The organism is Antrihabitans stalactiti (assembly GCF_012932915.1).
GTDB lineage: Bacteria > Actinomycetota > Actinomycetes > Mycobacteriales > Mycobacteriaceae > Antrihabitans > Antrihabitans stalactiti.
Window position 1 is genome coordinate 342442 of the sequence record NZ_VCQU01000003.1, and the last position, 114829, is coordinate 457270.

A 114829-nucleotide genomic window follows, 5' to 3' on the forward strand; every position below is an offset into this window, starting at 1 on the left:
GCGTCGCCGGGTGAGGCCGAACGCGGCCGGTCGTCACCTGCGCGGCGGAATGCGTCACGCTATTACTTGGGGCGAGTCGTGCCTGCCATTATGCGCAGCGCACCGTTCTCCGATCGTTCGCACGTAGCATCGCCGAATCGGCTGTCCCTGCTTGCTGCGCGTGCGAAGCGTTAGGCTCGCGATGAGCGGTCGATTTCAGAAGGGGACGACATTGTCGGAGTCGCGCCAGCCAACCAGTCATGAACGAATGTCAGGGGTGCCGTGGGATGCGTCGTATCAAGACGGTCCGGCGCCGTGGGATGTGGAGCAGCCACAGCAGGCGATAGTGCGGCTGGCGGCCGAGGGTGGATTCACGGGAGCGGTTCTCGACGCAGGCTGCGGTACCGGCGACAATGCGATTCACCTTGCTGCACTTGGCTTGTCGGTTTTCGGATTCGATGTAGCCGAGTCGGCGATAGCAATCGCACGAGAAAGGGCACAGGCTCGAGGCCTCGAGGTCGATTTCGCTGTTGCCGACGCTTTCGCGCTCGATCGTGTGGGCCGCACCTTCCAGACCGTGTTGGATTCCGGACTGTTCCATACCTTCGACGCTGACGAACGTTCGCGATATGCGGCCAGTCTCGCGACAGTCACCGAGCCGGGCGCGACCGTCTACGTGTTGTGTTTCAGCGACGAGGGTCCCGACACAGGTCCGCATCCGATCAGCCGGAACGATCTGGCCGCGGCCTTCGACGCGGCGAGTGGTTGGCGCATTGCCGCGATCGAGCCGACCCGGATTCTCACCCGGTTCCATGCCGATGGAGCGCCGGCGTGGCTCGCGACGATTCAACGAGCCTAGTGTTGAAAAGATGCATGTAGTTATCGCTGGTGGCCATGGGAAAATCGCACGTCTGCTCGCCGAGCTGTTGTCGAGGAACGGGCATCGGGCAGATTCGCTGATCCGCAATCCGCAGCACGAGGACGATATCCGGGCGGTGGGTGCGGTCCCTGTCCTCTGCGACCTGGAGAACGCGTCCAGTGCGGAGATCGATGCGGTCGTTACAGGGGCGGACGCCGTCGTCTTTGCGGCAGGTGCAGGCCCGGGAAGCGGCATCGCGCGCAAGGATTCGGTCGATCGGGGTGCGGCGGTCTCGCTGGCGGCGGCTGCTGAGCGGTCCGGCGTGCGCAGGTTCGTCCAAATCTCATCCATGGGCGTCGACGAACCGCCGCAGCCGGGGACCGACGAGGTCTGGGCCGCGTACCTGGCTGCCAAGGCGGCAGCCGAGCGCGATCTACGAACTCGCGACTTGGATGCAACGATCCTGCGGCCAGGAAGACTGACCGACGATCCGGCGACGGGACATGTCCTTCTGGCGCCGTCGGTTCCGCGAGCGGACATCCCGCGCGGGGACGTAGCAGCGGTCATCGCGGAATTGCTGACCACCACGGCCGGCATTGGTCAGACCGTGGAACTGATCAGTGGCGAATCCGAAATCCCAGCTGCCGTACGTGCATTGACGCGGGCCTGACACGCGTCAGACGTCGAGGAACCAGCGCTCGACCATGCCTGGTGGCCGACCCGGCTCGATGTAGAACTCTGCCGAGAAGATGGCGGCAAACACTTCCGGCGGCATCGCCATGAAGGTGCCGATGTCGGTCACTTGGCTGGCGTGCGCTTGCATCGATGCTCGTCGCGCAGCGACGAAGTCGGAGACGTCGGCTTGCCAATGAATGTCGGCTTCCGGTGAACCCAGCGGGTTGCCGTCGTCCATCGGGGCGTCCGGGTCGAATTCTTGCTCCATGCCGGCGGCGAGTGCGAGTTCTCGAAACTGCCGCAGACGGTCTCGATTCATGGTCGATTCGAGCAGTCTTGGCCGACGTGCGGCAAGCTCGGCAGCGCGATGTGCGACGTGGTGGACCTTGATGTGATCGGGGTGGCCGTACCCACCGTGCCAGTCGTATCCGATCAAGACGTCGGCATCCTCCTCGTCGAGGATGCGGACCAGACGTAAGGCAGCCTCGTCGAGGTCGGCCTGAAGGAACGACCCGGGATCGTTGTTCTGCTCCCAGCCGGTCATGCCGGAATCGGCATAGTCCAACCACGCGACTCGCTGGGTACCAGTTGCGGCCGCAGATGCGTCGGCTTCCTTGCGACGGCGGTCGATCAGCGTCTCGCCCGGCGCGAGATCGTCAGGTACTTCGCCGTGATCGCCGTTCGTCGCATAGACGACCACAACGCGATGTCCCTCTTTGCTGGCGCGGGCCATCGACCCTGAGGTCTGCGAACTTTCGTCGTCGGGATGGGCGTGCAGGAAGACGATTGTCGTCATGAGTCCATCCTGCCCCAGATCAGCCGCCAGGACAGCCGGGTGGCATGACTGTGAAATCGGCTTTGAACTTCGGACCCGGCGGCAAACCACGGAGGACGGCGCTGATCCACGCAACTGCCGGGGGCCAGCCTGCGCCTGCGGTCACGACGTGTTCCGGTAGCGGCATTGTGTAGAAACGCAGGTCAGCGCCGCGATCCCAGTACGACTGAACGGTCGGCAGCACAACCGACGGTGGGATGAGTTCGTCCCAGAAGCTGTGAAACCACAGCAGCGGTGTGTCCGGGATGTGTTTACCGAGGCTGTTGTCCTCGAGCACTTTGACCGCTGCGGGTGTCGTCGCAAGTGACTTTCCGGGCTGGAAATAGGCGCTGAGCGGCCGGTACATGCCACTGGGTGCAGTCGTCAGAACGCAGCGGCGCTGGAAATCGGCGAGGAGCCCTTGACCTTCGGGCGTCAGCAGTTCCTTCGGATCGAACACGTCGGGATACTCGCGTGCGAGCGCGGCGAACCCGAGCCACATGGTGAAGTTGCCGATGCCAGTGACGCCAGGCTGCGCTTTGAGCGCGTATTCCGCCACGGCGGTCAGGCTGCCTGGTGTGCCGCCGAAGGCAGTTCCCAAGATCGCGACGTCTGGTGCATACGTTTGGCGGAGTTCCGCCGCACGGATCGAGCCGGAGCCACCGCCGGAGTAGCCGTAGAGCGCTATGCCGGATTTCTCGAAGCCCAACGTGTTGTCGGACTTGACCGCCCGAAGGCTGTCGAGAACCATCTTGCCTTCGTCGAAGGTGTTGAACGTGTTGAACTTGCCGTCGAAGTCCGGGATGTTGATGGCGAACCCTTCGGCAAGCCAAAGCTGCAGCAGCGCTGATTCTTTCATCGTGCCGACCTGGAGCGTGTGGGACGGATTGCACGACGAGTCGGTCGAGTCGATCGCCTCTTGGAACGACACCACCGGTCGTGGACTGCCTATCCATGGAATGCCGGGAACGATGACGGTCGTGGCCGTGACGATCGGATTGTCGTAGACGTCGTTCGACCGGTACAGCAACTGTTTGGTGTAGACGGGAACAGGAATGCCGAGCAGTCGGGTCTGCACCTCGCGGGAACGCACGATTTGGCCGGGCTGGAACGAGTCGAGGTCGGCCGGATCGTCGTACCAGGGGTCGTTGTCGGGCGTCGGGATCGGAAGTAAGTCGTAGAGCTGCGGCTCCGACGGCAACTGCGGTAACTGGTTCTGATCCGGCGGGAAGATCGGCGGAAAAGTCGGATCGGCGGAAGCGGCTCCGACGCCCACCGACGACACGGATATCACTCCGAGAAGCACCACTAACAGCCGAAACGTTGACCTGACCATCTATCCGTCCACTTCGTTGCTGGATGTGAGACGCAAGAGTCTCACATTTTGCAGCCATTTGGAACAGGTTCTGCGATATCGGCGTGTGCCGTCGGAAGTCGGGGTCTTGGCCGCAAGTGTCCGTTACTGCGAGTACGGTCCACGGTGGGCACCGAACGGCCGCTCGAACTCGAAGACGAGGATTTGCTGTGACGCCTACACCGGAACGCCACCACGTTGTCATCATCGGCGCAGGTTTCGGAGGGCTTGGAGCGGGAATCAAGCTCGCCGCCAAGGGAATCGACGATTTCGTCCTTCTCGACCGAGGCGACGAGGTCGGCGGGACCTGGCGCGAGAACACCTACCCGGGCGTCGAGGCGGACATCCCCGCCGTCCATTACTCGTATGGTCATCTGCCGAATGCCAAGTGGTCCTCTGCCTTTGCCCCCGGCAGCGAACTCTTCGCCTACGCGCGCGACATTGCCGACCGCTTCGAACTGCGACCGAAGATCCGGTTCGGCACCGAAGTCGTCTCCGCTGCCTACGACGAAGCCACACGAGAATGGACCGTCACCGCAGAAGACGGCACCCAATTCGTGTCGCGCTTCGTCATCTCCTGCCACGGTGCGCTCAGCATCCCGTCGCGCCCGGACATTCCGGGGTTGGACGACTTCGAAGGCAAGATGATGGCGACCCAGCGCTGGGACCATTCGTACTCGGTCGCAGGCAAGCGCGTCGCAGTCATCGGCACGGGCGCTTCTGCGCTGCAGGTCATTCCGACGATCGCACCCGAGACGGCCCATCTGACCGTATACCAGCGCACGCCGATCTGGGTGATGCCGAAAGTGAACTTCGCCGTCCCCGGCGCTCTGCAGAAGGTGTTCGAGACCCTGCCGTTGTCGCAGAAGATCGTGCGCAACATCGTCTCGTCCACCACTGCGGCCGCCGAAACCGTCGCTGTCACCCACAACAAGCGGCTGCCGTTCGTGACCAAGGGGGTCGCACAGCTCGCGACGGCGTTCCTGAAATCTCAGGTCAAGGACCCAGCGCTCCGTGAGAAGCTCACCCCGACTTACGGTTTCGGCTGCAAGCGACCATCGATGTCGAACACGTACTTCTCGACCTTCGAACGCGACAACGTGACATTGGAGACCACCGGCATCGAGCGGATCACCTCGAAGGGGATCCGGACCGTGGACGGCAACGAGGTCGAGCTCGACACCATCATCTTGGCGACCGGTTTCAAGATCTTCGGGCTGAGCTACCGGATTGCGGGCGTCGACGGCGTTGACCTGGAGTCGCAGTGGGACGAGCAGCGGCTGGCGTCCTACGAGGGCGTTGCTGTGCCCGGATTCCCGAACTTCTTCCTCGCCCCCGGACCGTACGGCGTCATCGGCTTCTCCTGGTTCGACACTATCGACATCTGTGTCTCGCACGCTGTCGACATGATCGCGCAAGCCGACGCGGACGGCGTGACGCGGATCGAGGCGGACTCCGCCGCCACCGCAAAGTTCGTCAAGAAGATGCGCAAGCGCGTCGAGAACACTGTGTTCATGAGCCCGTCGTGCAACAACTCGAACACCTACTACCTCAACAAGCATGGCGACGCCCCATACCTGCGGCCGGAGACCATCGTCGAGGCGAAGTTCGCTATGCGATCGGCGGCGAAAGGCTACGTGCGCGCGTAGCGGTTGGGGGAGGGAATCAGCAGATGGCTGAACGTATTTCGACGTACACGAACGACGGGCATACCTTCGACGTCATCGACGACGGACCGCTCGACGGCACACCCGTCGTGCTGTTGCACGGCTTCCCGCAGACTGCTCTGGAATGGTCCCGCGTTGCACCGTTTCTGCACGACCGCGGCTACCGCACAATCGCCCCCACTCAGCGCGGCTACTCGCCGGGTGCCCGGCCACGCGGTCGTTACGCGTACCGGATGAGCGCTCTGGTCGGCGATGCGACGGCACTGATCGCCGCCATCGGCGCTGGCCCTGTGCACCTCGTCGGCCACGACTGGGGATCGGCGGTCGCGTGGTCCACGGCGACAAGGCATCCCAACTTGGTCCGCACGTTGACCTCGGTATCGGCACCACATCCAATGGCGTTCATGCGGTCCATGGTGACGAGCAGCCAGGCCGCGCGATCGTTCTACATGGCCCTGTTCCAGGTGCCGTGGATTCCCGAGGTGGTGATATCCCGTGCGTTCGCGGCGACTGCCCGGCCCGACGTGCGACGCCGCGCATTGGAAATGTCGCAGCTCGACGGCGAGCAGTTCGATCGTATAAATCGTGATGTCGTCCAGAGCGGTGCGCTGAAGTACGCCCTCAACTGGTACCGAGCGATGCTGATCACAACCCCTGGTGGGGCCGCGAAGACGGTCAGTGCTCCGACGACCCATGTATGGAGTACTCGCGACAGCGCACTGGTGCGCAAAGGTGCCGACCTGACCGCCGAATACGCAACGGGACCTTATCGATTGGAAATCCTGGACGCGACGCACTGGATACCGGAAGAGCGTCCTGCCGAGCTCGCCGACATCATCGCCGCTCGCGTAGATGGTTCCGATCGAGTCTCGGGGGTACCCCCAGTCCATGAGTGATCCTGAGTTCAGCAAGGGCGACAAGGTCGAATGGAAGACCCACGGCACCACCACCGAGGGTGAAGTGGAAAAGAAGATCACTAGCGACACCGAGGCCGCCGGTCGGCAAGTCCGAGCGTCGAAGGACGAACCGCAGTACAAGGTGCGCAGCGACAAAAGCGGCAAGGACGCGGTGCACAAGCCCGACGCTCTGACTCCGAAAGACTGACCAGGCTCCGACATGTCCAAGGGTGCGGATCGGCGTTGGTGTTTCGCTGACCAGTTGGGTCCGCATTTCCTGGACTCCGAGGATCAGCCCGTTCTGCTGATCGAGGCGCGGGCGGTGTTCGGTCGCCGCAGATTCCACCGCCGCAAAGCACACTTGGTCTTGTCAGCGCTTCGTCACCGGGCGGCCGAACTCGGTGAGCAAGCGATATTCCTCCAAACACGCACGTATCAGCAAGCTTTGGCAGAAGTGCCTGGGACGTTCAGTGTGTGTCAGCCGACGTCGCGGGTCGCCGACGACTTTGTACGAAAGCTGCCGTCTGTCGAGGTGCTGCCCGCTCGGGGGTTCGCGACCGATAGGGAGACGTTCGAGCGGTGGGCGCAGTCGCAACGCGGACTGCTGCTCGAGCAGTTCTATCGCGACGCTCGGCGGCGGTTCGACCTGCTGATGGACGGCAAGGAACCGACCGGCAATCGCTGGAACTTCGACGCCGAGAATCGCGAACCACCGCCGAAGAGCGGTCGACTCGACGTAACCGGTCCGTGGTTGCCGGACGAGGACGAGATCGACGAGCGGGTCCGCGCCGATCTCGATCAGTGGGAACGTGACGGCGATGCCTCGTTCGTCGGACGCGACGGTCCGCGTGAGTTCGCGGCCACTCGCACCGAAGCCCAAGCCGCGCTACAGCATTTCTTGCAGCACCGGCTAGCGCAGTTCGGGCCGACCGAAGACGCGATGCTTGCAGGGGATCGGTGGATGTCGCACAGCGGGTTGTCGGCTCCGATGAACCTGGGACTGCTGGATCCGCTGGAATGTGCCTATGCCGCCGAAGATGCTTATCGGACGGGGAATGCCCCGCTGGCCAGCGTCGAAGGGTACATCCGGCAGCTCATCGGGTGGCGCGACTATATCTGGCACACCTACTGGCATCACGGCGACGAGTATCGCAATCGGAACGCGCTCGCCGCGCATCGCCCACTGCCGCAATGGTTTACCGACCTGGACGCCGACGCCGTCCAGGCGAGATGCCTGAAAGATGTTCTGGCGCGAGTGCGTGACCATGGTTGGGTGCACCACATTCCGCGGCTGATGGTGCTGTCGAACTATGCGCTGCAACGAGGTTGGCAACCGGCGGCCATGACCGACTGGTTTCACCGTAGCTTTGTCGACGGCTACGACTGGGTGATGGTCGGCAACGTCGTGGGGATGTCACAGCACGCGGACGGCGGCCTGATTGCCACCAAGCCGTACGCATCCGGTGGTGCGTACATCAACCGAATGAGCGACTACTGCGGTGACTGTCGCTACAAGCCCACCCGCCGAGTCGGCGAGGATGCGTGCCCCTTCACCGGTGGCTATTGGTCCTTTCTGGCGCGTAATCAGGACCGCCTGAAGAACAATCACCGGATGCGGCAGCCACTGGCGGGATTGAATCGACTCGCTGACCTCGACGACGTCGTCGCCCAGCAGCGGGAGCTGGGCGACGACGCGCCGTGATCGGTCTGAATCGCCTGGCTCAGGCGTCGATCGACTGCTGACCGTTGCGGTGTGCGATCTCGATCTTTCGAGGCTTTGCCTTCTCTGCCACCGGAATTCGTAGCCGGAGGACGCCGTCGGTGTAGTCGGCCTCGATGCGGTCGGTGTCGAGGTTCTCGCCGAGGAACAGCTGGCGGCTGAACACGCCGCGTGGACGTTCGGCGGCCAGCATGTCACGGTTGGTGTCCAGGTCAGGACGTTCCGCCCGGACCGTGATCACATTGCGTTCGATGTCGAGATCGAGGGAATCCGGTTTCATCCCCGGTAGGTCGAACTCGACCACGAACTCGTCACCCTCGCGCCACGCGTCCATCGGCATTACCGCCGGCCGTGCCGAAGTGCCGAACACCTGCTGGGTCAGGCGGTCGAGGTCACGGAATGGATCGGTACGCATCAGCATCGTCGCCACCTCCACTACTCCAATCTTGTCTGTGGGTAACCAGTTATCTCTGTTAACTGGCATAGATTTGTTGTACCACTGTCCGCTATATTGATGCAAGAGCATGTGGAAGTAATTTCTCCGGAGGTTCGAAATGGTGCAGGAGCCCAACGGGCCGAACGGTTTGCCGTCGCCGCAGCTGGGTGTGTATGGGATCTCGGTGGCCGCGCAGTTGTCCGGCGTCGGGGCGCAATCGCTTCGGCTCTACGAAGAACACGGCCTGCTGACACCAGACCGCACCGCAGGCGGCACCCGGCGCTACAGCAGCGACGATATCGACCGCATCCGGCGGATCGCGACCATCCTCGCCGCGGGAGTCAATCTTGCTGGGATCGGCCGCATCTTGGCCCTGGAGGCTGACAACGCCGATCTTCGTCGTCGACTTCTCGACCTGGGAGACGACATCGGCCGAGCCCGGTAGAGCGAGGGCCTACATCGGTCGGCCGAGCGCCTTGCGAAGGAGTTCGGCGAGTTGGGCCTGCTCGTCGAGACTGAGGTTGGCTGCGGCTGCCCGGGCGAATTCGAAGGTCTTCTCGAAGGCGGAGTTGAGGCTGTCGCCTGCGGGGGTCCGGGTGAGCTGGCGGGATCGACGGTCCGCGGGATTGGCATGCCGCTCCACCAGATCCCTCGCTTCGAGCCGGGTGACGATCTGCGTGATGTTGGACGCGTCGCAGCCGAGTTCGTCTGCCAGCTCACGCATTCCGCGCGGACTGGAGATTCTGCCCAGCACGCAGGCCTGCGCGACGCTCATCCCGTGCTGTTCGGCCGCGATCTCGTACGCGCGGTCGTAGGCATCGACGAAGTCGAACATCGCGCGTTCGGCATCGGACGACGCCGAGACGGGACCGGAAGGTACGGCCATGACCAAATTCTAACACTTGATTCACTCAAGCATTTGTGGAAGCGTGATGCTTGATTCACTCAAGTATGTAAGGAAGGCGCCATGCACGCACTCGTCGTCTCGGTCCATCCCCGTTCCAACTCGTTGACCGCCGCCAGCTCCGCACGGGCACGCGACAAATTGGTCGCCGACGGCCACACCGTTGACTACCTCGATCTCTATGCCGAGGGCTTCGACCCTTCGCTGCTGCCCGACGACGAACCCGACTGGGCCGACTCTGCAAAGGAGTACTCGGCTGAGGTTCGAAGCCACATGGCGCGGGTCGCCGCAGCCGATGTGATCGTCGTGGTCTTCCCGGTCTGGTGGTTCGGCTTACCTGCGATGGCCAAGGGCTGGGTGGATCGGGTGTGGAATCGGGGATTCGCCTACGAGCCGTCCACACTCCATGGCAAACGGATGCTGTGGCTCGGGCTGGCAGGTGGCCCCGCGGGCTATTTCGCGAAGTACGGCTTCGACAAGATTCTCGACCTGCAACTGCGCGTGGGCATCTCGGAATTCTGTGGGATCACCGACGCGACGGTCCACCTGGTGTACGACACCCTCGCCGAGCCACGCCTGACGAGCATCTACGAAGCGGTGTCGTCGACGACAATCGCGGCTTAGCCTGGGTATTCTGCCTTGTGGCCGAACGCATCTCGACCGAAGCAGACAGGCACCGGGGCCCAGGTTTCCGTGAACGCGTGGAACGCGCGATTCGAATGACCGAGCGACTCAATTCCTTCTCGTACGACGACAAGGACGCGATCCGGGCGGCGTGGAGCGAGCTGACCGGTCAGCCCGTCGACCCGACGTTTCATCTCATTCCGCCGGTCTATTCGGACCACGGCGTCAACATCCGGCTCGGCCGCAATGTCTTCATCAACCAGGGCTGCCGGCTCGACGACCTCGGTGGAATCGAGATCGGCGACGACGTCATGATCGGTCCCGGCGTTCGGTTGATCACGTCGGGACATCCCGTCGACCCGGCGGAGCGCCGCAATGGAGTCACGGCAGCCCCGATCCGAATCGAGCGCAACGTGTGGATCGGTGCAGGCGCAATGGTTTTGCAAGGAGTCACGATCGGTGCCGACTCCGTCATCGGAGCCGGGGCAATCGTTACCCGCGACGTTCCGCGCGCGGTGCTAGCTGTCGGGGTGCCCGCTCAGGTTGTCCGTAGCATCGGCAGAGACGTCACCTGATGCCTCGGTCGCGGCGACGAGTTTGCTGCCTTCGATGTCGAGGTCGGGGAGAACGCGTTGGAGCCAGGCGGGCAGCCACCAAGCAGCGTGGTTGAGAAGCTTGAGCACAGCCGGAACTAGTGTCATGCGAACGACGAAGGCGTCGATCGCCACGCCGACCGCGAGGGCCAGGCCGATGGACTTGATCACCGCGTCGTCCCCGAAGATAAACGACCCGAACACCGCAATCATGATCAGCGCAGCGGCGGTGACGACGCGCGCGGTGTGTCCCATTCCGAGCTCGATCGAGAGGGCCGGGTCGTTGGTGTGGATGTACTCCTCACGTATTCGCGTGACGAGGAATACCTCGTAGTCCATCGCGAGCCCGAACAAGATGCCGACGAGCAGCACAGGAAGGAAGCTCACGATGGGGCCAGGCGTCTCCACGTTGAAGATGCTGCCGAGATGCCCCCACTGAAAGACCCCGACCGTGAGCCCCATCGAGCCACCGATCGACAACAGGAAGCCGACTATCGCCTTGACCGGAACCAGGATCGACCTGAACACAAGGGTCAGCAGCACCAACGCAAGGCCGACGATCAACACCAGGAACACCGGCAATGCAGAACCGAGTTTCTCGGAAACGTCGATGTTCGACGCCGTCGGACCGGTCACATAGACCTCTGCGCCTAGCGCCTTGGCCTGATCGCCGACCTCTCGAAGTAGGTGGACGAGGTCCCGCGTCGCTTCGCTCGACGGCGCCGAATTGGGCACGACCGACACGATTGCGACGTCGCCGGTCTGGTTCGGAATCGGGGGTGAAATCGAGGCAACGCCGGGAATGTTCTTGCCGCCCTGGTCGATACCCTGCTGGGTGACTTGGGCGACGTCGGTGTGGCCTGGCCAGTAGACGACCAAAGTGAGCGGACCGTTGAACCCCGGACCGAAACCTTCCGACAGCAAGTCGTACGCGCGACGCTCGGTGGTATCGGTCGACTTGGCGCCGTCGTCCGGAAGGCCGAGTTCGAGGTCCAGGGCGGGGTAGGCCAGCACTCCCACGCCGACAATGCAAAGCAACACTGTGACAATGGGTTTCGCGGTGACCAGCTGCGACCAACGTCGTCCGAAACCCGTGCCTGGCTCTCGGCTCTCCTGCCTGCGCGCCAGCGGTCCGATTCGTCCGCCGTTGATCCGCTCGCCGAGCAACGCCAACAGCGCCGGAACGAGGGTGATGGAAATGAGGACAGCGACTGCGACGGTCGCCGCGGCGGCGACGCCCATTGCTGTGAGGAACGGGATTCCGACGACAGCCAAGCCTGCCAAGGCGATCACGACGGTAAGGCCCGCGAAAACCACGGCACCTCCAGCGGTGGCGATCGCCGTCGCGATCGACTCCTTCACCGGCATGCCGTCGTGCAACTGTTGTCGGTGGCGAGAAATGATGAACAGCGCGTAATCGATGCCGACAGCCAGTCCGAGCATGAGGGCCAGCGTGGGTGTCGTCGAATTGACTTCGACAACTCCGGACAATGCCTGAATGCCGAGCAATCCGATCCCGACGCCGATGACCGCCGTCAACAGCGGCATACCTGCGGCGACGAGTGCACCGAAAGTGATTGCGAGGACGACGAAGGCGATGACGATGCCGTACACCTCGCTGCTATGGCCCGCCGCTTCCGTGGTGGAGATGACACCGCCGGAGAACTCGACTTGCAATCCTGCTTTCCGAGCCGGGTCGGCCGCCTTCTGGAGCGCTGCCTTGGCTTCGTCACTGATCTTGTCGACGGTGACCGCATATTTGATGTCGCCGAACAGGATTCGCTTGTCAGGGCTCAGGGTGCCCTGATCGAAGCCGGTGACCGCAATTACCTGCGGTGCCGTACGCACCTGGTCCAACGCTCGCAGCCCGACCTCGCGGTACTGCTCCTCCTCTAACGTGTGCCCCGGCGGCGCTGCGACCACGACCCGCGCGCTCGCACCACCTGTACCAGGGAACTTCTCCGAGAGAAGATCGATTGCGCGCTGGGACTCCGTGCCCGGGATGGTGAACGAATTGCTCACCGGCCCATTGAAAGCCACCGACGATATTCCGACGCCCGCCAAGATGAGGATCCACACCGCGGCCACGAGCCATCGGCGACGGACGATCACATTCCCCAACCGGTAAAGAAAACTGGCCACAGTCCCGCTCCTTACCCTGCGTCGACGTAGGGAATCTAGCCCGGCGTGCGCTGTTTCCGTCGTCGTTTTCGCATGTCGCGGCGTCGAATCTCCGACCGTGGGTGGATTCCAAACGGCGCGAGTTGGCCGAAGATTGTGTGATGGCGACAACATCCGAGGTACGCGATCAGACTCCGTCCACCCGCGATCGGCTCTACGGCTGGAAGACCGCGGCACCGCTCGATCACTCGCATGTTCCGGTCACGCCGATCGAACTCCCACCCGGTCCGCGCACCCCGGGCCTGCTGCAGACCGTGCTCGTATGGGGATACCGGCCGCATTACTTGCCGAGGATGCACGAGAAGTTCGGTGACACCTTCACGTTGAACTCGGCGCCGGTGGGTCGGCTGGTGGTCACCCGCGACGCCGACGCGATTCGCGAGATCTTCCGAACCAGTCCCGACATCGTGCACGCCGGTGAGGGCAACTCGCTGCTGCGACCGCTCGTCGGTAACAACTCCGTCCTCACCCTCGACGCGCCAGAGCATCAGCCGGCGCGCAAGCGTCTGCTGCCACCGTTCCACGGCGCCCGGATCGCGCGCGTCGTGTCGTTGATGGAAGAGGCGACCGCTCGCGAAGTCGCGACTTGGCCTGTCGGCCAAGACTTTCCGCTACTCGAACGGACCCAGGCGCTCACGCTCGATATCATCGTGCGCGTTGTGATGGGCGTCGACGACCCCGCTCGGGCGAAACGGCTGGGCGACGCGCTGCGCGGGGTGCTCAGCCTGGGCATCAGCGACATGTTGATGTGGGTAGCACCTGGGCTGCATCGGTATTGGCCGTGGCGCAACGTGATCCGCCAGCTCGACTACGCGGATGAGCTGCTGTACGAGGAGATCGAGCGACGCCGAAATGATCCCGACCGCGCATCGCGACCCGATGTGCTGTCGATGCTCGTCGACGGCGATGCCGACCCGGCGATCGTGCGGGACGAACTCGTCACGATGCTCGCTGCCGGCCACGAGACCACCGCGGTCGGGCTGGCGTGGACCTTCGAGCTCATCTTGCGGCACCCCGAGGTCCTCGACCGCTTGCGCCCGGGGTTGGACGACGATAAAGACCCTTACCGCACTGCCGTCGTCAAGGAGGCTTTGCGGGTGCGTCCGGTCATCTACAACGTCGCCAGACGCCTGATGGAACCGATGCAACTCGGCGGGTTCTCTTTGCCGGCGGGGCAGTTCGTCCTGCCGTCGATCGCGGGCTTGCAGACGGACCCTCGCATCTGGGGTTCCGACGCCGCCGAATTCCGTCCCGAACGGTGGGAGGACAGCGACGTCCCATCGCACGCGTGGATACCGTTCGGCGGCGGAACTCGCCGGTGTCTCGGTGCGCTGTTCGCGCAGACCGAGATGGAAACGGTCGTGCGCACCGTGCTCCGTCAGGTCGAGTTGCGGACCGTCGGTGACGTCGAAAAGCAGCGTATGCACCACATCACTGTCGTCCCGAAGCATGGCGCGCGAGTGCAGGTGACGAACCGCCTCGCCTGACGTCGCGTTCTGCATGTCGATCTCGATAACGCTATTATTCCGATAGTGACTTGCCCACCCTCGTGAGTCTATTAGGAGTCCAGGGACTCCTAAAAGACTCACGAGGGTAGGTGGGTATCGCGATCGATATGTAGAGGGGGACGACGTGGCGGCCCGGAAGGTACTGACCCGCGCCGAAACTCAGGCGCAAACGCGTGAGGATCTGCTCGACGCTGCCGAGAAGTTGTTTCTTGCCAATGGTTATCACGTCACGTCGATCGCCACGATTGCGGCCGAAGCCGGTCGGACCGTCGGCGCCGTCTACAGCAACTTCGCGAACAAAGAAGAGTTGTGCATCGAAGTACTGAAGCGTCGGTCGGCTGGTGAATTGTCGAGCCTTATCACTGCCCTCGCGACATCGGGGGACGATTTCGACGGCCGTCTGGACGCGATCGCGATCTGGTGGCGGCGGGTTTCCTCGCAGACCGACGTCGTGAACTTGATCGCCGAGTACCTGCTGAGCATCGTTCGAGATCTCGATCGCCGCGCGGAGGCCGTGGAAACGATTTCTCGGTTCATCGAATCCGCTCAGGCGATAACCGAGGAGTACTTGCCGATGGGGGTCTCGCCGTCAGAGGAGGCCACAAATGAGGCGATGCACGCCATTCTCGCCACTGGCACCGGCCTGGCCGTATCGCAATCGGCCGGGATCATCGGAGTCGATGAGTCGGTGACCCTGCTGGTCAAGTCCTTCAAGTTGTGGATGGGTCAGCTGGCCGCGTCGCAGAAATGAGTAATTGAAAGAGTGCCATTATTCGGATAACATCTATATCTAGAAATGATCCCGATCTGGGGTCGTGGGTGTAGAGAGGTCCGAGATGAGCGCCTACGTTCACGAAGTACGGGTGCGCGAGGTGATCGCGGAAACTGCCGACTCGGTGACCTTGGTCCTGGACGTATCGGACGAGGTAACGCCAAGGTTCGATTACGAGTGCGGGCAATTTCTCACCGTCCGAATCCCGAGTCCCACAACCGGATCGGTGGCGCGGTGCTACTCGTTGTCGTCGAGTCCGCACGACCCCCACCTCGCCGTCACCATCAAGCGCACGGCGGGCGGATATGCATCGAACTGGTTATGCGACAACGTTGTTCCGGGTTCTTCGCTCGAAGTCCTCGAGCCTTCGGGAACTTTCGTTCCCGCATCGCTGGACCGTGATGTTCTGCTCTGCGCGGCCGGCAGTGGAATCACGCCGATCATGTCGATCGCAAAAACCGTTCTCGCTCGCGGCGCCGGCCGAGTAATCGTTCTGTACGCCAACCAGAACCGAGAGTCGACCATCTTTCATCGCCAGTTGGCCGAACTCGAGCAGGCCTACGCAGACCGCCTCGTCGTTGTCCATTGGCTAGTCGACGAGCGAGGCCTACCTACCGTCGACGGCCTGGCTGCGGAGATCCGCACGCATACCTTCGACGACGTATTCCTCTGCGGACCAGCAGGTTTCATGAGCGAAGCCCACATTGCCCTGTCATCGATCGGTGTACCGGCCGAGCGGATCAGGCGCGAAGAGTACCGCTCGCTGGAAAGCAACCCTTTCGAATCAAGCACTACCGCAACGCAACCGACTCCGCCCCGGGGTGACCACCCGACTGTCGAGGTCGAAATCAACGGCGAGAACCACACGTTCGCGTGGCCGAAAAATCAGCCACTGTTGGATGTGTTGCTGGACAACGGTATCGACGCCCCGTACGTCTGCCGCGAATCCATCTGCGGCACATGCGTGTGCTCGGTGCGAAAGGGCAAGACGCGAATGCTGCTGAGCGACGCGCTGACCGACGAAGACATAGACATGGGCGTCACGCTCGCCTGTCAGACGCTCCCAGAATCGGATGAGGTCTATATCGCGTTCGATCAGTGATTGCCGGTCGCAGTTCGCCACTCCGCGATTGCTCGACCGATGTCGGTGGCCGGCGGATCGCCGTACGCCCATTCGCGGGCGATGCGATGCCAGTTGTTCGTCGAATTGAGCTGCCCGAGAACGCCGAACGTGAAGAAGTCGGCTCTACGGGAGAACACGTGCTCTGCGGGGAGTTGCTGGCGACGTATGCCGGTGAACTGTGCTGCGGATGCGCGTGGGTCGATTGCGAGGATCAGGGCGCCGGTAGCCAATTCCGGTGTGATGGTGAGGGGTTCGTCCAAGAGATGCCAGCCGGCGGCTGACCGTAGATAGTCGAGACACTCTGCCGGTATGACGTTCGACGTCGGATCGACGATGCCGCGTCCGACCATGAGTCGGTACAGCTCATCAGCGTCTTCCTCGCACGCGGCTCGCAACAGCGCGCGCTCGAAGTCGACGTTGACCGGATCCATCCGGTTGTACAGACCGAAGTCGATGAAGGCGACCATTCCGTCGGCTCCCACAAGGACGTTGCCGGGGTGGGGATCGCCGCAGAATTCGTTGTGGCTGAACATCGAGCCGATGTAGAAGCGGTAGATCAACTCGCCGATGTGGTTGCGATCGGCCTTCGGCAGCGCGCGCATGCGGTCGAACGGCATTCCGTCGAAGAATTCCGTGACCAGGACGTGGGGTGACGAGTGCTCGACGACACTGTCGGGGATTGTGATGAACGGATGGCCTTGATACCGCTGCGAGACGGCATGTTGGGTGCGCGCTTCGGCCTCGTAGTCGAGCTCGCTCTCCAGGTTTCGCGCGATCTCGTCGAAGATGGAGTTGTCTTTCAACGTCGGCCAGAACGGCGCGGCGAGCTTGCCGAAGAACTTGAGATTGCGCATGTCGGCACGAATGGCGTCGTCCACACCCGGGTACTGGACCTTGACGGCAACGGCCCTGCCGTCGCGCAGTGTGGCGCGGTAGACCTGCCCGACCGACGCCGCCGCGATGGCGGACTCGTCGAAGTCTCGGAATACACCGCGCAGTGGTCCGAGGTCGGTCTCGATCACCTTCCGCATTGCGGAAAACGGCGCCGCGGGTGCTTGATCTCGCAGTGCCGCGAGTTTCTCGCGGAACACTTCGCGGTGCGACTCTGGTATGAGGTCGAGGTCGAGCACGGACAGCATCTGTCCGATCTTCATAGCCGCGCCTTTCATGGTGCCGAGGACCATGACAAGTTGTTCGGCGGCTTGCATCGTCGAACGTTCCGCAAGGATCGCACGTGCCCGGTCGGACCGGCCGATCATCGATATGCGCGTACCCGCGCCGCGCACGGCCTGCTCAGCGGCCAATCGGCCAAGTTTTCCGCCCCGCGCGACCCGGGATTTCGGAACTCGACCTGCCACCAGCTACCTCCGCCTGCGTTTCGCCTGACCATACCCCCGGGCACTGGGCGTTTGTCATGCCTCCAACTCGAGAACGCAGCGCGGATTCCAGGGCAGCGGTCCGCTGGGGAAGCTGAACCGGAGCATCCGGTGCGATCCGTGCGCGTCCATGTGCAATATGAACGGCGGAAGGAATCCCGCCACCACCTTGTCGAGCAGGCCGTTGATGTGGTTGAAGCTCGGCCGGATGCGGACCTGCCAGGCATCGAACGATCCGGCCCCGATCTTCATAGTCGTGCGCTTCTCGACCTTGACCTCGAGTGGCCACACCACCGAGAAAGCCAGCCATAGATCGTATTTGGCCTTCGAACCACGTTGGAAATCGAGGCCGCGAAGCAGTGTTGCGGCGCTGAGCAGTGGCATCGTGCCTGAGGGGAACGGGCCGACTTCGCCACCGAACTGCAAGTGCTGAGTGTCGACGAAGTAGCCCTCTTCGCGTGAGACGACTTTGCCCGCGAATAGTGATGCCGCTTTGTAGCTCTCCATCACGAGCGACCCCTTGGATCGCTGGATCCGCTGCTCGACCTTCATGCTGTATTGATCGTCGGAACCGGTGTTGATCGAGGCGACGTAGGCCTCATCGCCGTCGTGTTCGACGATGCTCGTTAGCTGGCCTGTCGCGGGGGCATCGCCCACCTTGATCGAGTAGACGGACTTCTCGCCATCGGCGATCCCTGGATCGCGGAACGGTGTAATCATAATCGGAACCTCTCAGTAGGTCGGTTTGACAGCAGAGACGGTTTGCGCGAGTCCGCTGGTGTGCTGTCCGATCTCGGTGAAACCGGTCTGGCGGAGGCCGCCGGTGATGGCTGCGCGGCTGAACATGGTTATACCGCTGAGCTTTTCGAGTGGTTTGGCCGGAATTCCCCGCGGTGCAAGGCTGGTCAGGATCACGATTCGGCCGCCTGGCTTGAGAACTCGGAAGATCTCCTCGATCGCGTCGAATGGCTTGTTGATGAGGTAGAGCGCTGCGAGGCAGCTGACCGCGTCGGCGACGCTGTCGGCGAACGGCAGCTTCTCGGCATCCCCGCGGACGTAGGCGACTGCTGGTCCTGAGTTGTCGGCAACTGCTCGGCGCAGCATCTGGTGCGAGGCGTCGACGCCGACGGCCAAGCCGCCGGGAAACGCCTGCGCTCCGAACCAGCCGGTGAAATTACCGGGACCACAACCGATATCGAGCACGGTATCGCCAGGCTGCAGGCGCAGGAGCCCAGTGATCCGAGCCCGTTCGGCGTCGGCGTTCGACCCGATCGCGCCGGCAAGGACGCGATAGCCGATCGGTCGGAACAGCTGATAGCCGGTGGAGTAGAGGGTGGTGCGCATGAGGCGCTGCGCGAAGCTGCGGGTCGGCGGCGCCGTTTCGCCGAGCGTGTCGAGGTAGCCGTCGCGAGAGACTGCGGCACCCCGGCATCGGGTTGGGTCGAGCAGCTCAGCCGTGCGGCTGACGGGTGTGGGCGATGCTATGCGGGTCATGGTGGTCTCTTTCGTCGAGAAGTATTGTCAGGCAGTGGATTTGACCGACCAGATCGACGGTCGCACAGCCTCGGCATCGAGAATGCGCCGCACGAACGTCGCGACTTCCTCGATCGCATCCCGCGCGTCGGGCAGCAGGTCGGCGGCAATCTGGAAGACGTGAAAGGCGTTGTCCCAGATCTGAAGTTTGAGCGGCACACCGCCTTCGGCGCAGCGCGCCGCGAGGAGTTCGGCATCCGAGAGCAGCACTTCGGTCGACCCGACGTGTATCAGAGCCGGCGGGAGCCCGTGGAAGCTGCCGTTGACAGGTGACCACGCCGGATCCAGTTCACCGTCGACGGCGATGCCCCATTTCGCGGGCAATGCATAGCCGTCTGCGGAGATCAGCGCGTCGACCGGGTTGTTCGGATGGGTTTGCCGGATCGTCGAGTCGTAATTCGCCCACGGCGACATCGCGACGACAGCGGCCGGCAACGGCAGATTTCGGTCCCGAGTAGCCATCGCTAGCGAGAAAGACAAACCACCCCCGGCGGAATCGCCCATGACAATGATGCGCTCCGCAGGGAAGCCCTGGTCCAACAGGTATCGGTAGGCGTCCACGCAATCATCGACCGTCTCGGTGACGTGTGCCTGCGGGATCTGCCGGTAGTCGACGTTGAGGAGAGGGACGCCGCACGTTCGGGCGATGCGCGCGACCAGCCGGCGGTGCGAGTTCAGCCCACACGCCAGCAGCCCGCCGCCGTGAAAATAGATGATCGCGCTGCCCTTGTCGATGGCGGGGTCGGCAACGCTCTTGTCCCACACCCACTCCGCACGGAACTGCGGGAACTCGACCATTCGCAACTGGGTTCCCCGCCGTGGGCGCAGCGGCAGCAGCAAGCGGTCAACCCGCGTGGTGATCGGGAGCGCCACCCGCGGACCGATGACGTTGGTCTTTTCGGCCCACACCGCCGCGTCGAGCGCCTTGCGAATCGTGGACTGCAGTACGGAATGCGTGATCCGGAGCGTTCGACTCGATCTGCGTGGTAGCTCCGCGACTACCGGCGGGTGGAGCGGCGACACGGTCGCAAGGTCTGGGGCTGTGGTCACGTCATTTCCTCGCGTCGAGTCGTTCGCATTCCAGGTGGATCAGGTCTGATTCATTGAGCCGCTCGACAAGTACGTCACCGAACGCGGCAACGGTTGTGAGGACGCCGGCAGCCGGTGGCAGGCGGTCTTCGTCGCGGACCAAGGCAAGTGCGCACTCGCCGATCATGATGGACGTCATGACGTACCCGGGGTCGCAGTCAGCCTGCAGTCGAGCGACGTATCGCGCGCCGGTCGTTGTGCGCGTGTAGGTTTCGACGGTGAGTGAACCGTTGTCGGTGATCGTCTCGCCCGGGCCGGATCCCGGCTTCGGCAATGCGAAATCGATAAGCCGACGGACCGGGGGAAGTGCGAAGGCGCCCAAACCAATTGCGTAACCAGCAGTAATGACACCGGCGGCAACTGTCGACACGATCGGCCGCTGCGTGACGGAGAGCGCCTCGCTGTACCGGAATTCTGGTCCGTACGCGCCGTCGAGCAACGCGTTTGTGCGGCGCACGACCCTAGCGTTGTAGAACGACGCAATGAACGGTGCCAGGGTTCCCTTCAGCGACGGGTCCACCGAGGCACCACGCACGATCCGGATGTCCCGCGGTTGGCGGGTGCGCGGTCGAGCTGGCCGATCGGGGCTGTCGGTAAGGGAATCCGGATCGAGCATCATCCGGAGGAAGCCCTTCTTGAACGCCTGCTCGGCATACACCCGCCCGGTATCGACCGATCCACCCGACACCCAGCCCACGATCTTGCGCAACACCATGGTCGTGTCGGTCAGCGTGCCTTGATTGTCTTGTGCCGCAGCCTTGTACAGCAGATAGACCGGCAGATCTGAAGGAATGGAGTCGAATCCGGCGGAATGGATGATCCGCGAGCCGTTCGCCACGGCTTGCTCGTGGTACTTGTCGATCGACCATCGAACGAACGGGACTTCGGCAGTGAGGTCGAGGTAGTGGCAGCCCGCATTCACCGCAGCGGCAAGGAGATTCTCACCGTAGCGCAGCCATGGACCGACACTCGTGACGATCACCTTCGTGCGCGCCGCCATGGCGTCCAACGTCGACGGAGTATCGACGTCGGCGACGATCAGCGGCCACTGCGCAGCCCGGCTGGGTAGCGAGCTGCGGATCTTCTGCAGCTTCTGCAAGCTACGGCCGGCTAGCGCGATCGACACGTCGGTCGGTGCATGCGCCGCGAGGTAGCGGGCGTTCGCCGCCCCGGAGAATCCGGTGGCACCGAAGACGACGATGTCGAACTCACGATCGTGGTTGGTCATCGCAGCCGATCCACCAGTTCACCGTTGGCGCCGAAGAGCTTCAATTGCCATTCCTGGACGAGGTCTTCGGTGTCGATGTCGTCGGGATGGAAGCCTGGGCGCATGAACTCCGCGAGCTCGCCGAGCAGGCCCTTGAGCAGCGGGCCTCGCGCGACTTCGATGGCTTGTCGGGCAACGATGAGCGGATGCCAGGAATCGCGATCGCGCAGGATCGAGAGCAGCAGTAGGGGCCCGAGGACCGGGTACAGACCGACGACGACGACCGCCATGCTGCCGATGCGCGCGATCTCTGAGCCGCCGACATACCTGTAGGCGTCGAACATCACCGACTTGTGTTCGAGTTCCTCCAGCGCATGCCAGGTGAGCAATTTCAGGGCCTCTGGATCGGCGCCCGGCATGTTGTAGAGCTCTTCGTTCGACAACATCCGACGACCGAGAGTCGCGGTGATGTGCTCGAGCATCGCCGTCACACCCATGTGGAGCTTCACCCCGGCGAAGTCTTCGATCTTCACCAACGCTTTGAAGCTTTTGGTTCCCTCTCGAAGAACGGTCATGACGCTGTTTGCGACCGGGTACCGCAGATTGGCGAGATGCTCGTCGTTGAGCCGGTCGTGTTCCTGGCTGTGCACCAGTTCCTGGCCGACGAATCCGACGACGCGCTTCTTGAGTACGGGGTCGTCGATGTCTTTCATGAACTTCTTGACGGCGCGAAGCATCGTTTCCTCACCCAGCGGGATCGCCGCGTTGCCGAGCGCCAAGCCGTGGCTGAGCGGGATGTTCCCGTTGATGAAGAGGTGCTCCATCGGTGCCGCTTCGCCGAACCGGAAGCGCATGCGCCGGACCTTCGGTGGGGTCGTGTCCTTCGCCGTGCGGAGCGGGGTCTTTTCTTTGCGGAGAATCGATGTCACGGACATGGTGAACTCACTTTCCTCAGGCGGAAGCGGAAATGGTTGTCGGCAATGCCTTCTCGGCGACGCGTTCGTAGCGGTAGTCGTCGAGCGGGTACTTACGATTGCCGCGGCTGGCTTCGAAGAAGCCCTGCGGTCGCAGATACGTCGTGTCGCCTTGCGAGTTGCGGTAGTAGGTCGGCACATGTGCGTTCAGTTCGGCCAGGTAGTAGCGCTGCGATTCGCCCAGGCGGTAGATCTTCTCGTGGTACGCCTCGGCGGCGTCCTTGCGGATCTCGCACACGTCGGCGCCGCGGCGGTGTGTTTCCTTGATGGCGCGGACAGCGTGATCGGCGGTCATTTCGACGAACGAATGCCACCCGGAGCCGGTCCAGGAGTACGGGCCGCACAAGGTCCAGCGATTGGGCAGCCCTGGGACGGAGACACTTTCGTACGCCTGCAAGCCCTCCTCGTTGTAGAACTTCGCGAGGTCGAAGCCGTCACGACCGAGAACCGTTCCAGGACGGTAGGTTTCGGGATCGGAGAACACCTCGTAGCCGGTCGCGAGGATCAGTACGTCGAGCTTGTGCAGCACACCGTCGCGCGTCTTGACACCGGTCGGCGTGACCTTCTCGATCGAATCGGTGATCAGCGAGACGTTGTCGCGGTTGTAGGTCCGTAGGTAGGCAGACGAGATGGTCGGCCGTTTGGCGAGCGGTCCGAAGTTCGGCGTCAGCTGTTCCGCCGTCGCCGGGTCCTTGACCACGCGTCTGATATAGCGCCGGTACGCCGAGATCGCTGTTGCGTCGAACCGGTCCATCGCCGGATGTACAAGCCGGGCAGGGGGTTTGACCATCGCGCGGAAGAGTAGGTCCATCGCCACGAGTGCGACTCCGTGCAATGCAGGCTGCACGCCAGGGATGGCAAGGGTGCGCTGTACCGCACGGGGAACGGTGAAGTCCGGTTTCGGGACCGACCACACCGGCGTTCGTTGAAAGACCGTGAGGTGTTTGACGTCCGGCGCGATGGTCGGGACGATCTGCACTGCACTGGCGCCCGTGCCGATGATGCCGACGGACTTGCCTGACATATCGAAGTCGTCGTCCCACGAACTCGGGCGTTGCACTTTGCCTTTGAAGGTCTTGGCTCCAGGGATGCCGACGTCTTCCTTGGGGCGAACGAACGCGCCGACGGCACTGATCAGAAAACGGGCGGTGATCGTCGAATCGTTGTCGAGGTGGAGCGTCCAGAAGCGGCCGGCGTCGTTCCATTCTTCGCGTTCGACGTTGACGCCGAACGTGATTCGGGGATAAAGGCCGAACCGTTTTGCGACGTCGACGTGGTACTGCTTGACCTCCGCACCGCGTGGAAAGATTCGGCTCCAGTCGGCCTTGCGCGCAAACGAGTACTGGTAGGCGAGCGCAGGGACGTCGACGCCCAGTCCCGGGTAATGATTTTCGTTCCAGCTACCGCCGACGTCGTCGGCGCGTTCGAGGATGACGAAATCGTCGATCCCGGCTTTGCGCAGTTTGGCTCCTGCAGCGATTCCGGCTGGTCCGGCACCGATCACCGCCACCTCGTACTGTGGCTTGCTGTTCATGCGCTCACCCGATCGAGCACGCTCATCAGCCGGACGCCTGCAGCTTCGAGGCGTTCGACGGGGAACTGCCGCAAGATGCCCCGGGTAACCGAGGGCGCGATGCGATACATGGCGTAGGTGAGCCAGGCTTCGGTGCGAACCGGAACGACGTCGAGGTCGAAGCGGACGCCGCGGACGGCTGCTCGAGCCACAAGGTCCGGGCTGAGCGGAGAGATCGGCAGTGTGTCGACGAAATCTCTGACCCGATCGAGGATTCCAACTCCATCCTGGAACAGATTCGCGTCGATACCGACCGTCTCGGCGTGATTGCCGAGATTGGTGTTGATCAGCCCGGGGCAGATCGACGTGGCGCTGACGCCCTTCGGACCCAATTCGACTCGGAGACAGTCGGTCAGCATCCGGACGCCGGCTTTCGAGACGTTATACGCGGAGGTTCCCGGCACAGGTGTGTACGACGCCGCGGAGGCGATGTTGACGATGTGGCCTCTGCCGAGTTCAGCCATCTGCCTGCCGAATACGAGGCTGCCGTACACGACACCCATCAGGTTCGGCCCGAGCTGGCGGTCCCACGACTGCGGTGTCGTGTCGAGGAAGGCTCCTGCGACGACCAGGCCGGCGTTGTTCACGAGCACGTCGGCGACGCCGAACTTAGCCCGGATGTCAGCGGCGACTCGCTCCCACGCGTCGGGGTCGGTCACGTCGAGCAGCGCCGATGACGCACGGTCGCCGTTGGCTTCGATGAGGGCGACCGTCTCGTCAGCGGTCCTGAGGTCGATGTCCGAGACGACAACGTGTGCGCCGAGTTTGGCGAATCGGAGCGAGATCGCCCGACCGATTCCGCTACCCGCACCGGTCACCACTACGAGCTTCGGCTGTAAACGGTTGATCTTCATGATCGGGACTCCTCGAGTTCCAGCGGCCGTGTGCTTTGGGCCAGCAATGCCGAATAGCGATAGTTGTCCAGCGGGAAATGCTTGTTTCCCCACCACATTTCGAGGTGGGTACTGGGCCGGATGGTTGCGGCGTCGCCCTGGTAGTTGACGTAGTACGTGTTGGACCCCTCGCAGGCGGGCGAGAGCCACATCGTCTTCTCACCGCGGCGGCGGTACTTGTCGTAGTAGGCGTCGTGTGCGGCTTGCTTGATCTCCACCTTCGTGGCGCCGCGCCGCTTGGATTCGGCGATTGCTCGCGCCGCGTGGCGACTGGTGCACTCGATCATCGCGAGGTACGAGCCCGCGGCGAACCCGTACGGTCCGGTGATCAGGAATGCATTCGGGAATTTCGGCACCGAGACGCCTTGGTAGGCCTGAAAGCGGTTTTCGTCCCAGAACTGGTTCAGATCGAGACCGTCGATGCCGCGCATCGGATACGGGGGAGTGGTGCCCTTGCCCATGACCTTGAATCCGGTGGCGCACACAAGGACATCGATATCGCGAACAGTCCCGTCCTCAGTTGCGACGCCGTTCTCGGTGATCTTCTGAATCGGTGTGGTGACCAACTCGACGTGCGGCCTGGTGAACGTCTTCAGGTAGCGGTTGGAGACTGACGGACGTTTGCACCCGGGGGCGTACTCCGGCGTAAGTTGCTGCGTGAGTTCAGGATTGCCGCGCAGCCAGACCTTGTAGCCTCGGGCTCCGCCACGCTCGAGGGCTTCGGCGAGAAACGGGACACGCTCGTGGAATACCCCGATTCCGGTGATGCCGAAGTCGATCGCGACGGTGACCGCGGCGCGGATGCTACGGCGCAGTACCGGCATGTTCAGCAGTGCGGTGCTGACCGCCGAAGGAATCGGAAAGTCGGGCTTCGGTGCGACCCAGATCGGGGTTCGCTGGAACACGGTCAGCTGCTCGGCGATGTCGGCGAGCTCCGGGATCAATTGCAGCGCAGTCGCTCCTGTTCCGATGCCGGCGATGCGCTTGCCCGTGTAGTCGTAGTCGTGGTCCCACCGCGAGGTGTGGACGACCTTCCCGGCGTAGGTGTCGATTCCGGGAATGTCGGGCAGCTGGGGGATCTCGAGCGCGCCGATAGCGCCGACGATGTAGCGCGCGACGAGGGTCTCGCCGGTGTCCAGTCCGACGCGCCAGACGTGGTTGTCGTCGTCCCATACAGCGCTCTGCACCGTCACGCCGAGTTTGATCCGCGACCGCAGGTTGTAGGAATCCACGACTTGCTCCGCATACTGCTTGACCTCGGCCCCCGGCGCGAACATGCGCGTCCACTTCTTCGGAGGTTCGTAGGAGAAGCTGTAGTAGATCGACGGAATGTCCACGGCGACACCGGGATAGGTGTTCGCGTGCCAGGTACCGCCGATCCCGTCGTTCTTGTCGACGATGAGGAAGTCGTCGATCCCGGCCTTGGTCAACTGCACGCCCGTGCCGATACCGCCGAATCCCGCGCCGACGATGAGTACCTCGTGGTCGACTGCGCCCTCTCGCGGCGCTCGTATCGCGGCGGTCATCTCCGGCACCACCGGATGAAAACCCTTGACCCAGAAGGATGAAGCATCGTTCGACTCCCTTGTCGTCCTAGCAAGAATGCGTCATCCAAAGAGTAGCATTATCCGAATATCGACACAATCCCGATCTGGAACCAATGTGACCTGCAGTGCACTCCATCGCACGGCGAGGCACTCATCACATTCCGCTAAATAATGCTGTTATGTGAATAGTGATCGCATCTAGAGTTTGGGGAATCGCCCGACCTTGGAGTGGGGCGGATGTCCGAAGATGGTGTCCACAAAGGAGTGCGATCCGCATGTTCGTTTCGAGTATCGATCCAGTTGCAGCAGCATTCGCAGGCCTGCTGGCGGTGTCACTTGTGTTGATGCACGATCCCGACGGCCTCGACTTTCGCCGACGAGAAGTGGCTGCGACGCGTCGGTCGCTCGGATCCGCTCAGCGCAATGCCGGGCGGGCGACGTGGAGCCGGCGGCGCTGAGTTCGGTGGCTTACGACGGTTTCGGTCGAGAGCCTTCGAGTATCCGGGCGATCCGCAGTTGAAAGGCGTCGAGCAGCAGCGATCTCGACTCGTCGGTGTCGACGATTCCAGCTGCTTGTGCGACCGACAGGCCGGCGGCGGTCGCAATGACGCCGCGCACCGCCTTGTCATACTCGACATCCGACGTGCTGAGGGGAAGATGCTCGTCGAGCAGGACCCGACCCGACTGGACCAGCCGTTCGATTCCCTCACGGGCCGCCGCCTGTCGTTCGGCGTCGCGCAACATCACCAATAAGTACTCGGCGCCGAGGGTGAGCAGATTCGAATCACTCGACAGGCGTGACCACCAGGCGACGATGACGTCGACGCGTGCGTCGAGGTCATCCGTCGCGCCGGCGAGGTCGGCGACGACGCTGGACAGTTCGGATGTACCCCGGCGTTTGAGTACTTCGAAGCAGATGTCTTCCTTGTTCGCGAAGTTGCTGTAGAGCGCACCCACTGTGCGACCGGCCGAAGCAACGATTGCCGCGACCGAAGTGCCGTGGTATCCGACCGATATGAATAGCCGCTCGGCGGCATCGAGAAGTTCCTCACGGATCAGTTCCCGTGATTCGTTGCGGCTCAACGCTTTCCGAGACGCCACGCCATTCCTTCGATGTCTGCAATCCGTTTCGTCGAGCCGCCGATCGCGATCGATGACACCCATGACCCTAACGTGCGTACCACTGGCGCGCAGAAACCGACCAAACGTCAGGTTGCAAACGTTCGGCAATCAGTCGGCGGCGTAAGAATAGCGCTATTCAAATACTGACAATATCTTGATAGTGTCGTCATGTCGGCCGAGCGGTTCGACTCCGACGGACCCATCAATCAACGGAGACACGAATGGGAATCATGTCCGTACTACACAGGCAGCGTCCTGCAGCGACGGAAGTCGACGACGCCACCATCGCCAACGCCTCGCTCACCTTCACTGTCCGCCGGACGTTCGACGCGTCGGTCGAGGCAGTTTGGGAAGCCATCGACGACGACCATGCCTGGGAATGGCTGCCGTTCCCAGGAGTCGGCGTTCGCTACGACTCACCCGAGCGCGGTGTCGGCGTCATCCGCGAGATGGGCAGCGTTCACGGCATCGTTCGCGCGCTCTGGGTTGAGCGGGAACGCTTTTGGCGCTACGAGCCACAGGAGCGCATCACGTTCGGCGTTGTCAGCGGCACGTGGATCCAGTACCTCCTGGTGCGCGAGTACGCCGAGAACATGGAATTTGCACCGAACTCTTCTGGCGGCACCGATGTGAAGTGGGATGTCGCAGTCACGCTGCGATTGCCACTCCGGTTCACCAAGTACGCACCGGCGGTGTGGCGCTTGGCATATCGCGAAGTCGGCCTGGGCTTGCTTATGCAGCGGCGGGTCGCTGCCGTTGAGGCGCTGCGAGAACCACCCACTCAGACGACTAACGGACACCGGCCGAGCCGACTGACCAAAGCATCGGCAGGAGAACGGAAATGACGCAGACAACTCCCCACCACGAGGTTGTAGTCATCGGCGCAGGCATCGGCGGCATCTGCGCCGGAGTGAAGCTACAAGAGATCGGGATCGACGACTTCCTCATCGTGGACCGCGTCGGCGGGCTCGGCGGAACCTGGTACACCCATAGCTATCCAGACGCTGGCTGCGACATCCCCACCACCACATATCAGTTCTCGTTTGCGCGCAAACCCGACTGGGACCGCTTCTTCGCCAAACGAGACCAGATCCTGGAGTACCTCCAGGATGTCGCTGCCGACTACGACCTGCCACGCCGAATGCAGTTCGACACCACCATTGTTCGTGAGGAATGGGACGACAACGCTGGAGTGTGGCAGTTGCATCTAGATTCCGGGGAAGTCATCACCGCCCGGTTCGTGATCAGCGCCGTCGGCGCATACATCAACCCGAAGACCCGACCGAACATCCCCGGCCTCGACACCTACACCGGCGTCTCCATGCACCCGGCGACCTGGGACAACGACTACGACTTCACCGGCAAACGCGTCGGCATCATCGGTGTCGGCGCCAGCACCATGCAGATCGCACCCAAGCTCGCCGAACAGGTCGCGCGGCTCGATATCTACCAACGCACCCCGCAGGTTTACCTGCCGAAACCGGACTTCGTCCTGCGTCCGTGGATGCAGCGCTTCCTCGCCCTGCCAGGCGGTTCGGCAGTGGTCAACGGAATTGCCCAAAGTGTCGTCGACTTGGCGTTGCGCGTAGCGATATTCACCCCCGCGCCGCTGTGGAAGCGCGCGGCACGAGTGGTCGATTTCGCCGGACGGCACGCCTACTCCGGCTGGGTACGACACAAGGTCAAGGACAAAGAGCTTCACCCGCACCTGCGTCCCGATTTCGGCATCGTGTGCATCCGCGGCGGTGCGGGCGGTGGCTACCTGCCGACCCTCAACCGCGACAACGTCGAGCTTGTCACCGACGGCATCGCGGAGATCACCCCCAACGGAATCCGCAGCACCGACGGGACCGAACGCGAAATCGACGCCCTCGTGCTGGCGACGGGTTACGAAGTGTTCTCAGATCCGGAGAGCTACAAACCCGAAACTGTCATCGGCCGTGACGGATTCGACCTCGGCGTGTTCTACAACAGCGAGGAACTCAAGGCTTACTACAGCACCGCCGTGGCAGGCATTCCCAACCGGTTCATCATGGTAGGTCCGTACTCGTGGACGGGCACTGCGTTCCACTACTTCGTCGAGAACGCGATGCGCCACATCGCGACCGTCATCGACGAAACTCGACGACGAGGCGCCTCGGTGGTCGAGGTTCGCCCAGAAGCCCAAGAACGCTTCCACCAGGAAATGATCCGTAGCGGCCGAAACCTCTCCTACTACCTAGAGACTCGCTGCGAAGGATCCAACACCTACTTCGTGAATTCTCAGGGCAAGTCCCCGTACATCCGCCCCTGGTCGTTGTTGAAGACCTACCGGCGGGCAACACGATTCGACCGCGACGACTACGAGTACCGCGTCCCCGCCGGCGCTGTGCGCACCGTCTCCGGTGCCGATGAGCTGGACCTGGTTGGAACCGTGAACGTCACATCGGTGCTCGAATAGAGTCAGGACATCCTGACGTTCCCGATTACCGGTCGCGTCAGGATGTCCCGATGGACCGGAAGTGACTAAGTTTCACGGTGCGATCGCGACACCGAGGGACATCGCACCCCAGGTCTTCGGTACAGACTTCTCGTAGAAGCAATCGATATCGCGAATTTCGAATCCGGCCGTCTCGATCAACCCGCGAATGTCGCGATTGAGGTGGCAACCGCCCGCAACCGTGCGTTGGACTGGATTGAACCGGTGCTGCCACTTTTGCACTGCGGCGTCCGGTGCGAGACCGTGTTCGACGAAATGGAATGCGCCGCCCGGCACCAAGACGCGGCGCACCTCCGAGAGGGCCGCCTTCACATCGGGAATGGTGCATAGCGTCCACGTCGACAGCGCCGAATCAAAACTGTTGTCTTCGAAGGGCAATGACTGTCCGTCGAGTCCCGCGCGCTCGATGGGAACGGCCGAGGCGGCCACCCGCGAGGCTGCCATGTCCCAACCGCGGTCCGCGGGTTCGACGGCGCTGACGTCTGTCACCGACGCCGGATAGAACGGCGCGTTGCGCCCTGATCCGAAGCCGATCTCGACCACGCGACCGGACAATCCCGTGCAAGTCCGCTCACGCACGGAATCCAGCATCGACGAACCGCAGGTCAGATCGACGATTCGGGGGAGTATCCGATCTTCGTAGAAACCCATTACGACACCTCTCGGTCCACAACGATCGTAGACGGGCGCGAGTTTTAGATACGCGACGCTGACGGAAAGCCTGCGACCTAGCGGCCGACGAGTGCGGGGACTCGTTCGTCGCGCAGGTAGAGCGCGGTCCACAGCAGGATGCCGAGGTAGACGGGGAACAGCACGTGGCTGAAGATCGGGTTCTCGTTGATCAGGTGAACGGACACGACGCTGCTGAGGTAGCCGGTCACGAAGATCGCGCCGATCACCGCTGTCGGCCGGAAGAGCAGTAGGGCAAGGAAGATCAGCATCGCGATGCCGGAGATCGGTCCCAAGTGCGCCGGAACGCCGAGTTCCAGGAATCCTTTACGCGAGGTCTCGCCGTTGAGTAGGTGTGCGATCGCGTCAACGGTCAGGAAGGCGACTACGAGGCCGCCCATGATCGTGCCCACGCGGCGGGCCTTGCGAGAGATGCCGTTGGTGGCGGGAGCGGCTGCAATCTGGGTGAGTGTCATGTCATGTCCTTTGTTGGTTCGGCTTGTTGGAAATGACTCTGCGGTACGCGGTTTACGGTTTGTTGACGGTCAACTATCGGATCCAAGCCGGAATCCCATGCCGCGCATGACGGTGGTGACGTGGCTGGTGGGACGGTGCCTACCGCCGAAGGCGGGGTTGCCAGAGCTTTCGGCGACGAGGACTGACTGCGTGTGTGTCACGCGAGATGCGAGGTGTGTACAGGGCTACCGGCACGGCACGCCATTTGAGTGTTACGGCCGGTCGGGCGATCAGGGTCGAGGCTTCGGCGGCGGAGAGCAACGTGCGCGTGTGTTCGCTGACGAGAATGGTGTCGCCGGTTCGGCGGGTGGCGGATTCGACACGGGCCGCGACGTTGACGACGTCTCCGATCACGCTGAAATCGTAACGGCCGGCACCGCCCAACGTGCCGGCGACGACCGTTCCCGAGTTGAGGCCGATGCCGATGCGGGGTTCACGATCGCCTACGACGACGGCGATTTCGCACGCCGCAGCCAGCGCTCTGCTGGCGTGATCGGTCAGCGGCTGGGGAGTGCCGAACACGGCGAGCAGTCCGTCGCCGATGAATTTGTCGACGTGACCGCCGTGGCGGGCTATCACGGGCACCACGAGCTCGAAGAGTTGGTTCAGCATCGTCACCACCTCGCGGGCAGTGTGGGTTTCGCTGTAACTCGTGAACCCGCGGACGTCGAGGAAGAGTGCGGTGATTTCGACGTCCTCGCCATCCGTGATCGACTCACCGCGGGCGAGGATGTGTTCGGCGACTGCCGGATCGACGTACGCGCCGAAGGTGTCTCGAATATGGTCTCGCTCGCGCAATCCGGCAACCATGGCATTGAAAGACAATGCGAGTGAACCTATTTCGTCTGCCGAAACAAGCGGGACGTTGGCGGTGAGATCGCCGTGTCCGACTTTGGTCGCAGCAGCGCGTAGCTGGTCGAGTGGCCGGGTGATCGAACGAGCGAGCGGGATCACAAGCCAGCTTGTGACCGCAATGGTCACAGCGATGGACGCGGCGATGCCGAATAGCAGCGATTGTGGCGTGCGGTCGCCGACGTATCCGGTCACGACCGTTCCCGCGACCACCGTGATCCCCGTGACGGTGATCAGGAGACGGCGGATCAGGCTGACGTGCACGGTGCTCGACGCGGCCGCGTCGTGCTCGAACATCACAGAGCCGATCTGAGCGAGCGCGGGTTGCAACAATCGTTCTTCGGCGAAGAGGCGCACCGCGATCCAGAAGAACCAGACGAGTCCCGAGCCGATGAACAGTGCCGCGACAGACACCCGGTCCAGATCCATCTTCCAACGCGCTGCCAGAGTCCATGCAAATACCAACGCGGTGACCAGGACGTAGGTCGCCACCGACCGCACAGGCAGCAGCGGCGCGCGAGCAATGGCGTCCCAGGTCGCGCGAGCGGTGGATGGATCTCGGGTTCTGTTCCAAGCCTCGAGTTGGCTCAGTGCTGGCCGCATCAACCAGATCGCCAGCGCTCCTTCACAGGCACCACATCCGAATGCGCCGACAGCGAGAAACATTCGCTCGCCGAGCGAGGCCGGCACGTACATCGGCAGTACAAGAAAGCTGGTGAAAAGGGTTACTACGAAGCCGAATCCCTGGATACCGAGCAGTGCACGCCGCACCGATCGGACGCCGCCGTGCTCGTACTTGTCCGCCAGTCGCGACACCGTCCGGTCCTGGCGTTGGCTCACTGCACTCCGGTGCCGTTCATCCGGTCAATCGATTCAGCAGCGGTCGGGCCGCGCTGAGGATTTGGTCGATTCGGCCGTACGACGCCACCGACGCCACTGTGCGCAGCAGGGTCGGCGAGAGGCGGAACAGTCCGTAGCCGAGCCATGCTTCCGGGTTGACCGGGACGATCGCCCAGTTGTTTCGCACGGACCGTTCGATGACTCGCGCCACCTTGTCGGGTCCGCCGAATCCCAATGACGTTTGGACCGAACCCATCTGAGCTTTCCATTCGGCCTGTTGTTCCGGCGTCAGACCGTTGCGCTCGCCGTTTGCGAGCAGGTTCGTCCGAATCACGCCGGGGCAGATCGCCGTGACTCCGATGTTGTGTTTACGTAGTTCGACCCGCAGCGACTGCGTGGCCATCAACACGCCGATCTTCGCCACGCCGTATGCAGGTTCGAGCTGCGACGGGAGGAATGCCGCGCCGGAGGAAATGTTGACGATGTGGCCGTGCACTCCGTTGTCGATCATCTGTTGGGCGAACACCTTCGAGCCGTACACCACGCTCATCAGGTTGATGTCAATCATCCGTTGCCATTGAGGGATGGTCGTTTCGACGAACCCGCCGAGATCCATCACGCCGGCGTTGTTGATCAGCACGTCTGCGCCGCCGTACATGGTGCGTACCCAGCGGGCGAAGTCTTCCCATTGGTCCTCGCTTCGCACATCGAGTCGGTAGGGCACGGCTTCGCCGTCCGCGTCTTTGATCGCTGCGACGGTTTCCTCGGCGCCTGCCTCATCGATGTCGGCGACGATCACCCGATTGCCCTTGCGTGCGAACAGCTTTGCCGTCTCGCGGCCGATCCCGGCGCCTGCACCGGTAACAATGACGTTCTTCATCGCGAACCTCCGAAGATCTTGCCGGACAACGAGACTCCCCAGTCGGCGACGTCCATCGACGCCAGTCCGCTGAGACCGCGCATCGCCGACGGCGAGATCCGGGAGAGGTAATAGCCGGCCCACGCTTCGGTGCCGACGGGAACGGTCGAGAGGTTCCACCGGATCGCCCGTTCGATCGCGATTGCGACACGGTCGGGGGAGCGACCGATGTAGCGGTGTCCGGCGGCGAGTTTCGCCGACCATGCGGAACTCTCGGTGTCGTCTACACCCGCACGAGTTCCGTTGGCCGCCAAGCTGGTCCGTATCAGGCCGGGGCAGATCGCGCTGACACCGATGCCCTTGCCGCCGAATTCCTGCCGCAACGCCTGGGTGCCGAGCCATACGCCGGCCTTAGCTGTGACGTATGACGGCGCAATGGCAGTGGGTAGAAACGCGCCGACCGACGCGACGTTGACAATGTGTCCGCGCCGTCCCGCGTCGACCATTCGCTCGACGAACAGTCGTGAACCGATGAGTGGGCTCATCATGTTGATCTGAATCATGCGACGCCAGTCGGCACCGGACTGCTCGAGGAATCCGCCGCCGATGAGAATGCCCGCGTTGTTGATCACCACATCAGGCACGCCGAATTCGCTGCACGTCCAATCGGTGAAGCTTTCCCAGTCCTCGACGTCTGCGACGTCCAGGCGCCGAAACACTGCGTTGCCGCCCTTGTTTCGGATGAGGTCCACGGTCTCGGTGCCGGTCGCTTCGTTGATATCGGCCACGATCACCGCCGAACCTTTGCGCGCGAGACGGCTTGCCGTCGCTCGGCCGATGCCGCTACCGGCACCTGTCACCACTGTCACGGTCATCAATCGACTCCCTTGTCGTGTCACGAACTTCTACTTCAAAGAATAGCGTTATCTGGAAATCAATACAATCCCAAAGGCAACCAACTTTCACCCCCGTGCGCGCGTCTCACCCTCAGAGGGGTGAAAATCACGCACGGACTAGTTGGTCGTGATGGATGCGCCGGTTGGGTGGATTGCCGATGAACTCGTCGATGATTGCCGTCACGGCCTCGGGGTTCTCCATCATGGGGAGGTGCCCACACCGGGGCAGGAATTCTTCCCGGTCTGGGTTGAGTGTGCGATTGAGGTCGCGCCCCGCGCGCGGCGACAGACCTAGGTTCGCGGCACCCCACACCACCGCGAGCGCGGGAAAGTCGGCACCCGGACGCAGTTCGTCGACCGCGCGCAGCAGGGTGAGATCGGAGAACAATTCCGCCATCGACGTCAGCCTGCCTCGGCGGCTCCAGCCCGCCCCGGCGGCGACCGCGCCGGGCAGTGGCGACCGTAAACCGCGGCGCCAACCACGAGGTCCGTACTGAGCTGCGATGACGTACTTCGTAACCGGTGCAGGCACTCGAATCCGGCGAGCGACGGCATTGGATAGTCGGGGAAACTTCGCCGCGGCCGGCATCACCCAGCCGATGACGCCCTCGCGAGCGGTGTGCTCGGACAGGGGGTTCAGCAAAACCAACGCATCGAAGATGTCGGGACGACGGTCGGCGAGGAGCAATGACATCGCACTGCCCATGCAGTTGGCGACCACGGATACCCGCTCGGTCCCGAGATGATCGATAAAGGCGGACAACAGGTCAACGTACTTATCGAGCGTGTAGCCGGTTTCCGGCATGTCCGATTCGCCGAAACCGAGGTGGTCGAGGCAGATCACTTCGTGCTTGTCCCGCAGCACGCGGACCTGCTCAGTCCAGATTTCCTTGGCGGCACCACCGTTGTGCAAGAAGAGGATCGCCCTACCGACACCCTCGCGCGTATACGCGACCTGGTTGCCGTTGTGGCTGAAGAACTGCGTAGTCATCGTTCGCTCCTTGATCCTGGGCATACTCGAGCACGGACCGTGCGTGAAATTCACCCCTGGGCGGGTGAGACGCGCGCACGGGTTACTTGACATTTATCTCCAACTGCATTGCGCCGGTTGGGCTTACCGACGCGAGGGCTTGGGAGATGAGGGCGGAGAGGTCGATCCCCTGTGTGACGTTGCCGGCTTTGGTGAGCAGCGGACCGATGATCGGATAGAGGGCGACCAGATCCGGACCCACTCGCTCCAGATAGGCGTCGACGTCGTGGAGGAACGGGATCAGGCCGGTGCCGGTCGTGTATGCCTCGGGTACGGGTCGCGCGTCGAGAAGAACTTGGATGGAGTCGACGACCTCTTTGACCTTGTCGCCGAACTCCGCGAACACCGGACCGGATTCGGCCATATCCGCGCCGGCGATCGCGACGTCCGGACCCGGGACCTGCGCGTTGTCGAGCAGAGCGCGGATCTGTGGCGCGCGCGAGAGCAATGTCGCCGCAAGGAGGTCGGAGGCGTGGGTGAGTTGGGGTAGCACGGCATCGGTGCCCTCTAGTGCGGTTCCGAAGGTATCGATGATCGACGCGATGGCCGTGGGGTCGAGTTGCTGCAGCAGCGTCGTCACGGTGCGAGCGACCTCGGGCATGGACCTCGGTGTTGCGACGGAGTGGCTGTTCACCAGTTGCCCGTCGCCGATGTACGGACCGTCCCCGGTGTTGGGGCGAAACTCGACGTAGGGCTCACTGAGTGCAGACAGTGCCTCGATGACCACCGTGCTGTCGACAGGAATCCGTCGTCCTTCGTCGATGTCGAATCGCACCTCGACTCCGTCGACGGTGTTGGTCACCTTGGTGACTTGGCCAACCCGTATGCCGGACAACAGAATCGGGGAGCGTGGTACGAGGTTCGCCGAATCCGGTATCAGCATGATCGCGGAGGTCGGGCGTTCGGACCAGTCGACTCGGGCGACACCGAACAGCAGGTAGGCGACTGCCACGACCGCGACGGCCAGGATCGAACCCAACGACAAGATTGAGCTGAGCTTGGGCGCTCTCATCGGACCATCCCGATCATGCGCAGGGTGTTCAGCACTTGGTCGATCTGATCGTCCGACGAGACGGGTTGAGCGGAAACGGTTGTGTCGGTGCGGATTCCGTGGATGTTCACCGTCGGTCGTTCGGCCCACGGTATGAGCTTGTCTCGAAGGAACGCGATGATCCGGTTCAAATTCGACGGTGCGGACAGATTCAGCGGACGGCCTGTGTTGAGCAGCATCGGGAGGAATGCTCGGGCGGCTGCGTCGCCGCTGTCTGCAAGTGGCGCAATCCATTCCAAGGCATGCACGATTCCGCCCAAGGCGCCGATAACGCCGATGACGCCGATCAACGACTGGGCGATTTCAGTGATGTCAACAACGCCGGTGGGAGTGAGGATCTGGCCGAGCTGGTCCTGATTGTCGAGAATGAGCCGGGCATTGGTGTCGATCGAAGCGATGAACGCGTCGAGGTCGCCCTGGTTGTTCGCGACGTCGACGATGTCGCGTTTCAGGATGTCGGCGATGCGAGCGGTCTCGGCGGGGTCGGCAGGCAGGGCAGCGTTGACGCGGGTGATCGCGTCCTGTGCAGAACGGAGAGCGCCGCCGGAAACGAAGGTCGCGAGCCCGGCGAGAACGTCCTCGACTTGGAGGGCGGGTTCTGTTCTCTCCAACGGAATGGTGCCGCCTGCGTCGATCTTGTCGGATGTCGGTGCGCCGATCGGAATGTCGAGACTGATGTAGATGTCGCCGAGGATGGTGTCTTGACGCAACTGAGCGGTGGTCGAGCTCGGCAGCGTGACCGACTGCTGAATGTCGACATCCGCTATGACCGATCCGGGCCGACTCGATGTCGGGTCTGCGACGGTCAGCTTGTCGAGATCGCCGATGTGGTCGCCGTTGGCGATCACGCGCGCGTGTGACGGCAGGTTGAGGGCGTTCGCGAACTCGATGTGGATGGTGTAGGTCGGGCCGCCTGCACTGCTACCCGGGAGGCTCAGCGCGGCAGGATCGACCCCGCAGCCGGCGAGGGCGACTGTGCTCAGTAGGGCGACGACTCCTGCGCGGGTTTTCATCGAGCACCTCCTGCGGGGCCGAAGACGAGTGCTGCGAGATCGGCCGGCGTCAGGCCGGTTGTGGGCGGGGCGTAGGACACCATGGGGACGCCCGTGGCCGGGTCCGTGATGGTGCGAAAGCCGGATTCGAGTGCAGGAATCATGTCGATGAGCCGTTCCAGAGTGCCGACGTGGGCGGCGACGAGGTCGAGGAACGGCACCGTCTTGTCGAGTAGTTGCAGGATGGGTCCGCCGTACTTGGTGGTGATGTCGTTGAGCCACGGCAGAATCACGACGATCGAGTTGACGACCTGCACCACTTGATCCCAGATCGTGTTGACCAGTTGCAGCAGGGGCGAAAGGTTGGTGAGCATGGTGCGCAGATCCCCCCAACCGTTGGCGATGCTCTGCGATAGCGAGGACATGGTGTCGATCAGCGTGCCGATCCGGCCGATGGCGGCGTCGGGTGAGCGCAGCGCGGCTGCCAGCTTGGTGACGATGTCGTTGAGCTTCGGTCCGGTTCCCGCCAATGACTGGTCGAACTGAGTGACAGCGGCGCTGATGGTGCTACGAGCGGCGGGGTCGTTGCCGCCGTCGAGCTGGTCGGCGAGACTGGCGAGTGAATCCAGCGTCTGAGTAAGGCTTTTCGGCGTTGCGGTCTTGGTGATGCATTCGCTGGGATTCCACGCGGGACCCGCCATGTCGTTCACTGCCAGCCGTCGGTCCGCGACGATGGTGTCGGAAACCGTAGTGGCGCTTGCGGTATCGCGTAGCGGATGGTCGGCGTCGATGCGGAATTCGACGCGAACACCGGTGCCCTCGGTCCGGATGTCGCTGACCGCGCCCACCAGGATACCGCGCAGCGTGACGTCGTTGCCGACATACAACCCGACCGAGTCGGGCATGATCGCGCAATAGTCGATCCGGGCTTTCGTCGGCTGCAGCAGAACGAAGGCACACGCGGCGGCGATTGCGGCGACGACAACCGCGCCGAGGATCGAGACGAAGCCGCGGGACGCGAGCAAGTTCCGCAACATCAGCATCCCCTTCCAGACACGGGAACACAGATGGGCGCAACGGTCAGTCCGGAGTGATCGACTGCGATACCGGCAGGAGTGACGATGCTGCGGAAGCGGTCACCGGCTTGCACGAGCAAGTCGAGAACGGTGCCGAGGCGTTGGCCGAGTTCGTTGAGTTGTGGCACGGCGGCGACGATGCGGTCTGCCAGTGGCTCGAGTTGCTCGCTCCAGGCAGGCTCGATCGCGGCGATACGTGCGAGCAGTTCGTTCGCGACGCGCAGTGCTTCGATGACATCTGCTTTGCGGTTGAGGATCTGGGTTTCCATCAGGCCGATCTTGGACAGCATGGCTCCGATTACCGACTTGCTGTCGCTGAGAACGGTGAGGTATTCCTCCGCCACGTCGAGTGCGCGTGATACGTCCGCGTTCTGTTTGTCGAGCAGCCCAACCATGGTCGAGACGCCGTCGGCCATCGCGTTCACGGAGTTCGGGCTCGTTTCCAGCGAGGCGGTCAGCTGGGCCAGGCTGCGTTGCAACGTGCCGGCGTCGATTTCGGCAAGCGGACGTTGCGCGTCCTGGAGGGCTTCGACGAGGTTGTACGGCAGGTGAACTCGGTCGGCTGGGATCGGTTCGTCGCCGAGCGGTTCGTCACCCGACGGCGACACGGCGACGTAGTGGCCGCCGATCGGAGTGAGCATGCGGATGTCGAGCGAGGTCTCGCGGCCCAGGAAGACATCATCGCTGACGGTGAATTCCATCCGTACCGATTCGTCGGTCAGCTCGACCGATTTCACGGTTCCGACGGATATGCCTGCGATGCGGACGTCGTCGCCTGGGCGCACCGAGCCTCCGTCCGACAACATCGCGGTGTAGGAGTCTTTGCCGAACGGAACCAGGTAGATGACGGCGCTCACCGCGACGATGATCACGACGACGAGGACGCCGGCGATGCCGAGCACGCGTTGGGTCCCGCGGTCGGTGTCTTCGCCGTACCGTAGCTCGCGCACCCAGCGCACTCCGGATCTCAGCCGTTGCATATCGAAATCCTCTGTCCCGCAATAAGTACCGCGACGATCCCTGGGACCTCGGCGGAACCGTTGGCACACGTCCGGTTGACCGGGTTGTTGGGGTCGGGCATGAGATTGGTCAGGGATTGCAGCAACCCGGGAAGTTTGTTCAACAGGTCGATCGCGGTGTCGGGATCGGGGAACAGCAGCCGGATGTCGTTCTGTAGGTCGGGATTGTCGGGTTGTGTGAAGCCAAGTGCGGCAAAGAGATTGTTCAGCGGTCCGAGTACCGACGGTGCGGCGTCGACGAAGTCCATCAGTCCCTCGAACTGCTTCTGCAGGTTGACGAAGACGTCGCTGATGCCCTGGATGAGGGTTGCCGTTTCGGGGGACTTTCCGCCGAGCTGTTCGTAGACCTGCTCGAAGTTGCGCAGCAACACCGAGACGACCTGTTGCCGGTTGCTGACGAACGATGAGAGCTTGTCGATGGCGTCGAGCGTCGACCCGACAGCTTTGCCGTCGCCTTCGATGACGGCGATTGCGTTCTGCAGGAACTGATTCACTGCTTCCGGTGAGAACTCTGCCAGCACGGGTTCCATGCCGTTGAACAGGGCGGTGATATCGAACGACGGAATTGTGCGGTCCGTGCCGATCAGCGTGTCCGGCTCCAAAGATGTTCCGGGCGAGCCTGGTTGCTGGATATCGACGTATCGCTGACCGGTCAAATTCTGGTAGCGAATTGCGACCTTGCTGGTCTGGTAAACAGGGCGGTCGTCGACGACGGTGAACCGCACTCGAGCCTGGTTGTTGTCGAGATCGATCGCGGTGACCTTGCCGACCGCGACACCGAACATCCGCACGTCGGCGTTGGTCCGCAGACCGCTCGCATCGGTGAACATTGCCTCGAAGGTGCGGGTCGAGCCTTCGACCGGTCGCTGGATCGCGATGACGATTCCCGCGAGCAGGGCGCCGATCAGCGCGGTGAATACGACCAGGCGGACCACCAGTCCGAGTTGCGAACGGCCCCTCATCGCACACCGCCGGGTAGGCCGCGGAGTAACAGCTCGGCATCGACCTGGGGGCCGGTGGGGGTCGGTCGGAAGGTGCGGTCGAGGCGGTCCAGCAGCTCGGTGAGTTCGGCGTGCGACTGCCCCGGGCGGGGCACCGTCTGGGCAATTTGTCCGAGGACGACGGCAAGGTTGTCGGCGTACCCACTCAGCGATCCGCGAGCTGTCCCGAGCACATCGCGGATCAGTGGGAAGAGCTGATCGACGACGAGCGAGACGCCGATATCGAAGCGTTCACGATCGTTGCGCAGGACCTCGATGTGGTAGATCCGATCGATCAATTCGACGAAGCCGCTACCGAATTGGGCAGCACCGTTGAAGAACGACGCGTACTGCGCGATGAGGAACGACGACGGATACTGCTGCGAATCAGCGACTGCACGACTCACGCTTACCAGTGCCTCGACGAACGGGGCGAACGCGTCGAAATCGGTGCTGATCTTGTTGAGAACGTCGGTCAGTTGTGGAGTAAGGACGGTCATCGTGGTCGCCGACAGTGTCCGCAGCATCGTGCCCATCGTCGCGTCGCGAACACGGTCGTCGCCGGTCAGATCGACCTCCGCGCCGTTGGTGAGTGGCGTGCCGCCCTCGCCCCGGTGCAACACCACCTCGCTGATGCCGAACAGGTTGGCCGGGGCGTAGTCGATGCGCAAGGTGTCGGTGAGCCCGATCAGGGCGGACCGATCCAACCCGAGCGTGATCACCCGTGTTCCATCAGGAGAACCATCGACAGCGGTGACCTTTCCAACCTGGGTCCCATTGAGCCGCACACCGGTGCCGTCCGAGACGCCATCGCCGGTCACCTTGGTCCGTAGCTGCACATGGATCGAGCTGTCGTCGGGCGCGGTGACAATCGCGCGCCAGACCAGGCCGACGACGATCACGAGAACCAACGTGATGGCACCGACGATCAACGACGTGCGCCGACTCGTCGACACTCCGGGCATTCCATACAGGGGTGGCATCAGATCATCCTGAGAACGTGATCGGAGAGTTGATGCCCCACAACGCAATTGTGAGCACCATGTCGAGCGCGATGATCGCGATGAAGCTGGCACGAACAGCACGCCCGCTGGCGACACCGACGCCTTCCGGTCCGCCGGTGGCGACGAAGCCCTGGTAGCAGTGGATCAGGATCACCGCGACGGCGAACACCAGGATCTTCAGTGTCGCGGCGCCGATGTCGTACAGGTTCACGAATTGGAAGAAGTAGTGGCCGTACACCCCAGCGGATTGTCCGTGCACGATCAGCACGATCGACGAGCATGCGAAGTAGCTCAGCACCAAGGTGACGAGGAAGGTGGGCACTACGGTCACTGCCCCGGCGATGACACGGGTCGTGACGACGAACGGAATCGACTTCAGGCCGAGCGCTTCCAGGGCGTCGATTTCCTCGGAAATGCGCATCGAGCCGATCTCCGCCGTCATTCGGCATCCGGCTTGCGCTGCGATGCCGATCGCGGCAGCGATCGGTGCGAGCTCGCGGGTGTTGGCGAACGCGGAGACAATGCCGGTGAGCGGTCCGAGGCCGACGAGGTTCAATGTCGTGTAGCCCTGGATCCCGACGCCGGCGCCGATCGCGACGCCGAGAATCACGAGCACCGGTACCGTGCCGCCGCCGACGATCACAGACCCCCGACCCCACGTCATGTCGGTGATCGTCCGCATCGTCTGGGCGCGATACCGGCGCAGTGTCAGCGGTATCGCTGTGAGTGCCTGCCAGACGAAGCTCACCACAAAACCGGTCGACTCGATGGGTCCCACGATCATTCGTCCGCCACGTTTGAGGCGGTCCGGTGTTGTCATTACGCCACCTTCGTCGGGAAGAACATCGAAACGATTTGTGTGATACCGACATTGACCAAGGCGATGGCAACCACCGACAGCACCACCGCAGCGTTCACGCCATCGGCTACACCACGTGGTCCACCCTTGGCCTCCAGCCCTCGATGGCAACCGATGATCACGACGAGAAAGCCGAAGAGCAAAGCCTTGACGAGCGAGATCGCAACGTCGGTCAAGGTCGCGAACGACCCGAAGGTCGCCCAGTAACTGCCCGGTGTCACGCCTTGTGCGGCGGTGGCGACGAGGTAGCCGGAGAGCACGCCGACGAAGATGATCAAGATGTTCAGCAGCGGCGCCACGAACAGCATCGCGACCATGCGAGGGATGACCAATCGGTGAACCGGGCTGATCCCCATCGTGCGCAGAGCATCGATCTCCTCGCGGATGGTCCGAGCGCCGAGGTCCGCGGCGATCGTTGCCGTGCCGGCCCCACCGAGCAGCAGTCCGGTCGCCAGTGGCGCGCCCTGCTGGATGACGCCGAGCCCGCCCGCTGCGCCGAGGAGCGAATCTGCGCCCAGTTGTTTGATGAGGTTGCCGACCTGGATCGAGACGACCACTCCGAACGGAATCGCCATGAGGATCGCGGGTATCGCGGTCACGGTGATCAGGTACCACGCTTGGTTCGTGGTCTCCCGCCACTGAAAGCGGCGGGAGACCACATCAGCGACCGAACCTTGTACAGACTCGATCGCCAAGGCTACGAGACGCCCGAGCGTTTCCAGGGCCGACAATGCGGTCTGGCGTACGTTGCTGCGGAGTACTCCCGCGAGAGAGTCGGGCATCGTTTTTCCTAGGCTTGGATTGAAAGTTCGCGAACGTGCTCGGTCGTTTCCGATACGCGCGAGTAGGTGTAGTCGTCGGCGGGAAATGAGCGAGAGGCTCTGCGTGCCTGCAGGATTGTCGACGCGCGCAGAATCGGGATCTCGTTGTCCGCGTTGACCCAATAGGAGTGCACGCCGGCATTTAGCTCGGTGAAGTAGTACTTCAAATTCCGTCCGCGATGCAGCATCCGAGCATGGAATCGGTCGAGGGCTGCCGGCCGGACCTCGGTCCGAGTCGCGCCGCGGTCGCCTGCCAAACGGATCGCACGAACGACGTGTGTGACGGCGTTCTCGACCAGGCCATGCCAACCGCCGTTGCCGGTCCACGAGTACGGGCCGACGATGATCCACCGGTTTGGGAAGCCCGGCACAGCAACGCTCTCGTATGCCTTCATGCCGTTGCTGGTGAAGAACTCGCCGAGGTCGGCGCCGCGGGAGCCGACGACGCGACCGCGAGCATACGAGGTCGGTTCAGAAAACAGCTCCCACCCGACAGCTGTGACGAGGTAGTCGAACTCATGCACAGTGCCGTCCGTTGTCTTGACACCCTCCGGCACGATCCGTTCGATCGGCGTGGTCTCGAGGGTCACATTGTCTCGGTTGAAGGCTCGCGGGAAGCTCGAGTTCAATGTCGGTCGGTTGCCGAACGGTCCGAAGTTCGGCAGGAGCTTTGCTGCGGTAGTGGGATCGTCAACAACTCGTCGCAGGTACGCGCTGTAGAGCCGCCGGCTTGTCCGGTCGAATCCCCGCATTGCGGGTTGCATCAACCTCGCTGGCGTGTAGAACAGCGCAACCGTCCCAATCTGCATTACCGCTTGCGCGATTCCGTGGATTCCGGCGGACAGGCCTGGAACGTGGAGTGCGAAACGCACCGGGCGTGGAATCGCGAAGTCCGGCTTGGGAACGCAGTACACGGGGGTCCGCTGGAACACGACCATCGACTCGACCTCAGCCGCGATGTGGCCCGCCAGCTGAACACCGGTTGCGCCGGTGCCGATGACGCCGACTCGTTTTCCGCGAATGTCGTGTTCTGGCTGCCATTGGGAAGGAACGACTTTCACGCCGCTGAAAGACTCCAGGCCGGCCAGGCCCGGTGACTTCTTGGGGTTGAGGAACGGGCCGACCGCGGAGACGACGAATCGTGCGGTCAGCTGCGAGCCGTCGCCGAGTGTGAGGTGCCAGTAGTGCATGTCGTCATCCCATCGCTCAGCCTGCACGTCTGCGCGAAACCGGAAATGCGGACGCAGCCCGAACTTGTCGACGACCCGGTTGTGGTAGGCCTGCACTTCGGCCCCGGGTGCAAACACACGCGACCAGTTCGGATTTCGATCGAATGTGTACTGATAGGCAATCGACGGAATATCAACTGCGACACCGGGGTATGTGTTGTCACGCCAGGTTCCCCCAAGGTCGTCCGCGCGATCGACGATCAGGAAATTGTCGATCCCGGCCTGCTTCAACCGCACGCCCGCGCAGATGCCGCCAACTCCTGCGCCGATAACGACGACCTCGTAGTCCGGCTGTGGCGCGGCCATGTCAGCGATTCCCTTCGAGACGCTTCGCCATCGGTCGGCCGAAATTTGACCGGTACGCGAGTCGCCACACTGGCTTGAAGTACTTGACGAACCGAAACGGGTAGCGCGGCGTAGTGGCGACCGTCCACGTCAGCTTCGTGCGGCCGTCGGGCAATGGCGTCAGGGTCATTCTTTCGGCGTAGTTCCGGACAAGCAGTGAGTACATCCAGGTGCCAGTGACTGCGTTGTAGCTCATTTGGTGAGAGCGTTCGTGTCGCCAGAACTCTTCCCGTTGGATCCACAATGACCGGAAAGGCGCACCGACAGAGCCCATTTCACGAACTATCCCAACCCCGCGCTCGCGCGACGGGTATGTGACGCCAACACCGGGGAACGGCAGCCACTCGAACATGGCCTCGCTGTCGAGCAGTTCCCACACGTCGTCCGGAGATGCGTCGAAGGTGTAATCGGTAGTGAAGACCACCGACGCTGTTTCGAAGGTGGATTCGTTCGATGGAGGCGAGGGTCGTTGTTTCGCCAGAATCGCGGTGACGCTCATTCTTATCCCTCGACTTCCACGAGCGTGCGATCCGCGGTCGCTTGGGCGGGCAAGGTTGCGGTAAAGCGGTAATGGTCGAGCGGGAAATGCCGGTTGCTCCAGTACATGTCGAACTGGGTTGTCGCCCTGAGCGCAGGAGCATTGCCCTGGTAGTTGATGTAGTAGGTGCGCGAATCCGCGCAGCCCAGGTCGAACAGGTAGGTGTTGTTGTTGCGAGCGAACATCCGCTGGAAGTACTCGTCGTGCGGTTCCTGGCGGATCTCGGCGCGAGTGGCGCCACGGCGGCGCGATTCGGCGACGACGCGTGCGGCGTGCGTCGAGGTCGCTTCGATCAGGGGGATCACCGAACCGGGGGCGTAGCCGTACGGTCCGAAGATGTGGAACATGTTGGGATACTTGGGAACCGATACGCCTTCGTAGGACTGGTAAAGATTCTCGTCCCAGAATTGGCCCAGTTCGACGCCGTCGGAGCCGTAGACCGGGTACGGCGGTGTTGCACCCTTGTCCATGACTTTGAATCCGGTGGCGGTGACCACCATGTCGAAGTCGCGGTGTTCGCCGTCGGCCGTGACGATGCCGGTCTCGGTGAACTTCTCGATCGGGTCGGTCACCAGATCGACGTTCGGGCGGGTGTAGGTCTTGAAGTACACGTTGGAAATCGAGGGACGTTTGCAGCCCAACCGGTAGCTCGGGATCAGCTTCTGGCGCAGTTCGCGGTCGCGAATCTGGGTGAACAGGTATGCCTTCAGCGCTCGCTCGCCCACACCAAGGACAGCGGACGTCGCCCGTGGGTAGTCCGACAGTGCGAAGCCGAGTCCAAGGAACGCGTTGACGGCGATGTTGCCGAACAGGCGGACCCCTTGCTGAACGGGCGGCATGTCGAGAACCCGGTTCCAGCCGTCGCCCATCGCGAAGTCAGGTTTCGGAGCGACCCAGATTGCGGTCCGTTGGTAGACGGTCAGCTGCTCGACCTGCTTTGCGAGTTCTGGAATTGCCTGCAGCGCAGTGGCTCCGGTGCCGATGACCGCGACTCGCTTACCGCGATAGTCGTACGAATGGTCCCAGCGGGCGGTATGCATGATTTTGCCCGAGTAGCCGTCGATGCCGTCGATCGGCGGCAACTTGGGCTGCTCGAGCACGCCGACCGCGCTGACGAGGTACCGCGCGGTCAGTTCGTCGCCGGCCTCGGTGGTGATGCGCCACATGTCGTGTGCGTCGTCGAACACCGCCTTCTCGGCGCCGCAGCCCAGCCGCAGCTTGCCGCGCAAGCCTTGCTTGTCGACGACTTCCTCCGCGTAGCGCTGAATCTCGTTGCCCGGGGCGAAGAATCGTGACCACTTCGACCGTTGCTGGAACGAGAAGTTGTAGATCGGCGACGGAACGTCCACTGCCACACCGGGGTAGGTGTTTGCGTTCCAGGTGCCGCCGACCTTGTGCCACTTGTCGATGATCAGGAAGTTCTCGACGCCGACTTTTTTCAGCGCCACTCCCGTGCCGATGCCGCCGAAGCCGGCCCCGATGACGAGCACTTCGTACTGCGGCCTCGGGCTGGACCCGTTTCTGGACGTCATCGTCCTACCTGCTTTCCCTCAGTGATCGTGTGAACGAACTTGCCGATCTCGGCGATTGCAGCACGCGCGTCGGGCAGAACGTCGGCCGCGACGTGGAAGTCGTGGATTGCGTGGTCCCAGATCTGCAGGGTGTACGGCACACCCGCTTCGGCGCAGCGATGCGCCAGTTGTTCGGCGTCGTCGCGAAGTACTTCGGTGGAGCCGACCTGAATCAGTGCGGGCGGCAGACCGGTGAAATCGTGGTTCACCGGCGACCAGGCCGGATCCAATAGGCCGTCCGGCGCGAACCCATGCGACACGGGCACCGACAGCAGGAACGCCGACATCACCGGATCGATGGAGTCGTTTGGATGCGCGGCGCGTCGGGTGGAATCGAGATCTGCAAAGGGAGCGATCGCGACGATCGCACCCGGAGTGGGGAGTCCGCGATCACGGATCGCAAGGGCCGCAGCGAAGGCCAGACCGCCACCCGCGGAATCGCCTGCGAGGACGATCTTGTCGGAGGCGAACCCGGCATCGAGCAGATGCCCGTACGCGTGGACGGCATCGTCTACCGAGTCGGTGATGTGCGCCTTCGGCAGTTGCCGATAGTCGACATTGAGCACTGGCATTGCGCATGTGCTGGCAATTCTGGCGGCGAGCCGGCGATGACTATGGAGGCCGCCTGCGACGAACGCGCCGCCGTGCAGGTACACGACTGCTCCGCCAGTAGGGTCGCTTGGTCCCTCGATACTGTTGTGCCACAGCCATTCAGCGCGAAAGTTCGCGAAATGGACTTGCTCACGCCGTGTGCCGCGCGGAGCGCGTAGAGGTGCCAAGACGACTTCGGCAACGTTGGCGACGCGGAAGGCCGGTGCCCCGGCGAACGGTCCACGGGCTCCGAGTTGTGCGATCGTATCCGCTGCGGGGCGCAGCGTTGACCGTGCGATCCGATGTGCGATCCGAGTCGACGGCCGCGCACTGTTGACCAGCTCGACGTGCACCGTCATGCCGATACCTCTACTGCCACTGGGGTTTCGAACTTGTAGTCGTCGAGCGGGAACTTCCTGTTGCCGCGTCGCGCTTCGAAGAAGCTGGACGGCCGGACGTAGGTGCTGTCGCCCTGGGAGTTCCGGTAGTAGGTCGGGACGTGTCCGTTGAGGTCGGCGAGGTAGTAGCGAAGTGACTCGCCTTGCTTGTAAATCTGGTCGTGATAAGCGTCTGCGGCTTCCTTCCGGATTTCGCACACCACCGCGCCGCGACGCCGACTCTCGGTGATGGCGCGGACCGCGTGGCCCGCCGTCATCTCGACAAACGCGTGCCAGCCGGACCCGGTCCAGGAGTATGGCCCGACGAGCGTCCATCGGTTCGGCAACCCGTGCACCGAGACGCTCTCGTAGGCCTGCAAACCTTCCTCGTTGTAGAACTTGGCGAGGTCGAATCCGTTGCGCCCCACAACGGTTCCGGGACGGTAGGTCTCTGGATCGGAGAACACCTCGTAGCCGGTAGCGAGCACGATCACGTCGACCTTGTGTAATGCCCCGTCACGCGTCTTGACCCCGGTCGGGGTGATCTTGTCGATCGGCGTCGTGATCAGCGAAACATTGTCGCGGTTGTAGGCGCGCAGGTAGGAGTTGGACATCGTCGGGCGCTTGGCAAGGATTCCGAAGTTCGGCGTCAGCTTGGCGCGCGTATCCGAGTCGGTGACGACCCGTTTCAGGTATTGCCGATACCCCGCGAGGCACGCGGCATCGAACCCGTCCATCACTGGGTGAATAACGCGTCCCGGACTTTTGATGACGGCACGCAACACCAGATCGATTGCCACCAAAGCGCTTCCGTGCAACGCCGGCTGGACGCCTGGTATGCCTAGCGCCCGCTGCATCGCGGGCGGAACCGTGAAGTCCGGCTTCGGGATCGACCAGACGGGCGTGCGCTGGAAGACATTCAGCTGCCGAACCTGCGGTGCGATGGCGGGGATGATCTGCACCGCGCTGGCGCCGGTACCGATGACGGCGACGCTCTTGCCTGTCATGTCGTAGTCGTCGTCCCAGCTACTCGGGCGCTGGATCTTGCCCTTGAACGAATCCTGACCGGCGATTCCGGAGTCGGCCTTCGGGCGAACGAAGGCTCCGACCGCGCTGATCAGGTACCGGGCGGTCACCTCTGAACCGTCCGCGAGATGAAGGCGCCAGAACCGGCCGTCGTCGTCCCACTCCTCGCGCTCGACCGTGCTTCCGAAGCGGACCCGCTCGTAGATGCCGAACCGTCGGGCAACGTCGGCGTGATACTGCTTGACCTCGGCGCCGAGCGGAAACATCCTGCTCCACTTGGAATTCCGGGCAAACGAGTACTGGTAGGCGATCGCAGGAATGTCGACGCCGAGCCCGGGGTAGTGGTTCTCGTGCCAGCTCCCTCCGACGTCGTCGGACCGCTCCAGAACGACGAAATCGTCGATTCCTGCAGCGCGAAGCTTGACGCCTGCGGCGATGCCACCAGGTCCGGCGCCGATGATCGCGACTTCGTGGAGGGGTGTGAGCGGCATTGGTATCGACTCCGTTGACGATTCGGATAATGTAATTATTTGAACAGTAGATCTATTCAGATAGCAACGCAACCCTGAATTTCGCAGGCGTGCTCAGCTCGCTGCGCGCCCGCTGGATTGCTCACTGAGGTCCGCGACCCAGTTGCGGATCGTGCGGGCAAGCACGCGCGAGGCGTCCTCCATGTCGACCACGTCGAGCGTCTGGGCAAGCGCGAGACCCAGTGCGGCGCTGAGGATTCCCTTCGCTCCTTCTTCGCGCTCTGCGGCCGTGACCTCGACCGGTAGCGCCTCAGTCAGCATCGTGCCGAGTAGGGAAAGGCCCATCTCGATATGACCTCGCGAGACGTCGAGTTGCGCAGGGTTCTTGTGCACGGCGAGCGAGTATTCGACCAGCAGTGCGACGAGATCATCGTCTTGGACGGCGATTCGCCACGACTTGACCATCGTGTCGATCGCGTCGTCGAGCGTGCCATGAGACTGGGCGATCGTGTTCCACATCTCGGACACCAACGCCAGACCGCGGCGCAGCAAGACTTCGGCGCAGACGTTCTCCTTGCTGGTGAAGTTGCCGTAAATCGCACCTTGAGTGCGCCCGGCCGCCGCAGCGATCTTCGCAACGGTCGTCTCGTGGAGGCCGTGCGCGAGGAAGAGTTCCTCGGCTGCGTCGAGGACCTCCTCGCGCGTTCGTTGCTGGGATTCGGCGCGAGTCAGGGGTTTGCGCTGGCTTGGCATTGGCACTCCCTCGCAGTCTTCGCTATTGATGATGGATCAACGTAGCGCTACTATCTGAATAGTATGGTTATCTACAGTGCTTGTCCATGGGCGATGTAGCAGACAGTGGAGGGACATCGATGACGATGACCGAAGGAACGACAGCGGTTGACGAGTCCAAGCCCGCACCGAAACGGTCGGTGTCGCTGTCCTTGTCGACCCTGCTGTGGAGCGCAGCGACAGTCGTGCTGGCGATCGCAGTGGTCGTGTTGACCGTGCTTTTGGTTTCCAGTCGCAGCGACCTTTCGGACCGGGACGCCGCGGCCGCCGATGATCGCAAAGCCGAACAGGTTGCGACCGACTACTCCGTCGGCGCCGCCACCGTCCGGTTCGACGACTTCGAAGCCTGGGTCGGCCGGCTGAAGGCCAACACGACCCCCACGCTTGCCAACAAGTTCGATGCCACAGCCCCGAAGCTGAAGGAAATTCTCACGCCCCTGCAATGGACGTCGAGCGCCAATCCTCTTGCTGCGAAGGTGATCTCCGAAGACGGCGGGATCTATCGGGTCGACGTCTTCGTCAACGTCAACTCGACCAACGCGCAGAACCCAGGTGGCGCGCAAACAACCGTCACCTACACCGTGACGGTTGACCGGGATTCCGACTGGAAGATCACCGACGTCGGCGGCGGCATGGACGCAGCACTCCCTACCAAGTAGTCGTCTCACTTACCGTTCAAAGGAGAACCGAAGTGCCACAACCCTATTTCCGGCAGCAAGTGACAGCTCAGTTCGAGCGATTGCCCGCTCCGATCGCCAATCTGTGGCGAAAGGTCGACGCGCTTCATCTCGGTTTCGAATCGCGCCTCGATCGAATGGAGCTGGCTCACAACCGCCTTACCGGCCGCGTATTCGGGTGGCTGCGGGTTGCGCACTGGTACATCTGATGCGGCGGCTCACGGATAAGACGAACTCGGTCAGCTGGCAGGCGCGATGGTTGGCGGCGGCGTTGCGATACACGATCAGGCCGGTACTGCACCTGGGTACCTACCTGCTGCACTTGCCCTTGCCGACCGGCGTCGTCGATTCGCTCGCCCGTTTCGTCATGGTTCCGCCACGGGGGACGGTGCGGGAACCGTTGCGGCTCAACAACTGTGGTGCCGAACTCGTACGGGCAGTAGGCGTCGCGCCCGCGGACGGCTCGGGGCGCGCGATTCTCTATCTGCACGGCGGCGCGTTCATCGCGTGCGGGTTGAACACGCATGCGCGGATCGTCAGCACGCTGTCACGGCAGGCTGATGCACCGGTGCTGAGCGTCGACTATCGAATGGCCCCGAAGTCACCGATGTCCGCCGCAGTACAGGACAGCGTCGACGGGTACCGGTGGCTCCTCGCGCGCGGCTATCGCCCCGACCAGATTGTCGTCGCGGGTGACTCGGCAGGCGGATATCTCTCGTTCATGGTTGCGCTCACCATGATCAGCGAAGGCCATGCGCCGCCGGCTGGAATCGTGGCCATGTCGCCCCTGACCGAGCTCGACTCTGCGCCGAAGCTGGCCCATCGGAACTCTCGCAGCGACGCGGTATTCACAAGGCGGTGCTTCACGGCATTGCACCAGCTGGTTACGAAGGCCAACGCACGCGTCCTCGTCGATGGCGTTCCCGGTCCGCTCATCGAACCCACCGCCGAAGACCTTACGAGAATGCCCCCGACGCTGATCCACGCTTCCGCATCTGAGGGGCTGCTCCACGACGCCGAGCTCATGACCGAGCGCCTTCGGGTGGCCGGTGTCCCAGTCGAACTCAAGACTTGGGCCGGACAGGTCCACGTGTTCCAGGCGGCGGAGCTGTTCGTTCCAGAAGCGCGTCAGTCTCTCTCTGAGCTAAGCGAATTCATCCTGGAGGTCACCGAGCGGGCAGGCCTGTCGGCGACCGGATAGGAGGAAGGCTGCCGTGGAGCTGTACGTTCTTGTCGCTGCGATTCCGCTGGGAATCGTATTCGGCATGGTTGGTGTTGTCGGGGTGTTCTGGCTGGAACTGCGCAGTTCAGGACCGCGCCAACTCCATCAGCCGACGGACCGAGCCGGCGAAGCGGTCGAGTTCGGTCGTCGGGCTGGTCTTGTCGCGACGGTTGCGGAGCAGCCATGACGTCAGGTGTTCGACAAGTTCGCGAATCTCCAGCAGCGCCTGAACGCGTTGGGTCTCTTCCAGTCGCTGCGCCAGGCAATCCGTCCAGACGGCGTCGAGGTCGAGGATGCCGTGGACGATCGCGTATGCGCGGGCGACGTCGGCTGTGCTGACGCCGAGCCGCTCTTGCATTCGGAAGATAGTCCCCGGACCGACGCGGTTGATCAGCTCGTCGGCAACACCGGTCGCGATGATCTCTCGTCGAAGTGGATGTGCCGCAATCAATTCGCCCGCCTCTGCGGCGACTGCCTCCGGGAAGTACGCGGTGAGCCTGCTGGCGAACAGTTCGTCGTCAGGCACGGTCGAGTCGAGCAATTCCTGGCAGACCAAGTTCTTGGACTGAGCAAGCAGTATGGCGATCTCGGGCCGCGTCAAACCTGAGGTGCGCGTCTTCAGCTCAGCAGGCGACGGCAATCCTTCGAGCGCCGGATCGATGCCGCCCTCGGCTTCGAGGTTCCCGATCAGTCGGGCATGGCGTTCGAGCAGATAGCCTGCTTGCGACGCCGCGAGGCTGATCGCCAGGATCTGATTCGCGCTGTCGCGCAGTACCCGATCGGCAACGTTGTCTGCGACCTCGGTCAGTAAGGCGTTGCGCCGCAACGACGTCAACGCGCCGGACCGAACTCCCGCGTCCAGCGCGATCTTGAGGTTGACCTCCAGATCGGATGTGGCGACTCCCGCCGCGTTGTCGATGAAATCGGCATTGATGCGACCGCCGCGGAGTGCGAACTCGATGCGAGCCTGCTGGGTGAGACCGAGGTTTCCGCCCTCTCCGATGACGCGGCAACGCAATTCGGATGCGGCGACACGAACTCGATCGTTTGCGGGGTCCTGCGCGTCGACGTCGGATTCGGCGTCGGACCGCACGTAGGTCCCGATCCCGCCGTTCCACAACAAGTCGACGGGTGCGCGAAGCAGTGCCGCGACGAGCGCATCCGGCGTGCACTCGGTTGCGTCGATCGCAAGACGTGCACGGACCTGCGGCGAAAGCGGAATCGACTTGGCCGAGCGTGGCCACACGCCGCCGCCTGCGGAGATCTTCTCGCGGGCGTAGTCGTTCCACGACGATCCCGGCAGCGCGTACAACCGCTGCCGTTCGACGAACGACACCTCGGCGTCCGGGGCGGGATCGAGGAAGATGTGTCGATGGTCGAATGCTCCGACCAAATGGATCTGGCGTGAGAGCAGCATTCCGTTGCCGAACACGTCACCGGACATGTCGCCGATACCGACGACCGAAAATGCCTCGGTGTCGACGTCGAGGCCGGACTCGGCGAAATGGCGTCGGACCGACAGCCACGCGCCACGCGCCGTGATGCCCATTGCCTTGTGGTCGTAGCCGGCGGAACCGCCGGAAGCGAACGCGTCACCCAGCCAGAAATCGTACTGGGCTGCAATGGAATTGGCGAGATCCGAGAATTTCGCTGTGCCCTTGTCGGCAGCGACGACGAGGTACGTGTCGTCGCCGTCGAGGCAGACGGTCTGCGCCGGATGAACTACCACACCGTCGACGATATTGTCGGTGACGTCGAGCAGACCCTTGATGAAGGTGGTGTAACCCTCGGCGGCTGAGGTTTTCGAATTCCTGATCACGAACGCACCCTTGGCACCCATCGGGACGATCGGGGCATTCTTGACCGACTGCGTCTTCATCAGGCCGAGCACCTCGGTGCGGAAGTCTTCGGTCCGGTCCGACCAGCGCAATCCGCCGCGTGCGACGGCGCCGCTACGAAGATGGACACCCTCGACGTCGTCGGAGTGGACGAAGATTTCGCGGAACGGCACGACCGAATTGCGCACCGACAATCGCGACGAATCGATCTTGAACGACGCGTACGGCTTCGGCTGGCTGGCTGCATCGACTTGAAACCAGTTGGTGCGCAACACCGCAAGGACGAACGATTGCAATGCGCGACGGATCCGGTCTTCGTCGAGCGTGCTTGCGTTCTCGACCAGCGCGGCAACCGCGCCTTCGGCCGCTGCGACGTCGTAGCCGCCGTTCGGGTCGAGGCGGGCCTTGAACAGTGTGACGATTGCCGACGCGAAATCGGGATGCTTCACCAGCGCATCGACGATGTAGTCCTCGGACAGGCCGAGTTTCGTCTGCCGGAGGAAGCGGCACGCCGCGCGGAGGAGAACGACTTCACGCCAAGGGATTCCGGCGGTTGCGACCAACCGGGCGTACCGATCGATCCGCCATTGCCCGGTCGCATGAGCGACGCAGGCATCGGCGATCAAGGTCAGCACAGCCTCGGAATGCGGCAGGACGCCGAACTCGAAACTGTGCGTACCTGATTCGATCTCGCGATGCGCGGCCATCCGCAAGCCGAAGCTCTCGAACATCATGCATACGTCCGCGAGCAACATCGGCATCCCCGACCACGCGGTGAATGCGCGGGTGCCGGTGGCGTCGGTCTCGAACCACACACTTGTTTCGCGGACGGCAAAGCTGGTCACAATCGTTCCTTCGTAATCGATTTCTGGGTGAAGCGGTCAGGGCAGGGCGATGTATTTGACCTCGAGGTATTCCTCGATGCCTTCGGCCCCGCTTTCGCGTCCGATTCCGGATTCCTTGACGCCGCCGAACGGTGCGGCGACGTCGGAGATGATGCCGCGATTGATGCCGACCATGCCTGATTCGAGCGCCTCTGCCACGCGGAACGCGCGATTCAGATCTTCGGTGTAAATGTACGCAGCCAAACCGTATTCGGTGTCGTTGGCAGCGGCGACCCCTTCGGCTTCACCGTCGAATCCGGTGATGGCAGCGACGGGACCGAACACTTCCTCGCGGAGGATGCGTGCGTCGGCGGGTACGTCGGCAAGAACGGTCGGCGGGTAGAAATAGCCGGCCCCGGCAGGCACCGTGCCACCGGTCGTCACGACCGCACCCTTGGCGACGGCGTCACGAACGATCGCGTCGACACTGCCGCGTTGTTTCTCGGTGATCAGGGGCCCTACCTGGGTTCCGCTGGCGTGGCCCGGCCCAACGCGGAGTGCCGCCATGCGGGCTGTCAGCTTTGCGGTGAACTCGGCGCGCACCGAATTGTCGACGTGCATGCGGTTGGCTGCGGTGCAGGCCTCGCCGGTGTTGCGCACCTTGGCGGCCATTGCGCCGTCGACCGCGGCTTCGAGATCCGCGTCCGCGAAGACGACGAACGGTGCGTTTCCGCCCAGCTCCATCGACGTCCGCAGAACCCGTGAAGCCGATTGTGCGAGAAGCCTTTTGCCTACTCCGGTCGAGCCGGTGAAGGTGACCTTGCGTAGGCGGCTGTCGGCGAACAACGGATCGGTGAGTGTCGCGGCATCCGACGTCGGGAGGATCGAGAGGACGCCGGACGGCAGTCCTGCGTCGGCGAATACCTGACCGAGCAGCAGCATCGTCAACGGTGTTTCGGCGGCGGGCTTCACGATCATCGTGCAGCCCGCGGCGAGGGCGGGTGCGATCTTGCGCGTACCCATGGCGAGCGGGAAGTTCCATGGGGTGATCGCCAACGTCGGACCGACGGGTTGCTTGGTGACGAGGATTCGGCCGTTGCCCGAGGGCGACGGTGTGTAGCGCCCGTTGATACGGACCGCTTCTTCGGAGAACCAGCGCAGGAACTCGCCGCCGTACGTCACCTCGCCGTATGCCTCGACGAGTGGTTTGCCCATCTCCAGGGTCATGAGCAGGGCGAAGTCGTCTCGCCGAGCGTTCACCAATCCCCATGCACGACGCAATATTTCGGCTCGGTCGCGTGCCGGCATTGCCGCCCACGACGCCTGTGCTTCCGCTGCCGCGTCGAGCGTGCGGGCACCTTCGATGGCGCCTGCATCGGCAACCTCGATCAGCACCTCGCCGGTCGCCGGGTTGTACACCGGGAACGTCTTCCCTGAGGCGGCAGGCATTTGCTTGCCGCCGATCCACAGGTTGGTCGGCAGACCGGAGAGCAGGCCGGCAATTTCGTCGTGCATGGTGGGTGTCTCCTAGATCGAATCAGGCGCGTGCGGCGGAGCGGATGGCTTCGGCGAGGACCGTCAAGGCCTCGTCGAGCAACTCGTCGCTGATGACGAGCGGCGGCAGGAGGCGGATGACGTTGCCGTAGGTACCGCACGTCAGAATGACAACGCCCTGCGAAAGGGCTTCGGCTGCAATGGCTTTGGTGAGAGCGGGATCTGGCTCGGTGGTGCCGGGCTTGACGATTTCGATCGCGAGCATCGCGCCACGACCGCGCACGTCGCCGATCACGTCGACCTCGCCTGCGAGTGCCTGCAGAACGGGCTTCGCAAGACCTTCGATCTCGCGGGCCCGACCGGGAAGGTCCAGCTCGCGCATGACATCGAGCGTCGCGATCGCAGCGGCGCACGCGACCGGGTTGCCGCCGTAGGTGCCGCCGAGTCCGCCTGCGTGGACCGCGTCGAGCAGGTCCGCGCGACCGGTGATCGCCGCGAGCGGCATGCCACCTGCGATGCCCTTGGCCATCGTGATGATGTCGGGAACGATGCCTTCGTCCTCGCTGGCGAACCAGGCGCCGGTGCGGGCGAATCCGGTCTGTACCTCGTCGGCGATGAAGACGACGTTGTTGGCCTTGGCCCAATTCACGAGTGTCGGAAGGAATCCGGGTGCGGGCACGACGAAACCGCCCTCGCCCTGGATCGGCTCGATGATCATCGCGGCGAGCGAATCGGCACCGATCTGCTTCTCGATCTGCGAGATCGTCTGCAGTGCAGCCTGTTCACCGGTGAGGCCGGCGGCGTCGCGGTATGGGTAGGACGTCGGCATCCGGTAGATCTCGGGTGCGAACGGTCCGAAGTTGGTCTTGTACGGCATCGTCTTGGCGGTCAATGCCATCGTCAGGTTGGTGCGACCGTGATAGGCGTGGTCGAACGCGACGACGGCCATCTTGCCCGTCGCCAGACGGGCGACCTTGATTGCGTTCTCGACTGCTTCGGCGCCGGAATTGAATAGGACAGTGCGCTTTTCGTGATCACCGGGGGTGAGCTTGTTCAGTTCCTCGGCAACAGCCACGTAGCCCTCGTATGGCGTGACCATGAAGCATGTGTGGGTGAAATGACGAGCCTGCTCGGCTACTGCCGCGGTGACTGCCGCGTGCGACGCGCCGACGCTCGTGACTGCGATTCCGGCACCGAGGTCGATGAGCGAGTTGCCGTCGACGTCGACGATCACGCCGCCGTCCGCATCCTCGGCGTAGACGGGCACCGATGATCCGACGCCGGCCGCTACTGCGCTCGAGCGACGGGTCGCGAGTGCGGACGACCGCGGACCCGGCAATGCGGTGACGATGTTGCGCTTCTGTGCGAGTCGATAGGCGAAGTCGGCCATCGGTAAGGCTCCAATCTGGTGGATTTCTCTTGCCCTGAGTCTTTGCCGAACGGCCACCTCGTGCCAGCGCCGTTTTGTCGAACGCTCGATCTCGGATGCGCCATTTCGGCAGATGTATCAAGTGATTTATATCAGCAGACTTATAACAGATCACGCACAAGAACCAGGAGAAACGCCATGACAGAAGCCACTCGTCGCTCAGCCGCCACGCCGCGGAAGCGTACGGGAAGGTCCGTGCCATCTGTGGCTGCCAAGTTGGCTGCCGAGAAGGTCATCAGCGCGCCACTCGTCGAGGGTCTCGACCCTCGTGAGGTCAGCGTCGGCACGGACGCGGCTTTCGCGTCGACTCCGTCCACTGCAACCAAGAAGCGCGCATTGCGCAATGTTTCCGAGGTGCGCCACTTCTTCCGCACCAACGACGTGCCGGTGTTCTTCTTCGGCGCCACGCCGTTCAACCTGCTCGGCCTGGACCGTTGGGTCCGCAACTTCTCCTACATCACTTACTACGACGGCTGGGATGGCGCCCACCCCAACGTGTTCACCCCACGGTACAAGCCGTACCAGGAGTTCGAGAGCGGCGAAGAGATCAACAACTGGCTGCTGACGAACCCTGAGGTCCGTGCGCACATGGCTCGGATGATCCCGCCGGGCGTGCGTCCGAAGATCGCCATGGTGTTCTTCGACGAGGAGACCGAAGGCATCTGCGCCGAGCTCGGCTACGACCTGATCCTGCCGTCGGCAGCGTTGCGCGAGCACCTCGACTCGAAGATCGTCACGACGAAACTCGGCAACGAGGCCGGCGTGCCCAGCGTCCCGAACGTGCTTACCCGCGTGGAGGATTGGGACGGACTCGTCGCTGCGGCGCAGGAGGCTGGTCTCGGTGACGAACTCGTAGTCCAGACGCCGTACGGCGACTCGGGCAAGACGACGTTCTTCATCGCGTCGGAAGCCGACTGGAAGAAACACAGCGCAGACATCGTCGGCCAGGACATCAAGGTGATGCGTCGGATCAACAACCAGCCCGTCGCCGTCGAGGCAGTGCTGACCCGCTGCGGCACCGTCGTCGGACCGTTCATGACGGAGCTGACCGGCTACTCCAAGCTGACCCCGTACCGCGGTGGTTGGTGCGGCAACGAGATGCACCCGACCGTCCTGACGCCGGAGCGCCGCTCGAAGGCGAACGAACTCGTTCGACGGCTCGGCGACCGGTTGAGCGACGAGGGCTACCGCGGCTTCTTCGAGGTCGACGTTCTCGTCGACACCGATAGCGACGAGGTCTACCTGGGTGAACTCAATCCCCGCATCAGCGGCGCATCGGCGATCACGAACGTGACCGCAGGTGCGTACGCCGACGTGCCGTTGTTCCTGTTCCACCTGTTGGAGTACATGGACGTCGACTTCGAGCTCGACGTCGACGAGATCAACGACCGCTGGGAAGAACTCGCGTCGGCAGACGTGTGGAGCCAGATGATCATCAAGGAGACGTCGAACGTCGTCGAACAGCTGGAGTGGACTCCGCAGACCGGAACCTACTCCCTCGACGCAGACGGAGCGCTCGTGTTCCGGCGTGCCGCGCTGGACTGGCATCAGTTGCAGAACGAGGGCGAGGCCTTCTTCCTCCGGATCTACGGTCCGCGTGACTACCGTTGGAAGGGCGCAGACCTCGGTGTTCTCGTGACCAAGGGTCGGTTGCAGGTCGACTCGCCAGACGGTCGGTCCGCTCTGACGATCCGCGCTCGCCACTTCATCGATTCGGTGCGTGCCAACTACTCGGGTCGGCCGCTGGCCGAGCCCGCAACGGCAAAGCGGGCGGTCGGCTTCAAGTCCTTATGATGGGGCGATCGGCTCGAAAGAAGCGAGCTACGACCACAAAAACAGGAGATCCGGTGATCGGCGGTGATCCGGGTCGCGTCCCGTCCGGCGTGACCCTCGACAACTGGCAGTCGTCATCGCAGTTGCATTGGACGTTCCAACATGTCGCGGACTTCCTCCCGATAGCCGTCATTTCGCGTGGGGTCGGCCCGATCGCAAAATTGCGGTCGGCGCCGGCGCCGCTGTCCGAGCTTGCGATGATGCGTCCGGACGGTGTTCCCACCACGGTCGGTGCCGTGATGGGAACGACCGCCACCGATGGGTGGGCCGTCGTACGGGGGGACACGATTCTCGTCGAGGAGTATTTCGGCGGAATGGTGCCCGAGACTTCGCATCTGCTGATGTCGGTGAGCAAGTCGTTGGTCGCGACCGTCGTCGGCGCATTGAACGGGTCCGGAGTGTTGGATGTCGATGCGCCGTTGACGGCCTATGTTCCGGTGCTTGCGAATTCCGGCTACGCGGGTGCGACCATTCGCAACTTGCTCGACATGCGTTCGGGCATCGCCTTTTCCGAGAACTACCTCGACCCGGCAGCGGAGGTGCGACTCCTCGAACAGGCGATCGGCTGGGCGCCACGAACCAGTCCGGAGGTGCCGGGAACGATGTACGACTTCCTGGTCTCGTTGCGCCAGAAGTCGATTCACGGAGGACCGTTCGAATACCGTTCGTGCGAAACAGACGTACTCGGCTGGATCTGCGAGGCCGCCAGTGGTATCCGCATGCCCGAGCTGATGTCCCAGTTGGTATGGGGAAAGATCGGCGCACGTGGAGACGCCACGATCGGCATCGACTCCATGGGAACCGGGATGTTCGACGGCGGCATAAACGCGCGGCTGCTCGACATGATTCGCTTCGGATCGCTGTTTCTGCGCGAAGGTGTGTCGCTGACCGGTGAGCAAGTGGTGCCGGCGGCCTGGATCGCCGACACCTTCGCCGGTGGCATCGATTCCCGCGAAGCGTTCGCCAACAGTCCCGGCGACAACCGAATGCCTGGCGGCATGTACCGCAACCAGTGCTGGTTCCCGTACTCGGGCAGCAATGTGTTGCTGTGCTTGGGGATTCACGGTCAGATGATCTACGTCAACCGCGCGGCAGGCGTCGTCGCCGCAAAGTTGTCGAGCTGGCCGCTTCCCCAGGATGCGCAGATGTTGTTCTCGACCATCAGCGCCTTCGACGCGATCTCGGCCGAACTCGCCATACGCTCGTGAGTCTTTTAGGAGTCTATAGACTCCTAAAAGACTCACGAGGGTTGTCGCGTTGCGCGCCTATCGATTTCGAAAGCCAGGCACAGCTCGGCAATATCTTTCGGCCGCGTCAACGATCGGCCCGTCTTCTCCTCGATGCGGTGCAACCGGTGCCGGACCGTATTGGGATGGCAGAACACCTTCGCGGCGGTGTCGTTCGCGGACCCACCGGCCTCGACCCAGGCTGCAAAAGTGTCGACCAGAATGCGGCGCTCCTCGGGCGGTAGCTCGTCGAGCTGCCCAAGGACGTTCTTTCCGATTCGCGCCATCGTCTCCGGTGCGCTGACGGCGGCGAGGGCCAAGGGCGACTCGTCGAACACGGCGACGAGGCGTTCGCTGTTGCGGTTGATCGCCAACCGCGCGAATCGAAGCGCGTCGCTCGTGTCGGCGAGGTCGTCGAACGGTGGGCTGATACCGACGTGGGTGGTGGCGACCGTCTCGAGAGTGTCGATCAACGCCTGAAGTATGTCGGGGCGACGGAGGAACACGATCCCGACCTGCAGGTCCGGCAACAAGCGCCACGCCGACCGGATGTCGCGGCCATCGAGTCTGCTCGCGATTTCCGGCAGTCCCAGCCTGCCGACACCCGGAACCTCTGCTGCAACAACCACATACGGACCCTTGGACGGTAGCCGCAAGAGGTCCGCGGCTTCCCACAGGCTCTGTGTGTCGGTGATCTGATGGAACAGCAACGCCTCGACCAGCGCGGACCGCTCCTCTTCGCGTCCGAGCATCTTGGCCGTGAGCTGCTTGCGATATGCGCTCGTCATCGCTTGGGTGAACATGTCCTGAGCGACGAGGATGTTCGACGTGGCGTCCAGAATCACTTCGGCCTTGATGCCGCGCCGCCGCGCCTCCTCGATCGTCTTCTCCCACATGAACCGAAAGCCGACGCGATACGCCGCCATGACGGCAGCCAAGGGAATGCCGGCAGCCGCGCGCTGCACCCCGGTGTCCTCCGCAGGCGTCACATCGATCTCACCCTCACCCGCCAGCGAACGGAAGACGTAGGTCATGTTCGCGGCGCAGGTCGCGGCGACTTGCTCCTTCGTGACAACCGAATTGGAGCGATAGAAATCGAGGTCGCGGCAGATTTGATCGGCCAACGCCGAACCTAGCTCGTCCGCGCGCGCGAGCATCGCATTGCTGAGTTCGATGATTTCTTTCTGGGGCGGTCCACCCATACCGACACGATAGGCCTGCGCTTTAGTGCCGACCCCGCCGCCCGCGTCCGCATGAATGTCACACCCAATCGATCTGACGCAATCGGTGTGACATTGATGCGATGGTCCGGCCGTCTCGCCCGTCTCGGCCGTGTTGGCGGTGTGTCAATGGGCCATTGCCTCACTCTGACTGAGGCGGTGGGCCATTGATGCAGTGCGCGATGGCGCCGTCGCGTCATCTCGCCGCGCCGTATCCGCATGAATGTCACATCCAATCGATCTGACGCAATCGGTGTGACATTGATGCGATGGGGGACCCCGATGTGAGCGCTCACATCGAGAGGGTGGTCATGTTGTTCCCGCCACCATCGACCTCTCGGGCCGCCGAGATCACCATTGAAGTAAGCGAAAAGCCGAAATCAATGGAGGTCGAAGTTGTCGAATCTGAGTCTGAATCTTGTTGCCTCAGCACGCAATTACCCCGAACGGATCGCACTCAAGTGCGACGGACTGAGCCTGTCGTTCCCGCAGTTCGATGCTGCTGCTGCGCGGGTCGCAACCATGCTCGAGCGCGAGGGTGTCGAACCTGGCGATCGGGTCGGCGTGATGTTGCCGAACACACCCGCCTTCGCCGTTGCGTTCTACGGGATCCTCCGGCGGGGTGCGATCGCGGTCCCGATGAACCCGCTGTTGAAGGCCCGCGAGATCGAGTTCTACCTCGCCAACACGGGCGCCAAGGCACTGTTTGCTACTCCAGCCTTCGCCGCCGAAGCTGCCATAGCAACCGAAAATACCGGAGCCGTGCACTGGTCCGTCGACGACGCCAGCCTGGCTGCATTGATCGCGGACCTGCCCGAACAGGCAACCCCGGTCGAGCGCGCGGACACGGATACCGCGGTCGTCCTCCACACATCGGGGACGACGGGCAGGCCGAAAGGCGCCGAGCTCACGCACGGCGGACTTGGCCGCAACCAGGAGGTCTGCGCCCGGACCCTCATCGAGGTCGGACCCGACGACGTCGTGATGGGTTGCCTGCCGCTCTTCCACGTATTTGGCATGACCTGCGGCCTGAACACCTCGGTCGCCGTCGGCGCGACGCTCACGTTGCTCCCGCGGTTCGACCCGCGGAAGGCGATCGAGATCATCGAGCGCGACGGCGTGACCGTCTTCCTCGGCGTCCCGACGATGTACTCGGCGCTACTGGGCACTGGGGTAGACGCGGCGGCAACGGAGTCGCTGCGCGTCTGCGTCTCGGGCGGCGCTTCGTTACCCGTCCAGGTACTGACCGACTTCGAAAAGGCCTTTGGTGCAATCATTCTCGAAGGCTACGGACTCTCGGAAACGTCGCCGGTCGCATCGTTCAACCACCCGGATCGTGAGCGCAAGGCGGGGTCGATCGGTACGCCCATCGAGGGCGTCGAGATGCGGGTTGTCGACCTGGCCGGCAAGGAAGTGGCCCAGGGTGAGCCCGGCGAGATCCAGATCCGGGGACACAACGTCATGAAGGGTTATTGGAATCTGCCGGAAGCCACCGCGGCGGCGATCGGCGCCGAGGGATGGTTCGCCAGTGGCGACGTCGGAAAGGTCGATGAAGACGGGTACTTCTACATCGTCGACCGCAAGAAGGACTTGATCATTCGCGGCGGGTTCAACGTCTACCCCCGCGAGATCGAAGAAACGCTCTACGAGCACCCAGGCGTCGCCGAAGCCGCCGTCATCGGACTCCCGCACGATTCGCTCGGCGAGGAGATCGGCGCAGCAGTCGTCGAAAAAGGCGGCGCCACAATCGATATCGACGAGTTGCGCGACTACGTCAAGGCGCGCGTTGCGGCCTACAAGTACCCGCGCCACATCTGGATCGTCGACAGCCTGCCCAAGGGGCCCACCGGCAAGATCCTGCGCCGCGACATCACCGTCCCCACGATCGAAAGCAAATGACCATGACAAACGCACTCAAGAACCCCGAAGACTTTGCAGCCCCACTGGACCTCCTGCTCACCAGCACCACCCGACCGTTCGTCGGCCGAATGCTCCCAAACCATGCGTGGACGCGATTCGGCGTCAACCTGGCCAAACAGCCCGGCACCCTCGCGGATCGCGGAGGCAGCCTGGTCCGCGAACTCAGCACCATCGTCGCCGGCAACTCCGACCGCGCACCTGCCAAGGGCGACAAGCGATTTGGCGATCCGGCTTGGTCGGGCAACCCGCTACTGAAGCGAACAATGCAGGCGTACCTGTCCGCTGCGGAGACGGCCGACAAGCTCTTCGCCGACGCCAACCTCGACTGGCGTGACGCCGAGAAGATGCGCTTCGTTCTCGACAACATCATCGAAGGCCTTGCACCGACGAACAGCCCGCTCATCAGCCCGCTCGGCTGGAAGGCGTTGATCGACACCGGTGGACAGAGCGCGGTGCGCGGGTTCAAGGCCTTCGTTCGCGACATGGCGTCGAAGCCGAGAGTGCCCGCAATGGTCGAGCCGGACGCGTTCACCGTGGGTGAGACGGTCGCGACGACCAAGGGCGCGGTCGTGTTCCAGAACCGCGTGTTCGAGCTGATCCACTACGCGCCGCAGACGCCGAAGGTCCGGACCGTTCCGCTGCTCATGGTTCCGCCGGTGATCAACAAGTTCTACATCATGGACATCGCGCCGGGCCGCAGCATGATCGAGTACTTCCTGCAGCAAGGCCAGCAGGTGTTCGCGATCTCGTGGCGCAATCCGGCCAAGCGGCACCGTGATTGGGGCTTCGACACCTACGGCGCCGCGATCATCGAGGCGATGGATGCGGTCCGGACGATCACCGAGTCCAACAGCACGCACCTGCTCGCAACCTGCTCTGGGGGAATCCTCGCGTCGATGGTCGCAGCGCACCTCTCCGAGATCGGCGAGGGCGACCGGATCGCCGGCCTCACCCTCGCGGTCACGGTCCTCGACCAGAACAAGGCCGGATTCGCTTCTGCCGCAATGAGTGAGCGCGCCGCCGAGGCAGCAATCAAGGCTTCGGCATCCAAGGGTTACCTCGATGGCCGTGCGATGGCGGAGGTCTTCGCCTGGCTGCGACCGACGGACCTGGTGTGGCGCTACTGGGTGAACAACTACGTCCAGGGCCGCTCGCCCGCAGCGTTCGACGTCCTGTTCTGGAACGCCGACACCACTCGCATGGCGGCGGCGTTGCACAAGGACCTCGTCCTCATGGGTCTGAACAATGCCCTGACGACGCCCGGTGCGGTGAGCATGCTCGGCACGCCCGTCGACCTGTCGAAGATCACGGCGGATTCCTACGTCATCGGCGGCATCGCCGACCACATCTGCCCGTGGCAGTCGACGTATCGCAGTGCACAGTTGCTCGGCGGTAAGGACAACCGTTTCGTCCTCTCGTCGAGCGGACATATCGCCTCGCTCGTCAACCCGCCCGGCAATGCTCGTGCGTCCTTCCGCATCGCCGCGGTCGATGACAAGGCTCCCGAGGAATGGCTCGAATCCGCCGACAAGGCCAAAGACTCCTGGTGGCCCAACTACGTCGCATGGCTCGCCGAACGCAGCGGGCCCGAGATCGACGCACCAGCTGCCCTCGGCGGGCCGGGCCTGCAACCGCTCGCGCCGGCACCCGGCACCTACGTCCACCAGAAGTGAACCCCGAAAGGAAATTCGACATGACAACACGTCTCGCTCAACCGACAGACCTACTCGAACTCACCGGAAAGACAGTCGGCACCACCGAGTGGTACGAGATCACCCAAGACCAGGTCAATCGATTCGCCGACGCGACCGGCGACCATCAGTGGATTCACACCGATCCCGAGCGCGCCGCCGCCGGACCGTTCGGCGGGACGATCGCACACGGCTACCTGACCCTCTCGCTGGCGCCGAAGATCCTCGAAGAGGTGCTGACGGTCGACAACGTGACCGCTGCGCTGAACTACGGGCTCAACAAGGTCCGCTTTCCGTCGCCGGTGCCCGTCGGTGCCAGGCTGCGCGCCACCGTGACCGTGACCTCGGCACAGCAGAAACCCGCGGGCATCGAGGTGGTGTTCGGGTTGACCTACGAGGTCGACGGCGGTTCGCGACCGGCATGCATTGCCGACGTCGTGGTGCTGTACCGGTGAGCCACTACGAGGAGCGCTATCTCGCGGTCGGCGGGCAGCGGATCAGGGTCAACATCCGGCACGGACACGGTGTGCCGCTCGTGGTGTGCAACGGGATCGGAGCAAGTCTCGAAGTGCTCGAACCCTTCGTTGCGGCACTGGATCCCGACACCACGGTCATCCGCTTCGACGTCCCGGGCACGGGCGGTTCGCCCACATCCGTTGCACCCTATGGTTTTCCGTATCTGGCCTGGGTGCTCGGTCGGGCACTGACGAAACTGGGGTTCAACGTCGTCGACGTGCTCGGGCTGTCGTGGGGCGGTGCGCTGGCGCAGCAGTTCGCGTTCCAGAACCCGCGCCGCTGCCGCCGGTTGGTTCTCGTCGCGACGGGTACCGGTGTGCTGATGGTGCCAGGTCATCCCCGGGTGTTGGCAAAGATGCTGACACCACGTCGCTTTCGCGACCCGAACTATGCAGCGTCGATCGCCGGCGAACTCTACGGCGGAAAGGTCCGTGAGCACGGCGACGACGTCGCACAGATCTTCCTCGCACAGCTGCATGCCGGGTCCAAGGTCGGCTATCTCCACCAACTGCTCGCGGGTTCGGTCTGGACAAGCCTTCCCGCGCTGCCTGTGATCAGGCAGCAGACCCTGATCGTCGCTGGCACCGACGATCCGATCATCCCAGTTGCCAACGCGCGCATCATGAACCGGCTGATGCCGCATTCGCGTTTGCACACCCACTCCGGCGGGCATATCGACCTTGTGACGAATGCTCCCGAACTCGCGCCGGTCATCGTCTCGTTTCTTCGAAATTCAGGAGTAAGTCCATGAGCACCAAGCCCGACATCGACACCTCGGACTTCTATTCGTTCGAGCACCTGCTGGCCGACGACGACCGTGCATTGCTACACGCGGTGCGCGACTGGACGACAGCCGACGTCGCCCCGATCGTCAACTCGCATTGGGAGGCTGCGACATTTCCCTTCGACGTCATTCCCGGTTTCGCCAAGCTCGGTCTGGGCGGTCTGCCATACAAAGGCTACGGCTGCCGTGGCAGCAGCTTCCTGCTCGACGGCATGGTCGCGATGGAGCTGGCCCGCACCGACTCGTCGATCGCGACATTCAACGGCGTCCACGGTGGGCTCGCAATGGGGTCGATCTACCTCTGCGGCAACGATGAGCAGCGCGAACGGTTCTTGCCCGATATGGCTCGCTACGACAAGATCGGCGCGTTCGGTCTCACCGAGCCGGATGTCGGATCGGGGGCATCGGGTGGGCTGGGAACCACAGCCGAGCGACGCGGGGATACCTGGATTCTGAACGGCCAGAAGAAGTGGATCGGCAACGCGACTTTCAGCGACTTGACGATCATCTGGGCCAAGGACGTTGCTGACGGTCAAGTCAAAGGTTTTGTGGTGGAGAACAGTTCACCGGGCTTCACAGCCGAGAAGCAATCACACAAGATTGCCTTGCGAATCGTCCAGAACGCGCTCATCACGCTCGACAACGTGGAGGTTCCAGAGGAGAACAGGCTCCAGAACGCCAACTCCTTCAAAGACTCTGCCGAGGTGTTGCGTGTGACGCGCGCCGGGGTGGCGTGGATGGCGATCGGCTGTGCACGAGGCGCTTACGAGAACGCGCTTCGGTACGCCTGCGAGCGTGAACAGTTCGGCCGACCGATCGGCAGCTTCCAGCTCGTCCAGGATCTGCTGGTCCGGATGCTCGGCAACATCACCTCGTCGCTCGCATTGTGCGCTCGACTCTCTGCCCTGCAGGACGAGGGCGTAGCCGAGGATCGCCACTCGTCCCTCGCGAAGGCATTCTGCACGGTCCGCATGCGCGAAACCGTCGGCTGGGCCAGGGAACTGATGGGTGGTAACGGAATTCTCTTGGAGCACAACGTCGGCCGCTTCGTCGCCGACGCCGAGGCGATCTACTCCTACGAAGGTACCCGCGAGATGAACACCCTCATCGTCGGCCGATCGCTCACCGGTCGCGGCGCGTTCGTCTAACCTCGTGAGTCCTTTTGGAGTCCATAGACTCCAAAAGGACTCACGACTATTGCGCCGACAATGACAACGACCTCGGCGACAATTCCTACGGCCATGGACATGGTCATCAGACCGTCGAGGTGGGACGGTCCGGCTGCGTGATGGTTGCCTGATGAACCAGTCGGGCGTGGGACGGTCATGAGCCCGACGTGCAGCACGATCATGCCGAACCCGCCGACTGCGGCCGTTGCCCATGACCGCGCGGACCCTGATTTCCACAGGTGCAGCGCGCAATGCAGGCACCATGCGGACATGGCGCCGAGCAACATTGCCACGACTGGGGATGCGCCGAAGTGCAGGATTGCGAGGACGAGATGCGACGCCGCGCCGAACATCATCAGCGCGGCTGCGTAGCCCCTCATTTGGGTTGGTGCTGCGTAATGCAGTGAATCCCACCGCCACGCGCGAACAACGGTCGCGCGTCCACCGTGACGACCTTGCGCCCCGGGTATGCGTCGGCCAAGATGCCCGCCGCGACGGGGTCGTTGGGATCGTCGTAGCTGCAGGCGATCACGCCGTCGTTGACGACGAGATGGTTGATGTAGCTGTAGTCGACGTATCCCTCGTCGTCGCGAATTGTTTTGGGCGCCGGCACTTTCACGACCTCGAACCGCTCGCCGAGCAGATCGGTGAATGCCTTGCTCCGAACGAAGTCCGGGTGGCCGGGATGCTGCTGATCGTGCACGATGACCACGCCGGGTGCGACGAATCCGGCGACGATGTCGACGTGGCCGCGCGTGCCGAATTCGTCCTCGTCACGGTGCAGACCGTAGGGCAGCCACACTGCGTCCGTCGCACCGATCGTCCGAGCAAGCTCAGCTTCGACGTCGGCCTTCGTGAGAGTGGGATTGCGGCCCGGATCGAGCTGGACCGTCTCGGTGACCAGGACGGTGCCCTGACCATCGACCTGAATTCCGCCGCCTTCGTTGACCACGGGCGACGAAATCAGTTCGGCACCAGCGAGTTCGGCGATGAGCTTGCCGATCTTCGCATCGCGGTCCCAGCGCGCCCATTCCTGGGCGCCCCAGCCGTTGAAGACCCAATCGACCGCGCCGAGCTTGCCGTTCTCGTCGAGGACGAACGTCGGACCGATGTCGCGCATCCACGCGTCGTTCAGTGGGGCTTCGACGGTCTCGATGCCGGCCGACAGGTACTTCTTCGCATACGTCACTTCGTCCGGGTCGACGACGACGGTCACCGGCTCGAATTCCGAAATGGCATGTGCGACGGCGGCCCACGTGCTGCGCGCCTCGTGGTGCTCTTCGGCGGTGTCGCCGAGCGAGTACCCGGCCGAAGGGAATGCCATCCACGTACGGACCTGCGGTTCGCCCTCTGCGGGCATGCGCCACGACATCACTGCGCTCCGATGGGCTGCGCGGTCGCGACGGGAGCGGTGAGCGCGCCGTAGGTGTCGGGGCGGCGTGTCATCAAGAAGGGGAACAGCGTCAGCCAGTCTTTGCGCTGTGCGAGGTCGAGGTCGGCGACGAGGACGGCGGATTCGTCGCGGGGGGCCTGCACGAGGATGCGGCCGTACGGATCGGAGATGAACGACGAACCGTAGAACGTGATGAGCCCTTCACTGCCGTAGCGGTTGGGCGCAATCATGAAGGTGCCGTTGGCGATTCCGTTGCCGACGATCACGCTCTGCCACAGCGGCTGACTGTCGAACTCCGGGTGGTCCGGCTCGGACCCGATTGCCGTCGGGTACGCGATGATCTCGGCCCCGCCGAGGGAGTACATGCGAGCGACCTCGGGGAACCACTCGTCCCAGCAGGTCGGCATCGCGATACGGGCGCCGTCCAACTCGGCGGGCGTGTGGACGGGATACGGATCGACCGCCGGACCGCCGCGGAAGTACGTGTCTTCGTAGTACCCGGCAGTGACCGGGATGTGCAGTTTGCGGGTGCGGGCCAACAGTTCTCGCTTCGGCGACACCAGAATCGCCGTGTTGTAGCCGAGACCGTCTTCTGCTTCGGCCTTCTCGTACAGCGACGCGTGCACGCACACGTTGTGCTTCTCCGCCGCGTCGGCGGCGAAGGTGAACGTGGGGCCGGTCAGCAGATCTTCGGCTGCGGCACCGGGGTTTTCGCTTGCGCGCACGTCTGCGGGGTAGCGGATCAGGGTGATCTCGGACAGGAAGACCACCTTGGCGCCGAGTTCGGCGGCCTGGCCGATCGCATCTGTCAGTTCCTGCCGAAGGAGGTCGGCATCGTCGTGCCAGTGATGTTGAACGACTCCTACACGCAACGGCACTCGGTCGGTCTCGGTCACGCGAGTGAGCGAGACGGGCGGGGTGAGTGCGGTGATGGTCTGCATGGTGCTTCCTTGGAATTGATCCGGTGGGATAAAACGAATCGGATTCGTTAAGTATGGTGTGCGTGAGCTCGCAAATCAAGAGGTAAGGAAAATTTCGATGCCGCGTCCTTCGCAGCCGATCCTGTCGACGGCGATCATCACCGACGCTGCTCTACGCGCGGTCGACGCTGCCGGCGATTTCACGATGCCCGGCATCGCGGAGAAGCTGAGTGTGCGGCCATCGTCGCTGTACAACCACGTCAGCGGACGCGCCGAGATCATCGAGTACATGCGAGCGCGGGTGATGGCAGGGGTGTCGGTCGACGGCGAGCCGGGCGAGGAGTGGAGCGAGACGGTCACCCGGCTCGCCCGCGAGTATCGGCGCAGCTACGCCAAACATCCCCGGCTGATCCCGCTACTCACATCGCAAACGGTCCGTACCGGGGTTGCCTTCGCGATGTACAACGCACTCGCGCAGGCTTTTTCGGATGGCGGCTTCCGGCCCGCCGAGGTGCTGGCGGCCATTACGACCCTCGACAGCTTCGTCCTGGGATCGGCCCTGGACCTCGCTGCTCCCGAAGAGGTATGGGCGGACGTCGCCGAAGCGAACGACGCGATGCGCGCCGCCCTTGCCACGTCCACCCCGAACCCCGAGCGCGCAGACTCGGCCTTCGAATTCGGTCTGCGCACCCTCGTCCTCGGCTGGCTCGCTCAGGCGTCCTGACCTGGTCGTGAGTCTTTTTGGAGTCCATAGACTCCAAAAAGACTCACGAGGTGTTCAGGTATTTGCCGGCTCAGCCTCTGCCGGTGCCGAATGCGTCGCGAGCGTCCGGCCGAGGAAGAAGTCGGGATTGCGGAAGCGCATCACGACCATGAGCACCGCGCCGAGCAGCAAGATTCCGAAGCCCATGTAGAACACGAGTCCGATGCCGCCGATCGCCGCGCCGCTCGCATTCTCCGGCTCCATGCTTTCGTGGACCGAGATCACGAAAACGGTTGCCAGCATGATGCCGCCGAGAAGGGGAAAGATCCCCTTGAACACGAAGTTACGGAGACTCGTGAACAGCTCTTTGCGGAAGTACCAGACGCAGGCGAAGGCCGTGATGCCGTAGTACCAGCAGATCATGATGCCAAGGGCCGCAATGGTATCGAGCAGAGTGCGCTCGGAGAGCAAGCTGACGACCGTATAGAAGATCGCGGTGATGACACCAGCCACGACCGTCGCGTACGACGGTGCGAGGAAGCGCGGACTGACCGAGGCAAGCTTCTTCGGGAATGCGCCGTAGGCGCCCATCGCCAGCATCGTCCGAGCGGCGGGAAGGAACGTGGTCTGCAGGCTCGCAACCGCCGAAGCGAAAACGGCAAGCAGTAGAACTGGACCCCACCAACTGCCCAACACCGGGTCGGCGAGCGCGCCGAAGACGTTCGACGAGTTCTCTTCGTTGCCGAGTCCGAGACCTTCTTCGCCGGTGCCCGCGTACATCATCACGGCGACTGCGACGAGCAAGTACGTGGCCAAGATCGAGACCACGCACAGCAGTCCGGCACGGCCAGGCACCCGAGTCGGGTCCTTGCATTCCTCGCCGAGCGTCAGGCAGGTGTCCCAGCCCCAGAAGGCGAAGATCGACCCGGTGACACCGATTGCGAACGCGCTGATGGCAAGTCCGGTGAACGGGTTGAACCAGTCGCCGTCGAAGCTGAGGTCGGCCGGCGCGTCGCCGGATGCGACCTTGGTCAGTGCGACGACCGCAAAACCTACGAGGACGACCATCTGGAAGGCGACGAGAACGTACTGGACCTTCTCGCTGGTCGTGATGCCACGCATGGAGATCCACGTTGCAATTGCGATGAAGGCCAACGTCGATGCGATGTTGACGACATCGTTGTGCGCCCAGTCGGCAATCTCGGGTTTGTTGAAGACTTCCGAGATGAACAGATAGAAGAACTCGACCGCGATAGCGGCCAGGTTCGACAGCACGATGATCGTCGCCATCACCATGCCCCAGCCGCACATCCAGCCGACATACGGACCGAACGCCTTGGTGGACCAGGTGAACGATGCCCCCGCATCAGGTGCCCGTGAGTTCAATTCCCGATACGCGTAGGCGGTGAGGAACATCGGCACGAACCCGGCGATGAGGATCGCCGGCATCTTCAGTCCGACTGCAGCGACGATGAGCCCGATGCTGGCGGTCAGTGTGTAGCCCGGCGCGACCGTCGAAATGCCCAGTACTGCACCGGTTATGGTGCCGATCTTGCCGGCCGCGAGTCCCTTGGAGACCAAGCCCTCTGCGGCTTCGACCGACTTCAGCGCATCGAGCGCAGCTTTATCCGTCATGCTCGGTCAACTCCTCTTTCGGAACAACGACCATGGGGACCTGAAGGACTCTGAGCATCTTCGCGGCGGTCGAACCAAGGAACAATCGGCGGGGTTGGGCAAGTCGGCTGGAGCCGACCATGATCAGATCGCCGTCGTGCCAGTCCAGCTTGTTGACGGCAGCTTCGACGGTAGGACCGTAGGTGATCTCGGACGTCACCGGAAAGTCCTTGGGGAGAACTGCTTTGGCAACCTCGAGAGTCTGGTGCGCGTGCTCCTGTGCACGATTCCGGACGGTGTCCGGAGTGTCTTCGGTTCGCCGCGTGGTGTGCAGCGGATCGAGCGCGACGAGTGAGACCAAGCGCAACGGTGTTCCGGCGGCCTCACTGGCGCGCAGGGCGGCCCGCAGCAGAACGTCGGCACCCGGTCGGGTGCCGATTGCGCAGGTGACCTCGCGGACCTTCTGCACGCCCGAATGCCGAATTCCGCGCGGTGCCAATGCGACCGGGACCGGCGCGGAATGCAGCAACTCGTTGACGACCGAGCCGAGGGAATGGCTACCGATCAACCCGCCGCCGGCGCCACCGACGACGATCACCTCGGCTTCGAGACGCAAGGCCTCGCCGATCAGTCCCTCTGCAAAGGACTCGTCGAACACGACGTGAGTCGCGACCTCGACATCGTCGGGGACCGTCGCCGCGGCCTCGGCCAACCACTTTTCCGCCTGCTCGGCAAGTACGTCTTCGTAGCCGCCCGTTGGCACGAGCGAGGGCAGCACTCGATCGGGCGGGAGAATCATGCACACATCTATGGCCGCGCCGAGAGTTCGGGCGAGCCGAACTCCGAGCGCGAGAGCATCAGCGCCACCATCGGTGGCGAGATAGCCGACAACAAGCCTCATGTTTTGGGTCCGATCGGGTCAGTGATGGTGGTGGTCGTGGTCGCCGCCGTCGGCGTGACACGATTTGGGCGGATTGGGTGCAACGTCGATCGACGGGTTGCGGTCGAAGAAGCCGACCGGTTTCAGCCAGAAATTCACCGTGTCGACCGGCATGATCGGCCAGTCTTCCGGCCGTGTGATGTGGTGAATGCCGAAGACGTACCACAGCACGACATCGGTGTTCTCGATCGGCCGATTAGCAGCGGTCCATTCGGGCAGACCGTGGTCGACCTTGCTCTGGTTGACGAATTCGCCTGCAGGCCAGCGCTCCTCAGGGGAGTTCGGCGTGACCCAGACGGTGTGCTCGATTGCCTTGCACCGCGCCAGAATCGGCGAGGCCGGGTCGAACATCGGCGGAATCGCGGCACCGGGAACGAGCTTGTAGGCAGGCGAAGTGCCGAGTCCGTTCTTCGTGTTGTCGTTGACGACTTTCCACGCCCGCTGGGTCTGCCAGTTGAAGTCCTGCTTACCTTCTTCCTCGGTACGCAACGGAGTGTTCTTCTGCCGCAAGGAAAGTCCGTACGGGTTGTCCGGACCCATGGGCACGATTTCGGTCTCGGTCTGATAGACGGTGTTGTCCGTGCCGTCGACGTCGAGGTCCATGCGGGCCACGAGGAAGTGCTGGTGATACGGGGCGTAGGTGCGGTTGTCGATGAGGGTGCCGTGCGGGTGCGTCCCACCCTCGGGGAAGTGGCTGACGACCATGATTCCCGTTGCGCGAACCTCACATTCGATGTTGCCGTCCTGGTAGAAGCGCCAGTAGGTGAGGTATTCGTAGTTCGCGACGGTGACGTGGAACGAGACGGTGAGGCGGCGCATGCGGCGGGTTTCGGCGCCGTCGTGGTCGACGTGCTTCCACAGCACAGCCGCGTCTTCCTCGTGGATGCAGATCGCATTCTTGATCGTGTACGGCTCGCCTTTGCTGTTGTGCAGCACGGCATCGAGGTAGCGAATTTCCCCTAGACAGTCACACCCCAATTCGAGCGATGTCGTCATGAAGCCGATGCCCCATTCGCCGATGTCGAATGCGGTACGGCGGTAGTGGTCGTCGCAGTGATCGCGGTAGGGAACCATCATTTCCGCGAACGAGAGCCGGTTCGCGATCGAGCGCACCTTGCCGTTGTCGTTGTATTTCACGGCATGCAGCGTCATACCTTCGCGATAGTTGAAACCGACTCGCAGTGACCAGTTCTGCCACTCGAGTTTGTTGCCCTCGATCGTGAACGACGGTCCGTCGGGTTGGGTGATGTCCAACGCCTTCAGCGGCTCTCGGGTGCTCGCGTTACGAATCCGCTCGGGAATGTGGCGCGGTACGTACTCGCCCATGATCTCGGGAGTGTCGACCCGGAAGGTGTCCTCGATTTCGAGGAGTTCCATGGTGTTCACGTCGATGACGCAGTGGAAGCCGTTGACCGGGCCTGCGTACGGATTTGCGCCTTCGGCGGCCTTCACCCACGTGTCGGACCAGCCGATTCGGCGGTCCTTGTACTTCTCGGGCATGACGACGTCGCCGTAGGTCCACGTATCCATGAAGACCAAGTTCATGTCGGTGATCCCGCGATCGGCAAGTGCCGCAATCACACCCGGGTGGCTCCGGAGCGCTTTGTCGCACTCCTCCCACTCGTCGACGGTGAAGTTCGCCTGTTCGCCGGGAATGTGCGTCCACGACAACACCGATTCGTCGGTGAGTGACAGCAGCGCTTTGTACGTCTTGTTCGTCGCGCGCTCGAAGCAGACGACGTGGACGCGGCGGTCAGGAACTGTCCCGTCTGTGTCGAACGCAGCGACTTCGGCCTTCGACGGCTCGGCGAGTTCGATCGAGGCAAACCGCCAACCGGGGCCGACATCGTGTGCGGCGCCGAGCAATGCGGCGGCTTTCGTGAACTCTTCGGAGGCAAGCGGATCGAGCGGATGGAATGTATCGGCCACGGTTATCCGTTTTTCCTATTCAAGGGGCGTTGTTTGGAATTCTTCTAGATAGTGTGCGCTGCACCACAGAGAGCTGACCCCTGACAAGTTGGACAAATCTTCAACCAGTCTTCAACATTCTGTACACTCCGATCGGTGAGCGTCCCCGTTGGCTGGGTGTTGGCGCAGTCCGATCTCGGGCTGCAGCTTCGCGGTGGGGCAACGGGCACTGCCCGCGAGATCACCCTTGCCCTGGCAACCGAGTTGCCCGATCCGTTCCGGTGGCTTTCCGGCGGGGAGCTGGTGCTCACCACCGGAATTCGATTGCCCGCCGATACAGCGGACCGCGTGGCGTATTTGCGCGGGCTCGACGAATGCAACGTTGCCGCACTGGGTTTCGGTATCGGCCTGACGCACCGGCAGATCCCCGCCGATCTTGTTTCCGCAGCCGACGACATCGGCCTGCCGCTGTTCGAGGTACCACTGCCGACCCCGTTCGCCGCCGTGGTGAAGCGAGTCACCGCACGATTGGCAGAGCTCGAGTACGACGCGGTGCTCCGAGCATCGCGGGCGCAACCTCGAATGACCCGGGCTGTCGTCTACGGTGGAGCGCGCGCGATCGTCAAGGAGTTGGCCAGGTCGTTGACTTCGAAGGTGCTGGTCCTGAATCCAGCCGGCAAGGTCGTCGAATGTCATCCCGAATCGCTCGACGCGTCGCTGCTTGCCGCCGTCCGGGCAGCAGTCGCGGACGGTGCGTCGGCGCTGTCGTCGAGCGTGTCGATGGACCGCTCGGGTGCCGCCCTGACCTTTCAGCGAATCAGCGTGGGCAACGCCGTCCACGGTGACCTGGTCGTCGTGAGTCGCGCGCCACTGAGTCCGATCGATCAGATCCTGCTCGGCCACGCGACGTCGTTGCTCGCATTGGACTTCGAGAAACCCGCCAAGCTCGAGGCGGCCCAGAACGAGCTGAACAGTCACGCCCTCGGGCTGTTGATGAGCGCGGATGTCGATCTCGCACCGGCATGGGTGCAGCTCGCGCGGGCCGGCGATACATCGGGACGAATCCGCGTGCTCATCATTGCGTGTGAGACCGCACCGGCGGCGAAGGAAGCGCAGACCGTCGTGGCGGCAGCGATCGGTGCGCTCGGTCGGCCGCTGTTCATGCGAGCGCAGGACCGCCAAGTGACCGTTGTTCTGCCGGGCACGGAGGGACCCGAATTTGCGCGCCGAGTGGCGACGGAGATCAGCAGTCCAGTGCGCAAGTTGATCCGCGTCGGGCTGAGCGGTCCGCAGCAGGTCGAAAACCTCCTGCAGGCCATCGAGCACGCGAAGCTTGCAGCGTCGGCCGCGGAGCGCGGGGGCTTGCCGTTGGAGTTCGGTGCGCTCACCGGGCGAGCGCTGTTGTCGTTCGATGCCAGTCGCCAAATTCTGAATGCACTGGCAGAGACGATGCTGACCCCGGTCCTCGAGTACGACGGCGCACACGGGACCGAACTCGTCCCATCGCTGCGCGCCTTCCTCGAAGCGAATGGGCACTGGGAATCTGCCGCGGCGGCGACCGGAGTTCACCGGCACACGCTGCGTAAGCGAATCACGTTGGCGGAGTCGCTACTTGGGTGCAACCTCGACATAGCGCGGGTCCGCGCTGAGCTGCTCCTCGCAATCATCGCGCGCCAGCCGTGATGTCGCGATCAGGCCACAACAGTCCGGACGGTCGCTCCCGGTGGGTACGATCGATTCTCGTATCGATCGGCAGGAGGTAGCGATGGCGGCGCAGACAAGCGACCCCGAACCTGCTGCTGCAGTCGGCCTTCGCATCCGCGCGGTACGCAAAGCGCAACGTATGACGATCGAATCTCTTGCCGAGGCAAGCGGTCTCACCAAGAGCTTTCTGTCCAAGGTCGAACGCGGACGTTCGACTGCGTCGGTCGCTGCCCTCCTGCGGGTCAGCGAGGCGCTGGGCATTCCGTTGTCGAACTTGTTCGAGACGTCGACGACCCGCAGCGTGATTCGTGCGGGCGAGTACCCGGCGATCTCGTTCGGCGGCCACGCCCTGTCGGAGTACTTGCTGACTCCGCAGTCCGAACGTCGCATCCAAGTTTTGCTGTCGAAGATCGCCCCTGGTGGCGGTAGCGGTTCTGAGCCGTATCCGCTACCCGGCGAAGTGGAGTTCGTCTTCGTCGTGGAAGGGGTGCTCGAGGTGCGCTTCGCCGACGGCGTCGTGACGCTCGGTTCGGGTGACGCGCTGACCTTCGACCCCGCGTCGCCGCGGGCGTTTCTGGTACCGACTTCCGCGCCGACGACCACCGTGCTGTGGATGATCTGTCCGGCGCTCCCGCATACCGCGAGGCGTTAAGAGATCGAGTACACCCGTGCCGCGTTGTCGCGGAACATCTTTCGTGGATCGAGCTGATCGCCCAGTACGTCCTGAAGGATGGCGACACTGTCGGGCAACTGCATCGTCGGCTTGTCCATCGGAAAGTTTGACGCCCACAGCGTCCGGTCCGGACCGAACATTTCCTGGGTATAGGTCACGAGCGGGCCGAACGCGTCGGTGAGCGCGGCACGCGACTGCGACAGAGCACCACCGAGAAGCGGCATTCCCAGTCCGGAGTGTTTGGCGACCACATTCGGCAATTCGGCGACCGCAGCAATGTCGTCGCGCCAGCGCTCCAGGATGCCGGCGCGATCGTTCGCGCTGCGGCCGGTGTGCTTTCCGCGAGGCCCGAACAGTCCGACGGGGGTGGCGTAGTGATCGAGAATGAACGTCGTCTCCGGGTACTCCTTGGCCAGCGCCGCCGCTTCCGGCAATTGATGCGAGTACAGCCACACGTCGAAAGTGAGCCGGCGCTCGGCGAGCGCGGCGAACCCTGTCACGAATGCTGTGCTCGTGAGGAGGTGGTCGTCTTTCGCCCAGCTTCTGACGTGCGGATCGGAATGGTGGGTTGCGATGCACCGCACGCCCCGGACCAAGTCGCTCGCAGCGAGGTGTGCGTCCAACACAGCGCCGATGTCCGGCTCGGTGGGGTCCGCGTGGACGACGATCCCGCCCAACTTCGGCGCGCGTCCACCGAACGGTAACGCTGCGACCCAACGTGTTTCGTCGACGCTCGCGGCGTGGTTCTTGCCCTCCCAGCCCGCCTCGACGTGGACGATCGCCGACACCTGCAGTGGCTTTGCGTCGTCTGTGTAATCCTGGGGAAGATATGGCTTGATGACGAAGCTGGGATCGCCGACGAACTCACTGTCGCTGACCGGAAGCGCCTTGATCAGGGCCCACTTCAGGAACGGAGCCACCCGCAATATCTTCGCCGGGCGCGTCGCTGCCCGTGGTGACGTGAAGGGATCCCACTGGTGGATATGGGGATCGATCACCGGGAAGTCGGGCAGGGAGGTCACGGCTCATGCTAACGCCGCTACTTGCGATTGGCCGCCAAGATCGAGATCAGTTCGTACGCAACGTGCGCCGCAGCGACTCCGGTTATCTCGGCATGATCGTAGACCGGCGCGACCTCGACGATGTCGGCACCGACGACATTGAGCCCCTTCAGTCCGCGCAGCGTGTTGAGCAGTTCGCGGCTGGTCAGCCCGCCTGCCTCGGGCGTCCCAGTTCCCGGCGCATGGGCCGGATCGAGAACGTCGATGTCGATCGACACATAGACCGGTCCGTCGCCGAGCCGAGCACGCATGCGATCGACCGCGCCGCGCACGCCGTCGACCTCGTAGTCGTCGGCCCGGACGATCTGAAAGCCCAGCGTCTTGTCGTCTTCGAGATCGGCGGCTGCATACAGCGGTCCGCGAATACCCATGTGCTGGCAGTGCTCGAGATCGAGCAAGCCTTCCTCGCTGGCCCGGCGGAACGGGGTCCCGTGGGTGTACGGCGCACCGAAGTAGGTATCCCAAGTGTCCAGGTGAGCATCGAAGTGCAGGACCGAGATCGGTCCATGCAGTCGACTCAGAGTGCGCAGGAGCGGTAGGGCGATCGTGTGGTCGCCGCCGAGTGTCACCAGTGACGCGCCGTCCTCGCACAGCTTTTCCGACTCCGCCTCGATGGTCGAGATGGCAACCGAGAGGTCGAACGGGTTGACGGCGATGTCGCCTGCGTCAGCGACCTGCTGGACGCCGAACGGGTGAACGTCCTGCGCCGGGTTGTAGGGCCGCAGCAGTTTCGACGACGCACGAATGTGCCCCGGACCGAACCGGGCGCCCGGGCGGTAGCTCACGCCCGAATCGAAGGGCACGCCGACGACGAGGACGTCTGCGCGGGACACCTCGTCGGCGCGAGGGAGTCGCGCGAAGGTCTCCGGCCCGCAATAGCGGGGAACGCGCGTTGCGTCTACCGGTCCGACGATGGCTGGGCGCTCTTCCTGCGACACGATTCGACCTCTCTGACAACGTGAAGTTGTCCCTTAGTCAACTCTTGTGTCCTAAAGAAATCAATGAATAGCAGCAAGTTCGCCGTCGAGCACCGCAAAATTGACCGCATTGTGGCCTCTTAGGACACAAGAGTTGACAAAGCGGTCCACATCTCTCAGTATGGTCTGGATCACACGTCGAAACCAGACTGATCTTCGCTCACGCGGAGGTCGAAAGTTCGAGGATTGCAGTGCGTTCAGCACACGCCCACCGACGATGGGCACAGCCGTGATGCGAGCGGCGCTTTACCAAGGGCCCGGCACTCCGGGCGACGTATCCGACAATGTGGCCGCGATTGCCGTAGCCGCCGCGAGAGCGGCGGAGGCCGGCGCCCACTTGCTCGTCACCCCCGAGATGTCCGCGACTGGTTACAACATCGGCGCCCTGTCTGCGCAACGTGCCGAACCAGCGCGCGGTGCGTTGTTCGACGCGGTCGCACAGATTGCCCGAAGGCACGGGATTGCAATCGTGTACGGCTATCCCGAGGCGGCTGACGGTGGGAATTACAACACCGTGCAAGTGGTGGGGCCGCGGGGTGAAAGCCTTGCGAGCCATCGCAAGACCCACCTCTACGGTGACCTCGACCGCGGCCTGTTCATCGAGGGTCACACCTTGGTGTCGCAGTTCGAGTTCCGCGGACTCACGTGCGGCCTCGCGATTTGCTACGACATCGAGTTTCCGGAGGTCGCCCGCGCACATGCCGTGGCAGGCACCGATGTGCTGATCGTGCCGACCGGGCTCATGGCGCCGTTCGAGGTCGTCAGCAAGGTTCTGGTTCCGGCGCGAGCCTACGAGAACCAGCTCTACGTCGCATACGTGAACCGCTGCGACGTCGAGGCAGATCTGCGTTACTGCGGGCTCACCTGCGCGATCAGTCCGGACGGAGCCGACATCGCGCGCGCGGACGGTGCCGAGGACCTGCTGGTCGTCGACTTCGATCCCGCAGCTCTCGCAACGGGGCGAGCCATCAACACCCACCTACCAGACCGCCGGCAAGACCTGTACGGCTCTGTGTCACAGGAAGATTCAAGGAGCATCACATGACGGTCCCGATCGGGCCCGAGGGCATTCACGACACAGCGGGCGCCCCACCGCTGACCATGTTCGGACCCGACTTCCCCTTCGCCTACGACGATTACGTCCGCGACTCGCGGGGCATCGGTTCGGTGCCGCCCGAGGCGTACGGCAAGCGCGTCGCCGTTATCGGCGGCGGCCTCTCCGGCATGCTCGTCGCTCGGGAACTTCTGCGGATGGGTCTGCAGCCGGTCGTGTACGAGGCCGATCAGATCGGCGGCCGGATGCGGTCGGTGACTTTCGACGGACATCCCGGAATCACCGCGGAAATGGGGTCGATGCGCTTCCCACCGTCGTCGACGACGCTGTTCCATTACCTCGACGAGATGGGCTTGCAGACGAGCCCGTTCCCCAATCCACTGGCCGACGCGACGGCCAGCACTGTCGTGGATCTCAAGGGCGAGAAGCACTTTGCCCGGTCGATTGCCGATCTGCCCGACATCTATTCGGAGGTCGCGCAGGCCTGGGCACGGACCCTCGAAGACCATGCCGAGGCCCAGGCGCTCGGCGACGCGATTCGCAAGCGCGACGTCGCGCAGATCCGGGAGATCTGGGGCGAACTCGTCAAGCGGTACGACGATGAAACGTTCTACGGCTTTCTGTGCAAGTCCGATGCGTTCGCGCAGTTCTCGCTGCGCGAAATCTTCGGCCAGGTGGGTTTCGGTACCGGCGGTTGGGATACCGATTTCCCGAACTCCATCCTCGAAATCCTTCGCGTGGTGTGCACCGCGGCCGACGACCATCACCGTGGCATCGTCGGTGGCTCGCAACAACTTCCGATGCGGCTCTGGAGCACGCCCGTCGAGGGTGCCGCGCACTGGCCGGCCGGTACGTCGGTGCAGTCACTGCATGACGGGGGAGTGCATCGGCCCCGCGTCGTCGAATTGCGCCGGACCCATCCGGACAACTTCACCATCACCGATCAGTCGGGACGGATCGACACGTTCCCTGCGGCGGTCTTCACCGGCCAGGGCTGGATGCTGCTGAACACGATTCGGTCCGACGAGCGACTTATTCCGATCGACCATTGGACCGCCATCGAACGCACGCACTACATGGGTTCGTCGAAGGTGTTCGTGCTGGTCGACCGCCCGTTCTGGAAGGACATCGATCCGGCCACCGGACGCGAGGTCATGAGCATGACGTTGACCGACCGGATGAGCCGCGGCACGTACTTGCTCGACTTCGGTGACGACAAGCCAGGCCTCATCTGTTTGTCCTACACCTGGGCGGACGATTCGCTGAAGCTGTTGCCGCTCAGTCCGGCCGAGCGGATGGACTTGATGCTCAAGTCGCTGCGCGAGATCTATCCCGATGTCGATATCCGCAAGCACATCATCGCCTCGCCGGTCACGCTGTCGTGGGAGACCGAGCGCGACTTCATGGGTGCGTTCAAAGCCAACCTGCCCGGTCACTACCGCTACCAGCGTCGCTTGTTCACGCATTTCAAGCAGGACAACCTCGCTCCGGAATACCGTGGATTCTTCATGGCGGGCGACGACGTGTCGTGGACGGCAGGCTGGGCCGAGGGCGCAGTGCAGACCGCGTTGAATGCCGTCTGGGGCGTGATGAATCACTTCGGTGGTCGCACCGCCGAGGGCAACCCCGGACCTGGCGACGTATTCGACGACATCGCACCGATCGAGCTCGGCTCATGACGAACGAGGTCGTGGTTATCGGAGCCGGCGTCATAGGGCTGTCGTCCGCGCTGGAGTTGGTCCGGGCGGGCAAGCGCGTCACCGTGATCGCGGATCGCAAACCCGCAGAGACTGTTTCGGCCGTCGCTGCGGCAATCTGGGAACCGTACGACGCATTTCCGCGCGACATGGTCTTGCGCTGGTCGCTCGACGCGCTGACGACCTTCAACGAACTCGCCGCAGACCCCAGCACCGGCGTCCACCTACGCGAAGGCGTGAATCTGCAACGTGAGGCCGACAAGCACGCGTGGTGGGCAGGCGGTGTGGTCGCGGCGCGGCCAGCGTCGCCTGACGAGTTGCCGGACGGCGCCATTTCCGGCGAGGTCTGCACGCTTCCGGTCATCACGATGCCGGTCTACCTCGAATGGCTGCTGCAACGGTGCTCGGAAAGCGGCGTGACGTTCGAGTGGCGTTCGTTGGCGTCGCTCGACGAGGTCGGGCACGGGGATTGCCCGATCGTGGTTGCCGCCGGGCTCCGGGCGGGTGAGCTGGTCGCGGGCGAGAAGTTGGTCCCGGTTCGCGGTCAGATCGTGCGGCTCGCCAATCCCGGGTTGACGCGTTGGTACATCGACGAAGACAACCCGTCGGGCACGACGTACATCATTCCGCGGGTCGACGATGTGATCTGCGGCGGCACGAACGAGCCAGGGGTGACGGTGGCCGATGCGGATCCCGTTGTGGCGGAGGCTATTTTGGCCCGTGCACGTCGGCTCGAGCCGATGCTCGAGCAGGCCGAGGTCCTCGCCGATGTGGTCGGGTTCAGGCCCGGCAGAGAGTCGGTCCGCTTGGATGCGACCGAATATTCCGATCGTCGCGTCGTGCATTGCTACGGGCACGGCGGCGCGGGTGTCACCACTTCGTGGGGCGCTGCGCGCGATGTTGTCCGACTCGTGGATGGCAAACCTATTGAAAACTCAGATAGCAGCAACTTTTCGAGGAGCACGACATGACGTCGTTGGCCCAGCAAGTATTTCGACGCAAGCCTGTCGGTCAGATGGAAGACGAGACCGGCGCCGACACCGGCAAGAGCGAACTCGCTCGGACTATCGGCTTGGCGCAGTTGTCGATGTTCGGCATCGGCGCCACCATAGGCACCGGCATCTTCTTCATTCTGTCGCAAGCGGTGCCGGTGGCAGGTCCGTCGGTGATCATTTCGTTTGTGATCGCCGGCGTCGTCGCGGGCCTCACTGCAATCTGTTATGCCGAAATGGCCGGCGCAGTGCCGGTTTCGGGATCTTCGTACTCGTACGCGTACGCGACCATGGGGGAAGTGGTCGCAGTCGGGGTCGGCGCGTGTCTGCTGCTCGAGTACGGCGTTTCCGCGGCGGCCGTCTCTGTCGGTTGGTCGCAATATCTCAATCAGTTGCTGAACAACATATTCGGATTCCAGATACCCGAAGCACTGTCTCAAGCACCCGAGCAGGGTGGGGTGATCAACCTTCCTGCGGTCGTCCTCGTCTGCCTGTGTGGCTTCCTCCTGATCCGTGGCGCGAGTGAGTCTGCAAAGACGAACGCAGTGATGGTGATGATCAAGCTCGGAATCCTCGGCATGTTCGTCGTCATCGGCATAACCGGTTGGAACAGTGACCATTTCTCGAACTTTGCTCCGGCCGGCCTCACCGGAATCACGTCGGCGGCAGGCATCATCTTCTTCTCCTACATCGGACTCGACGCTGTCTCGACGGCCGGCGAGGAAGTGAAGGATCCGCACAAGAACATGCCGCGGGCGATCCTGATAGCGCTCGTCGCGGTGACTACCATCTACATCGCTGTCGTTGCCGTCGCGCTCGGTGCCCAGTCGACCGACAAGTTCGAAGGTCAGGAAGCCGGCCTCTCCGCGATCCTCGAAGATATCGTCGGATCGACTTGGCCGGGAACGGTTCTCGCAGCTGGTGCCGTGATTTCGATCTTCAGCGTCACGCTCGTCGTCATCTACGGACAGACCCGCATCCTGTTCGCCATGTCGCGCGACGGGATCATTCCGGCCGTGTTCCACAAGGTGAATCCCCGTACGCTGACACCCGTCCCGAACACGATCATCGTCTGCATTGTCATCAGCGTGCTTGCCGGCTTTGTTCCGATCAACTTCCTCGCCGAGATGACCAGCATCGGCACCTTGGTTGCATTCCTAGTCGTGTCGATCGGCGTAATCATCTTGCGCCGTACTGCGCCGAATCTCCCACGAAGCTTCAAGGTCCCCGGGTATCCGATCACCCCGATCCTCGCGATCGCGGGCTGCATCTGGATCATCCAGGACCTTCGGATCGTCACCATCTGGGTCTTCATCATCTGGGTGTCGGTTGCAATGCTCTGGTATTTCGCCTACGGCATGAAGCACTCGCATCTCGGCCGAGGCGAGAAGGCCGGGCTGATCGCGAAAGAACAGTCATGACCCTCGTCGTCGGCTACGCCGCAGACGGAAGAAGTGCGGCGACAATACATCTGGCGGCTCTGCTCGCCAGGTCGCTCCACGAACCTGTGGTGGTCGCTGCCGTCGTGCCCGCCGCCCCGTTGCCGAGCATGGCTCGGGTAGACGAGGAGTATCGGGAGTACACGCGCGCCGAGGCCGAGCATGCGCTCGCCCAGGCACGCAAGGTCATGCCCGACGATATCGACGCGACTTATGTTGTCCAGGAAGCGCGTTCGTCGTCCTCTGGTCTGCTCGCGTTGGCAGAGAAACACGACGCCAGCCTCATTGTGCTCGGCTCGTCGTCGGCAGGCGTCTTCGGTCACGTTGCTCTCGGCAGCGTCACCTCGCGGCTGCTGTACAGCTCCCCGATACCGGTTGCGCTGGCGCCCAGAGGGTTCCGCATCCGTGCCGGAGATGTGGTCACACGCGTGACGGCCGCATACGACGGGTCCGCGCATCAGGATGAGCTGGTCCTCGCGGCAGCTGCTGTCGCTGCCAGTGTTGGAGCGTCACTTCGACTGTCGGCCTTCGCCGTTCGAGTTCCCGCCGCGTACACCACGCGGTTGGGCACGGAAGGCGACGCACCGATCGAGGCCGAGTGGACGGCAGCCGTCGAACGCGAAACCGCGGCCGCGTTGAAGCGGGTCGCGGCGCTACCCGAGGTCCCGGACACGGTCGAGTCGGTCATCGGCTACGGCCGAACCTGGGCCGAGGCGCTCGACGACGTCGAATGGTTACCCAACGACGTCCTCACCATCGGCTCGAGCTCCGCCGGTCCGATAGCGCGCGTGTTCCTCGGCTCCCGCGCAGCAAAGATCGTCCGCCACTCGCCCGTCCCCGTTGTCGTGGTGCCTCGGTCCGCAGCCGAGCGGATCGTCGACGAGGCCGAACGTGAAGTCGTCGCCGACTGACGCTTCCACACGAAAGGGGTGCGGCTCCATGAGCCGCACCCCTTTTCGGGCCAGGTCCCCTCAGCCACAGCTCGTTCAGCCGCACCCGCTTTCGGGATCCGCACCCGGCGTTGGGAGTTCGCGTGACGAAGGGGCTGTTACGCAGCCTCCCTCTCGGGCGATGCTTGCGTAACAGCCCCTTCGGCGAGGGTTTGGACCTACTTCGAGACGAGACCTGCGTACCAGGATACGAATTCGTAGGCGAGGTGAGAGGCCGCGACGCTGGTGATTTCGGCGTGGTCGTAGGCGGGAGCGACCTCGACGACGTCGGCGCCGACCAGGTTCAAATGCCGCAGGCCACGGAGGATCTCCAGCAACTCGCGACTCGTCATGCCGCCGGCTTCGGGGGTGCCGGTGCCGGGTGCGTGGGCGGGGTCGAGGACGTCGATGTCGATGGAGACGTACAACGGGCGATTTCCGATTCGTTCGCGGAGCGCGTCGACGATCTCGTCGACACCGCGGCGGAAGACGTCGGCGGAGGTGTAGATGCCGAAGCCGAACCGGCGGTCGTCTTCGAGGTCCTTCTTGCCGTAGAGCGGACCGCGGGTGCCGACGTGCGCGAGGGCTTCGGTATCGACGATGCCTTCCTCGACTGCGCGACGGAACGGCGTGCCGTGGGTGTACTCGGCGCCGAAGTAAGTGTCCCAGGTATCGAGGTGAGCGTCGAAGTGCAGCAACGCAACCGGGCCGTGCACCGACGCGACGGACCGCAACAAGGGCAGCGCGATGGTGTGGTCGCCGCCGATGGTGACGAGCTTCGTGCCGGCCTTGGCGAATTCGCCCGAGGCGCCTTCCAGGGTCTCGATGGCTTCGTTGATGTTGAACGGGTTCAGTGCGACGTCGCCGGCGTCGGCAACCTGCATCGCGGCGAATGGCGAGATGTCGACTGCCGGGTTGTACGGGCGCAGAAGGCGACTCGCTTCGCGAATCGCCGACGGACCGAACCGGGCGCCCGGCCGGTAGGAGACGCCACTGTCGAACGGGACACCGAGGACGGCTACGTCGGCCGACTCGACTTCGCCGAGCATCGGGAGGCGGGCGAACGTTGCGGGACCGGCGAACCGTGGCACCAACGAGGAGTCGATGGGGCCGACGCGGCCGCCCTCCGTGATCCTTGGAATCTGGATCGATGCCCGACCGTTGCTCATGCCTATCTCCGCTTCTGACCTTGCTGTTGGGATGAAATCTCTTGCCTCACACCTTAGCACGTAAATAGATCAGATGGTATATAAAAATCTACCAGGCGACGGCGCCGGCTCGGTCGAAGAACTGCCCAGTCGGACCGTCGTTGTCGAGCAACGCCATCTCGACGACGATCGCGGCGGCGTCAGCGGCCCTCGTCGGTGCCGCGGCGCGATTGGCCGGACCGCCCAGGTCGGTCTGGACCCAGCCGGGGCAGATCGAATTGACCTTGATCGCGCTCTCTGCCAAGGCTTTCGAGAGTGCAATGGTCAGACCGTTCAACGCGGCCTTGGACATCTGATACGCCGGCACGACCTGACCGTAGTAAGGCGAGGTCGGGTCGGACTGATCTGCCAGCGAACCCATCGTGCTGGACACGTTGACGATGCGGCCGGCTGTAGATTTGTGGAGCAGCGGCAAGAAGTACTTCGTCGTCGTGACGGCGCCAAGCACGTTGGTGTCGAACGTCTTACGAAATGCGTTCAGGTCGAGGGGCCAATCGATATTCGGTCTTGTCACCTCGGGCAAGATCCCCGCATTGTTGACGAGAATGTCGACTCGGCCGTATCGGGACGCTACGTAATCGGCGGCGTGCTCGACGCTCGTCTCGGACGTGACGTCGAGCGCCACGGCGTGCGCGTACACGCCTTCGCGCCGCAATTGTGCGGCGGCGCATTCGCCTCGAACGCGGTCCCGGGCTCCGATCAGCACCGTCACGTCGGCTTGTCCAAGCAGCCGCGCGGTCGCCAGACCGAGTCCGCGATTACCGCCTGTGATCATGGCGATTTTCGTCGAAGGGTGAATGTCAGCAGTCGAAGTCATGCTCGAAGCCTGGTCGTGGACGCTGTCGATTGCTGGCGGTATTCGGACGCCTGCTTCTCTGAAATCTTCTGGCTCACACTCTGGTGCTTAAATAAATCACCTGATATATTTAAAGCCTTCCGCGAACGCCCGAGGGGATACTCGATGACTGTATTGACGCTCGACGCCACGGTAACGGCGGAGGCCGAGCTGCGTCGCGAGCTGGCCGCCGTGTACCGGCTTCTTGCACATTTCAAGATGACCGATCTCATTTTCACCCATGTGTCCGTTCGGATCCCGGGGCCGGAGCATCACGTCCTCATCAACCCCTACGGGCTGTTGTTCGAGGAGATCACGGCGTCGAACCTCGTGAAGATCGGCCTCGACGGGGAACTCGTCGAGCCGTCCGAATACGTAGTCAACCCCGCAGGATTCGTCATCCATGGCGCGATTCACGCCGCCCGCGAGGACGCGCAATGCGTGCTGCACACCCATACGAAGGCCGGCTGTGCCGTGGCCGCAACAGAACACGGCCTGCTGCCGGCGAACCAGATTTCGATGGAGTTCTACCGCCGCGTCGGCTACCACGACTACGAGGGCATCGCGCTGAACATGGCGGAGCGCGAACGCATCGTCACCGACCTCGACAAGCACCCTGCGCTGATCCTGCGCAACCATGGACTGCTGACCGTCGGCGAGACCCCGGCGCAGGCATTCTTGCGAATGTTCTATCTCGACAAGGCATGTGAAATTCAGATCGCTGCGCAAGCTGCTGGCGAATTGCGGCTGCCGAGCAATGAGGTCGCCGAGTACACCGCAGGCCAATTCGCCGCCGACGACGACGGCTACGACCTAGCTTGGGCCGCGTTGCTGCGGCTCCTCGATCGCACTCAACCCGACTACAAGAAGTGAACTCCATGACTCGCAACGGTGGCGACCTCGTCGTCGAAACTCTCGAAAAACTCGGTTACGAAAAGGTTTTCGGTATTCCGGGTCAGCACGCGCTCGGACTGTTCGACGCGCTGACGCGTAGCAGGCTCGAATTCGTCAGCTCGCGGATCGAGAACAACGCCGCTTTCGCTGCAGACGGCTATGCGCGCACCAGCGGCCAGCCCGCAGCGCTCTTCGTATCGACGGGGCCGGGTGCGCTCACCGCACTTGCTGGACTTCAGGAGGCCTACGCCACCTCGGTTCCGATGGTCGTCGTGTCCAGTCAGGTGCCGCGAGTGGGATTGGGCGGCAAGCGAACCGGTCACCTGCATCAACTCGACGATCAGACGCTCGCTGCCCGCAATGTCGTGAAGTCGACGACGCTGATCCAGCAGAGCGCTGAAATTCCGTCGGCCATCGCACGAGCGCACAGCGAGGCGGTCTCGCACCCGCAGGGACCGGTGTGGATCGAGATTCCGCAGGACATTCTGCTGGACGACACCACCGTGCCGCCGGTCGTCGACGTGCAGACCAACGTCGTCCCGGTAGCCGCGAGGACGGAGTTGCTCGATGCAGCCGCGGCCGCGCTCGACGCTGCCACGCGAACCGTCATCATCGCCGGCGGCGGCGTGCGTCGCTCCGGTGCCGAGGCTGAACTGCTGGCACTCGCCGAGGCATTGCGCGCGCCGGTCGTGACGAGCCCGGGCGGCAAGGGCGCGTTTCCGTGGACCCATCCGTTGTCGATGCAGTCGTGGATCGAGGACCAATACACGACCGACGTGCTCGAGAGCGCCGACATCGTCGTCGCCATCGGAACGGCAATCGGTGAAGTCACGAGCAATTACTTCACGATGCGACCGCAGGGATTGCTCATCCACATCGACGCGGAATGCCGGGTCTTGGAGTCCCACCTGCCCGCGCTGGCCATCCACGCCGACGCACGTGATGCGCTGGCCGGACTCGTCAAGCGGGTGCAGGCGCGCACGGCGGACGGGGTCGCCGAGCGGGAAACCCGGGAGCTGCTCGACAAAGTGAGCGCTCGACTCGACAGCCAGGACCTCGCCAAGGAACGGGGAATCCTCGCTGCGATCCGCGAAGGTGTTCCGGATGACGCAACGACGTTCTGGGACATGACAATTGCAGGTTACTGGGCGTGGTCGTGCTGGGATGCGCGCAGCGGACAGTTCCATTCCGCCCAGGGGGCGGGAGGCATAGGGTGGGGCTATGGCGCCGCATTGGGTGGCGCCGCGGCAGGCAACGGTCGCGTCCTGGCGGTCAGCGGTGACGGCGGGGCGATGTACTCGATCGCAGAACTTGCCGTGGCGCGTCAGCACAACCTGCCCGTCACGTGGCTCATCGTCGACGATGGCGGCTACGGAATTCTGCGTGAGTACATGAATGCGACCTTCGGCAAGGCGACCGCCACGGAACTGTCCCGACCAGATTTCGTTGCCCTCGCTGAATCCTTTGCGGTCCCGGCGCAATATACGACGCCTGCAGAACTGGCGGACGTGCTCGCGACCAGCTGGATCGCCGACGGACCGAATGTCGTTGTCCTGCAAGAAACATTGGCGATGTTCGCCCCCACCCACCTGGAGAATCTCGAATGACCTACGTGAACCGGAAATCCTCCGTCGGCTCGTTCAGTTACGCGCGCCAGGTCGGCCCGTTCGTGCAGGTTTCCGGGCAGCTCGGGTTGACCGATGGAGCCACCACTATCGGCGAACAGACCACAGCATCGCTCCGGAGCGTCGAAGCGATTCTGGCTTCGGCCGGGTTGGGCTGGTCGGACGTGTTGACGGTGCGGGTCCACCTGACGTCCGACGACCTGTTCGACGAATTCGACGCCGCATACGCGGCGATCGTCCCCGAGCCGTTCCCCGCGCGAGTTACCGTCTCGTCGGGGCTGGCGCCAGGAGCGCTCGTCGAGATCGACGCACTCGCCGTGATCGCGCAGTAGTGACACCTCATCCCAAAATCCAAAAGGAGTAACAAATGACCGAATACGCCGTCACCGATCCAGCTACCGGTGAGGTCGTTGCCGAATACCCGACTGCGACGGACGCGGAGGTTGCTGCGGCGATCACCGCTGCCGCTGAGACGGCGCGGACGTGGCCGCGCACCTCGACCGTCGCGGACCGCGCGGCCTTGATTCGCCGGGTCGCCGAACTGCACACCGAGCGACGCGACCAACTCGCGGACGTCATCGTCCGGGAGATGGGCAAACCGCGCGAAGAGGCACTCGGCGAGGTCGACTTCTGCGTTGCAATCTACGAGTACTACGCCGACAACGCCGAGGCGTTTCTTGCAGACGAGTCGATCACGCTGCTGGGCGGTCAGGGCAGCGCCGTGGTCAAGCGCGGACCGATCGGCGTGCTCCTCGGCATCATGCCGTGGAACTTCCCGTACTACCAGGTCGCCCGGTTCGCGGGCCCGAACCTGGTCGTAGGCAACACGATTCTGCTCAAGCACGCGCCGCAGTGTCCCGAGTCGGCTGAGCTGCTCGCGCTGCTGTTCCTCGAGGCCGGATTCCCACAAGGCGCCTACATCGACATCCGCGCGACCAACGACCAGGCCGCCACGATCATCGCCGACCCGCGAGTGGCCGCGGTGTCGCTCACCGGTTCCGAGCGTGCCGGTGCCGCGGTCGCCGAGATCGCCGGCCGCAACCTCAAGAAATGCGTCCTCGAGCTCGGCGGGTCCGATCCGTTCATCGTGCTCTCGTCCGACGACCTGGACGCGACCGTCGATGCCGCCGCCGCGGCTCGCCTCGACAACACCGGTCAGGCCTGTAACGCCGCCAAGCGCTTCATCGTCGCCGACGACCTGTACGACGCATTCGTCGAGAAGTTCACCGCACGCCTCGTCGGGGCAGGCGACGGCATTGCGCCGTTGTCGTCGGTCCGTGCTGCGGAGGGTTTGGAAGCGCAAGTTGCAGCCGCGGTCGCGAACGGCGCAACGGTGACGTCGGCCGGTGAGCGGAAGGGAGCCTTCTTCCCGCCGGCGGTCCTGACCGGCGTGACGTCGGACAATCCCGCCTACCAGCAGGAATTCTTCGGCCCGGTCGCGACCGTGTACCGCGCCGAATCCGAAGACGAAGCAATCGCCATCGCCAACGACACACCGTTCGGCCTCGGTTCGTACGTCTTCACCACCGACGCCGATCAGGCTGCGCGCGTTGCGGATCGCATCGACGCCGGCATGGTGTTCGTCAACGGCGTGGGCGCCGAGGGCGCGGAGTTGCCGTTCGGCGGTATCAAGCGGTCCGGCTTCGGACGTGAGCTCGGCAAGTACGGCATCGAGGAGTTCGTCAACAAGAAACTGATCCGCACTGTCGGCTAAGCGTCACGCAGGAGTAGATCAGCGACGGCATCCGGAGCCTCGTGGGTTACGTCGTGGCCGGTTGGGAGTTCGTGGACGGCCCAACCGGGATCGGCGGCAAGTCGGGTCCGGACGTCGGCGAACGGCGTGCCGTCCCAACCGGAGCAAAAGACGAACTCGCGGCGAGGGACCTCGTCCACCGCGCCCGTGAGCTGGATTTCCTGCATGAACGAGGCGAGTGGATGGGGACGGGTTCGCGGGTCCAGGTGACCGGGAGGTTGGACGGCGTAGCCGGTAGTTGCCGCGCCGTCGACGAACCTTTGCCGGTACTGGTCGGTCGTCGACGACCAGCATGATTCGCCGTTGAGCGGAACACAGGCATCGAGATGGACCAGGCGTTCGACCCGGCCACGCGCGCGGTCGGCGGCCGCGGCGATCACCATCCCGCCGTAGCTGTGGCCGACCAGGGTCGCACTGGTGAGGCGAGCGCGGTCGAGGTGTCGCAGAACGTCGTCGGCGTGGGTGTCGAGGTTGGCTGTGGCGACCGTTGCCTGGTCGTCATCGGGCCGTAAACCTTTGAGGGTCAACGCAGTAACGGTGTGACCGGCACGTTCCAGAAGTGGGACCACCTCTTCGAAATACCAAGAGCCGTGCCAACCGCCGGGGACGAGTACGAAATGTGCCATGCCTCCACTGTCACCCGGCACGGTCGTGGCTGACTACCGATAGAATGCCTATACATGCCCGCTCGCCGCCAAGCACCGGTGACGTCCCACATTTGGGCATCTGGTGGACGGCATCTCTGGCCATCGGGTGAAGCAAGCGCGTTGCAGTCGCACGAGCGAGGGCACCTGGTCTATGCCGCGAGCGGCGTCTTGGCAGTGCACACCGAGCGCGGAACGTCGATCGTTCCCGCCAACCGAATCGCCTGGACCCCAGCAAGATTCGCTCACCACCATCGCGCACACGGCGACACCGACATGCGCATCGTCTTTCTCGCGCCTTCGCTGGCACGTCTTGTGCCAGCTCATCCCACCGTGTTTCTGGCTACCGACCTGGCCCGCGAAGTTCTTCTCGCCCTCACTGGTCCGCGCAACTCGGACTACGACCAGAGCGCGCGCTCCCGCCTGTCTCGCGTACTCGTCGGCGAACTTCGCGAGGCACAGGAACAGCCCCTCCAGCTGCCCGAGCCGCACGACGATCGGCTGCAAGCGCTCGCGCAGTTGCTGTACGAAAACCCCGGAGACAACACGTCTTTGGCCGAACACGGCAGGCACATCGGAGCCAGCGCCCGTACCCTGAGCAGGCTGTTTCACGACGAGCTCGGCATGACCTTCTACGAGTGGCGCACGCAATTGCGCATCTATCACGCGCTCGTTCTCCTCGCCGAGGGTCGCGACGCCACTCAGACCGCTTTCGCTTGCGGATGGGCAAACCCGAGCCACTTCATCGCTGCGTTCACTGCAATCATCGGCACGACACCAGGGCGTTACCGCACGAACTAACCGGTCACCACACCTACACGCTGAACGGCGATGTCGACGAAGCGCGGGATCGCATCTTTGGCGCGAATCGCGCGCATGACAACAGGATCGAGGATCGACTGCATTGCCAATCCGTCTGTGAGTGCGACGAGCTGCATGGTCACCGCATCGGGATCGAGATCGGCCGAAACCGAGCCTTCCGCCTGAGCGGCGACGACGGTATCGCGAACGACGCTCCGCCATCGAGCGAGAAAGCCGGTGATCTCGGCACGCGCCTTCTCTTCGGCTGCGCCTTCGGCGTAGAAGAACAGGTAGATGCGCGTCATCGCCAGCCGCCGCTTGCCGAGCGGCAGGACGCTGGCGGTGATCTTGTACAGCTTGTCGAGTGCCGGCAGGTCGGCGTCGTCGAGGATCGAGCGGTACTGCTCGCCCTGGATGTCGCCTGCCCGGCGCAATGCTGCGAGGAGGAGATCGTGCCGAGAGTCGAAGTAGTGGTTCAGAACTCCGGTCGACCAGCCGCTCTCGTCGGCGACGCCCCGGGTGGTGACGGCGGCGACGCCGTCGCGCGCGAGAAGCGCCAACGCGGCGTCTGCCAGCACGCGTCGGCGCTCCTCGTGATCAACGATCTTCGGCACGTGGTCAGGCTATCGCGACCGGCACCGGTGCGGCCTCGGACTCCGGCTCTGGCTTGCCCGACGAACGCGCGATCCAGATGGCCATGATGTTGGCTGGTGTCCGTGGCGTGACCAGGCTGACCGCAACGAAGGCGATCAGAGCTGCGATAAGGCCAACGTAGACAGGCTCATTCGCGAGAACGTCGCCGACGTACCACATCGTGGCAAGGGTACCCACGGTGCCGACTGCCATCGCTGCCATCGCTCCAGCGCCGGTCGCGCGCTTCCAGAAGAGCCCGCCGATGATCGGGACCAGGAGTCCGCCGACCAGGATGTCGTACGCGATCGTGAGAGCCGACACGATGTCGTTGATGAGTGCGGCGAGAACGATGCTGACGAGTCCGATGGCGATCACGAACAGGCGGTTGCCGCGAACGTCGTGCTCAGGGTTGCCGGTGTCGAGCTCGGGACGCTTACGGCCGACCATCTGAGCGAGCAGCGGCAGAACATCTTGGCGTGCAACGGTTGCCGTGGCAATCAGTGCTCCGGACGCGGTCGACATCATCGCGGCGACGGCGGCTGCGAGGACGATTCCGCTCAGTCCGACCGGCAGCACATGCAGTGCGACATCGGCATAGACGTCGTCCTTGGCGGTGATGTCAGGGATCAGAGCAGAAGCAGCAAGGCCGATGAGCGCGCCAGCAACGCCGTAGAGCAAGCAATACACGCCGGCGGCGACGCCACCCCAGCGAGCGACCTCAGGAGACTTCGCCGTGAATACGCGCTGCCAGATGTCCTGGCCGATAAGCAGTCCCAAGGTGTAGACGACGAAGAACGTGATGATCGTGCCGGTGCCGATGGTGCCGAGGCTGAAGGCGGCGTCGCCGACGCGCTCCTTGATGCCGTCGTAACCGCCTGCCTTGGCCCAGGTGAAGGGGAGGAGCAGGAAGAAGATGCCGATGGTCTTGATGACGAACTGGACGACGTCGGTGAGCGTGATCGACCACATGCCGCCCATTGCGGAGTAGGCGACGACGATAAGGCCACCGAGAATCACGGAAAGCGTGCGGTCGAACCCGAAGAGAACGTTGAAGATGGTCGCGTACGCGATGGTGGAGGTGACGGTGAGCATGAGGGTGTACGCCATCATGACGATGCCGGACGCGCCGGTGGCGTCGATTCCGTAGCGCAACTTCAGCATTCCCGACACGGTGTACACCTTGAGCCGCTGGATGCGTGAGGCGAAGAGCACGCTCAGCAGCAGTACGCCACAGGCGATGGAAACGACGAGCCACATTCCGGAAATGCCGTACTTGTAGCCGAGGCCGACCCCGCCGACCGTCGACGCGCCGCCGATCACGACGGCCGCCATCGTGCTGGTGTAGAGGACTCCACCGAGACGACGGCCCGCGACCAGGTATTCGCTCGAATTCTTGGCGCGCCGTTTGCCCCACCAGCCGAAGGCCAGCATGGCGCCTAGGTAGATCAGGATTATGGAGATGTCCATCGGGGAGGTCCTTCGCTTATCGAGTGCGGTGACTTCGACCATAGAAGACGATTGACGTGTTTTAAATCACCTGATACAAATAATCACATCAGAAATTTCTGAAGTAATGGCGTGATCTTGGTGAAGGACCTCAGATGCGAACCTCCTTGCCCGATCTCAAGCTCCTCCAGATATTCGCCTGCGTAGTCCGCCATCAAGGGTTCGCGCCCGCGCAGCAAGAGCTGGGTCTGTCGGCGTCGGCGATCAGTACTTACATGAGCCAGCTCGAACGTCATCTGGGACTTGTGCTGTGCCATCGAGGCCGTGCGGGGTTCAGTCTCACCGCGAAAGGCGAGCTGTACCACAAGGAATGCCTGCGGATCATGGGTGAGCTCGAAGGCTTCGAACGGTACGGCGCCGCGCTGCAAGGGGAGCTGCGAGGAACGCTCACCATCGGAGTGCTCGACTCGACGGTCACCGACACGACGCTGCCACTCGCCGCAGTGATCGGGGAGTTCGTCAAGGACCATCCAGGCGTCTACCTGGACCTCACCATCCAGACTCCGCACGAGCTGCAGGTCGGCGTACTCGACGACCGCATCGATCTCGCGATCGGCGCATTCGCCTCACCGATGGCCGGACTGCTGTCTCACGCGCTGCATCGCGAGCAGCACTGGCTCTATTGCAGCGACAAGCACCCGCTGTTCTCGAGCAATCGGGTCCTGCCGGATGTGATCACCCAGCAGCGCATGGTCACCAGGGGTTACTGGAGTGAGGCGGAACTCGCGCGTCAAGGCTTCACGCAACGGCAGGCGACGGTCGAGAACATGGAGGCGCAGCTCATGCTCGTCCTCTCCGGCGGCTACATCGGTTACCTGCCCGAGCACTACGCGCAGCACTGGGTTGATCAGGGGCGGTTGCGGCCGCTGCTTCCGGCGTCGTTCGGCTATCAAGCGCCGTTCTCGCTGATCTATCGCCGGGGTCGCGCTCGCGAGCCGTTGGTCCTCACCTTCCGTGAGCTGGTCCGTACCGCCGTCGACAGCTGATATTTGCTGCACGACTTTGCCAGTTGTCAATGGCACAGTAATGAGCCATGCTTGTTGTTGTTCGTCAGTCTTCGCCCGCAGAAGAGGAGATCACCGTGAATGCTCAGCCGATTCCGCAGCGTGTGGTGAAGACGAGGCGCATCGCGTTCTCGTATCCCTCGGGTGGCTTGAATCAGCATTACGTACAAGGCGACCTCGTCATGAGTCACGCCGTCGCGGTCCTCTCGGCGATGTTTCCCGAGGGTGAGGATTTCTTCGTCCGCGCGGTGAAGCACTACGCCGACAGAGTCACCGATCCCCAGCTGAAGGCGCAGGTGAAAGGCTTCATCGGGCAGGAGATCACGCACGGCCGCGAGCATCGTGCGCTCAACGATCGGCTGCGGGCGATGGGGTATCCGACCAGGCTGGTCGACCGATTCACGCATTGGCTGATGATCCGTACGGACCGGATCGTCCCGAAACGCTTTCAGTTGGCAGTCACTGCCGCGCTCGAGCACTACACCGCCACCGTCGCCGAACGTCTGCTCACCAGCCCTGAGGCGCAGGAGTTGCTGGGCGAGAACGAGGTTCGGTCGATGCTGCTCTGGCATGCGTTGGAGGAGTCGGAACACAAAGCCGTCGCGTTCGAGGTCTATCGGCACACCGGCGGTAGTGAACGGCTACGGATCGTGACGATGTATGTGGTGAACCTGCTGTTCTTCCCGATCGTCGTCGGATTCACGGCGCTCTCGCTCCTGGGCGACCGCGCGACTTACAATCCTGTGCGGCTGATCCGAAGTCTTGCGGCACTACGGCATTCGCCGTTTCTGGCTCGCGTCGTCATCGAGCATCTGCGCGCCTACAACCACAGTGGCTTCCATCCGGACGACTTCGACGCCTCCGAGTTACTCGATCGCTGGCGTACCGAATTGTTCGGTGAACAGGGTGTTCTCGCCGACCACCTCAAGTAGGCGAAAGATTCAGACCGTGATGGGCGTGTTCTGTGCAGCAGCGAGCCACCATTCGCCGTCTTGCTCGATGAGGACGTACAGCGCCATTTCGGAGAAACCATCGGGGTCCAAGGCTTGTCGGCGAATGTGCGCGATGACGACATGGGGTGCGGGTGACTGCGCCCTGACGACCTCGAATCGCGACGCCGGCGCGACACCGGCTTTCATGAGTCGATGATGGATGGCGTTGAGCTCGTCATAGCGGACGAGCGTGGCGCCTTTGGGACTGCCCCACATGACATCTGCGGCGAACCAGCTGTCGTAGACATCCGCGTCACGCGACTCGCCGCCCTTCTGCAGTTGCTTGGCTAGGGCGGTCGCCTCGATATCCGCGCGACCGGCGCGTGCAGGCTCGTGAAGTGTGGGACGTGGTTTCATGACTTCACCGTAAAAGCTAAACAAAGGTTGATGTCAATCAGTCAGCCTCACCTGAGGTCGTCTCCCGCGGAGGCGGAATCGATACCGCACTCGAGTTGTTGAAATTAGAATGAGTATGAAGGTCGAGATCTGGTCCGATGTGGTGTGCCCGTGGTGCTACGTGGGTAAGCGGCGTTTCGAAAAAGCGCTGTCCCGGTTCGAGCATCGTGACGACATCGAACTCGTCTGGCGCAGTTTCGAATTGGATCCGAACTCGCCGCCGAGTGCAGCACAACCGGGCAACCATGCCGAACGGCTCGCCGCGAAGTACGGCGTCTCCGTCGCCGACGCGAAGGCCATGAACGACCGGCTCACCGCCACGGCGGCGCAGGAAGGTCTCGACTTCCGTTTCGATCTCGCGCGTCCCGGGAACACGTTCGATGCGCATCGCCTGCTGCATCTCGCGTTGGAGCATGGACTCCAGGACACGCTCAAGGAGCGTTTGGATCGTGGCACCTTCACCGAAGGCCTGGCGACGTCGGACCATTCCGAATTACGTGAGCTCGCAATCGAAGTCGGGCTTGATGCGGCCGAGGTGGACGCAGTACTCGAAGGTGACAAGTACTCGGACGCGGTCCGCGCCGACGAGCAGCAGGCTCGTGCATACGGCATCAGGGGCGTGCCGTTCTTCGTCATCGACGAAAAGTATGGCGTATCCGGCGCACAGCCGGCCGAGGTCGTGTTGCAGGCCCTGGATCAGGCTTGGTCGGAGCGTGCGCCGTTGACGCTCGTGACCTCCAGCGGTGACGCACCGAATTGCGAAGGTGACTCCTGCGCCATCTGACCGGTGCGGATAATTGAGCCGTGCGGTCGCGGAGGAAGATCCTGGACGCCACGCTCGAGTTGATCGGCAGCGTGGGGTTCGACGGGGTCAATATCGCCTCGGCAGCACAGGCGGCGGGTGTGTCGCGCCAGACCGTGTACGCGAACTTCGGTTCACGCGAGGAACTGGTTTCGCAGGCGATGTCAGGTGTCACGATCGAGGTGCTCGGTCGGATCAATGAAAGGCTGGAGTCGACAACAACTCCCGTCGAGTACGTCATCGAGCTCATTGTCGAAGGCCGCAGCGCCGTGCGGGCCAATCCGGTTCTGGCAACCCTCCTCAACGCCGGGCGCGGCAACCCCTTGTTCGACACCGACATGATGGCGCGGGCGAAACCGGTTGCGCGAGAGTTACTTTCTCCTCTCGTTGCCCGCGATTCCAGTATTGAGTCCAAGCTGGAGGACCTCATCGAGGTCTCGCTTCGCCTCGGATTGTCGGTGATTCTGTTCGATGACGAGGCGGTCCACACCGACGACGACCTTCGCCGCTTCCTCACCCGCTGGCTGGAACCAGCGATGCGCAAAACTTGACACTTTTGTCGTGGGGTGTCTAGTTTTGACCGCGCCCGCAATGCGATCTGGAGGTCACGGCCATTCCGCACGCCATGAAACGCCACACGGTCCTAGCGGCTATGGTTCTCTGCGCACTCATCGCGGGCACCCGTCCGGCAGTCGCAGAACCTGACTTCTACGTTCCCCCTGCGCAGATCGCACCGGGCCCAGGGGCGATCGTTCGCACACAACCAATGCCGCTGTTTGCCACGGTCCCCGGAATCGCAGGCAACTGGCCGGGTACGGCGCAACTCGTGATGTACACGTCGCAGTTGCAAGACGGTTCGCCGACCGCTGTGACCGGCACGTTCATCGACGCGACTCGACCATGGCAAGGCAACGGACCTCGCCCGACGGTCGTCATCGCACCGGGCACAGTGGGTCAGGGTGACCAGTGTGCGGCCTCGCGTGCCTTCGCCCTCGGACTCAACATCACCACCGCCCCATTCTCGTTGTCCGCCAACCAGGAAGCCCTTTCGGCAAATGTGTGGAGCGCACTGGGTGCGCGGGTTTTCGTCACCGACTATGTCGGCCTCGGCACTCCCGGAGTGCACACGTACGTCAACCGAATCGAGGAGGCCCACGCGGTGCTTGACGCCGCGCGCGCCGCAAATGCCCTCAGCGGCAGCGGCTCCGACACGCCGATCGCATTGTGGGGATACTCCCAAGGGGGCGGCGCAACGGCCGCTGCGGCCGAACTCCAGCCCTCCTATGCGCCGGAGTTGAATCTGAAAGGCACCTGGGCTGGTGCGCCGCCTGCAAACTTGCTCGACACCCTCGCGGCGATCGACGGCAACCTTATCGGCGGCGCAATTGGGTTCGCTATCAACGGTTTTGTCGCGCGTTATCCCGAGTTGCAGAAGCCGCTAGAGGAACGCATGTCTCCCGCAGGGCGAGCAATGCTGGCCACCCTTGCCACGGAATGCATCGGCGACGTCATCACCAACCAGCCGTTTCTCGAAACGAGCACCTTCACCAATGACGGCCGTTCGTTGCTCGACAACCTCTCGGCGATCCCGGAGGCCATTCCGATCTTCGATCGGCAGCGCATCGGAAACCTGACTCCGACGAGCCCTGTGCTGATCACGAGCGGCCGGAACGACGACACGGTTCCCTACGGGCAAGCCCGCCAACTCGCGGTCGACTGGTGTGCCAACGGCGCGGACGTCACGTTTCGCACCAACGAGCTACCCCCGATCTTGCCCGGGGCGACCCTTCCGAATCATTTCGGTCCCGAACTGATCGACGGCTACGGCACCAACAACGCGGTGTCCTATGTTCTGGACCGCTTGAACGGTGTGCCGATCGCGAGCGGATGCACTCTGAGCTGAGGCGCCCGGCGAAATGGACCGGCTACTTACCGGCCAGCGATCGTGCGATGACGAGGCGCTGAATCTGATTGGTGCCCTCGAAGATCTGGGTGATTTTCGCTTCCCGCATGTACCGCTCGACGCGGAAATCGCGTGTGTAGCCGTAGCCGCCCAGCACCTGCACGGCGTCGGTGGTGACCTTCATTGCGGCGTCGGTCGCGACCAGTTTGGCGACCGAGGCGTTGCGTGAGTACGGCAGGCCCGCGTCGCGTCGGCGTGCGGCGTCCAGGTAGGTGGCGCGGGCCGAATCGACCGCAGCGGCCATGTCGGCGAGCAGGAAGCCGAGGCCCTGGTGGTCGATGATCTTGCGGCCGAACGTGGACCGTTCTTTCGAGTACTCGACGGCGTCGTCGAGCGCTGCCTGCGCAATGCCGACCGCGACTGCGGCGATGCCGAGACGGCCGGAATCGAGTGCGCTGAAGGCAATTTGGAGCCCCTGCCCCTCGGTGCCGAGTAGTCGCTCCGATGGAACGAATGCATTGTCGTAGTACGCAGAGGTCGTGGGGACCGCGTGCAGGCCCATCTTCTCTTCGGGCTTACCGAAGCTGAGGCCATCGGTGTCTTTCGGAACGAGGAAGCACGAGATCCCGCGCGAGCCCTCGCCGGTGCGGGCGAAAAGATTGTAGAAATCGGCGATGCCACCGTGGGTGATCCATGCCTTGGACCCGGTGACGCTGTACCCGCCGTCGGTCGGCGTTGCTTTGCACGTCAGCGCGGCGGCGTCGGAACCGGCCTGCGGTTCGGAAAGGCTGTAGGCGCCGATCGTGTTGCCGCCCAGCATGTCCGGCAGCCAACGCTGTTTCTGTTCGTCGGTACCGAAAATCATCATCGGGTGGCATGCGAGGGTGTGCACGCTTACCGCAACGGCGACCGCCGCCCAGCGTGCCGCGAGTTCTTCGAGGACCTGCAAGTACACCTCGTACGGCTGGCCCCCGCCGCCGAACTCCTCGGGATACGCAAGGCTCAGCAGTCCTGCCTCGCCGAGCGTGGCGAACACGCCTTCGGGGTAGGTCTCCGACTTTTCGTGCTCGTCCACGATAGGCGTCAGAACTTTGTCGGCGACGTCGCGCGTGAGCTGAATCAGCTCACGGGCTTCCGGCGTCGGCAGCAAGCGTTCGACGACCATGTGGTTCTCCTTCGGCACTACTGGTGATGATACTGCGGTACCTGAAATAGTACTGCCGCAGAAACAGTACTGCAACCAATCGTTCAGTACTATTCGGATATGTCAACACTTGCGTCGCAATTCGGTACTCGACGACGTGCCGAACTCTTCGACACTTTGGTCGACCTGTTTCTCGCGGAGGGGTTCGCGCATCTGACTCTCGACGAGATCGCCGCGAGGCTGCGTTGTTCCAAGTCGACCCTCTACACGCTGGCTGGCAGCAAAGAGCAGTTGGTCCAGGCGGCGACCGTGCATTTCTTCCGCAACGCGGCCCTCGAGGTCGAGCAGCGAATCGCCGACGTCGCTGAACCGAGGGAGCGCATCACCGCCTATCTCTCGGCGGTCGGTGCCGTTCTCAGCGGTGTCAGTGATCAGTTCATGGCGGACCTCGACGATTTCCCACCCGCCAGGGAGGTCTACGAACGAAACACCGAGATCGCGGCGGGCCGAGTGCAGGAACTGATCACCGACGGCGTTGCCCATGGCGTTTTCCGCGATGTGCACGCGGCGTTCGCTGCCGATCTCGCTACGACGATGATGGTGCGAATCCAGCAGCGCGCTGTGCGTAAGAGGACGGGTCTCGACGACGCGCAGTCCTATCGTGAGCTCGCTGCTATCCTCACGTCAGGAATCAGCGCATGACGGATTCGCCGATGTTGTTCGAGCCCATGCGATTTCGAGACCTGACGCTGCGGAACCGGATCTGGCTCGCGCCGATGTGCCAATACTCGGTGCCCGAGGAAGACGGCGTCCCGACCGACTGGCATCTGGTGCACCTGGGGTCACGTGCAGCGGGCGGCTATGGATTGATCATGACGGAAGCGTCGGCCGTGGTCCCCGAAGGCCGGATCAGCCTCCAGGACGCTGGAATCTGGAACGACCGACAAGCCACGGCGTGGCAGCGAATTGTCGAGTTCATCCACTCACAAGGATCCGCAGCCGGAGTGCAATTGGCGCACGCTGGCCGAAAAGCGTCCGCGCACAGAGGATTTCCGGGCGAGAAGGTCGGACCGTTAACCGAGTCGGAAGGCGCTTGGCAGACCGTCGGTCCGTCCGAGGTCCCTTTCGAGGGGATGCCCGCACCCCGAGCGCTGACAGTCGAGGAACTCCGAGGAGTCGTCGACGCGTTCGGCGAGGCTGCCGGTCGCGCTGACGCAGCCGGGTTCGACCTTGTGGAGATCCATGCTGCCCACGGCTACCTGCTGCACGAGTTTCTCTCGCCGCTGTCCAATGTGCGCACCGATGAGTACGGCGGTGACTTCGATGGCCGCACCCGACTGCTCCGTGAAGTGGTCGCGGGCGTGCGTGCTGCGTTGCCGGCCGAGAAACCGCTGTTCGTCCGCTTGTCCGGCACCGACTGGACCGACGGTGGATGGGATATCGAACAGACCGTACACCTGGCTCGTGTGCTCGCGGAGCTGGGCGTCGACTTGATCGATATGTCCAGTGGCGGAAACGTTGTGGCGCACATCCCCGTCGGTCCCGAGTATCAGGTACCGCTCGCGCGAGCCGTTCGGAAGGACGGCGTCGTAGCGGTTTCGGCGGTGGGTCTGATCGACGATCCTGCTCAGGCGGAGGCCATTCTGCAACGCGGTGACGCCGATGCGATCTTCATCGCGCGCGCGGCTTTGCGCGAACCTGCCTGGCCGCTGCGAGCCGCCGCCGAGCTGGGCGTGCCGTGGCGCGATGCTCCCTATCCGCCGCAATACACACGCGGGAAGTGGGCCGACGAGTAGTTGGGGCTAGTTCGTCTTGCTATGAGCCGGATCACAGGAATAAGCGCTTGCTTATGAAATAAGCGAGCGCTTATTCTGAGTGCATGAAATCGGTGGATGTGGACGAGAACGTCGTCAGCAGTTCCAAGGCTGCTGCACGACTTCGGGCCGCCGCGGTCGAGGCGTTCGCGGAGAACGGCTTCGGCGCGACGACGACCCGAGAAATTGCCGCTCGCCTCGAAATGAGCGCAGCCGCAATGTATCCGCACTACAAGTCGAAGGAAGAACTGCTCTTCGCCATCGCGTACGAAGGTCATCAACTGACTCTCGAATGGCTTCGAGCAGCCGATCCGGTACACGAGACGCCGTCGACCCGGTTGCGCGCCGTCGTGGGCGAGTTCGCGAAGAACCAAGCGACGCATCACGCCCGTGCTCGTGTCGTCGAATACGAACTTGCAGCCCTGACTCCCGAACACTTTCGGGCCGTCGCGGGACTGCGACGTGACGTCGTCCGCCTCGTACGGCAGATCGTCGAAGCAGGTGCTGCCGACGGCTCATTTGCCGTACCCGACGTCGAGGGAGTCACCCTCGCGATCGTCTCCCTCTGCGTCGACGTCTGCCGCTGGTTTCCCGGCGGTAGCTACACCGATCCCGACACCGTCGCAAAGCTCTATCCAGAGTTGGCGATTCGCCTCGCCGGCGCACAGTCCTAGAAATCAACCTCGCAACAAAAGGGATATCGAATGAAGCAATTGTCCGGACTCGACGCCGCCTTCTTGACGCTCGAGACCCACAACTCGACCGGGCACGTCGGCGGCGTGTGCATTCTCGACCCGGCCGACTCTCCGCACGTGCTGGACCTGGCGGCATTGACGTCGCTGATGTCCGAGCGGGCGCCGTTGATCCCGATCCTGCGGCAGCGATTGAAGTTCGTGCCGCTCGGGCTCGATCAGCCGTACTGGATCGACGACGAGTTCTTCGACATCGAGTTTCACGTCCGTGAGATCTCGCTTCCTGCACCGGGTTCCGATGCGCAGCTCGCCGAGCAGGTCGCGCGGCTGCATTCGCGTCCGCTTGATCGCCGCAGGCCATTGTGGGAGATGTACCTCATCTCCGGCCTCGCAGGCGGAAAGTTGGCCGTCTATACGAAAATGCATCACTCTGCGATCGACGGCGCGTCGGGAGCGGAACTGCTGACCGTCCTGCTCGATCTGACGCCTGAAGGCAAAAAGCGTTCGCCCGCACCAGCATTCACCCCCGAGGCTGCGCCGACTGCGACGAAATTGCTTGCGCGAGCAGCAGGTTCACTTGCGACACGTCCGCTCGGTGCCGTGCGAATCGCCACCAGCCTCGGTCGCGCACTGCCGATGGTCGGGAGCTACGTTTCGCCCTACATCGACGCAGCACTTCGCCGCGGTTCGAGCGACGGTGACGTCATCGCGACAGCTCCCGGTCTGGCGCCGCGCACCCCCTTCAACGAAGAGATCACGCTGCATCGACGGTTCGCGTTCCGCAGCGTCCCACTCGCCGACGTCAAAACTGTGAAGAACGCATTCGGAATGTCCGTTAACGATGTCGTCATGGCGATGTCCGCTGGTGCAGTGCGCAATTGGCTGATCGACCACGATGCTCTGCCCGAATCACCTTTGGTGGCAATGGTTCCGGTGTCGGTCCGTGACGAGGCCAGCAAATCGAGCTTGGGCAACAAGGTCTCTGCAATGTTGGCCTCGCTACCGACCAACATCAGTGACCCCGTCGACCGCCTCACTCGCGTGCACTCGGCGACTGTCGTCGCGAAGGCGCAGCACGCCACGATCCCGCCTGGCCTGGTCGAGAACGTGACCGACTTCGCGCCGCCGGCATTGGTTGCCCGCGCTGCCCGCGTCGCCTTTGCCACCGGGCTGCTCCATCGAATCCCGCCGTACAACTTGGTGATCTCGAACGTCCCGGGCCCCAACGTCGACGTTTTCCTCGGTGGTGCGAAGGTCGTCGCCAACTACCCGGTTTCGGTGGTGACGGACGGCCAGGGCTTCAACATCACGGTCAACAGTCTTGGCGGCGAACTACATTTCGGCCTCATCGGTTGCCGCGAGCTTGTTCCGGACATCGACGTCATCGCGACCTACCTCGTCGATGAGTTGGAGACGCTTGTGAAGCTGGCGCGAGAAGCAGAGGTCAACTAGCCGCCGTCGGAGTGCCGCCGATGAGGTCGTCCCAGTGCCGCCGCACGGGCGCCCATCGGCGGTCGAAGGCGTCAGCCCGCCGGCGCGCGCGCTCCAGCTCCTTCGCCGAGTAGCGCCACCTCGCCCAGGGCGAGGTGGGCCGCGCAATGCGGATTACTGCGACCCAGGCAATCGGCGGTATGAACATACCGAGCAACGCAGTCGGATACTTTCCCTTCAGGGCGGTAATTGTTATCAACACAAACTGCAGCAACAGCCCACCTGCGAGCCCGCCACGCACAGCGACTTCTGCGCCTTCCAGTCCCGCCACACCGACAGGCGAAAGACCGAACACAGCGAAGCCGATGCAGGCCGCAGCGAGAGTAACCATATTCACCGACAGCTGGCCTTCCTGCGACCAGTACACGTCTTGCAGCCGAAAGATCATCGCGAATTCGTCCAACACCAGCGACGAGCCTGCTCCCACCAACACTGCCGCTGCGTAAGTCCAGCCCGACAGAGGCGGGGCTCCCACCCCCGAGAAGCCGCCGACGATCAGCAAAATGACACCCGGCGTGGAGTGATGCATGTGCACGCCGCCACTGCTGATGTTGTGGAACGGTCCCTTGCCAGCTCGGATCATCCGCGTGATGGTGCGGGTCGCCAGGAACGTCACGACGAACACGACGAACCCGACCAGCAGCGGACCCTTGTATCCGTCGACGACCTCGTAGTGCCACCACTTCTCCAACCACGTCATTGCCGCGATGATAGGCAGTCGGAGACGTATGGCATCGTCGAATACGTGTCCCAACGACCTGATGTACCGCTCGACATGGTCGAACGGCTACGAGGCATCATCGAGCGATTCCCGAGCTGCCGCGAGGAAATCGCCTGGGTCGGCGTGCGTTGGCGAGTCGGCAGTGCGACAGTCGCTCACGTTTTCGGCGGTGAGGACCAGCTCTTCCGGATCATCTTTCGCGCCGAAGCAGGGGAAGTGCTGGCCTTCGAGAACTTAGGTCCGCCGTATTTCAAGACGGAGTGGGGTGCCAACGTCGTTGGCCTCCTGCTCTCCGACGACACCGACTGGGACGAGCTCGCGGAACTGCTCACCGATTCTTACTGTTTGCAGGCGCCCGCAAAGCTGGCTGAGCAGGTAGGCCGACCAGGCGATTGATCAGCGTGGGATCCACGTCGTTTGGGCGGGTGTCGCCCGCGAATCTGCCGAAAGCAGGCTCGTCGCGGGTGGATCAACTGCTAACTTTACGTCGCTCGTCGGGGTGGTTTGTGACACGAGAGGAAGCGTCATGCCCGACGTAATCGTGCGCCAAGCCCGGACGAAATGGCTTCTAGCCGCGACACCCATCCTGCTCTTGTTGACGCACTACGCAGCGGTCCTGCCGCACGAGTTCGCCCATTCGACCGTTGCGTGGCTCGTCGGGATCAAATCTGTTCCGGGAGACATCTATTGGGGTCCGGGCAGCGTCGTCAACATTTTGCTGCTCGTGGATATCGACGAGAACGTCGACTACTCGGCGGCGCTCGACGCCGGGCGAAATTGGCAGGTCGCGCTGGTTGCGTTCGCCGGTCCGATTCTTGTCAACGGCGGGTTGTACGTCGTGTCGCGGTTGCTGTTGCGAACGTCGTATTGCGCGGCCCGGCCGAATTTCACGTACGTGCTGTTCTGGTTCTATTTGATGAACGCAGCGAACCTCTTTTGCTACATCCCGTTGCGCGTATTTCCCGAAGATGGCGATGTTTACAATTTCCTGCGCGGAACCGGCATGTCCCCACTGTGGGTATACGTCGTTGGCGGGTACGTAGTTCTGTGGGTGATGTTCGATATGTACCGCGTTGTGCTGCCCGATGTTCTACGAATCTGCGGTTTCATCTCTCACGTCGAGCGTGCGGTGGTTCTGGTCGTCGCATCTGCCGTGATATTCGGCTACTTCGCGATACCAGGCTTGCTCGAAGACAACAACAATTCGGTCCTGATGGGGCGCACGTCATTGATGGCAATTCCCGTCATCCTTTTGCTCACATGGCGGCGGATAGTGCTGACGGATTCCGCCCCCGCCGCGGCCGTTGCATCGGAAACCAGTCGAACACCCTTGTGAGTCTTTTTGGAGTCCCTGGACTCCTAAAAGACTCACGACCGTTGAATGCAATCAGGCGTTGAGGGTGGACGATCGCGATCTGGACTCGCGGCGCCAGAAGAGCAACCACAGCGCTGAGCCGACAACTGAGGCGGCGAATCCGATCCAGCAGACGCGTGCCCACCCGCCGGACTCGTATGCGAAGCCGGCGGTGACGGACCCTGCGACTCCACCCGCGAAGAAGGCGACCATGTAGGCAGTTGTGAGGCGACTTCGGGACGTGGGATCCAGTGCGTAGACCGCGGTTTGGTTCGACAGGTGGACCCCTTGAATTCCGAAGTCGAACAACAGAAGCGCGACGATGAGAGCGATGACGTTGTGCCCGCCCCAAGCGATGAGCGCCCAGCTGACGAGAACACACCCCCATACCGCGGTGGTCACGCCGACGAGGTGTCCGCGGTCGGCGAGTTTCCCCACCCGCGGGGCGCCCATGGCACCCGCGACACCCGCCAGACCGAAGAGGCCGATGACGAAATCGGAGTAGTGGTATCCGCTGGACCGGTCGCCGGCCAGCAGGAAGGCCATCGCGGTCCACACGCCCGAGAAGCACGCCATGCTGAGAAAGCCGAGCAGCATTCGCTGGCGAAGTACACGGTGTCTACGGATGAGTCGGATGATCGACGTCAGGACTTCGCCATAGCGTTCGCCAGTTGCCGCCGGACCTGTCGCTGGGGCGAGCACGTACACGCCAATTGCCATGAGTAACTGAAGCCCAGCCGCGAAGAAGAGAATTGCCCGCCAGCCGCCGAACTCCGCCAACGCGCCGGCCAGAATTCGGGACGACAGAATGCCGAGGAGCAAGCCGCTCATCACAATGCCGACCACGTGCCCGCGTTCACGCGGACCCGCCAACGCCGCGGACCAGGGTACGACTATCTGCGCGGCCGATGCCGTCACGCCGGTCAGGAACACGCCGACCAGCAGCAGGCCGAAACTGGGTGCGACCGCCGAAAACAGCAGTGCTGCCATGGAACCGGCGAGCAGTCCGGGAACCATGCGGCGGCGTTCGAGGAAGTCGCCAAGGGGGACGACGAGTGCAAGTCCACACAGGTAGCCGACCTGTGTGCCGCTCACGAGCAGACTGGCCGACGTTGTGGACACCTTCAGGTCGTCCGCGACACCGTCGAGCAGCGGCTGTAGGTAGTAAAGACAGCCTGCCGACGTGCCCGCGGTGACCGCAAAGATGATTGTGATCGAGCGTTTTATGACGGTTTCGTCTGAATTCGCAGTCACAACACAGAATCTGCCACGAGGCGGCCGATACCGACAGCGAACCGGCGATCCGAGGTGTCGCAGGCGTGCTCGTCAACATCAGGCAGCACGAGGGCTTCGTATCAGGATTCCAGCTCGCAATGGCTTGCACCGCCGGACTCTGTGCATTATCCGGGGTCGTCGCATGGATGCTGTTGCGTCGAGGCGCAGCGGTCGCGAGCTAGACGCGGTTGGCCAGGGCCGCCTTCAGTAGCTCGTTCAGTGCGGTGTCCGGACTCGCAAGTTGGGCTTTGTCGACCGGAACTCGCTCGCCGATGGCCCGTCGACTGAACATGAATTCCTGTGGGCGGTTGACGCAATCGGCGGCGATCAGATCGTCGTCCTTGAAGTAGAAGCAGGCGAAGCTTCGACCAGCCTCGGGATCTCCGCGAAGCACGACATCGTCGTAACCGGCGTTGAGACCAGCGATCTGGAGCTTGAGTTCGTACTGATCGGACCAGAACCACGGCAGCGCAGTGACGGTCTTGTCCTTGCCGCACATCGTCGCGGCGGCGACCTTTGCTTGTTCGCCGGCACTCGGCACTGATTCAAGCCGCAACTGGCGGTCGTAGCGCGTCATGAAATGGCTCGCGCAGTCGCCGGCGGCGACAATATCCGGGTCGCTGGTCACGGCGTGGTGATCGATGATCACGCCATCGTCGACAGCCAAGCCCGCGGCCTCGGCGAGCTCGGTGTTGGGCACGACCCCGATGCCGATGATCACGACGTCCGCTTCGATCAGCTCACCGTCGGCGAGGCGTACTCCGCGCACGTGGTCGTCGCCCTCGATTGCCGAAATCGCAACGCCGGTGCGAAGTTCGACGCCTTCTTCGCGGTGGACGCGGCTGTAGAAGGCGGACACCTCGGGTGCGGTGACTCGCTGCAAAACCCGCTCGGCGCTCTCCAGAACGGTGACGTGGACATCGAGCTTTCGCAACGACGCTGCGGTCTCCAAACCGATGTAACCCGCCCCGATGATGGCGACCCGGCTTGCAGCGGAGACTGAGCTGCGAATTGCCTCGATGTCGGCCGCATCACGGAGGTAGTGCACGCCTGCCAGCTCGGCACCGGAAATCGGGAGTTGGCGCGGACGGGCGCCGACACATAGTGCGAGCTTGTCGTAGGAGATGTGCTCGCCATCGGTAAGAGTGACCGAGTGCGCGTGTCGGTCGATGCTCGCCACGCGCCCGACGCGGAACGTGATGTCGTGTTTCGCGTAGAACTCGGCCGGGCGGATCAGCAGATCATCCATCGTGGACTTACCGGAGAGGTAGGTCTTCGACAGCGGGGGTCGGTGGTAGGGCAGGCCTGGTTCGTCCCCAAGGAGCAGGATCTCGCCGTCCCAGCCTTCCTGACGCAGGCTGGCGCAGAGCTGTGCGCCAGCATGGCTGGCGCCGATGATCAGCGCACGCATAGGTCAGGACTTCTTCGCGGTGAGCTCGACCATCAACTTCGAGTAGCCGCGAACGAACGTCGACTGCACGATCTCGGGCTCTTCCAAGACCTTGATGTCCTCGAACCGGGGAAGTAGCTCTTCCCACAAGATGCGGAGCTGCATCTCTGCGAGACGGTTACCCATGCAGCGGTGGATGCCGAAGCCGAATGCGATGTGGTTCCGGGCGTTCTTACGGTCGATGATGAGCTCGTCAGGACGCTCGAAATGCCGCTCGTCCCGGTTGGCCGACGAGTACCACATGATGAGCTTGTCGCCCTTTTTGATGTGCTGGCCGTTCAGGACCGTGTCTTCCTTGGCTCGGCGGGCCATGTATGCCAGCGGCGTCTGCCAACGGATGATCTCGGAGACCATATTCGGAATCAGCTTCGGGTCGGCCTTGAGCTTGGCGAACTGGTCCGGGAACTTGTTCAGCGCCAACACACCGCCCGACATCGAGTTGCGGGTCGTGTCATTGCCGCCGACGACGAGCAGTACGAAGTTGCCCAGGAACTCCATCGGCTTGTCGATCATGTTCTTGGTGCCTTCGTCAGCCAGCATCAAGCTGATCAGATCGAAGCCCGGTTTCTCACCTGCGGCGATACGTGCCGCCTTGTCGTGCCACAGATGCATGACCTTGCGCAGCATCGGAACTGCGGCACTGAACGTCTCGTCGAGATCGGACGTGCCGCCCGTCGCAGCCGGGACGCCGGAGGCCAAGTCGGAGATCTGCGTGAGCTCGCGACGATCCTCGTACGGGTAGTCGGCGAGCGTGGCGAGCATACGGCCGGTCAGCTCGATCGAGACACGGTCCACCCAGTTGAACGGCTCGCCGACGGGGAGCTCGTCGAGCACCTCCTGGACGCGAGAGCGGATGAGACTTTCCATCTCTTTGAGGTTCTTCGGGGCGACGACGCCCTGCACCGCGGCGCGCTGAACGTCGTGCTTCGGCGGGTCCATGGCGATGAACATCCGAATATCGAACCCAGCGGGCATCTTGCCCATCACGATGTACGGCTCGGCCGAGAACACATGGTGGTTCTTGTCCACCGCAAGGACGTCCTCGTACCGGGTGACCGACCAGAACGGTCCGAACGGACCCTTCTTCTGGAAGTGCACCGGCGACTCGTCGCGCAGCCGTTTGAGATGTGACTCCCACTGTCCCGCTCGATAGAGGAACGGGTTGCTCATGTCGATATCGGCAAGCGGAATGGTGGCGCCGTCTGCGATCGGCTTCTCGACGAAGCGCGGAGATCGTTCGCGCCTGTCCACGACCCGACGCGCACGGTTGTAAAGGTGCGCTCCGCGGACGAGTTGGTCGATCGGAACGACTTGCTCGACCTTGCTCCGTACGGGATCGACTACGTTGTTTTTGACGCGACCGACTACGTTGATCATTCGCTTACCTCGCCGTGGCTCGAGAGACGCTCTGGACTACATCTGGAATTCGGGAAGTTTGACGGTCATGCCGTCCATCGCCTCGGTGACCGCGATCTGACAGGCGAGGCGAGATGTCGGTTCGCGTTCGGGAGTCAGGTCGAGCATCTGCAGCTCTTCGGCGTTGTGTTCGCCGGTCTTGCCATACCAGTCGGCCTCGAGAATGACATGGCATGTACCGCATGCGCATTCACCGCCGCAGTCGCCGTCGATGCCCGCAACGCCATTGCTCGTCGCGAGCTGCATCAGCGAACTTCCTTCGACGATCTCCGCCTCGGTCGATTCGCCGTCGTATGAAACGAACGTGATAGTTCCCATGTCCCCATCCTCGCTAGCCGAGGGCCACAAAGATTGGGGCGCAACCGGCTACCTTGCCTTGTTGTTCGAGCCCGACGCGCCAACGACCCGCGGGATTTACAAAATAATGGCATATGTCTCCATGGTCGACAAGGGGGCTAGTGATGTCAACTCAAGTTTTTCAGTTCGATCACAACAATGTTGTGCTACATATTAGTTGTGGTACATTCGGACTTGTGACCGAACCTGCTGAGCTGGATTGCGATCTGGGCTGGTCCGTCGCGATGCTGATGCGCGACTACAAAGCGCATGTCGAACCGACGCTCGCGGACCTGCCGCGTGGCGCGCGCGGCTATCAACTGCTGTACACCGTGGTGCGCAAGCAGATTCGCACCCAGGTCCAGCTCGCCGACTACCTCGGCATCGACCGTTCGGTAATTCCGTACGTCGTCGACGACTTGGTCGAAGCGGGCTTGGTCGACCGTCGGCCCGACGCAAACGATCGACGAATTCGCACCGTTGTTGCGACAGACGAGGGCATCGAAACCCTTCAGCGTCACGAAGCCGCTGTCGCGCACGCCGAGCAGACCTTTCTCAGCGCGCTCGACACAGCCGACCAACAACTGTTCCGGTCGCTGCTGAGCAGAGTCGCTCGGCAGGCTCGCGATCACTCTCGTCCGGACTCCGGGGCCGGCGACACCCGCCGTAAGGCTGCCCGATCGACACCAACCGACTAACCAAGGAGAACTCAGCCCATGTCGAACACAAACCGCATCCTCGTCATCGTGACCAATGTGAACGAATACGAGAAGGTGGGATACCGCACCGGACTCTGGCTCGGCGAACTCACTCACTTCTACGACTTCGCCGTCGAGAACGGCTTTGCCGTCGACATTGCCAGTCCGGCGGGCGGATTCGTGCCCATCGATCCCGAAAGTCTCGCCCACGACTACCTCGACGAGCTCGGAACCGGTGAGCGCTACCGCGACCGCGAGTTCATGAACCTTCTCGACGACAGCAAGAAGATCGCGGACGTCGACGTCGACGATTACGACGCGATCTACTTCACCGGCGGACACGGGGTCATGTTCGACTTCCGGGGCGACGAACTCGGCGCCCTCACAGCGAAGTTCTACGAGAGCGGCAAGATCGTGTCTGCCGTCTGCCACGGACCGGTCGGCCTGCTCAACGTGCCGCTCAGCACCGGCGCAGCCATGATCGCAGGCAAGAACGTCACCGGATTCTCTTGGCCCGAAGAAGAATTGGCACAACGCGCCGACGCAGTTCCGTTCAATCTGCAGGAAGAGATGGCCAAGATCGGCGCGAACTACAGCATGGCCGACAAGCCCTTCGAAACGTACGTGGTCGAGGATGGGCGACTGATCACTGGCCAAAATCCCGGCAGCGCACGCGCTGTCGCCGAAGCCGTCGTCGGAGCACTGCAGGCCGCGTAGCGGAATTCAGGTTCGTCGGCGAACTGGGCTGTCACGCGTTAATTGGCTTGTCAGATCGGAACATGCCGTTTAGCCTCGAAAAGGTCTTGCCCCCGACGATCGGAGACGGAGCGTTGTTCATCCAGAAGTAGTCGCTCGCCACAGCCGCACATCCGCGTGCTGTGTCCGCTTGCACTCTTCTTGGAGGACACATGGCTGCTACGTCTCTATCCATTTCGGATCTCACCTTCATCTGGCCTGACGGCGAGCCCTTGTTCGAGGGCGTCGATCTCGTTCTCGGTCAGGGCCGCACAGGGCTCGTCGGCCTGAACGGGTCGGGCAAATCCACGCTGCTGCGCTTGATCGCGGGGCGGCTGTGCCCGGAGCGCGGCTCGGTCACTGTGTCGGGTGCGTTGGGGTACCTGCGGCAGGATCTCACGATCAGCACTGGACAGCGCGTCGACGAGATCCTCGGTATCCGCTCGACACGGGACGCGTTGCACCGCATCGAATCCGGCGCGGCGACCGAATTCGACTTCGACGACGTCGGCGGGCAGTGGGACATCGAGGAACGTGCGGTCGCGCTGCTCGGCAAGCT

General features: G+C 63.1%; 111 protein-coding genes (1 of these 111 cut by a window edge). 52 read left to right on the forward strand and 59 right to left on the reverse strand.

Annotated elements, in window-relative coordinates:
* Window positions 1-247: 247 nt before the first annotated feature.
* Together FGL95_RS10705 and FGL95_RS10710 are read left to right on the forward strand one after the other, a co-directional pair.
* On the forward strand, window positions 248-838 hold the full coding sequence (locus FGL95_RS10705; protein ID WP_169586408.1) for a class I SAM-dependent methyltransferase: 591 nt from the start codon (window positions 248-250) through the stop codon (window positions 836-838).
* Between the two features lie 10 nt (window positions 839-848).
* Window positions 849-1508, forward strand: coding sequence for an SDR family oxidoreductase (locus tag FGL95_RS10710; protein WP_169586410.1), 660 nt, complete (start codon window positions 849-851; stop codon window positions 1506-1508).
* Between the two features lie 6 nt (window positions 1509-1514).
* On the opposite strand, the gene FGL95_RS10715 is transcribed toward FGL95_RS10710, so the two are convergent.
* Both FGL95_RS10715 and FGL95_RS10720 read right to left on the reverse strand, forming a co-directional pair.
* Entirely contained in the window at window positions 1515-2309 is a 795-nt protein-coding gene (locus tag FGL95_RS10715) for a PIG-L family deacetylase (RefSeq protein WP_169586412.1), read from the reverse strand.
* Window positions 2310-2328: 19 nt separating this feature from the next.
* Window positions 2329-3663, reverse strand: a complete 1335-nt coding sequence (locus tag FGL95_RS10720; RefSeq protein ID WP_169586414.1) for a lipase family protein — start codon at window positions 3661-3663, stop codon at window positions 2329-2331.
* A 188-nt stretch (window positions 3664-3851) separates the two neighbouring features.
* On the opposite strand from FGL95_RS10720, the gene FGL95_RS10725 reads away from it, so the two are divergent.
* The 4 genes from FGL95_RS10725 to FGL95_RS10740 are packed head-to-tail and all read left to right on the forward strand — an operon-like array spanning window position 3852 to window position 7946.
* Window positions 3852-5330 (forward strand): NAD(P)-binding domain-containing protein, encoded by a 1479-nt coding sequence (locus FGL95_RS10725; RefSeq protein WP_169586416.1) that lies wholly within the window; start codon window positions 3852-3854, stop codon window positions 5328-5330.
* Window positions 5331-5353: 23 nt separating this feature from the next.
* Entirely contained in the window at window positions 5354-6244 is an 891-nt protein-coding gene (locus FGL95_RS10730; RefSeq protein WP_169586418.1) for an alpha/beta fold hydrolase, read from the forward strand.
* Complete coding sequence (locus FGL95_RS10735) at window positions 6237-6452, forward strand: hypervirulence associated TUDOR domain-containing protein (protein ID WP_169586420.1); 216 nt, start codon at window positions 6237-6239, stop codon at window positions 6450-6452. Before FGL95_RS10730 ends, FGL95_RS10735 begins: the two co-directional genes overlap by 8 nt.
* A gap of 12 nt (window positions 6453-6464) precedes the next feature.
* Window positions 6465-7946, forward strand: a complete 1482-nt coding sequence (locus tag FGL95_RS10740; RefSeq protein ID WP_169586422.1) for a cryptochrome/photolyase family protein — start codon at window positions 6465-6467, stop codon at window positions 7944-7946.
* Between the two features lie 19 nt (window positions 7947-7965).
* Here FGL95_RS10740 and FGL95_RS10745 read toward each other — a convergent pair whose 3' ends face one another.
* Window positions 7966-8385 carry an Hsp20/alpha crystallin family protein gene (locus FGL95_RS10745; RefSeq protein ID WP_169586424.1) on the reverse strand — a complete coding sequence of 140 codons (420 nt, stop codon included), beginning with the start codon at window positions 8383-8385 and terminating at the stop codon, window positions 7966-7968.
* 133 nt (window positions 8386-8518) lie between these two features.
* Here FGL95_RS10745 and FGL95_RS10750 point away from each other — a divergent pair, with 133 nt between their 5' ends.
* Window positions 8519-8845, forward strand: a complete 327-nt coding sequence (locus FGL95_RS10750; protein WP_169586426.1) for a MerR family transcriptional regulator — start codon at window positions 8519-8521, stop codon at window positions 8843-8845.
* A gap of 9 nt (window positions 8846-8854) precedes the next feature.
* On the opposite strand, the gene FGL95_RS10755 is transcribed toward FGL95_RS10750, so the two are convergent.
* Window positions 8855-9286: a MarR family winged helix-turn-helix transcriptional regulator gene (locus tag FGL95_RS10755; RefSeq protein WP_169586428.1), complete on the reverse strand. Its 432-nt coding sequence runs from the start codon at window positions 9284-9286 to the stop codon at window positions 8855-8857.
* An 81-nt stretch (window positions 9287-9367) separates the two neighbouring features.
* On the opposite strand from FGL95_RS10755, the gene FGL95_RS10760 reads away from it, so the two are divergent.
* Window positions 9368-9928 (forward strand): NAD(P)H oxidoreductase, encoded by a 561-nt coding sequence (locus tag FGL95_RS10760; protein WP_169586430.1) that lies wholly within the window; start codon window positions 9368-9370, stop codon window positions 9926-9928.
* Window positions 9929-10023: 95 nt separating this feature from the next.
* The gene (locus tag FGL95_RS10765; RefSeq protein WP_169586432.1) at window positions 10024-10503 is read left to right on the forward strand and encodes a sugar O-acetyltransferase; all 480 of its coding nucleotides are present in this window, start codon (window positions 10024-10026) and stop codon (window positions 10501-10503) included.
* Here the strand turns inward: FGL95_RS10765 and FGL95_RS10770 are convergent.
* Window positions 10447-12663, reverse strand: a complete 2217-nt coding sequence (locus FGL95_RS10770; protein WP_169586434.1) for an MMPL family transporter — start codon at window positions 12661-12663, stop codon at window positions 10447-10449. The genes FGL95_RS10765 and FGL95_RS10770 overlap by 57 nt on opposite strands.
* Window positions 12664-12803: 140 nt before the next feature.
* On the opposite strand from FGL95_RS10770, the gene FGL95_RS10775 reads away from it, so the two are divergent.
* From FGL95_RS10775 to FGL95_RS10785, 3 genes are all read left to right on the forward strand, one after another.
* Window positions 12804-14189: a cytochrome P450 gene (locus FGL95_RS10775; protein ID WP_169586436.1), complete on the forward strand. Its 1386-nt coding sequence runs from the start codon at window positions 12804-12806 to the stop codon at window positions 14187-14189.
* Window positions 14190-14334: 145 nt separating this feature from the next.
* Window positions 14335-14961 carry a TetR family transcriptional regulator gene (locus FGL95_RS10780; protein WP_169586438.1) on the forward strand — a complete coding sequence of 209 codons (627 nt, stop codon included), beginning with the start codon at window positions 14335-14337 and terminating at the stop codon, window positions 14959-14961.
* Window positions 14962-15046: 85 nt separating this feature from the next.
* Window positions 15047-16084, forward strand: a complete 1038-nt coding sequence (locus FGL95_RS10785) for a ferredoxin--NADP reductase (RefSeq protein ID WP_169586440.1) — start codon at window positions 15047-15049, stop codon at window positions 16082-16084.
* On the opposite strand, the gene FGL95_RS10790 is transcribed toward FGL95_RS10785, so the two are convergent.
* From FGL95_RS10790 to FGL95_RS10830, 9 genes are all read right to left on the reverse strand, one after another.
* Window positions 16078-17463: an AarF/UbiB family protein gene (locus FGL95_RS10790; protein ID WP_169586442.1), complete on the reverse strand. Its 1386-nt coding sequence runs from the start codon at window positions 17461-17463 to the stop codon at window positions 16078-16080. The genes FGL95_RS10785 and FGL95_RS10790 overlap by 7 nt on opposite strands.
* 54 nt (window positions 17464-17517) lie before the next feature.
* Window positions 17518-18201, reverse strand: coding sequence for a DUF3108 domain-containing protein (locus FGL95_RS10795; protein ID WP_169586443.1), 684 nt, complete (start codon window positions 18199-18201; stop codon window positions 17518-17520).
* Window positions 18202-18213: 12 nt separating this feature from the next.
* Window positions 18214-18975 carry a class I SAM-dependent methyltransferase gene (locus tag FGL95_RS10800; protein WP_169586445.1) on the reverse strand — a complete coding sequence of 254 codons (762 nt, stop codon included), beginning with the start codon at window positions 18973-18975 and terminating at the stop codon, window positions 18214-18216.
* A 27-nt stretch (window positions 18976-19002) separates the two neighbouring features.
* Window positions 19003-20064, reverse strand: a complete 1062-nt coding sequence (locus FGL95_RS10805) for an alpha/beta hydrolase (protein ID WP_338079808.1) — start codon at window positions 20062-20064, stop codon at window positions 19003-19005.
* Between the two features lies 1 nt (window position 20065).
* Entirely contained in the window at window positions 20066-21331 is a 1266-nt protein-coding gene (locus FGL95_RS10810; RefSeq protein ID WP_169586447.1) for a saccharopine dehydrogenase family protein, read from the reverse strand.
* Entirely contained in the window at window positions 21328-22164 is an 837-nt protein-coding gene (locus FGL95_RS10815) for a metal-dependent hydrolase (protein ID WP_338079832.1), read from the reverse strand. Before FGL95_RS10815 ends, FGL95_RS10810 begins: the two co-directional genes overlap by 4 nt.
* A gap of 97 nt (window positions 22165-22261) precedes the next feature.
* Window positions 22262-23818: a flavin-containing monooxygenase gene (locus tag FGL95_RS10820; protein WP_169586451.1), complete on the reverse strand. Its 1557-nt coding sequence runs from the start codon at window positions 23816-23818 to the stop codon at window positions 22262-22264.
* Window positions 23815-24711 carry an SDR family NAD(P)-dependent oxidoreductase gene (locus tag FGL95_RS10825; RefSeq protein WP_169586453.1) on the reverse strand — a complete coding sequence of 299 codons (897 nt, stop codon included), beginning with the start codon at window positions 24709-24711 and terminating at the stop codon, window positions 23815-23817. The genes FGL95_RS10820 and FGL95_RS10825 overlap by 4 nt, the downstream gene beginning before the upstream one ends.
* Entirely contained in the window at window positions 24708-26276 is a 1569-nt protein-coding gene (locus tag FGL95_RS10830; protein ID WP_169586455.1) for a flavin-containing monooxygenase, read from the reverse strand. The genes FGL95_RS10825 and FGL95_RS10830 overlap by 4 nt, the downstream gene beginning before the upstream one ends.
* 296 nt (window positions 26277-26572) lie before the next feature.
* Here FGL95_RS10830 and FGL95_RS10835 point away from each other — a divergent pair, with 296 nt between their 5' ends.
* A complete protein-coding gene (locus FGL95_RS10835) occupies window positions 26573-26755 on the forward strand; it encodes a hypothetical protein (protein WP_169586457.1) in 183 nt (60 codons plus the stop codon).
* Window positions 26756-26765: 10 nt separating this feature from the next.
* On the opposite strand, the gene FGL95_RS10840 is transcribed toward FGL95_RS10835, so the two are convergent.
* Window positions 26766-27398: a TetR family transcriptional regulator gene (locus FGL95_RS10840; RefSeq protein ID WP_169586459.1), complete on the reverse strand. Its 633-nt coding sequence runs from the start codon at window positions 27396-27398 to the stop codon at window positions 26766-26768.
* A gap of 242 nt (window positions 27399-27640) precedes the next feature.
* Between FGL95_RS10840 and FGL95_RS10845 the strand changes: the two genes are divergently transcribed.
* Together FGL95_RS10845 and FGL95_RS10850 are read left to right on the forward strand one after the other, a co-directional pair.
* Window positions 27641-28264: an SRPBCC family protein gene (locus FGL95_RS10845; RefSeq protein ID WP_169586461.1), complete on the forward strand. Its 624-nt coding sequence runs from the start codon at window positions 27641-27643 to the stop codon at window positions 28262-28264.
* Window positions 28261-29859: a flavin-containing monooxygenase gene (locus FGL95_RS10850; protein WP_169586463.1), complete on the forward strand. Its 1599-nt coding sequence runs from the start codon at window positions 28261-28263 to the stop codon at window positions 29857-29859. Before FGL95_RS10845 ends, FGL95_RS10850 begins: the two co-directional genes overlap by 4 nt.
* 72 nt (window positions 29860-29931) lie before the next feature.
* Here the strand turns inward: FGL95_RS10850 and FGL95_RS10855 are convergent, their stop codons facing one another.
* The 20 genes from FGL95_RS10855 to FGL95_RS10950 all read right to left on the reverse strand — a co-directional run bounded on the left by FGL95_RS10855 (window position 29932) and on the right by FGL95_RS10950 (window position 50262).
* A complete protein-coding gene (locus tag FGL95_RS10855; RefSeq protein ID WP_169586465.1) occupies window positions 29932-30549 on the reverse strand; it encodes a class I SAM-dependent methyltransferase in 618 nt (205 codons plus the stop codon).
* 77 nt (window positions 30550-30626) lie between these two features.
* Window positions 30627-31043 carry a DoxX family protein gene (locus FGL95_RS10860; RefSeq protein WP_169586467.1) on the reverse strand — a complete coding sequence of 139 codons (417 nt, stop codon included), beginning with the start codon at window positions 31041-31043 and terminating at the stop codon, window positions 30627-30629.
* Window positions 31044-31182: 139 nt separating this feature from the next.
* On the reverse strand, window positions 31183-32775 hold the full coding sequence (locus tag FGL95_RS10865) for an adenylate/guanylate cyclase domain-containing protein (protein WP_169586469.1): 1593 nt from the start codon (window positions 32773-32775) through the stop codon (window positions 31183-31185).
* A gap of 16 nt (window positions 32776-32791) precedes the next feature.
* Window positions 32792-33655, reverse strand: a complete 864-nt coding sequence (locus tag FGL95_RS10870; RefSeq protein WP_169586471.1) for an SDR family NAD(P)-dependent oxidoreductase — start codon at window positions 33653-33655, stop codon at window positions 32792-32794.
* Window positions 33652-34509 carry an SDR family NAD(P)-dependent oxidoreductase gene (locus FGL95_RS10875; protein ID WP_169586473.1) on the reverse strand — a complete coding sequence of 286 codons (858 nt, stop codon included), beginning with the start codon at window positions 34507-34509 and terminating at the stop codon, window positions 33652-33654. Before FGL95_RS10875 ends, FGL95_RS10870 begins: the two co-directional genes overlap by 4 nt.
* Before the next feature lie 127 nt (window positions 34510-34636).
* Window positions 34637-35521, reverse strand: a complete 885-nt coding sequence (locus tag FGL95_RS10880; RefSeq protein WP_169586475.1) for an alpha/beta fold hydrolase — start codon at window positions 35519-35521, stop codon at window positions 34637-34639.
* Window positions 35522-35603: 82 nt separating this feature from the next.
* Window positions 35604-36572: an MlaD family protein gene (locus FGL95_RS10885; protein WP_169586477.1), complete on the reverse strand. Its 969-nt coding sequence runs from the start codon at window positions 36570-36572 to the stop codon at window positions 35604-35606.
* Window positions 36569-37624: an MlaD family protein gene (locus FGL95_RS10890; protein WP_169586479.1), complete on the reverse strand. Its 1056-nt coding sequence runs from the start codon at window positions 37622-37624 to the stop codon at window positions 36569-36571. The genes FGL95_RS10885 and FGL95_RS10890 overlap by 4 nt, the downstream gene beginning before the upstream one ends.
* Window positions 37621-38640 carry an MlaD family protein gene (locus FGL95_RS10895; RefSeq protein ID WP_169586481.1) on the reverse strand — a complete coding sequence of 340 codons (1020 nt, stop codon included), beginning with the start codon at window positions 38638-38640 and terminating at the stop codon, window positions 37621-37623. Before FGL95_RS10895 ends, FGL95_RS10890 begins: the two co-directional genes overlap by 4 nt.
* Entirely contained in the window at window positions 38640-39659 is a 1020-nt protein-coding gene (locus tag FGL95_RS10900; protein WP_169586484.1) for an MlaD family protein, read from the reverse strand. The genes FGL95_RS10895 and FGL95_RS10900 overlap by 1 nt, the downstream gene beginning before the upstream one ends.
* Complete coding sequence (locus FGL95_RS10905) at window positions 39647-40660, reverse strand: MlaD family protein (RefSeq protein WP_169586486.1); 1014 nt, start codon at window positions 40658-40660, stop codon at window positions 39647-39649. Before FGL95_RS10905 ends, FGL95_RS10900 begins: the two co-directional genes overlap by 13 nt.
* Window positions 40657-41661 (reverse strand): MlaD family protein, encoded by a 1005-nt coding sequence (locus FGL95_RS10910; RefSeq protein WP_169586488.1) that lies wholly within the window; start codon window positions 41659-41661, stop codon window positions 40657-40659. Before FGL95_RS10910 ends, FGL95_RS10905 begins: the two co-directional genes overlap by 4 nt.
* 4 nt (window positions 41662-41665) lie before the next feature.
* The gene (locus tag FGL95_RS10915) at window positions 41666-42502 is read right to left on the reverse strand and encodes an MlaE family ABC transporter permease (RefSeq protein WP_169586490.1); all 837 of its coding nucleotides are present in this window, start codon (window positions 42500-42502) and stop codon (window positions 41666-41668) included.
* On the reverse strand, window positions 42502-43323 hold the full coding sequence (locus FGL95_RS10920) for an MlaE family ABC transporter permease (protein ID WP_169586492.1): 822 nt from the start codon (window positions 43321-43323) through the stop codon (window positions 42502-42504). The genes FGL95_RS10915 and FGL95_RS10920 overlap by 1 nt, the downstream gene beginning before the upstream one ends.
* Window positions 43324-43331: 8 nt before the next feature.
* Window positions 43332-44897 carry a flavin-containing monooxygenase gene (locus FGL95_RS10925; RefSeq protein WP_169586494.1) on the reverse strand — a complete coding sequence of 522 codons (1566 nt, stop codon included), beginning with the start codon at window positions 44895-44897 and terminating at the stop codon, window positions 43332-43334.
* A 1-nt stretch (window position 44898) separates the two neighbouring features.
* Window positions 44899-45435 carry an SRPBCC family protein gene (locus tag FGL95_RS10930; protein ID WP_169586496.1) on the reverse strand — a complete coding sequence of 179 codons (537 nt, stop codon included), beginning with the start codon at window positions 45433-45435 and terminating at the stop codon, window positions 44899-44901.
* A 2-nt stretch (window positions 45436-45437) separates the two neighbouring features.
* Window positions 45438-47006, reverse strand: coding sequence for a flavin-containing monooxygenase (locus FGL95_RS10935; protein WP_169586498.1), 1569 nt, complete (start codon window positions 47004-47006; stop codon window positions 45438-45440).
* Window positions 47003-47995, reverse strand: coding sequence for an alpha/beta hydrolase (locus FGL95_RS10940; protein ID WP_169586500.1), 993 nt, complete (start codon window positions 47993-47995; stop codon window positions 47003-47005). Before FGL95_RS10940 ends, FGL95_RS10935 begins: the two co-directional genes overlap by 4 nt.
* Window positions 47992-49530: a flavin-containing monooxygenase gene (locus tag FGL95_RS10945; protein ID WP_169586502.1), complete on the reverse strand. Its 1539-nt coding sequence runs from the start codon at window positions 49528-49530 to the stop codon at window positions 47992-47994. Before FGL95_RS10945 ends, FGL95_RS10940 begins: the two co-directional genes overlap by 4 nt.
* A gap of 93 nt (window positions 49531-49623) precedes the next feature.
* Entirely contained in the window at window positions 49624-50262 is a 639-nt protein-coding gene (locus FGL95_RS10950) for a TetR/AcrR family transcriptional regulator (RefSeq protein WP_169586504.1), read from the reverse strand.
* A gap of 119 nt (window positions 50263-50381) precedes the next feature.
* On the opposite strand from FGL95_RS10950, the gene FGL95_RS10955 reads away from it, so the two are divergent.
* Genes FGL95_RS10955 through FGL95_RS10965 form a run of 3 tightly spaced genes read left to right on the forward strand, consistent with a single transcriptional unit; the run spans window position 50382 to window position 52179 of the window.
* Complete coding sequence (locus FGL95_RS10955; protein ID WP_338079809.1) at window positions 50382-50960, forward strand: hypothetical protein; 579 nt, start codon at window positions 50382-50384, stop codon at window positions 50958-50960.
* A 32-nt stretch (window positions 50961-50992) separates the two neighbouring features.
* Complete coding sequence (locus tag FGL95_RS10960) at window positions 50993-51187, forward strand: hypothetical protein (RefSeq protein WP_169586508.1); 195 nt, start codon at window positions 50993-50995, stop codon at window positions 51185-51187.
* Window positions 51187-52179, forward strand: a complete 993-nt coding sequence (locus tag FGL95_RS10965; RefSeq protein ID WP_169586510.1) for an alpha/beta hydrolase — start codon at window positions 51187-51189, stop codon at window positions 52177-52179. The genes FGL95_RS10960 and FGL95_RS10965 overlap by 1 nt, the downstream gene beginning before the upstream one ends.
* Before the next feature lie 106 nt (window positions 52180-52285).
* Here FGL95_RS10965 and FGL95_RS10970 read toward each other — a convergent pair whose 3' ends face one another.
* From FGL95_RS10970 to gabT, 3 genes are read right to left on the reverse strand one after another with little or no spacing between them, the layout of a single operon-like run.
* Complete coding sequence (locus FGL95_RS10970) at window positions 52286-54883, reverse strand: NAD-glutamate dehydrogenase domain-containing protein (protein ID WP_338079810.1); 2598 nt, start codon at window positions 54881-54883, stop codon at window positions 52286-52288.
* Window positions 54884-54919: 36 nt separating this feature from the next.
* Entirely contained in the window at window positions 54920-56377 is a 1458-nt protein-coding gene (locus FGL95_RS10975) for an NAD-dependent succinate-semialdehyde dehydrogenase (RefSeq protein WP_169586513.1), read from the reverse strand.
* Between the two features lie 22 nt (window positions 56378-56399).
* Window positions 56400-57746, reverse strand: a complete 1347-nt coding sequence (gabT, locus tag FGL95_RS10980) for a 4-aminobutyrate--2-oxoglutarate transaminase (protein WP_169586515.1) — start codon at window positions 57744-57746, stop codon at window positions 56400-56402.
* Between the two features lie 243 nt (window positions 57747-57989).
* On the opposite strand from gabT, the gene FGL95_RS10985 reads away from it, so the two are divergent.
* Both FGL95_RS10985 and FGL95_RS10990 read left to right on the forward strand, forming a co-directional pair.
* A complete protein-coding gene (locus tag FGL95_RS10985; protein WP_338079811.1) occupies window positions 57990-59579 on the forward strand; it encodes a biotin carboxylase in 1590 nt (529 codons plus the stop codon).
* A 53-nt stretch (window positions 59580-59632) separates the two neighbouring features.
* A complete protein-coding gene (locus FGL95_RS10990; protein WP_338079812.1) occupies window positions 59633-60826 on the forward strand; it encodes a serine hydrolase domain-containing protein in 1194 nt (397 codons plus the stop codon).
* Between the two features lie 32 nt (window positions 60827-60858).
* Here FGL95_RS10990 and FGL95_RS10995 read toward each other — a convergent pair whose 3' ends face one another.
* Window positions 60859-62046, reverse strand: coding sequence for a PucR family transcriptional regulator (locus tag FGL95_RS10995; RefSeq protein WP_169586519.1), 1188 nt, complete (start codon window positions 62044-62046; stop codon window positions 60859-60861).
* A 414-nt stretch (window positions 62047-62460) separates the two neighbouring features.
* Here FGL95_RS10995 and FGL95_RS11000 point away from each other — a divergent pair, with 414 nt between their 5' ends.
* The 5 genes from FGL95_RS11000 to FGL95_RS11020 are packed head-to-tail and all read left to right on the forward strand — an operon-like array spanning window position 62461 to window position 68123.
* Window positions 62461-63963 (forward strand): long-chain-fatty-acid--CoA ligase, encoded by a 1503-nt coding sequence (locus tag FGL95_RS11000; RefSeq protein WP_169586521.1) that lies wholly within the window; start codon window positions 62461-62463, stop codon window positions 63961-63963.
* Window positions 63960-65657, forward strand: coding sequence for a PHA/PHB synthase family protein (locus tag FGL95_RS11005; RefSeq protein WP_169586523.1), 1698 nt, complete (start codon window positions 63960-63962; stop codon window positions 65655-65657). Before FGL95_RS11000 ends, FGL95_RS11005 begins: the two co-directional genes overlap by 4 nt.
* Before the next feature lie 20 nt (window positions 65658-65677).
* On the forward strand, window positions 65678-66130 hold the full coding sequence (locus FGL95_RS11010; protein ID WP_169586525.1) for a MaoC family dehydratase: 453 nt from the start codon (window positions 65678-65680) through the stop codon (window positions 66128-66130).
* The gene (gene phaZ, locus FGL95_RS11015; protein WP_169586527.1) at window positions 66097-66942 is read left to right on the forward strand and encodes a poly(3-hydroxyalkanoate) depolymerase; all 846 of its coding nucleotides are present in this window, start codon (window positions 66097-66099) and stop codon (window positions 66940-66942) included. The genes FGL95_RS11010 and phaZ overlap by 34 nt, the downstream gene beginning before the upstream one ends.
* Window positions 66939-68123 (forward strand): acyl-CoA dehydrogenase family protein, encoded by a 1185-nt coding sequence (locus FGL95_RS11020; protein ID WP_206071728.1) that lies wholly within the window; start codon window positions 66939-66941, stop codon window positions 68121-68123. Before phaZ ends, FGL95_RS11020 begins: the two co-directional genes overlap by 4 nt.
* On the opposite strand, the gene FGL95_RS11025 is transcribed toward FGL95_RS11020, so the two are convergent.
* The 3 genes from FGL95_RS11025 to FGL95_RS11035 are packed head-to-tail and all read right to left on the reverse strand — an operon-like array spanning window position 68120 to window position 70478.
* Entirely contained in the window at window positions 68120-68524 is a 405-nt protein-coding gene (locus FGL95_RS11025; RefSeq protein ID WP_169586529.1) for a hypothetical protein, read from the reverse strand. The two genes, FGL95_RS11020 and FGL95_RS11025, sit on opposite strands and share 4 nt — an antisense overlap.
* Window positions 68521-69516 carry an agmatine deiminase family protein gene (locus FGL95_RS11030; protein WP_169586531.1) on the reverse strand — a complete coding sequence of 332 codons (996 nt, stop codon included), beginning with the start codon at window positions 69514-69516 and terminating at the stop codon, window positions 68521-68523. The genes FGL95_RS11025 and FGL95_RS11030 overlap by 4 nt, the downstream gene beginning before the upstream one ends.
* On the reverse strand, window positions 69516-70478 hold the full coding sequence (locus FGL95_RS11035; protein ID WP_169586533.1) for a nitrilase-related carbon-nitrogen hydrolase: 963 nt from the start codon (window positions 70476-70478) through the stop codon (window positions 69516-69518). Before FGL95_RS11035 ends, FGL95_RS11030 begins: the two co-directional genes overlap by 1 nt.
* Window positions 70479-70575: 97 nt before the next feature.
* Between FGL95_RS11035 and FGL95_RS11040 the strand changes: the two genes are divergently transcribed.
* Window positions 70576-71181, forward strand: a complete 606-nt coding sequence (locus FGL95_RS11040) for a TetR/AcrR family transcriptional regulator C-terminal domain-containing protein (protein ID WP_169586535.1) — start codon at window positions 70576-70578, stop codon at window positions 71179-71181.
* Window positions 71182-71235: 54 nt separating this feature from the next.
* Here the strand turns inward: FGL95_RS11040 and FGL95_RS11045 are convergent, their stop codons facing one another.
* From FGL95_RS11045 to FGL95_RS11055, 3 genes are read right to left on the reverse strand one after another with little or no spacing between them, the layout of a single operon-like run.
* Complete coding sequence (locus FGL95_RS11045) at window positions 71236-72795, reverse strand: APC family permease (protein ID WP_169586537.1); 1560 nt, start codon at window positions 72793-72795, stop codon at window positions 71236-71238.
* Window positions 72785-73675 (reverse strand): universal stress protein, encoded by an 891-nt coding sequence (locus tag FGL95_RS11050; RefSeq protein WP_169586539.1) that lies wholly within the window; start codon window positions 73673-73675, stop codon window positions 72785-72787. The genes FGL95_RS11045 and FGL95_RS11050 overlap by 11 nt, the downstream gene beginning before the upstream one ends.
* A gap of 18 nt (window positions 73676-73693) precedes the next feature.
* On the reverse strand, window positions 73694-75643 hold the full coding sequence (locus FGL95_RS11055) for a primary-amine oxidase (protein WP_169586541.1): 1950 nt from the start codon (window positions 75641-75643) through the stop codon (window positions 73694-73696).
* 135 nt (window positions 75644-75778) lie between these two features.
* Here FGL95_RS11055 and FGL95_RS11060 point away from each other — a divergent pair, with 135 nt between their 5' ends.
* Both FGL95_RS11060 and FGL95_RS11065 read left to right on the forward strand, forming a co-directional pair.
* Complete coding sequence (locus FGL95_RS11060; protein WP_169586543.1) at window positions 75779-77305, forward strand: PucR family transcriptional regulator ligand-binding domain-containing protein; 1527 nt, start codon at window positions 75779-75781, stop codon at window positions 77303-77305.
* Window positions 77306-77387: 82 nt separating this feature from the next.
* The gene (locus tag FGL95_RS11065; protein WP_169586545.1) at window positions 77388-77978 is read left to right on the forward strand and encodes an XRE family transcriptional regulator; all 591 of its coding nucleotides are present in this window, start codon (window positions 77388-77390) and stop codon (window positions 77976-77978) included.
* Here the strand turns inward: FGL95_RS11065 and FGL95_RS11070 are convergent.
* Complete coding sequence (locus FGL95_RS11070; protein ID WP_338079813.1) at window positions 77975-79021, reverse strand: amidohydrolase family protein; 1047 nt, start codon at window positions 79019-79021, stop codon at window positions 77975-77977. The genes FGL95_RS11065 and FGL95_RS11070 overlap by 4 nt on opposite strands.
* Window positions 79022-79038: 17 nt before the next feature.
* Window positions 79039-79998, reverse strand: a complete 960-nt coding sequence (gene speB / locus FGL95_RS11075; RefSeq protein WP_169586547.1) for an agmatinase — start codon at window positions 79996-79998, stop codon at window positions 79039-79041.
* Between the two features lie 271 nt (window positions 79999-80269).
* Here speB (FGL95_RS11075) and FGL95_RS11080 point away from each other — a divergent pair, with 271 nt between their 5' ends.
* From FGL95_RS11080 to FGL95_RS11100, 5 genes are read left to right on the forward strand one after another with little or no spacing between them, the layout of a single operon-like run.
* On the forward strand, window positions 80270-81082 hold the full coding sequence (locus FGL95_RS11080; protein ID WP_169587058.1) for a carbon-nitrogen hydrolase family protein: 813 nt from the start codon (window positions 80270-80272) through the stop codon (window positions 81080-81082).
* Window positions 81079-82770, forward strand: coding sequence for a flavin monoamine oxidase family protein (locus FGL95_RS11085; RefSeq protein ID WP_169586549.1), 1692 nt, complete (start codon window positions 81079-81081; stop codon window positions 82768-82770). The genes FGL95_RS11080 and FGL95_RS11085 overlap by 4 nt, the downstream gene beginning before the upstream one ends.
* On the forward strand, window positions 82767-83759 hold the full coding sequence (locus FGL95_RS11090; protein WP_169586551.1) for an FAD-dependent oxidoreductase: 993 nt from the start codon (window positions 82767-82769) through the stop codon (window positions 83757-83759). The genes FGL95_RS11085 and FGL95_RS11090 overlap by 4 nt, the downstream gene beginning before the upstream one ends.
* Entirely contained in the window at window positions 83756-85201 is a 1446-nt protein-coding gene (locus tag FGL95_RS11095; RefSeq protein WP_169586553.1) for an amino acid permease, read from the forward strand. The genes FGL95_RS11090 and FGL95_RS11095 overlap by 4 nt, the downstream gene beginning before the upstream one ends.
* Window positions 85198-86130 (forward strand): universal stress protein, encoded by a 933-nt coding sequence (locus FGL95_RS11100; RefSeq protein ID WP_169586555.1) that lies wholly within the window; start codon window positions 85198-85200, stop codon window positions 86128-86130. The genes FGL95_RS11095 and FGL95_RS11100 overlap by 4 nt, the downstream gene beginning before the upstream one ends.
* A 197-nt stretch (window positions 86131-86327) precedes the next feature.
* Here FGL95_RS11100 and speB (FGL95_RS11105) read toward each other — a convergent pair whose 3' ends face one another.
* A complete protein-coding gene (gene speB / locus FGL95_RS11105) occupies window positions 86328-87317 on the reverse strand; it encodes an agmatinase (protein ID WP_169586557.1) in 990 nt (329 codons plus the stop codon).
* An 88-nt stretch (window positions 87318-87405) separates the two neighbouring features.
* Complete coding sequence (locus FGL95_RS11110; RefSeq protein WP_169586559.1) at window positions 87406-88173, reverse strand: SDR family oxidoreductase; 768 nt, start codon at window positions 88171-88173, stop codon at window positions 87406-87408.
* A gap of 144 nt (window positions 88174-88317) precedes the next feature.
* On the opposite strand from FGL95_RS11110, the gene FGL95_RS11115 reads away from it, so the two are divergent.
* Genes FGL95_RS11115 through FGL95_RS11130 form a run of 4 tightly spaced genes read left to right on the forward strand, consistent with a single transcriptional unit; the run spans window position 88318 to window position 92424 of the window.
* Window positions 88318-89064 carry a class II aldolase/adducin family protein gene (locus tag FGL95_RS11115; protein WP_169586561.1) on the forward strand — a complete coding sequence of 249 codons (747 nt, stop codon included), beginning with the start codon at window positions 88318-88320 and terminating at the stop codon, window positions 89062-89064.
* 5 nt (window positions 89065-89069) lie between these two features.
* A complete protein-coding gene (locus tag FGL95_RS11120; RefSeq protein ID WP_169586563.1) occupies window positions 89070-90692 on the forward strand; it encodes a thiamine pyrophosphate-binding protein in 1623 nt (540 codons plus the stop codon).
* Window positions 90689-91042, forward strand: a complete 354-nt coding sequence (locus FGL95_RS11125) for a RidA family protein (RefSeq protein ID WP_169586565.1) — start codon at window positions 90689-90691, stop codon at window positions 91040-91042. The genes FGL95_RS11120 and FGL95_RS11125 overlap by 4 nt, the downstream gene beginning before the upstream one ends.
* A 35-nt stretch (window positions 91043-91077) precedes the next feature.
* Window positions 91078-92424, forward strand: coding sequence for an NAD-dependent succinate-semialdehyde dehydrogenase (locus FGL95_RS11130; protein ID WP_169586567.1), 1347 nt, complete (start codon window positions 91078-91080; stop codon window positions 92422-92424).
* Here the strand turns inward: FGL95_RS11130 and FGL95_RS11135 are convergent.
* A complete protein-coding gene (locus tag FGL95_RS11135) occupies window positions 92421-93089 on the reverse strand; it encodes an alpha/beta fold hydrolase (protein WP_169586569.1) in 669 nt (222 codons plus the stop codon). The genes FGL95_RS11130 and FGL95_RS11135 overlap by 4 nt on opposite strands.
* A 54-nt stretch (window positions 93090-93143) precedes the next feature.
* On the opposite strand from FGL95_RS11135, the gene FGL95_RS11140 reads away from it, so the two are divergent.
* Window positions 93144-93908 (forward strand): AraC family transcriptional regulator, encoded by a 765-nt coding sequence (locus FGL95_RS11140; RefSeq protein WP_169586571.1) that lies wholly within the window; start codon window positions 93144-93146, stop codon window positions 93906-93908.
* Here FGL95_RS11140 and FGL95_RS11145 read toward each other — a convergent pair.
* Both FGL95_RS11145 and FGL95_RS11150 read right to left on the reverse strand, forming a co-directional pair.
* Window positions 93905-94522: a TetR family transcriptional regulator C-terminal domain-containing protein gene (locus FGL95_RS11145; protein ID WP_169586573.1), complete on the reverse strand. Its 618-nt coding sequence runs from the start codon at window positions 94520-94522 to the stop codon at window positions 93905-93907. The two genes, FGL95_RS11140 and FGL95_RS11145, sit on opposite strands and share 4 nt — an antisense overlap.
* Window positions 94523-94526: 4 nt before the next feature.
* Window positions 94527-96008: a sodium:solute symporter family protein gene (locus tag FGL95_RS11150; protein ID WP_169586575.1), complete on the reverse strand. Its 1482-nt coding sequence runs from the start codon at window positions 96006-96008 to the stop codon at window positions 94527-94529.
* Between the two features lie 134 nt (window positions 96009-96142).
* On the opposite strand from FGL95_RS11150, the gene FGL95_RS11155 reads away from it, so the two are divergent.
* A complete protein-coding gene (locus FGL95_RS11155) occupies window positions 96143-97033 on the forward strand; it encodes a LysR family transcriptional regulator (protein ID WP_169586577.1) in 891 nt (296 codons plus the stop codon).
* 95 nt (window positions 97034-97128) lie between these two features.
* Window positions 97129-97983, forward strand: coding sequence for a metal-dependent hydrolase (locus FGL95_RS11160; RefSeq protein WP_338079814.1), 855 nt, complete (start codon window positions 97129-97131; stop codon window positions 97981-97983).
* Between the two features lie 9 nt (window positions 97984-97992).
* Here FGL95_RS11160 and FGL95_RS11165 read toward each other — a convergent pair whose 3' ends face one another.
* Entirely contained in the window at window positions 97993-98400 is a 408-nt protein-coding gene (locus FGL95_RS11165; protein WP_206071729.1) for a DUF4440 domain-containing protein, read from the reverse strand.
* Between the two features lie 115 nt (window positions 98401-98515).
* On the opposite strand from FGL95_RS11165, the gene FGL95_RS11170 reads away from it, so the two are divergent.
* The 3 genes from FGL95_RS11170 to FGL95_RS11180 all read left to right on the forward strand — a co-directional run bounded on the left by FGL95_RS11170 (window position 98516) and on the right by FGL95_RS11180 (window position 101144).
* Window positions 98516-99223 carry a DsbA family oxidoreductase gene (locus FGL95_RS11170; RefSeq protein ID WP_169586581.1) on the forward strand — a complete coding sequence of 236 codons (708 nt, stop codon included), beginning with the start codon at window positions 98516-98518 and terminating at the stop codon, window positions 99221-99223.
* A 20-nt stretch (window positions 99224-99243) separates the two neighbouring features.
* A complete protein-coding gene (locus tag FGL95_RS11175) occupies window positions 99244-99792 on the forward strand; it encodes a TetR family transcriptional regulator (RefSeq protein WP_169586583.1) in 549 nt (182 codons plus the stop codon).
* Window positions 99793-99893: 101 nt separating this feature from the next.
* Window positions 99894-101144, forward strand: a complete 1251-nt coding sequence (locus FGL95_RS11180; protein ID WP_240962952.1) for a lipase family protein — start codon at window positions 99894-99896, stop codon at window positions 101142-101144.
* A 22-nt stretch (window positions 101145-101166) separates the two neighbouring features.
* Here the strand turns inward: FGL95_RS11180 and FGL95_RS11185 are convergent, their stop codons facing one another.
* Window positions 101167-102309: an acyl-CoA dehydrogenase family protein gene (locus tag FGL95_RS11185; protein ID WP_169586587.1), complete on the reverse strand. Its 1143-nt coding sequence runs from the start codon at window positions 102307-102309 to the stop codon at window positions 101167-101169.
* Window positions 102310-102408: 99 nt separating this feature from the next.
* Here FGL95_RS11185 and FGL95_RS11190 point away from each other — a divergent pair, with 99 nt between their 5' ends.
* The 4 genes from FGL95_RS11190 to FGL95_RS11205 all read left to right on the forward strand — a co-directional run bounded on the left by FGL95_RS11190 (window position 102409) and on the right by FGL95_RS11205 (window position 106246).
* The gene (locus FGL95_RS11190) at window positions 102409-102990 is read left to right on the forward strand and encodes a TetR/AcrR family transcriptional regulator (protein WP_169586589.1); all 582 of its coding nucleotides are present in this window, start codon (window positions 102409-102411) and stop codon (window positions 102988-102990) included.
* Complete coding sequence (locus tag FGL95_RS11195) at window positions 102987-104084, forward strand: NADH:flavin oxidoreductase/NADH oxidase (RefSeq protein WP_169586591.1); 1098 nt, start codon at window positions 102987-102989, stop codon at window positions 104082-104084. Before FGL95_RS11190 ends, FGL95_RS11195 begins: the two co-directional genes overlap by 4 nt.
* A gap of 83 nt (window positions 104085-104167) precedes the next feature.
* Window positions 104168-104776: a TetR/AcrR family transcriptional regulator gene (locus FGL95_RS11200; protein ID WP_169586593.1), complete on the forward strand. Its 609-nt coding sequence runs from the start codon at window positions 104168-104170 to the stop codon at window positions 104774-104776.
* A gap of 30 nt (window positions 104777-104806) precedes the next feature.
* The gene (locus FGL95_RS11205; protein WP_169586595.1) at window positions 104807-106246 is read left to right on the forward strand and encodes a WS/DGAT/MGAT family O-acyltransferase; all 1440 of its coding nucleotides are present in this window, start codon (window positions 104807-104809) and stop codon (window positions 106244-106246) included.
* Here FGL95_RS11205 and FGL95_RS11210 read toward each other — a convergent pair.
* Window positions 106239-106985 (reverse strand): hypothetical protein, encoded by a 747-nt coding sequence (locus FGL95_RS11210; RefSeq protein ID WP_169586597.1) that lies wholly within the window; start codon window positions 106983-106985, stop codon window positions 106239-106241. The genes FGL95_RS11205 and FGL95_RS11210 overlap by 8 nt on opposite strands.
* Window positions 106986-107030: 45 nt before the next feature.
* Between FGL95_RS11210 and FGL95_RS11215 the strand changes: the two genes are divergently transcribed.
* The gene (locus FGL95_RS11215; protein WP_169586599.1) at window positions 107031-107402 is read left to right on the forward strand and encodes an MmcQ/YjbR family DNA-binding protein; all 372 of its coding nucleotides are present in this window, start codon (window positions 107031-107033) and stop codon (window positions 107400-107402) included.
* Between the two features lie 130 nt (window positions 107403-107532).
* Window positions 107533-108342, forward strand: a complete 810-nt coding sequence (locus FGL95_RS11220) for a hypothetical protein (RefSeq protein ID WP_169586601.1) — start codon at window positions 107533-107535, stop codon at window positions 108340-108342.
* 51 nt (window positions 108343-108393) lie between these two features.
* On the opposite strand, the gene FGL95_RS11225 is transcribed toward FGL95_RS11220, so the two are convergent.
* The 4 genes from FGL95_RS11225 to FGL95_RS11240 form a co-directional block, all read right to left on the reverse strand.
* The gene (locus FGL95_RS11225; RefSeq protein WP_169586603.1) at window positions 108394-109614 is read right to left on the reverse strand and encodes an MFS transporter; all 1221 of its coding nucleotides are present in this window, start codon (window positions 109612-109614) and stop codon (window positions 108394-108396) included.
* A 199-nt stretch (window positions 109615-109813) separates the two neighbouring features.
* Complete coding sequence (locus FGL95_RS11230; protein ID WP_169586605.1) at window positions 109814-111046, reverse strand: NAD(P)/FAD-dependent oxidoreductase; 1233 nt, start codon at window positions 111044-111046, stop codon at window positions 109814-109816.
* 3 nt (window positions 111047-111049) lie between these two features.
* A complete protein-coding gene (locus FGL95_RS11235) occupies window positions 111050-112462 on the reverse strand; it encodes a cytochrome P450 (protein ID WP_169586608.1) in 1413 nt (470 codons plus the stop codon).
* A 36-nt stretch (window positions 112463-112498) separates the two neighbouring features.
* Window positions 112499-112819, reverse strand: a complete 321-nt coding sequence (locus FGL95_RS11240; RefSeq protein ID WP_169586610.1) for a 2Fe-2S iron-sulfur cluster-binding protein — start codon at window positions 112817-112819, stop codon at window positions 112499-112501.
* Window positions 112820-113034: 215 nt separating this feature from the next.
* Here FGL95_RS11240 and FGL95_RS11245 point away from each other — a divergent pair, with 215 nt between their 5' ends.
* The 3 genes from FGL95_RS11245 to FGL95_RS11255 all read left to right on the forward strand — a co-directional run.
* Entirely contained in the window at window positions 113035-113535 is a 501-nt protein-coding gene (locus FGL95_RS11245) for a MarR family winged helix-turn-helix transcriptional regulator (protein WP_338079815.1), read from the forward strand.
* Window positions 113536-113553: 18 nt separating this feature from the next.
* A complete protein-coding gene (locus tag FGL95_RS11250; protein WP_169586612.1) occupies window positions 113554-114252 on the forward strand; it encodes a type 1 glutamine amidotransferase domain-containing protein in 699 nt (232 codons plus the stop codon).
* 191 nt (window positions 114253-114443) lie between these two features.
* Window positions 114444-114829 carry the 5' end (the start) of an ABC-F family ATP-binding cassette domain-containing protein gene (locus FGL95_RS11255; RefSeq protein WP_169586614.1) on the forward strand. 1210 nt of this gene lie beyond the right edge of the window, so the window shows 386 of its 1596 coding nt (coding positions 1-386); the start codon lies at window positions 114444-114446; the stop codon falls past the right edge of the window.

Coding starts and splice junctions, on each gene's coding strand:
- FGL95_RS10705 (WP_169586408.1), top strand. CDS start 248: ATGTCAGGGGTGCCGTGGGATGCGTCGTATCAAGACGGTCCGGCGCCG.
- FGL95_RS10710 (WP_169586410.1), top strand. CDS start 849: ATGCATGTAGTTATCGCTGGTGGCCATGGGAAAATCGCACGTCTGCTC.
- FGL95_RS10715 (WP_169586412.1), bottom strand. CDS start 2,309: ATGACGACAATCGTCTTCCTGCACGCCCATCCCGACGACGAAAGTTCG.
- FGL95_RS10720 (WP_169586414.1), bottom strand. CDS start 3,663: ATGGTCAGGTCAACGTTTCGGCTGTTAGTGGTGCTTCTCGGAGTGATA.
- FGL95_RS10730 (WP_169586418.1), top strand. CDS start 5,354: ATGGCTGAACGTATTTCGACGTACACGAACGACGGGCATACCTTCGAC.
- FGL95_RS10735 (WP_169586420.1), top strand. CDS start 6,237: ATGAGTGATCCTGAGTTCAGCAAGGGCGACAAGGTCGAATGGAAGACC.
- FGL95_RS10740 (WP_169586422.1), top strand. CDS start 6,465: ATGTCCAAGGGTGCGGATCGGCGTTGGTGTTTCGCTGACCAGTTGGGT.
- FGL95_RS10745 (WP_169586424.1), bottom strand. CDS start 8,385: ATGCTGATGCGTACCGATCCATTCCGTGACCTCGACCGCCTGACCCAG.
- FGL95_RS10750 (WP_169586426.1), top strand. CDS start 8,519: ATGGTGCAGGAGCCCAACGGGCCGAACGGTTTGCCGTCGCCGCAGCTG.
- FGL95_RS10755 (WP_169586428.1), bottom strand. CDS start 9,286: ATGGCCGTACCTTCCGGTCCCGTCTCGGCGTCGTCCGATGCCGAACGC.
- FGL95_RS10760 (WP_169586430.1), top strand. CDS start 9,368: ATGCACGCACTCGTCGTCTCGGTCCATCCCCGTTCCAACTCGTTGACC.
- FGL95_RS10765 (WP_169586432.1), top strand. CDS start 10,024: ATGACCGAGCGACTCAATTCCTTCTCGTACGACGACAAGGACGCGATC.
- FGL95_RS10775 (WP_169586436.1), top strand. CDS start 12,804: ATGGCGACAACATCCGAGGTACGCGATCAGACTCCGTCCACCCGCGAT.
- FGL95_RS10785 (WP_169586440.1), top strand. CDS start 15,047: ATGAGCGCCTACGTTCACGAAGTACGGGTGCGCGAGGTGATCGCGGAA.
- FGL95_RS10795 (WP_169586443.1), bottom strand. CDS start 18,201: ATGATTACACCGTTCCGCGATCCAGGGATCGCCGATGGCGAGAAGTCC.
- FGL95_RS10800 (WP_169586445.1), bottom strand. CDS start 18,975: ATGACCCGCATAGCATCGCCCACACCCGTCAGCCGCACGGCTGAGCTG.
- FGL95_RS10810 (WP_169586447.1), bottom strand. CDS start 21,331: ATGACCAACCACGATCGTGAGTTCGACATCGTCGTCTTCGGTGCCACC.
- FGL95_RS10815 (WP_338079832.1), bottom strand. CDS start 22,164: ATGCGCTTCCGGTTCGGCGAAGCGGCACCGATGGAGCACCTCTTCATC.
- FGL95_RS10820 (WP_169586451.1), bottom strand. CDS start 23,818: ATGAACAGCAAGCCACAGTACGAGGTGGCGGTGATCGGTGCCGGACCA.
- FGL95_RS10825 (WP_169586453.1), bottom strand. CDS start 24,711: ATGAAGATCAACCGTTTACAGCCGAAGCTCGTAGTGGTGACCGGTGCG.
- FGL95_RS10830 (WP_169586455.1), bottom strand. CDS start 26,276: ATGACCGCCGCGATACGAGCGCCGCGAGAGGGCGCAGTCGACCACGAG.
- FGL95_RS10835 (WP_169586457.1), top strand. CDS start 26,573: ATGTTCGTTTCGAGTATCGATCCAGTTGCAGCAGCATTCGCAGGCCTG.
- FGL95_RS10845 (WP_169586461.1), top strand. CDS start 27,641: ATGGGAATCATGTCCGTACTACACAGGCAGCGTCCTGCAGCGACGGAA.
- FGL95_RS10850 (WP_169586463.1), top strand. CDS start 28,261: ATGACGCAGACAACTCCCCACCACGAGGTTGTAGTCATCGGCGCAGGC.
- FGL95_RS10855 (WP_169586465.1), bottom strand. CDS start 30,549: ATGGGTTTCTACGAAGATCGGATACTCCCCCGAATCGTCGATCTGACC.
- FGL95_RS10860 (WP_169586467.1), bottom strand. CDS start 31,043: ATGACACTCACCCAGATTGCAGCCGCTCCCGCCACCAACGGCATCTCT.
- FGL95_RS10870 (WP_169586471.1), bottom strand. CDS start 33,655: ATGAAGAACGTCATTGTTACCGGTGCAGGCGCCGGGATCGGCCGCGAG.
- FGL95_RS10875 (WP_169586473.1), bottom strand. CDS start 34,509: ATGACCGTGACAGTGGTGACAGGTGCCGGTAGCGGCATCGGCCGAGCG.
- FGL95_RS10880 (WP_169586475.1), bottom strand. CDS start 35,521: ATGACTACGCAGTTCTTCAGCCACAACGGCAACCAGGTCGCGTATACG.
- FGL95_RS10885 (WP_169586477.1), bottom strand. CDS start 36,572: ATGAGAGCGCCCAAGCTCAGCTCAATCTTGTCGTTGGGTTCGATCCTG.
- FGL95_RS10890 (WP_169586479.1), bottom strand. CDS start 37,624: ATGAAAACCCGCGCAGGAGTCGTCGCCCTACTGAGCACAGTCGCCCTC.
- FGL95_RS10895 (WP_169586481.1), bottom strand. CDS start 38,640: ATGTTGCGGAACTTGCTCGCGTCCCGCGGCTTCGTCTCGATCCTCGGC.
- FGL95_RS10900 (WP_169586484.1), bottom strand. CDS start 39,659: ATGCAACGGCTGAGATCCGGAGTGCGCTGGGTGCGCGAGCTACGGTAC.
- FGL95_RS10905 (WP_169586486.1), bottom strand. CDS start 40,660: ATGAGGGGCCGTTCGCAACTCGGACTGGTGGTCCGCCTGGTCGTATTC.
- FGL95_RS10910 (WP_169586488.1), bottom strand. CDS start 41,661: ATGCCACCCCTGTATGGAATGCCCGGAGTGTCGACGAGTCGGCGCACG.
- FGL95_RS10915 (WP_169586490.1), bottom strand. CDS start 42,502: ATGACAACACCGGACCGCCTCAAACGTGGCGGACGAATGATCGTGGGA.
- FGL95_RS10920 (WP_169586492.1), bottom strand. CDS start 43,323: ATGCCCGACTCTCTCGCGGGAGTACTCCGCAGCAACGTACGCCAGACC.
- FGL95_RS10925 (WP_169586494.1), bottom strand. CDS start 44,897: ATGGCCGCGCCACAGCCGGACTACGAGGTCGTCGTTATCGGCGCAGGA.
- FGL95_RS10930 (WP_169586496.1), bottom strand. CDS start 45,435: ATGAGCGTCACCGCGATTCTGGCGAAACAACGACCCTCGCCTCCATCG.
- FGL95_RS10935 (WP_169586498.1), bottom strand. CDS start 47,006: ATGACGTCCAGAAACGGGTCCAGCCCGAGGCCGCAGTACGAAGTGCTC.
- FGL95_RS10940 (WP_169586500.1), bottom strand. CDS start 47,995: ATGACGGTGCACGTCGAGCTGGTCAACAGTGCGCGGCCGTCGACTCGG.
- FGL95_RS10945 (WP_169586502.1), bottom strand. CDS start 49,530: ATGCCGCTCACACCCCTCCACGAAGTCGCGATCATCGGCGCCGGACCT.
- FGL95_RS10950 (WP_169586504.1), bottom strand. CDS start 50,262: ATGCCAAGCCAGCGCAAACCCCTGACTCGCGCCGAATCCCAGCAACGA.
- FGL95_RS10955 (WP_338079809.1), top strand. CDS start 50,382: ATGACGATGACCGAAGGAACGACAGCGGTTGACGAGTCCAAGCCCGCA.
- FGL95_RS10965 (WP_169586510.1), top strand. CDS start 51,187: ATGCGGCGGCTCACGGATAAGACGAACTCGGTCAGCTGGCAGGCGCGA.
- FGL95_RS10975 (WP_169586513.1), bottom strand. CDS start 56,377: ATGCACGACGAAATTGCCGGCCTGCTCTCCGGTCTGCCGACCAACCTG.
- gabT (WP_169586515.1), bottom strand. CDS start 57,746: ATGGCCGACTTCGCCTATCGACTCGCACAGAAGCGCAACATCGTCACC.
- FGL95_RS10995 (WP_169586519.1), bottom strand. CDS start 62,046: ATGGGTGGACCGCCCCAGAAAGAAATCATCGAACTCAGCAATGCGATG.
- FGL95_RS11005 (WP_169586523.1), top strand. CDS start 63,960: ATGACCATGACAAACGCACTCAAGAACCCCGAAGACTTTGCAGCCCCA.
- FGL95_RS11010 (WP_169586525.1), top strand. CDS start 65,678: ATGACAACACGTCTCGCTCAACCGACAGACCTACTCGAACTCACCGGA.
- phaZ (WP_169586527.1), top strand. CDS start 66,097: ATGCATTGCCGACGTCGTGGTGCTGTACCGGTGAGCCACTACGAGGAG.
- FGL95_RS11020 (WP_206071728.1), top strand. CDS start 66,939: ATGAGCACCAAGCCCGACATCGACACCTCGGACTTCTATTCGTTCGAG.
- FGL95_RS11025 (WP_169586529.1), bottom strand. CDS start 68,524: ATGAGGGGCTACGCAGCCGCGCTGATGATGTTCGGCGCGGCGTCGCAT.
- FGL95_RS11030 (WP_169586531.1), bottom strand. CDS start 69,516: ATGTCGTGGCGCATGCCCGCAGAGGGCGAACCGCAGGTCCGTACGTGG.
- FGL95_RS11035 (WP_169586533.1), bottom strand. CDS start 70,478: ATGCAGACCATCACCGCACTCACCCCGCCCGTCTCGCTCACTCGCGTG.
- FGL95_RS11040 (WP_169586535.1), top strand. CDS start 70,576: ATGCCGCGTCCTTCGCAGCCGATCCTGTCGACGGCGATCATCACCGAC.
- FGL95_RS11045 (WP_169586537.1), bottom strand. CDS start 72,795: ATGACGGATAAAGCTGCGCTCGATGCGCTGAAGTCGGTCGAAGCCGCA.
- FGL95_RS11050 (WP_169586539.1), bottom strand. CDS start 73,675: ATGAGGCTTGTTGTCGGCTATCTCGCCACCGATGGTGGCGCTGATGCT.
- FGL95_RS11065 (WP_169586545.1), top strand. CDS start 77,388: ATGGCGGCGCAGACAAGCGACCCCGAACCTGCTGCTGCAGTCGGCCTT.
- FGL95_RS11080 (WP_169587058.1), top strand. CDS start 80,270: ATGCGAGCGGCGCTTTACCAAGGGCCCGGCACTCCGGGCGACGTATCC.
- FGL95_RS11085 (WP_169586549.1), top strand. CDS start 81,079: ATGACGGTCCCGATCGGGCCCGAGGGCATTCACGACACAGCGGGCGCC.
- FGL95_RS11090 (WP_169586551.1), top strand. CDS start 82,767: ATGACGAACGAGGTCGTGGTTATCGGAGCCGGCGTCATAGGGCTGTCG.
- FGL95_RS11095 (WP_169586553.1), top strand. CDS start 83,756: ATGACGTCGTTGGCCCAGCAAGTATTTCGACGCAAGCCTGTCGGTCAG.
- FGL95_RS11100 (WP_169586555.1), top strand. CDS start 85,198: ATGACCCTCGTCGTCGGCTACGCCGCAGACGGAAGAAGTGCGGCGACA.
- speB (WP_169586557.1), bottom strand. CDS start 87,317: ATGAGCAACGGTCGGGCATCGATCCAGATTCCAAGGATCACGGAGGGC.
- FGL95_RS11110 (WP_169586559.1), bottom strand. CDS start 88,173: ATGACTTCGACTGCTGACATTCACCCTTCGACGAAAATCGCCATGATC.
- FGL95_RS11115 (WP_169586561.1), top strand. CDS start 88,318: ATGACTGTATTGACGCTCGACGCCACGGTAACGGCGGAGGCCGAGCTG.
- FGL95_RS11120 (WP_169586563.1), top strand. CDS start 89,070: ATGACTCGCAACGGTGGCGACCTCGTCGTCGAAACTCTCGAAAAACTC.
- FGL95_RS11125 (WP_169586565.1), top strand. CDS start 90,689: ATGACCTACGTGAACCGGAAATCCTCCGTCGGCTCGTTCAGTTACGCG.
- FGL95_RS11130 (WP_169586567.1), top strand. CDS start 91,078: ATGACCGAATACGCCGTCACCGATCCAGCTACCGGTGAGGTCGTTGCC.
- FGL95_RS11135 (WP_169586569.1), bottom strand. CDS start 93,089: ATGGCACATTTCGTACTCGTCCCCGGCGGTTGGCACGGCTCTTGGTAT.
- FGL95_RS11140 (WP_169586571.1), top strand. CDS start 93,144: ATGCCCGCTCGCCGCCAAGCACCGGTGACGTCCCACATTTGGGCATCT.
- FGL95_RS11150 (WP_169586575.1), bottom strand. CDS start 96,008: ATGGACATCTCCATAATCCTGATCTACCTAGGCGCCATGCTGGCCTTC.
- FGL95_RS11155 (WP_169586577.1), top strand. CDS start 96,143: ATGCGAACCTCCTTGCCCGATCTCAAGCTCCTCCAGATATTCGCCTGC.
- FGL95_RS11165 (WP_206071729.1), bottom strand. CDS start 98,400: ATGAAACCACGTCCCACACTTCACGAGCCTGCACGCGCCGGTCGCGCG.
- FGL95_RS11170 (WP_169586581.1), top strand. CDS start 98,516: ATGAAGGTCGAGATCTGGTCCGATGTGGTGTGCCCGTGGTGCTACGTG.
- FGL95_RS11180 (WP_240962952.1), top strand. CDS start 99,894: ATGGTTCTCTGCGCACTCATCGCGGGCACCCGTCCGGCAGTCGCAGAA.
- FGL95_RS11185 (WP_169586587.1), bottom strand. CDS start 102,309: ATGGTCGTCGAACGCTTGCTGCCGACGCCGGAAGCCCGTGAGCTGATT.
- FGL95_RS11190 (WP_169586589.1), top strand. CDS start 102,409: ATGTCAACACTTGCGTCGCAATTCGGTACTCGACGACGTGCCGAACTC.
- FGL95_RS11195 (WP_169586591.1), top strand. CDS start 102,987: ATGACGGATTCGCCGATGTTGTTCGAGCCCATGCGATTTCGAGACCTG.
- FGL95_RS11200 (WP_169586593.1), top strand. CDS start 104,168: ATGAAATCGGTGGATGTGGACGAGAACGTCGTCAGCAGTTCCAAGGCT.
- FGL95_RS11205 (WP_169586595.1), top strand. CDS start 104,807: ATGAAGCAATTGTCCGGACTCGACGCCGCCTTCTTGACGCTCGAGACC.
- FGL95_RS11210 (WP_169586597.1), bottom strand. CDS start 106,985: ATGACGTGGTTGGAGAAGTGGTGGCACTACGAGGTCGTCGACGGATAC.
- FGL95_RS11220 (WP_169586601.1), top strand. CDS start 107,533: ATGCCCGACGTAATCGTGCGCCAAGCCCGGACGAAATGGCTTCTAGCC.
- FGL95_RS11230 (WP_169586605.1), bottom strand. CDS start 111,046: ATGCGTGCGCTGATCATCGGCGCCAGCCATGCTGGCGCACAGCTCTGC.
- FGL95_RS11235 (WP_169586608.1), bottom strand. CDS start 112,462: ATGATCAACGTAGTCGGTCGCGTCAAAAACAACGTAGTCGATCCCGTA.
- FGL95_RS11240 (WP_169586610.1), bottom strand. CDS start 112,819: ATGGGAACTATCACGTTCGTTTCATACGACGGCGAATCGACCGAGGCG.
- FGL95_RS11250 (WP_169586612.1), top strand. CDS start 113,554: ATGTCGAACACAAACCGCATCCTCGTCATCGTGACCAATGTGAACGAA.